This window comes from Acinetobacter sp. YH12208, assembly GCF_013418055.1.
Classification (GTDB): domain Bacteria; phylum Pseudomonadota; class Gammaproteobacteria; order Pseudomonadales; family Moraxellaceae; genus Acinetobacter; species Acinetobacter pseudolwoffii.
The window spans coordinates 115,344-204,844 of record NZ_VPCT01000005.1 but is presented as its reverse complement, the minus strand read 5'-3'; the positions used below and the strand labels follow the sequence as shown (position 1 = coordinate 204,844).

Sequence of the window (89,501 nt, the reverse complement as noted above, 5' to 3'; positions counted from 1 at the left end):
CTACGTGAGCGTAGTGACGAGTTGGAGAATCGTATTCTACGTGTGAAGTATTAATTGTAATACCACGTGCTTTTTCTTCTGGTGCAGAGTCGATTGCAGCGTAATCACGCGCTTCGCCACCGAATTTCTTCGCACATACAGTTGCAATCGCAGCTGTTAAAGTTGTTTTACCATGGTCGACGTGACCAATTGTGCCCACGTTAACGTGTGGCTTATTACGTTCAAACTTAGCCTTAGCCATGTTAATACTCCTCGTTTACGTCGAACACAATTCTGAGTAAAACCCAGTTCCGACATGTCGTTTTAAAAAACCAAATACCAAATACTTGAAAAGCAGACTAAATAGCCTGCTTCTGGAATATTGTGCAATAAAAATTGCTAAACTGTAATCTGGAGCTCTTATCGAGATTTGAACTCGAGACCTCTCCCTTACCAAGGGAGTGCTCTACCACTGAGCTATAAGAGCAAATATTAGCACTTCAATGGAGCGGGAGACGAGGGTCGAACTCGCGACATGCAGCTTGGAAGGCTACCGCTCTACCAACTGAGCTACTCCCGCACGATGTTGGTACAAACCACTTATTGAAGTATTAAAATTGGTGGTGAGGGAAGGATTCGAACCTTCGAAACTTTCGTAGCGGAGTTACAGTCCGCCCCCTTTGACCGCTCGGGAACCTCACCATTTTACACTTACATCAGTGCTGTTCTTTACTCAACCTTTGAAACTCTCTAAGATGGTGCCGGCACACGGATTCGAACTGTGGACCTACTGATTACAAGTCAGTTGCTCTACCAACTGAGCTATGCCGGCGTTTCTTAGTGTTTCGTACGTTTCGTATCGGAACGGTGTGCAGTTTAGCAAAACTCACAAACCATGCAAGTGTTTTTTTCAAAAAAAACCTCAAAAACTCATAAAATCAAACCATTTGATGATAATTCAACCGCTTTGATCACTGCGCGAGCTTTTATTTGGGTTTCATTCCATTCAGATTCGGGATTTGAGTCGGCAACCAGTCCTGCTCCGGCCTGAACATAGACTTTATTTTCACGGATCACACAGGTACGAATCGCAATCGACATGTCCATTTCGCCGTGCCAGCCTAAATAACCGACAGCGCCTCCAAAAATTCCGCGTTTTACCGGCTCAACTTCGTCAATAATTTCCATGGCACGAATTTTTGGTGCACCTGAAAGCGTACCGGCAGGGAAAGTTGCCTTAAAAACATCCAAGGCATCGACATCATCACGCACTTCACCCTGTACATTCGAGACAATATGCATGACATGCGAATAACGTTCGATCACCATTTGATCAGTCACTTGAACTTTACCAATTTTTGCAATGCGTCCGACGTCATTGCGACCCAAGTCAATCAGCATGACATGTTCGGCAATTTCTTTTTCATCAGAGAGCAAGTCTTGCTCAAGGGCCAGATCTTCTTCCTTGGTTTTGCCACGTGGTCGTGTGCCTGCTAAAGGACGCACTGTGGCAATGCCATTTTCCAAACGCGATAAAATTTCTGGTGAAGAACCGACAATATGGAACGGTGTATTGTTTTCCAAGGTTTGCCCTTGTACCAGAAACAGATACGGCGAAGGATTCAGATGACGTAGCGCACGATAGACCTGCAAAGGATCACCATCGAAATCTGACACCATGCGATGCCCTGGCACCACCTGCATCACATCGCCGGCACGAATATATTCTTTGACCTTTTCAACCGAGGCAATAAAGTTGTCATGTCCGGTTAGAGATTCAAAATGTGGTGGACTATGTTTTTCAGCTTTCAGGCTAATCGGTGTTGCCAGAATATTTTCTAATTCATTTAATTGTTCATGTGCTTTTTCATAAGCAATCGGGTCAGCTGCATCGACATGCACAATCAGAAATAAGGTATCTTTTAAATTGTCAAAGACAATGACAGTTTTAGACAACATCATCCAGATATCAGGCAAGCCAACCGGATCTGCTTCAGGCACATTTTTGAGTTTGGGTTCAATATAACGCACGGCATCATAACCAAAGTAGCCCACCAGACCGCCAGTGAAGCTTGGCAATGCAGGTAAGTCCTGTTGGGTCGGCACTTTAAACTGAGCCTGAAAGTCACGAATATAGTGAAAAGGATCTGCACAGTGCTGCTTTTCAATCGAGCCGTCCGCATGCTGTACCGTCAGTTCACCGGCATTACAGGAAAATACCGTAGATTCGCCCAGCCCAATAATCGAATAGCGTGCCCAGTTTTCTCCACCTTCGACAGATTCAAACAGATAAGCCTGCTGATACTGCTTAAGACGCGCGAAAATAGAAAGTGGGGTATCCGTATCGGCCAGACGCTGACGGTACACTGGAATCAGGTTATAGCCTTGTGCAGCAAGTTGCTGGAATTGTGCTTGTGTGGTCATGCGGTTTTTCTCTTTAAATTGGGTTTACTCAGTGTATAAATAGACTTGAACTGAGCGACGCCATCGAAAAACCTGATCACTATTCATTTTATTTTCCTAACACCCTAATTAAGCAAGCAATTCACGTAGATCATCTACAATTTCTTGAGGATGACAGTCTGCTATATTTTCACCATGATTATAGCCGTAGCTCACCACAATACAATCAATCCCGGCGCGACGCGCAGCCTCCACATCATTGGAAGAATCCCCGATCAATAATACCTGTTCTTTACTTACACCATACTGTTCGACACAGTGCAATAATTGACGCGGATGCGGTTTACGCTCGCTAAAACGGTCGCCACCAATGGTCTCGGCAAAATAATGTGCCATATCCAATGTCTCTAAAATAGCACAAGCAGGAAGCTCCGGCTTATTGGTGACGCAGATCAGGGTTTTGCCCTGCGCTTTGGCCCAGTCGAGAAACTTCAGAATCCCGGGAAATGGAACGGTGTCGACACAAGGATCGACATTATAAATATCCAGAAAAGTATTCAGCAGCTCCTGATGCTGTGCGGGTGTGACTTCACCAACCAGATGTAGCAATACACTTTCACAAAATATCGAGGTGCCCTTGCCCACCCAGGTACGAACCTGCTCTTCCGTGACCAAAGGCAATTGCAACACATTCAGGCTCATATTCATGGCACGATACAGGTCATGCGCCGAATCAACCAAAGTACCATCCAGATCAAACAAGATCAGTTCACGTTGTTCTAATTGTGCAATAGACATCCCGACCCTCTTTTATATTATTCGCAGCCACAAAAAAGGCATGCGCTGTGCATGCCTTGATTGTAACCAATCATCGGCTTATTTGAACATTACCCAAGCCATAATTGCCAAAATAATCAATACAATCACTGAAATCAAACCAACAGACACATTTTTCTGGGTTTCTTTTTCCTGCTCTACCCGTGACACAGGCTGCTCAACCGGCATTGGTGTAGGTTCTGGTTTCACTGCAGCAAGATCGACACCTTCAGGAATCGGCGCTGGTTTTGGAATCCCGACATGGGTTGGCATGCCATCTCGGGTCAGCTGGACTGAGGCATCTCGCTGTTTCAGTTCCGGTATACCCTGATCATTCATTTGCTGTGCCGGCGTTGGTTCAGTCACTTCAACCTGTGCCACGACTTTTTCTGCTGTGACTTCTATTTCTGCTGGAACCTCTACCGCAGCCACAGGCGCCAGCACGGAAAATTTCAGACTGGCAAACTGAACGATATCATCCTGTTTTAATAACGTTTCCTGTGCAATCTGCACATCATTGACGAAAGTGCCATTCGATGATCCTAAGTCCTGTACCCAGAGCGCATCATCTTTGAGCAAGAAAGCAGCATGTTTGCGCGAGATCTCTGCGGCCTGCAACACAATGTCTGCGGCCTGATGACGTCCCACCAGCATATCACGGTCAATGCTAATCTCTTGCCCTGTCAAGTCACCTGTAATCGCGTGTATTTTCCAAGTCATGAATTTACTTCTCTTTTCTCTTTGACATTATCATAACATGCTGTTTGTTCATGCTACATCACTTAGCTTTTCGGTCTAAGTGTTGTGGTGGTCACGGTATTTTTACGCTTTTCGACGTGTTGTCCGGGTTGTGACTGCAACACAGGCTCAATCGCGACAGGCGTGACTACCACAGCAGCTGACTGAGTCGGCACTGGAGCCGTCGGCACAGTTTGATAAGACGAATTTTGTAAAGGTGTTTTCGAAACCGGAATACGCTGTTGATAGACATCACCGACCTGTTCCGGCAGCTTGGCAAAATTACCATCAGCATCCAGGGCCAGTTGCAGACTATACAGTTGGCTATAACGTTGCTGGGTCAGTTTACTGACCTCATTTTTATCACCCACAATCGTTGGATGGATGAAGATCAGCAGATTACGTTTCTGATTAGATTTACCTTCAGAACGGAATAAACGCCCAAGACCAGGGATTGCGCCCAGACCCGGAACTGCCTGACGGCCATAACTGGTGTTATCCGAAATCAGACCACCCAGCACAATGGTTTGCCCATTTTCGGCCAGAATCGAAGTTTTAATCGCACGCTTGCTGGTTACCAGATCCTGCGCTTGTCCACGATCCCGATTAACAGCAGATACTTCCTGCTCCACTTCCAGACGCACCGTACCATCTTCACCAATATGCGGCACCACTTTTAAAGTGACCCCGACATCTTTACGTTCAATCGTGGTATAGGGATTGGCCACCCCAGCAGCGCCAGTTGAAACCGAACCTGTCACAAAGGGTACGTTTTCACCGACCACAATATAGGCTTCTTCGTTGTCCATAGTCACAATGGATGGCGTAGACAACAGATTGGACTTGGTGCTTTCTTTTAAGGCCTGAATCAGCGCACCATACAGACGGCGTGAACCATCACTGCCTTCACGATAATCGCCGAGCACCAACGAAGTCCCAGCTCCCACGGTACTTGCAGCACCTGCACCACCGCCGGTGAGATAGCCGGCTGCCACATTTTTTAGACTGGTACCAAAATTATCAAAGTTAATCAGCCCAATACCGCTACTGATATCTCCCAAGGCCCATTGCACCCCAAGCTGATCGGCATCTGTACCTTCTACTTCGATAATGGCAGCTTCAATCAGTACCTGTTGACGGCGAATATCCAGCTGATTAATTGCTGATTCGATTTCCCGCATCAATTGCGGATCGGCCTTAACCACCAAAGAGTTTTGCGTGGCATCGGCAATAATACTCACCCCGTTTGCGCTAAAGCTGCTAATTCCACCCTGCTCGGCGTTCATGCCGGTATTCAACTGAATAGCGGAGGAAGTATTATTTCCGCTGGTGTTGCTACTGTTGTTATTGTTTAAACTGTTATTCGAACTCAGGGAAGATGAACCCGAAGACGTGCCAGTGGAATTTGAACTACTGTTCACCGCCTGCCCTGTCACCAGTCCCTGCAAGATCTCTGCCAGATTCTTGGCACTGGCATATTTCAAACGAAAGACTTTCAAGCCGCCCAGACGGTCTGCCGCCGGCACATCCAGGGTTTCAATCATTTGACGCAGCCGCTTACGCGTCGTCGGATCACCTTTAATGATAATCCGATTGGTGCGGGTATCTGCGATGACACGTACCCGCGAACCACGCACATCTTTGGCTGCACCCGTGGCTGTCATGGACTCGATCAGCTCGATCATTTCCTCGGCCTGACTCGATTGCAGACTGACCGCTTCCATATCATTTTGACCGGTGCCATCCAGATTACGAATGATGGTTTCCAGCTGATAAATATTATTGGCCCGATCCGACACGATCAGTGCATTGGTGCCCGGCACTGCTGCCAGATGGGCAAATTGCGGCATCAAAGGGCGCAGTGCTGGAATCAGATCATTCGGATTGGTATTTTCCAGCCACAATACCCGAGTCACGATCTGGTCACCACTGGCACGGCTTCTGGCATCATAGGGAATGCCCGAGCTTTTGACATTGCTGTCCGGTATCAGCTTGATGGTATTGCCCGAAGGAATCGCCACCACACCATTGACATTGAGCACACCTAAAAACAGGTCATAGACTTCATTTTTATTCAGTGCTTTATTGGAAATAACGGTAACATTACCACGCACCCGCGGATCGACTGCGAAGTTCTTGCCGGTAATGTCAGCCACTTCATTAATGAATGCGGTGAGGTCAGCATCCCGCAGGTTGATTTTCCAGGTTTGCGCATAACCCGCCGTACTGATCATTGCTACGAGCGGGGCGGCCACACAGCATGCCCATGCTGATCGATTATTATTAAATAAAGCCATAAACTTTTGTGTTTCCTAACCCTATGCGTGATGACACATCACTTCAAATCTTGTTGTATGGTCATCGTCTGATCACCACGTTTTATTTCGAGTTTGACCTGACCTTCACGTCGAGCCTGTTCCAGTAATTGCGCCTCGGTTTGCCCCTGCGACAGCGTCTGACCGTTTAAAGATAAAATCCGGTCCCCCGGTCTTAAACCGAGTCGATTACGCAGTGCAGCCGGCGTCCGGGAAGTGATTTCAAAGCCCCCATCCGACGCGCTGACCCCCATATTATGTAAATACTGATCCTTGTTTTCCTGCATCTGCTGGATTGCCCGACCGATTTCATTTTGAGCTGAAGGCAGATTTTGTGCTTCAGCTGCGCTATTCATAGCCGAAGATGGAGCAGGCATCGTATTAGATGCTGGAGTTTCCGGCACGATCGGCTGATTCAAGCCATTTTCCAGACCCTTGAATAACACTTCCTGAGTGGCACCGGTTGCTCTGCGCAGAATGACCCGATCCCAATAGACCTCAGCCAGCTCAAAACCACTGTTGCCCAGCATTTCTCCAACGCGATAACGATCCACCTGATCATTGACTTTCAGCACCGCAGAAGAGTTATAGCTTGGACTGGCAACCACCACGCCTTGCAAAAGAATATTGGCAGCTTCTGCTCCTGCTGCTGTTTGTCCACTTTCCTGAAACAGCGAAAATGCACTGATATTGGGGATTTGCGCCTGTTGTGAACCCAGTTCTACCCGATCCAGCTGCATAGCTTGAGGTGGCGCAATCAGCAACCAGAACATGGCCGCCAGTTTCCAGCATAAATATAGAATCAACAACAGCAACACGACAGGCGCAACACGATTGGCCTGTTTAAGATCGATATTTTTTAGATCGCCAAGAGAAATGGCCATTAGTTCAAGCCTCCCATTAGGGGTTGGCGGGTACTAATCACATAAGTATCCAGGCCAGCTTTACCTTCATAGGAGGGTGCATTCATTAAAAAGCGCTGGGTAAGCTGGATATCGAGCATCAGACTGGGATCAAGCTTGATATTCAGCATACGTTGCTCTCGGTTATCCCGAACGTCGAGTAAGAGCTGTCCGCTCTCATCTGCCAGTTGTCCGGTCATGGCCGGTACATTCATACGTTCCTGACGCTGGGCAAAGCTATAAATCAGCTCACCACCCGCCCATTGCATTTGCCCGGTCACCTGACTGAAGCCTTGTTCCTGTTTATATTTAAAATCCACCTCTTTAAACTGAATAGCAGTCGCTGGCCATTGCCAGTCTGCCACTTTTTTTAAGGTTTCCGGCGCGAGCTGACCCTCAAGATTTTTGACGATCAAGGCTTTATTCAGCCCATAGCCCATGACCCCTGAAAGCTGAGTATTGCCGCTATGCAATTCAACATCTGCCCCAACTCGCAGCAACAGCAAGTCCAATGGCCGTACTTTCCAGTTCAGGCTGCCCCGCAAATTACCTTTTTTCCAGTCAGCACTGCCCTGCCAGATATTCCCGTTTACATTGTGCAAGGCCTGATTATTTTTATAAAATTTTGAAATCAACCAGGCAGCTGGCACTTGCAGGATCACAAAGACAAAAAACGCCACAAGAGCAAGGATGAACCATCTTAAAGTTTTAGGTTTATTGCTCATCCCACCACGACCAATATCTCAAGTCTAAATCCCCATTTATAATGTTTTCCTTATACAGACACATTATGCACACTTTTTTCCCAACGCCAATTCATAGATATAAAAAAACCAAGCAATCATGCTTGGTTCAGCAATCTTAGACTGTCTGTATGACAGCCTAATGACGAGATCAAATCGAGGCTTAGATCAAGAAATCTTCAAGCTTGGCACCTTTGTCCAGCTCTGCCACCAACCAGCGCGGCTGCTTGCCACGACCCGTCCAGGTATCATCTGGGTTGCTTTTGCTACGATAACGTGGCTCTACCGATTTACGTGATGATTTCTTGCGTTTAGACGCGCCAAATTCAAGTAACTGTTCAACCGTCATACCTACTTTGTCAGCAACGGCCAAGATTTGCTGATAAGCATCTTCGATCTCTTGGTCTTTTTTTGAAGCAATCAGTGATTCTGCTTCGGCTTGTAAACGCTTTAACTCTTCTACTGATAAATGAGTAATATCTGGCATAATGCTCTCCGATTAAATAATATTATTTGTTTTGTTAAATAATACCCCATCATATTTATATTAAATAAAACATTCAATATAAATATTTAAACCAATAACAATAAAGTTTAAAAATAATGACAAAATTAAATAATCAATTCATTTTTTAGATTTCATGTCCGGCTGTTAATTCAAGTGCTTCGATTTTCTTTCGGATATGTTCTGGAATTTGAGTTTTCTGCAGGGTTTTTTGATCAATACAAACAATAACCGCTTCCGAAGTTGCCACTATACTTTGCTGTTTTTCACTCCATAATAAATAATGCATGCGGAATGCACTATTTCGGATCTCTTCAATACGTGCTGCAATTTTTAAATGATCTGGAAAAACCACCGGTTTTAAATAACGGCACTGATTTGAAGAGACCACCGTAGAGACCGATTCATTCAGTAAATCCAATGCATCCAGATAAGCCAGACGTGCATTTTCTATATAACGATAATACATGGCATTATTCACATGGCCCAATGCATCCATATCTCCCCATGCCACGCTCTGTACATAAACCACTGGATATTGTTGTAATTCTGACATGATGATTCTCAAATCTTAATTTCGATAAAGTTTACATTGGACTCAAATACTGCATTTAACTGCTGGAGCAAGTCTTCACGGTCTTGTAAGGCCGCTTTAATTCTCAAATAACTCATACGAATATCATCAGGATATAAGTCAAGCAAATGCTGGGCTTCCTCTGTATAACCAGTGGCCTGTAACACATGCCATTTTGCAAAACTCAAAATCGGTAATGCCGGATACTTGGTTTCCCAATGCGAAATCTGCTGTGCAATATGATCATAATCCGGGTTCTGCCGTAACAATTGCTGTTGAAACCACAAATAAAATACGTCCTGATTAAATTGTTGCTCTAATAAATGAATTGCCATTGTTTCATGTTCGGCACTCATTTCAGGTATTCTGAATAATAATTTCAACCATAATAACTTGACTGTATAGTCACGATCAAATACTTGCTTTTTTAAATCTAAATAACGCTGTTGTAAATAAATTAAATCATCTTGTGTGGCTTGATCATAGGCCAATAATAATTGTTCAAGCCATATTTTTTTTACTTCTTGTTCTAAATGTCCATATTTAGTCGAGCGTAAATATAACCAGGGAAACTGTAGGGCAAATACACCCCATAATGTGGTGAGTCGCTGTTCATAGGCTGGTTTCACCTGTATTAACCATGGTGATAATTCATGCTGATTTAAAAATTCTAAATGAGTCAGTGCTTGCTCACCGTGCTGTTGCGATAAATAAATTTCAATTCGCTGCAATTCTGCCAACTCAAATGCCATCGGGTTAGACTGATTTAAAGCAGTCAAGGCATCTGTATATTGCTGTTGCCCCCAAGATAATCGTGCATCAATAATATGTTTGAGTAAGCCCGACTTGCTAAAAGACTGCTGAATAAAATCCCGTTGATCCTGAGCTGCATTTAATAACCAGATTACAGCCAGTTGTTCATAAGGATGTAAATGGGCAAAACTAAATACGGTTTCATTTTTACGCTGTTCACGGCTGCGATACTGTTTGATCGCGTACCAGAGGCAATGGATCAAAAAACTGAACGTGACCAGTGAGGCCGCCAAAAACCACAATGTGGTTTGTAACTGCCACTCACGCCAATATAAATAGACATAGCCGGCCCCATGCCCATAACTCAGGATGCTCAGCCCCGCTATACCCAGTAGGCAGATAAATAAATAGGCCAGCAAAATCTGTTTCATAAGCAATTAGCCAACTAAGGTGCGTGTATTTAATAAAGGCGTTGGAGTGACCGGTGTGGCCTTGATTTGATGCAACTGCTGAATCCAGTACTGACTACGTGCATCCGGTAATTGCTCCAAGACATCAATCACCGCATTCAACGCTTGCTGAAAGGCGACAGATTGATCTTGCTGCAACGTATTTTGTGCAATGAGCAAGCGCAACTGAGCTTCTTTCAATACCAGATGCCGTTGCATTAATACGGTACTCGGCTGCTCTGCAGCTTCGATCTGAATCCAGCGCTGCCAGAAAGAGCGTTGAGTTTCCAAACTTTGAAGATGCGGAGCCTGAATTTCTTTTTCAATTTCAGCATCCATCTGCATCAATACTTCTTTTAATTTATTTTGCTGCACCAAGCGACTATTGACGAATTTTTTCAGCATGTCCTGATCTTTCGCAATTACTTGCTGCAGACTACTGACCAAGGCAGGCGCCAAAACATACTCATCCAACTCATTCTGCAGGTGGTTTAGTTTTTCAATGGCGGTGGCATATTGTTGCTGTTGCAGTGCAAATTCAATCAGATCCAGCTGCTGTTGTACGAGAGCAATATCATTCTGCATGTCAGCAGTTAGCACTGCAGCTGCTGCCTGAGCTGAGGGAGTGCCTGCATTTTGCTGCTGGGCGGTAAACTGGCGTTTTAATGCCACAAACTGATCATTGAGATTGGCATTTTGCTGCTGCAACTGTTTAACACCTTGATGAAGTCCAGTCTGCGCTGCATTGAGAACATAAAGGTCATAGCTGAGTTTGATGAGCCACACCACACTCAAAATGAAAAATACAATAAATAGTTTCTTCATGCGTTCCCTAGTATCAGTCTCATTTTTTGCAAGATCGTATTCGCCTCTAAATCATCAATTTGCACAAATTCAAACCCTGCCTGATGCTGTTGTTGATATTCCCCAAGAAGAGTGGCCAAACGCGGCCCCAAAACCAAATAACGGGCCTGATGCATTAAATCCGAATTATCCTGCATTAATGTCAGCCAGTTTAACCAGCTTGCTTCACTGCTGATTAGCACGGCAAAGCGCTGCTGCGTCTCAAGCAATGCCAGGTTTTCTGCCAAAATCATTGCTGTGCTTGCGGGGCATTGCCGCCGATATAAAATAAAATTCAAAATTTTGATATTATTTGCGCGCAGATGATCCATCATAAATTGACGGCCGCCTTCTCCGCGCCAGAAGGCCACAGCTGAGCCAGCAGGCAGTTGCCTTAACACGGGTAATTGCAACATGCCTTCCGAAGTTTCAAGTTCAGGCACATGACTTTGAATACCATAACCAGCCAGCGCCTGCTCAGTGGCTTTACCCACCGCCACCCATTGCACATCTGCCAAGCGCGATAAGATAATTTCCGCTTGCTGTAAATATTGCATGCCAATCTGGGCGGCAGTCGGACTGACCACCACAATGATTTTGGCCTGATCCAGCTGGCGATACAAGCGTAACAGCTCGTCGGAATAAGGCTGTGCATGCAATTCCAGCAAAGGCAATTCTAGTACAGAAATCTGCGCTGCCTGTAACTGCTGAGTCAAACCCGCAGCACGCTCACTCGGACGGGTATTAATCAGTAACATCAGTTTGAATAAAGTGCTTTCAGCAACTCGCCTGCACCTTGATCGAGTAAATTTTTGGCCAATTCCACCCCTAACTGTTCAGCTTCTGCAATTTTTCCAGTGTGCTGTGCACGCAGCAAAACCGTTCCATCAACACTGCCAACGCGACCTTCGATTGAAATCACATCATTCTGGAGCGTGGCATAGCCGGCAATCGGCACCTGACATCCGCCTTCCAGATAGGCATTAAAGGCACGCTCAGCACGCACGCAGGCATCCGTTTCTGCATGTAATAATGGCTGAATCAAGTCCAGTACCGCCTGATCATGGGTACGGCATTCCAGCCCCAGTGCACCTTGACCTACGGCCGGTAGACTGATTTCAGGAGTCAGAGTATGACGAATTCGTTCTGCCAGTCCCAAACGTTTCAAACCGGCACTGGCCAGAATAATCGCATCATACTGACCGGCATCCAGCTTGGACAAACGTGTACCGACATTACCGCGCAAATCAATGATTTCGAGATCAGGACGCTGTTTTAAAATCTGGGTTTTACGGCGCAAACTGGAAGTGCCCACTTTGGCGCCCTGTGGCAATTCATCAAAGCTGGCATAGGTATTCGAGACAAAGGCATCCAGTGGATCTTCACGCTCACAGATCACCGCAAGGCTCAGCCCTTCCGGCAATGCCATCGGTACATCCTTCATGGAATGTACGGCCAGATCGGCACGGCCATCGAGTAAAGCAGCTTCTAATTCTTTTACAAATAGACCTTTACCACCAATTTTGGCCAGCGGCGTATCTAGGATTTTATCGCCCTGTGTAACAAAAGTGACTAACTCGACCTGCAAACCAGCGTGCAAATCTTGTAGGCGCGCACGGATATGTTCCGCTTGCCAAAGCGCAAGTGGACTTTGTCGAGTTGCAATTTTTAGGGTCTTCATAAATTTCAATAACAGTAAATGAGAACAATAGTCTAAACTTAACCTGCTCACTTTAAAATGCAAGTGAATTTATACAAGTTTCAACTGAATGCTCTCATTGATTCCTGCTATAGCTTTTGAATCCGATCCCTTAAAAATGGCAAATGTCGCCGACTGACCGCTAAACGGTCGTCCAGCTCACGACAACGCACCTGATACTGACCTGAACTGACCACTTCCAGACCATCCAGATAATTCACCGAGATCAAGGCATTACGATGAATACGGATAAACTGGTTCCCAAACTCCTGCTCTAGCTCCTTTAAGGTTTCATCAATCAGTACACTGCCGTTTTTATGACGTACAGTGACATATTTCTGATCCGCCAGAAAATAATAGATATTTTCAACTGGCACCAATTCGACACCACGATAGGTCTTTGCCGCAATCTGCTGGCGGCTGATATTGATTTCGTCCATATTTTCTTTTTGTTTTAGTTGGCTCATCTGAGCTTGGGTAAGTTTAGTTAAGTGCTCCAAAACCTGTGCCAATTCCTGTTGCATCACGGGTTTAAGCAAGTAGCCTTCGGCATTTGATTTAAATGCATCCAGCGCATGTTGGTCATAGGCCGTACAAAAGATAATTGCCGGCATCGGGTCCAGCTGACGCAAATACTGCGCACAAGCAAGGCCATTCATTTCAGGCATTTGAATATCTAATAGTATGACATCGGGTTCGTATTGGTGAGCCAGATCAATCGCTTGACGACCATGACTTGCAGTCGCCACCACATCATGCCCCAGCTGAGAGACTAAACGTGATAATCGCTCGACAGCCAAAGGCTCATCATCACAAATCAGGATGTCCATTGCTCCTCCTTACCCAGTTAACATGATCAAATACATGATAAAGCTAACTGCGATTTCTTTGATTTATTTTTATTTATATTGATATCGCACTACCGTCGTAAACATCCCTTCGCCGGCAAAGGTTTGAAAGGTCATACTGGGTCCGTAATAAGCTTGCAGACGCTGTCTGACATTTTCTATTGCAATACCATGCCCCTTTTTTAAAGTTTTATTATCCTGCGTATAAGGGTTAGTAATGATGATATTAATTTGATTTTGCAATATTTCAACCAATATGCTTATCGTACTCTTTGTGAGAATTTTTTCAACTCCATGGAAAATACTATTTTCTAACAAGGGTTGTAAAGTTAATAATGGGATTTGTACTTGTGAGTATAAGTCTTTGTTTTCTAACTTCCATTCGATTTGCAGGCGTTCACCCAAACGGATCTGCTCAATCTCCAGATAGCGCTGGCACAGATCAATTTCCTCTTGCAGACTGACCAGTTTCAATTCCTGAAAACTGGCACGAAATAAGCGGGACAGATTCAGCAGCATCTGTTCGGCTTTATCTGGATCGATGCTGATCAGGCTAATCACACTGTTCATACTATTGAACAGAAAATGCGGTTGAATCCGCGCTTGCATGGCCTGAATCCGGGCATTCAGTTCACTATGCTGTTGCTGTTCCCATTGTTCACGCAAATACAGATAGCGAAAACAAAACATACCGAGCAAAACACCCAAACTGAGATGCAACCCGACCTGATCCAGGGCAATTGCCAGGTTTAAGCCCTGAAAATTAAAATTCATTCCAAAATGTATCACAACATTCAGACTGATGGTGGTCAGCACCACAATGGCCTGTAGTAGCAAAAAACCGGAAATGAGCGCCAGCTTAATCCCCATATGCTGAAAGGCCTGATGGAATAATTCCACCAGTGCTGCAAAACATAACAGTACCCAGTTGATATACAGCATATATTGCAGCAGATGCATCGCATTTAAAGCTTGCCACGACTGTGCTTCTGCGAGCGCTAGAATCATGGCCAGAATATTGCCGCCGACAAACAGTTCCAGCAAATAGCGAAGATTGCCAATCTGGCTAAAAAAATAGGAACTTTGTGTTTGCCTGTTTATCGATGCGAAAGATTGAGCAGATGTGACTTCGGCAATAGGCTTTGAATTTGTTATACTCTTTTTCGTTCTACTGCTTTTAATCTGATTGAGCCGACATGACCACATCTTCTAATTCCTCTAATCCATCACAAGCCCAGACTTCGGGTATGTGGGGTGGTCGTTTCTCTGAAGCGACTGATGCTTTTGTTGCTGAATTTACAGCATCTGTTCAATTTGACCAACGTTTTTATAAACAGGATATTGCAGGCTCGATTGCCCATGCAACCATGCTGGCCAAAGTAGGCGTACTGACGGCACAGGAACGCGATGACATCATCGAAGGTCTGACTGCCATTCAAGCCGATATTGAAGCAGGTAAGTTCGAATGGCGCATTGACCTAGAAGATGTGCACATGAACATTGAGTCGCGCCTGACTCAACGTATTGGCATCACAGGCAAGAAATTACACACTGGCCGTAGCCGTAATGATCAGGTCGCAACTGACATTCGTCTTTATGTACGTGATGAAATTGATGCGATTTTAAAATTACTCGAAAAATTACAAAAAGGTATTTTAAGCTTGGCGGCTAAAAATACCGATACCATCATGCCGGGCTTCACCCATTTACAAACCGCTCAGCCGGTGACTTTTGGTCACCACTTAATGGCCTGGTTTGAAATGCTGGTACGCGACTCTGAGCGTCTGATTGATTGCCGTAAACGTGTCAACCGTATGCCACTGGGTTCGGCTGCACTTGCAGGAACCACCTACCCGATTGAGCGTGCTTACACCGCTGAGCTGTTAGGTTTTGAAGCCGTTGCTGAAAACTCTTTAGACGCAGTATCGGATCGTGACTTTGCAATTGAATTTAATGCCGCTGCATCGTTAATTATGATGCACTTGTCTCGTATGTCCGAAGAACTGATTCTATGGACTTCAGCGCAGTTCAAATTCGTGAATATTCCGGATCGTTTCTGTACGGGCTCTTCAATCATGCCACAGAAGAAAAACCCGGATGTGCCTGAACTGGTACGTGGTAAAACCGGCCGTGTCTATGGCGACCTGATGAGCCTGCTGACCCTGATGAAAGGCCAGCCGCTGGCGTACAATAAAGACAATCAGGAAGACAAAGAACCCTTGTTTGATGCGATCGATACGGTACGTGGTTCATTGATGGCATTTGCCGACATGATTCCTGCACTGGTTCCAAACATTGCTGAAATGCGCGAAGCAGCGCTACGTGGTTTCTCTACTGCGACTGATCTGGCAGATTACCTGGTGAAAAATGGCGTTGCATTCCGTGATGCGCACGAAATTGTCGGTAAAGCTGTAGCACTGGGTGTTGCAGAGTCGAAAGATTTGTCTGAGCTGACACTTGAGCAACTTCAACAGTTCTCTGACCTGATTCAGGCCGATGTATTTGAAAAAGCGTTAACACTTGAAGCATCTGTGAATGCACGTAACCATATTGGTGGAACTGCACCTGCGCAAGTCGAAGCTGCTATTGCCCGTGCTTATACTCGCTTAGAAAATCTTTACGCTTAACTTTTTTAGCTTAAATTCGGAGTATTGATATGTCTCGACAAGTATTTTGCCGTAAGTATCAACAAGAAATGGAAGGCCTGGACTTTGCACCCTTCCCAGGTCCCAAGGGTCAGGAACTGTTTGACCATGTGTCTAAACAGGCTTGGCAGGAATGGCTCAAACACCAGACTACGCTGATTAATGAAAAGCGTTTAAACGTATTTGAACCGGACGCGAAAAAGTTTCTAGAAGAACAACGTGAAAAGTTCTTTAGCAATGACGAAACTTTGGAAAAAGCTGAAGGGCTAAAGCCTGAGTAATGTTTAGAGCGCTGCTCTAAACATTACTCAAGACAAGCGAAGCGCGTAGTTTCGAATGTGATAAAGGGGTCTGAAAAGGCTCCTTTTTAGTATCTCTAATACTGCTCCACCCGAACGCAAGACAAGCAGCTATACTGCGCGTAGGCTTTAATCTAAAAGAGTCTCTTTTTTGAGGCTCTTTTTCATTTCTGAAATTATAAATCTTTCTTTCCAATAGCGCTTTCGAATTTCAAGAACAGAGCAACAGCAGCAAGCTAAGTTATTGATGTCTTGAATTCAGGGTTTTGATTGGGCGGCGGCCGGTATTCTGTACTTTTTAGACAAAAGCTGAAAGATTAAAAAGCATTTTCACCTACCCTACCCACTGCCAATAGTCAGCCACTATCCTGCTGAAAAACATTCATATTTGTATCAAAATTATAGATTGTAAATCCTACATACAGACCGATCACAAAACACAACAATCTGCTACAAGAAGTCATATGATTTTGTAAAATGGTCTCTCTATAATGAGCTCTAAGAAGATGAGATATCTTTGAATAACTATAACAATAAGCAACAAATACCCCGATTTCATCCCAGTTCTTCCCCCAAAGGCTGGGTATTTTTTTGCCTGTGATTTATCAAATTTTGATAATTTCGGAGCATAAAAAAAGCCCCTTTCAAGGAGCTTATTTTTTTAATTTTGCTTAAGGCTGTTTCAAATAGGGCCAAGCCGCTTTCAGATAAATAAACATCGACCATAAAGTCAGGATGACTGCTGTGTACAACAAGGCATAGGCCAGCATTTCCAGTGGTGGCCAGTTCAGCAAAAACACGGTAATCGCAATCATCTGAAAAGCCGTTTTGTACTTACCCACGGTTGATACTGCAACATTGGTTCGTGCACCCAGTTCTGCCATCCATTCACGTAATGCTGAAACAGTAATTTCACGTGAAATAATCACAATCGCAGCAAAAGCCATCGACATTGAAGGTTGCCATTGCACCAATACAATCAGCGCAGCTGCGACCATCAATTTATCTGCGACCGGATCGAGAAAACGGCCAAAAGCAGAGGTCTGGTTTAAAGTTCGAGCCAGATAGCCATCAAACCAGTCCGTCACAGCAGCCACTACAAAAATCGTGGTCAAAATAATATGCCGTGTCATGTCGGAATGGTTGGCTTCAAAGCCCATTGCAGGCGGCCAGTAAGCCACCAATAAAAATACCGGAATAAGAGCGATACGCGCCAAGGTCAAGATATTTGGAATATTCAGGATACGACCTGTAGTCATAGACACCGCCAATTGTTCCCCTCATGTACGATGAAAATGCACACTTTTTTAGAGGTTTGATCCATCATTAATAGGCTTCACTTTATACGAATTGGCTGTCAGTGTCACTAGGCAAACACCGTCACTGTTTGTCTTGCCATCGCAATCAGGCGATTTTCTGCATCCCAGAGATAGGCATGCTCGGTTGCATAACCATCCGCAGCATGATCCGTAAATACTTTATATTTAAACCAATCATGCAGTTGATGCTGAAGCGGATGCACATAGGTCACGCTCCAGGTCAGACTACTCGCGGGTGCCATACTTTTAAACATGGGCAGTACACCAGGTGGCCAGATGTCGAAAATTGCCATCAGGTCAGCGATCAGGAATTCACGATTGCTATGCTTTTCAGGATGAAAACGGCACCAGCCGCCAAAGTCCGGACGTGAGCTGGCACTACAAGGCAGATTGACGTCCGCCCAGGCGATTTCAAAATGGTCATAACATTCTGGCAGGCCATAACCCGCAGGAATCTGCAACAGCTGCTCTGGTGCAGCATAGTCAGGTGCCTGTTCTTCTTGCTGCACCTGAATTTCCGAGTCACGCGAGATACCAAAACTGGCAATCAGAATACTTTGTACTACCTCGTCTTGCCATAGACGTACTTCGATGGTAGTGACCGACTTACCTTCCCGCAAAATTTCAGCACTCAGTCGCACTTTCGCCTGTTGGATCGGCCCAACAAAGGTGACGCTGCAACTGAGCAGATGTTTGGCCGGATCATTGATCTGAATAACCGCTTTTTGCATCATCATTGCTGCAGCCAGACCACCATACAGGGTGCGCCCCTGTAACCATCCTGATGGAAATTCCACCCATTCCTGTTCGGAAATTTGTGCATAAAGCGCCTGCAAAGACATGTTGATCCCTCAGTGAGTCTTGATCCTCAGTATATTGAGTCAAGCTTGCTCTGCTGTGAATGATCAATGACCCGTGCGTCAATGTGCTCTTTTGCCCTTGCATTGGGCTTGATAATTATTCATGCAGCACTTTATAGATCATCCGCGCCATGACTGAACCCAATCCCGGCACCAGTTGCAGATCTCTTTCTGAGGCTTTCAGTACGCCCTGAATCCCGCCAAAATGGGTCAACAGGTCACGACGGCGTTTTGGCCCAAGGCCCGGAATGACTTCTAATACCGATGAACCGCGTTTTTTATCGCGTTTGGCGCGGTGCTTGGTAATCGCAAAGCGATGCGCTTCATCCCGCACCTGCTGAATCAAATGGAGTGCCTTATGATCTTCTGGCAACTGAATCTTGCGACCATCGGTAAAGTGCAGGGTTTCCAGACCGGGTTTACGCCCCTCGCCTTTGGACACACCGACCATAAAGGCCTCCAGCCCTAGTTCCTGCATCACTTCCATCGCCATATGCAGTTGCCCTTTCCCACCATCAATCAGGAGTAAATCTGGCAGCATGGCTTTTTTATAACGACGGGTCAAAGCCTGACGCATGGCGGCATAGTCATCGCCCGCCTGAATGTCATGGATGGAAAACTGACGATAATCACGTTTACGTACCCCACCACTATCAAAGACCACACAAGACGCGATAGTGTCTTCGCCCATGGTATGCGAAATATCAAAACATTCGATCCGATCCACCGGGCGGCCGACCACCTGTTCCAGCTGATGGAAACGTTCATTCAGTTCAAAATGATTGGCCAGCTTGCCCTGAATCGCATGCTGTACATTCATTTGTGCCAGTTCCAGCCATTCCGCGCGGGTTTCGCGAACCTTGGACTTGATCTGGATTTTTTTATCAAAATGCTGCGACAAGGCAGCTTCCAGTTCCTGGCGATCGGCCACTTCGACATTGACAATCAGCTCGGCCGGAATTTCATCCGCCACCTGAAAATAGAAATTGGCAATAAAATCGGCCAGCATCTGCCCCAGATCATCACTGAGCATATCCGGGAAATAACTTTTGCCACCGAGCATTTTACCGTTGCGCACATGCATGATCTGCACACAGGTCACTCCGGCCTGATAAGCAATCGACAAAATATCGGCTTCGCCTTTGAGCTTATAAATCGCCTGCTGTGACTGCACATCTCTTAACAGTGCCATCCGGTCGCGATAGAACACGGCCTTTTCAAATTCCAGGGCTTCGGCTGCCGCTTCCATTTTTGCGATCAGTTCCTGATTCAGCTCCTTGGTATCGCCCTGCAAAAAGCGAATCGAGTTATCCACATCTGCTTTGTAGTCTTCCGGAGAGATAAATCCGACACAGGGCGCAGAACAGCGCTTGATCTGGTATTGCAGACAAGGACGGGTCCGGTTGGCAAAAAAGCTATTTTCACAGGAACGCACATTAAACAGTTTTTGCAGCACCACCAAGGTATCCCTGGCGGTATAGGCACTTGGATAAGGCCCAAAAAACTTGCCGACCTGATGCTTGCCCTTGCCGCGCCCACTGGCCAGTCGTGGATAAGGTTTATCTGCGGAAACAAAGATATAGACATAAGATTTATCATCGCGCAGCATGATGTTATACGGCGGATGATGCAGCTTGATCAGGTTCTGTTCCAGCAACAAGGCTTCGGTTTCAGAGCGCACCACCAAGGTCTGAATATCATAAATCCGCGCCACCAAGGCCTGGGTTTTGGGATGATCCAGCGTTTTGACAAAATAGCTGGAGACCCGGTTTTTTAGATTTTTGGCTTTCCCCACATACAACAGTTCGCCGTCTTTGCCATACATCCGGTAGACCCCGGGCAGGCTGGTCATATTGGCCAGAATTTTCTCGATATGAGGACGTGCGTTTTCGTTCACCTAAAGCCTATTTTTTACATGCAATCTGCAGATATATGTGATGATTATTCGGTTATTTTCAAGCGAAAACACAAAATTCCCCTCAACTTGACACCCAATTTAAAACTATAGCTCAGCCATCTTTGCAATCTATAGCTTTCTGCGCATGATCTGATTGCTAAAAGCTCTAAATTTCAACCTTTAACTTTGCTATGCTCGAAGGGTCTAGTTTTGAGATTATTCGCATGACCATGCAGCAATCGGGCATCCATATTGTTCAACCATCCAGCTCCACCCATCACCCCTCTGAGCGTGATCGCCGGATTGGCAAACCGCGTTTTCATTTCGAGCCGAATCACGTGATGCAATTGCTGCGTGAACGGATGATTGGACAGGATGCCGCACTGAATGAAATTGAAAAAATGCTGCATGTGGTCAAGGCCGATTTCTCCAGTCCGGAGCGTCCACTCTCGGTCACCTTGATGCTCGGCCCAACCGGCGTGGGTAAAACTGAAACCGTGCGTCTGATTGCCGAAGCGATTTATGGTCATCCGGATGCTTTCTGCCGGATTGACATGAACACTCTGGCACAGGAACATTATGCCGCGGCACTCACCGGTGCGCCGCCAGGTTATGTCGGTTCTAAAGAAGGTCATAGCCTGTTTGATGAAACGGCGATTGCCGGCAGTCATACCCGTCCCGGCATTATGTTGTTTGATGAACTGGAAAAAGCCAGTAACGAAGTGATTCGTGGTTTGATGAATGTGCTGGATACTGGCAGATTGACCCTGACAGCTGGAACCAAAACTATTGATTTTCGTAACTGCATGATCTTTATGACCAGTAATGTCGGCGCACAGGCAGCACAGCAATATCTGGAAAAACTCAGCTACCTGCCACAGCAAATGCAGGCGCTGTGCCTGAAACATGTACCCACCCAGCGCATTATTGAAAAAGTCATGCAGCGTAAATTCGATCCTGAATTTCTAAACCGGATTGACCGCAGCCTGCATTATCAGGCGGTACAGCATGATGCCCTGCCGCGTCTGGTCGAAATTGAACTGGAAAAACTCAATAAACGCCTGCAACATCAAAACCGACAAGTACATTTATCGGATGCAGCCAAAGCCTATTTTTATCAAGGGCATGATATTCGTTACGGCGCCCGGCATTTGGGCCGCAAGCTGCGTACCGAACTGGAACCGGTTCTGGCGCTGTATTTTTTAAGCCAGCCCGAGCAGTTCAGTCTGCATCTGGACTGTGTCGATGGACAATTTGTGGTTCTGCCTGAGCAAGCAAAAGCTTAAATCATGCAGACTCAATATCCGGTTTATTTGCTTGAATCGCTTGTCTAAAAGTGGTCGGATCTTTAGGTGAAACCAATACAAATTTCTGCACGCCGTCTTCCCTATAGTCAATCCGCAGACGCTTTAAGGACAAGGCCGGTGCAATAATGGAATGATCTGTCGGCTGAATGGACTGGATGGCGCTCAACGGAATCTGCCAGCTCAACCACACGCTTTTAATGCTCAGCACTCCATTTTCCACCATATAGCGCGTACTCCACAGCGGCCACCACAGAATAATAATGGTCAGAATGTAGATAGCGGTGTGCAGTGGATATTGCTGCAGGGTGCCTTTGGCCTGCATGGTCAGCAGCAGTTGCAGTAACAGGCCACTCATACAGATCAGAAAAGCGACCAGCCACCAGTCTTTTTTGGAACGAAATACCTGCATCGAGATCCCCATATCTATGTGCCTGATCATCATAAACAATTCTGTGCCAGATGACAGAGGTCATATCCAACAGAAGCACGCTTATTTCAGGCCTAGCATCAACATAGGCATGTTGGGGCTGAAATCCTCAGAAAACCCTCGACTAAAACAATCAACTACAGTTTTATTGCGGCTGATCCGAAAATATCTATACATGCCTGCACGCCCTGTACTGAGCGAGATTCAGCCCTGATTTCCCTTGTTCCACAGGCCGATAATTGACTGAATTGACCAAATAGCAGCAAAGCCTGCCCTTGAATATTGTCCACCCTGCTCCATATCAATCAGGCTAATCGATAAAAAATAATGAATTGAAACAGAATCTTTAGTTCAGGCTGTGGTCAAAAACGGCAACAAAAATACAGCGCAGATGGAATCGATTCGGCAAAAATTGATGACCCTTGCGTCACGGCTTGATACAACTTGTTATGTTCTTTTTGGATATAGTTATCGTAAGATTAGCGAAGTCTAAAAGTGCGCGGGATATGCGCATTTGCTTCACAACATCAACTTAGAAGTCCTCCAAAATAAAGGAGATCAGGGCATGATCCACGCTGGCAATGCCATTACCGTCCAAATGCTAGAGGACGGGATTGCAGAATTCCGCTTTGACTTACAAGGTGAGTCCGTTAACAAATTCAACCGTGCAACGATTGAAGATTTCAAGGCTGCTATTGAAGCCGTCTCCCATGCCGATATTCAAGGTCTTATTGTCACTTCAGGCAAATCTACATTTATTGTCGGTGCCGATATCACAGAATTCGGCGATAACTTTGCTCAGGGTGAACAAGCGATTGTTGACTGGGCGATGCCGGTACATGAAATTTTCAACAGCTTCGAAGATCTCGACATTCCTAAAGTGGCGGCCATTAATGGTATGGCACTGGGTGGTGGTTTTGAAATGTGTCTGGTGTGTGACTACCGTGTCATGTCAGAACAGGCGCAAGTCGGTCTGCCTGAAATCAAGCTGGGCATTTTCCCGGGCTTCGGTGGTACAGTGCGTTTAAGCCGTCTGATCGGTATCGACAATGCTGTAGAATGGATGGCCATGGCCAACCCGAAAAAGCCTGCTGCTGCACTAAAAGACGGTGCTGTAGATGCGGTGGTTGCTGCTGACAAACTTAAAGATGCTGCACTTGATCTGGTCAAACAGGCGATTCATGGCCGTTTAGACTGGAGAACCAAGCGTCAGGAAAAACTGGATCCGGTTAAACTCAGCCCGATCGAACAGATGATGGCGTTTAATTCATCGAAAGGCATGGTTCTGGCCAAGGCCAATCCGGCTCAATATCCGGCGCCAAAATTACTGCTTGATTCATTACAGGCCGGTGCAAGCTTGCATCGTGATGACGCGTTAAAAGTTGAAGCTGAAGGCTTTGCCAAAGCTGCAGTTACGCCACAAGCAGGTGCATTGATCGGTTTGTTCCTGAACGACCAGATCGTGAAAAAAACCTCGAAGCGCTACGAAAAAGGTGCGCATCCGGTGAACCAGGCGGCGGTACTTGGCGCTGGGATCATGGGTGGTGGTATTGCTTATCAGGCGGCGAGCAAAGGCACACCAATCATCATGAAAGATATTGGTAATCCACAGCTTGCATTGGGTATGTCTGAAGCGAACAAACTGTTGACCAAACAGGTTGAACGCAAAAAAATGACACCAGCGAAAATGGGTGAAACGCTTGCACGTATCCGTCCGACTTTAAGCCTGGAAGAGTTTAAAGAAGTGGATATCGTGATTGAAGCGGTAACTGAAAACCCTAAAATCAAAGCTGCTGTACTTGCTGATACTGAAAAATCAGTACGTGAGAACACCATCATTGCTTCAAATACGTCTACGATTTCGATCACGCGTCTGGCTGAAAGCCTGCAACGTCCTGAGAACTTCGTGGGGATGCACTTCTTTAACCCGGTACATATGATGCCTTTGGTTGAAGTGATCCGTGGCGCGAAGACCTCTGACGAAGCCATTGCAACGACTGTGGTACTTGCTCAGAAAATGGGTAAAACACCAATCGTGGTGAATGACTGCCCGGGCTTCCTGGTCAACCGCGTATTGTTCCCTTACTTCGGTGCATTTGACCTATTGCTTAAAGATGGTGCTGATTTCCAGCAAATCGATAAAGTGATGGAAAAATTCGGCTGGCCGATGGGCCCTGCTTACCTGATGGACGTTGTCGGTATTGATACTGGCGTGCATGGTGCAGAAGTGATGGCTGAAGGCTTCCCGGATCGTATGAAACCGGACTTCAAAGGTTCGATTCAAACCATGTATGAGAACAAACGTCTGGGTCAAAAGAACGACGTGGGTTTCTACAAGTATGAACTTGACCGTAAAGGCAAAAAAGCCAAAGTGGTTGATCCAACTGCATATGAGCTTGTGGCCTCTGTTGCAACTGTGGAAAAACGTGAATTTGACGCTCAGGAAATCATTGACCGTATGATGCTGGCTTTCTGTAACGAAACGGTTCGTTGCCTGGAAGACAACATTGTCGCGACTGCTTCTGAAGCAGATATGGCAATGATCATGGGTGTCGGTTTCCCTCCATTCCGTGGTGGTCCATGCCGTTACATCGATCAAACCGGTGTAGCTGAGTATGTTGCGCTTTGCAATAAGTATGCGCACCTTGGTAAAGCTTATGAAGCGCCAGAAATGTTGCGTGAAATGGCTGCTAACAACAAAAAATTCTACGGTTAAGGAGCAACGTGAATGGCTACTTTAAATCCACGTGACGTTGTCATCGTCGATGGCGTACGTTCAGCAATGGGTAAAACCAAAAACGGTATGTTCCGCAATGTACGTGCGGACGGCCTGTCTGCTGAACTTGTCCGTGCCCTGATGGTACGTAACGAATTCGACCCGAATGAAGTTGAAGACGTGATCTGGGGCTGTGTCAACCAGACTCTGGAACAAGGGATGAACATTGCCCGTAATATCGCATTACTGGCAGACTTGCCGAAAACTGTGGCTGGTCAAACCGTGAACCGTTTGTGTGGTTCGTCTATGCAGGCGATTCATACTGCGGCTGCGCAAATTGCCACCAATCAGGGTGATATCTTCATCATTGGTGGTGTCGAGCACATGGGTCACGTTGGCATGATGCACGGTATCGACCTGAACCCGGAAGCGTCTAAGCATTATGCCAAAGCGTCCAACATGATGGGCTTGACTGCGGAAATGCTGGGTCGCATGAATGGCATTAGCCGTGAGGAACAGGATGCCTTTGGTGTGGAATCACATCGTCGTGCCTGGGCTGCGACTGAAAATGGTCTGTTCCAGAACGAGATTGTGGGCATTGAAGGTCACAACGCTGATGGTTATAAAGTTCTATGTGATATCGATGAAGTGATCCGTCCGGATGCCAACATCGAATCATTCCGTGCTTTACGTCCAGTGTTCGATCCGAAAGGCGGTACAGTGACTGCGGCAACCTCTTCAGCCTTGTCTGATGGTGCTTCTGCAATGTTGCTCATGTCTTATGAGCGTGCACAAGCCTTAGGTCTTAAGCCACGTGCCGTGATCCGCTCTATGGCAGTTGCAGGTTGTGATGCTGCGATCATGGGTTACGGCCCGGTTCCGGCAACGCAAAAAGCCTTGAAACGTGCTGGCCTTGCGATTTCTGATATTCAAACTTTTGAATTGAACGAAGCCTTTGCTGCACAAGGTCTGTCTGTTCTTAAGGGCTTAGGCATTTATGACAAGCAAGACATCGTGAACCATAACGGTGGTGCGATTGCGTTGGGTCACCCACTCGGTTGTTCTGGTGCGCGTATTACCACGTCTCTGCTTAACGTGATGGAACAGCAAGATACGCAAATTGGTCTTGCGACCATGTGTATTGGTTTGGGTCAAGGTATTGCGACCATTATCGAACGTGTTTAATTCTTAAATACTGAAATAAAAATAAACCCCGCTTAGTGCGGGGTTTTTTGTCCCTTGTTTGTCCCCGAAAATGCGCCGACTAAATACTAGTATTAATTAAAGGAATCACCTGACTACACTTAACTCTGAGAGAAAAATGACAAATTTAGTTGTTAATTGGCACATTACTGAAGCATGTAACTACAAATGTTTTTATTGTTTTGCAAAATGGCAAAAAAATGAGAATAAAGAAATTATTCATAATAATGAAAAAATCATACAATTAGTTAAAGAAATATCGCTACTACCAATGATTGTAAATCAAAATAAAGGAACTAACTTTACTGGAATACGCCTTAACTTAGTTGGTGGAGAAACTTTTCTTTATAAGAAAAAAATTCTAGAAATAATTAAAGAAGCAAAAAAATATCATTTTGAATTATCAGCTATTACCAATGGTAGTTTATTAGATGGTGAATTAATAGAAATGATTGGAAATGAATTTTCATCTATTGGATTTAGCATTGACTCACTCAATTCAAATACCAACAAAGAAATAGGAAGAGTTGTAAAAAACACTCCAATGAATATCAATGAACTTCTAAAGAACATCCAACTAATAAGAGTAATAAACCCAAATATAGAAATTAAAATAAACACTGTTATTAATGAATTAAATAAGTTAGAAGACTTTAATTTATTTATCAAAAACGCCTCCCCAACTAAATGGAAAATTTTTAAAATGCTCCCAATATTAACCAAAGAAAACTCCATCAACAATGAAGACTTCTATGAGTTTATAAATAGACACAGCAAGTTTAAAAAAATTATTTTTTCAGAAAATAATGATGAAATGACTCAATCTTACTTAATGATTGACCCTCTAGGTCGCTTTTTTCAAAATAATGAACTATCTCATGGTTACGATTACAGCCACAATATTTTACAAATAGGAGGAGAGGCTGCAATAAAGCAAATTAAATTCAATATTCATAAATTTGCTAAGAGATCCAATTTAATTCCTTCTATTTCTCAATAAAGCCAAGTAATAAAAGTAAGAGATTTTTTTAAATCTCTTACTTACTCATGTCTATTTCTAATAAATTTAGTTACCTTTAAATCAAAAATTTTCATTTCCCTATTAGTATTATTCTTTTCCCAAAGCTTATACTCTAAAAAAAAGTTATATTTTTTAAAGACATCCTCTTTGTTTAATGAAATTGCACCAGCTTTTGCACGTTGTACTTCTTTTTTTAATTTTTCATAAAAAGAATTATCCCCATTAGAAAATTCATCGCTAAACATCTTTAATTTTCCCTCATAGCACATGTCTAATAAATCTAAAAATCTTAATATATGTTCATTCTGTTGATTTTGTTTTAACGACATTCTTTATTGCTCTCATTCACAATAGCGTCACGTAACCTTCCCCATTTAGGATAATCCGTCCTTTCAACAATATATGTCACAAGGCATGTACATATTTTAGCAATCTTTTCAGAAGACCAGTTTTTCTCTAATTGTGAGTAATTGGCTTTACAATTTCTGTCAAAAGCTTCAATTTGCCAATCTTCCCAACTTGTACTCAACTCAGAGTAGGTAATTTCAGATGGTTTAAGTTTTTCCTGTATTTGATCAATACCAAATCCTCCTAACACTCCAATAAAAATCGAAGCAACTAAAAGGGGAATTACTTTAGAGCCCTTTTTTTCTCTATTAATAACCAATAAATCATTTCTACAAGTACCGCATTTATAAACACCTTGACGGCCTATTTCAACGACCCTATTTGTTGAATTACATTTGCTACATATCAAATAGCCATTTGTTTCTAACTCGCTCAAACCAACCCTCTAGTAATTCTATGTTTTTTTTATAATTATATAGGACTTACGCACTATTATTTATAGATTCTCTGTGGTAGCAGATGATTTTTATCGAGAATAAAGTCATCAATGAAGTTTTTGATAACTGGTCTAAATAATTTCTTCTGCCAACGATATACATTTTCAAAGATCCGCTCAAACTGGTTCTTTTGTATCTCAACGTAGGCCATCAAGGCTGAAAAAATATGATTCAAAATCAGTTTAGATCGTCTTACTTGAAACTTTTCAATATGACAAACCTGTTTAATCACCCGGTGATATTGCTCTATTTTCCAATGACTTGAATGTAATTCATGAAAACCCTCAAAGGACAATAAATCATCTTCATCTTGATGCACAATATAAAACCTCTGCTGTTCTTTTAACTGAGTCTTAAATAATTGTACAAAGCCAAAATCTTTGAGCCAGACCACTTGACCCTGATGGAAATCTGGCAATAAACGCAGTTGAAACCATTGTCCTTTTTCTGGGGAAACCTTACGGTTACAGTCGATACCAAACATAAATCGAATACCATATTTTCTTATGGTTTTTAGATTTCCAGTCGATGAATACCAACTATCACCTGTAATAAATTGAATCTTTGCACCTCAACTGAGTACTTCACTTAACATATCCATAAAGTAATCATTCTTGGTTTTACTTTCAGATTTGTCATAAATTCGGAAATTAATTGGAATATTTTGACCATTTTGATCTGTCGCATACAAGGTAATGAGATTAATACCCTTGACGGATCGGTGGTGTTTGCCTGACCAAAAATAGCTAACCAAGTCCATATGTTGACTATATGGTTTATCTAAAACAGTATCATCAATACTGACTATAAGTTTATTATTATCAATATGTTGAATTGATTCTTGATATAGGTCGTGAGGTGTGTAGTCTTCACGCTCTAGAAAGCGATTTACACTATCATGCGAGATATTATAAGTCTCGGCAAGTTGTGTGCAGCTAATAGAGTTCGGTTCTGTCATGAGAAAGCCCATATAAATGGGTAATGTACAAGTTGCTGTAGAAGCATGTTTAATTCGTCTGATCACAGATACTTTATAAAGTATTTTAATACTTTTTTGAATCCGTCAATGCGTAAGTCCTATTATAGTTATTTAAGAATCAAAATGTTATCCCTTTGTAATTTTAGTTGAAAAATCAACCAATAAAATCCTATTTATGAAGCACTTAAATTTTATAAATGTATGATCAAGCCTCTTTTTTCCTATTTCCTTAAAAGGGTTTATATGAACATGCTTAAAACAATGCTTGCGACTGCAATCGTAGCAACTTCTGCATCTGCAATGGCAACTGAAGCTCAAGTAGCACCTGCTGCTACAACCACTACAGTTCAAACTGTTGCTACAGAAGCGGTTGCGCCTGTGCAAGCAAAAGTTGAAGCTGCTCAAGCCACTGCTACAGATGCAAAACAAGTAACTGAAGCGAAAGTTGAAACAGTAAAAGCTGAAACAACTGCTCAAGTAGAAACTGCACAAGCAACCGCAGAACAACAAGTTGAAGCTGCAAAAACAGAAGTAGCAGAAGCAAAAGACTCAACTGTTGAAACTGCTGCTGAAGTAAAAGACGCGACTGCTGAGAAAGCCGAAGCTGCTCAAGCAGACGTAAAAGCTGAGAAAAAAGGCTGGTTCTCTTGGTTCAAAAAAGCTGCTTAAGATTTTTTGAGCATAAAAAAGATGTCATTACGACATCTTTTTTTGTTTTGAACACTCTCATTTTAATTCAAGAGTTTAACAGCAGCTCAAAGCACTTATTCGACCTTTTGCGCTAACATGGTCGCAAAATGCTGTTTAATCCGTTGGCCTTGTGCATCCACCCGATGCAGCTCACCAATATCTTCATTGTATTTCACAATCTTCCAGTCCTCATAATAAGCTCGTAACTCGCTCGGCTTAAAGCTAAATGGAAAATCGGGCTGTACCGGAATCTCTGGTGTATCCATGGCACAGACAATCAGATTATAGCCACCCGGCACGGTGGCCTGCTGCATCTGCGCAATCAAGGGTGCAATGGTTTTGGCCTCGAGGAACATCATCACCACGGTGCAGTAAATGAAGTCATACTGGCCTGTAATACTGGTATCTGTGTTGAGATCACGGCGCTGGATCTGCACGTGATCAATGTGCTCCGTCTGCACAATCTGTCTTAAGGTCTGCAAACTGTTTTCATTGACATCCCAGGCTTCGACATTAAAACCATTCTGACTTAAATACAGTGCATTACGTCCTGTACCGCAACCGACGTCCAGCGCACGGCCACCCTTTAAATAGGGCATGGCCGCCAGCACTTCAGAATGGGTAGGATTCAACTGATATTTTTTGATGAAGTAATCTTCAGGCCGGCAATAAAAACGCAGCTGGCATTCGACATCCTCGCTGGCAGAAACAATCTTGTGCCAAGCCTCAGGTTCAATAAATGGCGGTTGCTGTTCTGGTGTAAATACATGTTCAGATTGCACCACACCGGATGCTTCCAGCATGGCAAAACGCAGCTCGCCTTTAAGTAGCGTCAGTTTGGCCCAAGTCCCTGCTTTGGTATTGTGCTGATTCTTGAAGCCCTGAGGAATACTCTTTTCTGTCCAGACCGGAAGTTGCTTATAACAAATCAGTTCTTGCATCAATATCGCCCTCCATCTCATGCATGCGCCGCCTGTCATGCTTATAGCGACGGTTTTATTCATTTCAGCATAGCTGGTTCAGGCCGGAATTGGAATCAGCGCTTATTTACGCTGTGCCAATACAGCAGCAAGATGCAGACCAAATCTGGAAAATAAAAAAGCTGCCTCGATCGACAGCTTGGGTTTAGCCAGAGAATGAATAGGGTGACTGGATTAATGCAGCAGTTCCGACTTCAGCCAGTTGATGTATTTATCCTGATCCATAAAATCCGGTGCGCTCCCCAGATCCAGACTGAAATATTGCTGATTAAACTGAATCACAATCTGTTCGGTATAGTGCCAGTCCTCGATCAGCTTGAAATATTGATTCAAGAAAAATCGGCTCCTGCCCTCATTATTCAGACTTTGTAATTTTGGACATGTTTTATTTGCGACAAACTCACCGTACACCTGCTGAATATCAGCAAAAACCTGAATTGTTTGCATGACTCACCTGCTTAAATGTTATGTCGTGATCTGTGCGACACATTCAATTTAAGCACTAAGTTTGAACAGCAGATGACAGTCATGTGGCAATCCTGTGATCGCCTACAGGATTATAACTTGTTTTCAACCGCTTTCTGGTTTGCTGTCGCAATCTGTTGCATCTGTTTATTCAGATTTAATATTTCTTTATACAGCGCATTAAACTCTTTCACTGCTTTATCTTCATAAAACATGAAAGTTTTATTTTTCTTTTGCCATTTATGCTTTTTCAATACGGCAAATAAGGCATCTGCCTTGGCCAGACTTTGTTTCTCAATCTCAAAGATCGCATGGGCATTACTTTGCTGTTGATCGGCTTGCAGGTTCGCGGTCAGCTGCTGGCGATAACGGTTTTTAATATCCAGTTGCTGTGCCTTATTGATCAGCTCGGCATCACGCTGCTGAATTTGCTGCTGATAGCTGTTCACAATTTGATGCACTTGCTTGAGCATGGCTTCGGTTTCTTTATAGTCTTGTGCCTGATCCTTGGCCAGACGGTCAATATCCAGAAAATTCTGCCAGTTGGCCGCTTTCAGGTCGCGTAGATACTGATTGCGCTCCTCGGCACTGTCCCGTAGTTGACCCAGCATAAATTCGGCCATGATGGCATAGTCCCCATCCAGACGATCATCCTCAAGCTCAAGCTGAATCGGTTTAGACCAGTCCTGTGCTTGCCTTACAATGCTCTGGGTTTTTTCTTCCAGCACGGTTTCATACTCGAGCAACTCGGCCTGATGTTTTTGCTGGACAGAATTTTGATAAAACAGTCCAATAAAAATTGCCAGTGTCACAGCGGCTACAATCATAAAAACACGCGGCATGTACACGCTCCAGCTCTGTCGGTCAGATCTTATTGATAATACACACTATGCTTATTTTTTAGACACAATTCAAGAGATTTGGTTTGACCGCTCATATGGCATGCTCAGGCAAGAATCATCGTGCCCGGAAAGTAATTTAATCCAAAATCTTCTGCTGGCTGATCCTGCAGACCCAAGCCTTCAGGCTGTCAACAACGATTATCTGGAATCAAATGGCAAGCTCAGGCTGAGTCGATTTGGGTCAAATTGTTCACGTACGATTTGCACGTTGGTGGCATCCCGGTTAATACCAAAGGGTTGCAGCAAGACATACACACCATTTCTTGGGTCTGAAGACTGTAAACCCTGTGCTATTGCCAGTACATATTCACGAAATACCACAGGCAGACTATCCAGATCGGGGGCGACCGGCGACCGCATTACATCAATATTCGCAGCAATGTCGCCATCTACGCTATAGGCCTGAATATCACGTTCGATTTTCATCAGACGCATTTGCAGGGCCTTAAGTTGGCTGTTCTGTTCCTGATAAGGCATCATTTTTTCAGTCACGGCGCGCAGTTCCGGTTCGGCCATGACAGTGAGTGTCGGCAATACCACCGGATCAGACACAGTGGCAGGTGCAGCATGGCTGAATATCGGCAGTGTAAAGGCAGCACAGGCCGTGATCAGGCCCAGTATGCTCGGCTTTAGGAGATTCATGATTTAGCCCTCATTTGGACAATAGGAAAGCTTCAGATTGAAAGCTTACAAGTAATACAAGCGCCTATTGTTAAGTTTGATAAACGGTCAATCATGAATAAACAGGATAAAAAAATAGAAAAAAATACGGCAGGAACAATAAGAAAATATAGATTTAATTCTGATCTGATTTTGTTGTAGACAAACATTACAGGTAAAAAAAATCCCCAAACATGGTTTGAGGATTTTTTGAATATGGTGGCGAGACCCAGGATCGAACTGGGGACACACGGATTTTCAATCCGTTGCTCTACCTACTGAGCTATCACGCCGATGCGGTGTATTAAGCCGTATCTGGCTGCATTAGTCAATCAAAATTATAAAAAAAATAATTGAATGACTGAATTTTGGTCTAAAAAAAATCCCTGATGGGATCAGGGATTGAAAACTTTAAAATGTTTTAAAATATGGTGGCGAGACCCAGGATCGAACTGGGGACACACGGATTTTCAATCCGTTGCTCTACCTACTGAGCTATCACGCCGATGTCGCGTATTAAACAGTTTCAGCTTTAAATCGTCAAGAGCGCAGAGAATAATTTTCATCAAATGTTTACTTTTCCATCAAATCGCATCAATTTGAGTCATAAATTAAACAGTTTTTACCAAAGACTTCACCAATAAAACAAATCTGCGGTCTTATTTACAAAAAAGCAGCCCGAAGGCTGCGACTGCTTGATCTATTTTTAGATTTTTTCCAGATTGGCCAGACAACGATGGATGGCACCACACCCCGGCACAAAATTCTTGACCCCTTTTTCTTCTTCCATGCGGCAGACTTCACTGACCAGCCTTTCTGCAACGCCACGCCCGCGGTTGGCCGGATGCACCACGATATTTTCCAGAATCCGGCTTTCTCCCTGTCCGGTGCACCAGATTGCCCCGATAATCTTGGTATTAAATTCTGCACTATAAACTGAGGTATACTGTGTAAGGTTTTGCTCTAGTTGTTCCATGGCATCTGCCCCATCGCTAAATTCAGGGCTAGTGTCATACAGTCGCTCAAGCTGGCTGCGCACTTCATCATTTTCTAAAGAAGTATAAGCATGTACGGTAATAGGCATTGATAAACCCTCCTGAGCAATCTAATATGCAGTGACGTCGTCACGGCGAAAATATTTTCTACATCAATCATTTTGACGTATTTGAGGAACGTGTCTATGACAGATCGTATCAGTGAAGTGGTAAGAAATACCAACGAAACCAAAATTCGAGTTCGTTTGAATCTCGACGGTACTGGTCAAGGCACCTTAAACACGGGTATTCCATTTTTAGACCATATGATTGATCAAATCAAGCGTCATGGTTTGTTTGATATTGATATTCATTGTGAAGGCGATCTGGAAATTGATGACCATCATACCGTAGAAGACTGTGGTATTACCTTGGGTCAGGCTTTTGCACAAGCGCTGGGCGATAAAAAAGGCCTGAAACGCTACGGTCACTTTTATGCACCACTCGATGAATCTTTAAGCCGTGTTGTGGTGGATCTGTCTGGTCGTCCAGGCCTGTTTATGGATATTCCATTTACCCGTGCCATGATCGGCCGTTTTGATGTGGATTTATTCTCTGAATTCTTCCAGGGCTTTGTCAATCATTCATTGATGACCGTGCATATCGACAACCTGAAAGGCAAAAACAGCCATCACCAGATCGAAAGCGTATTTAAAGCTTTTGCGCGTGCGCTGCGTATGGCCTGTGAAGTGGATCCGCGTGCTGCGAACACGGTCGCTTCAACCAAAGGAACGCTGTAATGACCCGTATTGCCCTTCTTGATTATGGCATGGGAAATTTGCACTCTGCAGCAAAAGCACTCGAACATGTCGGCGCCACGGTTGATGTGACCAATGATCCTAAACTGATTGCGCAAGCAGACAAAATTGTCTTTCCGGGTGTGGGCGCCATGCGTGACTGTATGCAAGGCATGCATGAAGCAGGTATCGATGAAGTGGTGCGTAACGCAGTCTTCAACAAACCGGTACTGGCAATCTGTGTCGGGATGCAGGCCTTGATGCAGCATTCTGAAGAGAATGGTGGCACAAATGCACTGGATATTTTCAAAGGTGCGGTCAAGCATTTCCCGGAAATGGCCGGTCTAAAAGTGCCACATATGGGCTGGAATCAGGTACATCAGGCCAATCCAGACCATCCGATGTGGAACAATATTGAACAGGACGCGCGTTTTTACTTTGTGCATAGTTACTATGTAGAACCACAAGATTCAGACTTGGTGGCAGCTACTTGTACCTATGGCATTGAGTTCTGTACTGCAATTCATAAAGAAAACCTGTTCGCGACCCAGTTCCATCCGGAAAAGAGCCATACCGCCGGTTTGCAGTTATTGAAAAACTTTGTGGACTGGAAAATCTGATTTTCCTTTCGCCTAAAAAGCTCGCAGATTGCGAGCTTTTTTATTCATTTAGATTAGTTCACTGCTAGTGATTCTGACTATTTTTTAGTCACTAAAATTGTTATGATGTTGAAGTAACTCATTATATTTAAAAATAATTAAACTCAGGGGAAATACAATAATGAATCCACACTATCCAAGCAATGAATCAGCTTTAAGCCCAAATGGTCGTTTTGGCCGCTTGTCTTATCTCGGCTGGAACATGCTAATGACCTTTTCGCTCCTGATCATCATTGGGATCATTGCAGCTTTTTCACCTGGCCTATTTATGGATAGCTCTGCCTTGGCAGGCTCATCCATGGTTGCAACTGTTCTCATCGGACTCGCTTACTTGGTCATGCTTTATTTTAGTTTTGTTTTTACTATTCGCCGTCTACATGACCGCAATCATACTGGATGGTTATCGCTGCTGATCTTGGTTCCGCTACTCAATCTGATTTTTATCCTTTATCTGATTTTTGCCAAAGGTGATGACAGAAGCAATCAATACGGCCCGCGACGTACCACCAAAGCTTGGGAAAAGGTGTTGGGATTGATTTATGTACTTATTTTTCCAATCGGTATTTTAGCCGCGATTGCAATCCCTGCTTATCAAGACTATGTGACGCGTGCTCAACAGGCGCAGATGGAACAGAGTAGCTATCACACTGATTAAGCCTGGTTAAATTTTGCATAAAGCCTATTCTTTATGGGCTTTATTTTTGCCTAGAGCTGGAAAAGTGATTAAGCTGAACGCATTCATTTCATGATTGAAGCCTATGCAACAGCTGCTGGACACTTTACCAAGCAAGGAACAAATTCAGACCTTTCCTGTATTTCAAAATCTTCCGATGCAACAGATTCAGGTGATTAATAGCCTGGAACAATGTCATGCTCTTGAACAGGAACTAAAAAGCCATGCAGTCCTGGGTTTCGATTCTGAATCCAAGCCCACCTTTAAAGTCGGTGAAGTCTCCACTGGGCCACATTTGATTCAGCTGGCGACTTTAGACAAAGCCTATTTATTTCAAATGAGTCCGGCGATCTGGGATTTTCTTAAACCGATCTTTGCCAGTCGTGATCAGATCAAGGTCGGTTTTGGCCTGAAAAATGATGCGCACCTGTTCCGTAAAAAAGGCATTGAACTGAATAGTGTGATTGAACTATCCAAATGTTTTAAAGCTTTTGGTTTAAATAATCCGGTCGGATTAAAAAATGCCATGGCGTTGTTGTTTCAACTGAATTTCCCCAAATCGAAACGGATTAGTACTTCGAACTGGGCCAGCAAGAAGCTCAGCCCGGCACAGATTGATTATGCAGCCGCAGATGCCTACGCGCCCGTGCTGGTATTTGAAGAATTACTACGTCGGGATTTATTACCCAGAGAGATTCCCAATACTTCATTGAAATTGAGAATCCGTCCTTCATCGACGGCTTAAGCGTTTAAGTGGCGTATTGGTTCTGGCAACTTGATGTACGCATGAAAGCCGTGATGAGCACGATCGATGAGGTGGTTGTGACTTTAACAGATCTTACCGCTTCGATCATCGACCAGCTCAGTACACGACCCGTTATGGAAAACCTGATCTCCATTCAAGAGATGAATCATTAATGCCATTAAAATAAATGACCTCACTGCTACCTGTCTACGCACAGGTTTTCTTTATTCATACCGTTTAAGAGTTAGAAATTTCGACTTTATTTGCTAAGATGAATACACTCAAATTCATTCTAAAGATTAAGCAAGGAGCGAAAGCATGCTGATCATCCCTGCAATTGACCTGAAAGATGGCAAATGTGTCCGTTTAAAGCAAGGTCGTATGGAAGACGATACCGTATTTTCAGACGATCCGGTCGCAACAGCACAGCATTGGGTAAATGAAGGCGCTCGCCGCTTGCATTTAGTAGATTTAAACGGTGCTTTCGCAGGTACACCAATCCATAAGCCAGTGGTTGAAGCCATTGTCCGATCTCAGCCTGATTTGCCGATCCAGATTGGTGGCGGTATCCGTTCTCTGGAAACCATCGAGCATTATCTGCAAGCCGGTGTTTCTTTTGTGATTATTGGCACCAAAGCAGTTCAGGATCCTGAATTTGTTGAAGAAGCATGTCAAAAATTTGCTGGCCACATTATTGTGGGTATTGATGCCATGAATGGCATGGTGGCAACAGATGGCTGGGCCAATGTGACTGATGTCAAGGCTACTGACCTGGCGAAACGTTTTGCTGATGCTGGCGTGTCGAGCATTGTCTATACGGATATCGCGCGTGATGGCATGATGCAGGGTGTGAATATTGAGCAAACCGTGAATCTGGCGCAATACTCAGGTTTGCCTGTGATTGCCTCTGGTGGTGTAACCAATCTGGATGATGTGCGTAATCTGAAAGACCAACCGGGTATTTTGGGCGCAATTACCGGCCGTGCGATTTACGAAGGTACATTAAGCTTGCGTGAAGCACAGTTATTGCTAGATGAGCAACAGGCGCTATAATTAAGCCTGCTGTAAAAGAGGTCTTCGGACCTCTTTTTTATTTTTTAATTTTCTGATCTCCTGGCATGTCTACACTTATTTCCAAAAATCACTCCGGCTGGATGGTAAAAGCGCCGCAACTCGCCCTGATCCTGATCACCATTATCTGGGGCGGCAGTTTTATTACTGTGCAATACGGGCTAAATTTTAGTAGTCCGATTATGTTTGTCGGCCTGCGTTTCGCTGCGGCAGCGCTTGCCATCACCCTGATTTCACTGAAGTCGCTAAAAGGCATGAACCTGAAAGAGGTGTTTGCTGGTGTGGTGATTGGCGTCATGATCGCCATCGGCTACGGCACCCAAACTGTGGGCTTGCAGACCATCAGCAGCAGTGAGTCGGCTTTTTTAACCGCCTTGTATGTTCCACTGGTTCCGATCCTGCTCTGGCTCATGTTCCGTAAAAAACCGCATGTCATGACCTGGATCGGAGCATTGTTTGCCTTTATCGGTCTGGTGTTTTTGACAGGAAATGGCTTTGCTGCAATTCAGCTCAGTTTCGGGCAAACCCTGACTTTGCTCGGTTCCATCGCGATTGCACTGGAGATTATTTTTATCAGCTATTTTGCCGAACAGGTCAATGTACGCCGGGTCACGGTGCTGCAACTTATTTTTGCGTCCCTGTTCTGCTTTATGATTGCACCCGTATTAGGTGAATCTCAGCTACCTGAATTTCACTGGCATCTGACAGGAATTTTAGTCGGTTTAGGCATTGCCAGTGCCTTGATCCAACTGGTGATGAACTGGGCGCAGCGCATGGTCGATCCATCACAGGCGGCAATTATCTATGCCGGCGAACCGGTATGGGCAGCCCTGTTTGGCCGTCTGGCAGGAGAACGCTTACCGTCACTGGCTTTATTAGGCGGATTGATGGTGGTACTTGGCGTGATTGCCAGTGAATGGAAACCGAAGTTTTTCAGAAAACAACCAACAGAAGAATTAAAGCAAGATCTTTCTTAATTCCGCTAAAGTCCCCTTTTAAGAAAGGGGAATTTTTTATATTTGTATTTAATTTTAGAAAGATACCATCTTGCCCGGATTCACCAATGCTCCCAGTCCATAGGCAGTTTTGGCAATTGGAATCACCACAGGGGCAAGTGTGCGACCAAACAACATATCCTGATGCTGAATAGTGGTCAGCATATTGAAATCATCTGCCTTGCCACAGAAATCATCTGCAATTGCTTTACCGATACGCACCGTTTGCGCCACACCATGCCCACTCCAGCCTTGCACGGCATAAATCGGGAATTTATGGCCAAATTTACGGCTGTCGGCTGCACCATTCATGGTCAGATCCGTGGTTCCACTCCAGACAAAATCCAGCTCAACCTGTTTTAATTGTGGGAATACATGCTGAATTCGACCTAACAAATACTGATGGGTTTTTTCAGGACTCCAACACGAACCTGTCCCTTCACCACCAAATAAAATTCGGTTTTGAGACACACCCCGGTAATAATCAATCTGGAACTGGGTGTCGTAGACAGGCGCATCGGTTGGCAATAGCTCTTTTAAATTTACTTCTAAAGGCGCTGTGGTACATACATAAGTATAAAATGGAATTGTGGTTCGATTGTTCTTTTGCAGCAGTTTAAACGAAGCATGATGTACGCCCATGACCACACTCTTACGCGCTTTTATTACGCCACTTATGGTCGTGACATAAATCCCATCTTCACGCTCTTCTACTGACACCACTTCAGTTTGTTCAAACACCTGTCCACCGTTTTGGCAGAAGCCATAAACGAGGCCACGGTTCAGTGCGAGTGGATGGATATGTCCCCCCAGCGAGTCAATTAGACCACCACAATAATTCTCTGAAGCAATATGCTGTTTCAGCTCATGCTCACCGACAATTTTGGTGTGGTCTTCACCTAAAAATTTACGTGCATCTACCCCTTGAGTTAAACCAACCAAGTGCCCTTCATGGACTGCTGCGGTAATATGTCCACGTTTACGCTGTAGCTCAAGTTGGTATTTTGCTGCAATGTCATCGATTAAAGACATCGCTTCAGTAGAGCTAAAGTGCCAGAGTTTTTTTGCATCTGCATAGCTGAAATGCTCAATCATTTCTGACGCTTCCCAACGCGCTAGCCCCGGTGTGAGCTGTCCACCATTACGTCCTGAAGCAGCGCCACCAATGCGATTTTTTTCTACCAAAATGGTATCTATGCCATGTTCAGACAGATGGAGTGCTGTCGATGCTCCAAGTAGCCCACCACCAATCACCACCACATCACATTCAAGATCGGCATTTAAACCTGGAAATGCATGCCCAGTTTCGAGTGAGCTTTCATAGTAATTGGCAGGATGTTCAAAATTGCCATGTTTGGGATTAATCCAGTTCCACTCTTTGCCACTCTGTGTATTAATACTGGCTTTAAACTCGACATCTTCAATAAATTTTGGTTTATTCATTTCATCTTCTCACTATTACTTCAATACAATTGATTCGATCTTAGTAAGCACTACTAATCACAATATTCTGTTTACGCAGACGCTTATACATATAGAGCAGCACGCCTACTGCGAGCCAAATACAGCCACAGATCAAAGCTGACATTTCCAGGTTGATCCATAAACCCAACATCACGCCCACCGAAAGCAGGGGCAAAACCAAGTTAAGGAAGACATTTTTTAAGCCTTGACGCTGTTTGTCCTGAACAAAAAATTTTACAAATACCGAGAAATTCACTGCAGTAAAGGCAATCAGGGCACCGAAACTCACCATACTCACCACTGTCGCAAGATCAAGGCTGATGGCGAGGAGTGAAGTTAAGCCAATGAACAGCACGGCATAAAGTGGTGTACCCAACTTGTTATGCACTTGACCGAATGTGCGTTTATGGAAAATTCCGTCACGTCCCATGATATGGATTAAACGCGAGGCACTGGCATGAGTCGCCAAACCTGAAGCAAAGGTATTCATGATTTGCGCGCAGAGGAACACCGCCTGAAACAGTGCCCCACCGACATACATCACAATTTCAGGCAATGCTTCATCGGGGTTGTTAAAGCGGACATTGCTGGGGAAATACAACTGGATAAACCACGATGCCGAGAAGAAAATCACCCCGCCTGTCAACGTGGTCAGCATTACAGCACGTGGAATATTTTTTTTCGGGTCTCTAGTTTCGTGTGACATCGTCGTCACGGCATCAAAGCCCAGAAACGAGAAACATAAAATTGATGCCCCGGCAATTAACGGCAATATACTGCTATCGCCGTTCAATAATGGCGTCATGGTCAGGACGTGATGATAACCTTGCTCCGTACCAATACCCTTGATCACCAGATAGATAAACAGCAGCATTAAAATCAAGGGAGCCACCACAAAAATCAGGCTTAAGTTCGCCAAGATATTAATGCGGAAACAGTTAATCAGGGTCACCAAACCGGTAAAGATACAGACCCACACCCAATATGGCACGCCTGGAATCAGGGCTTCCAAATAGATCCCGGCCAGTAAAGCATTCACGAGCGGCAGCAATATATAATCCATTAAGGCACACCAGCCAACAAAGAAACCGGCTTTCGGCCCGCAAGATTCCGCCGTATAAGTATAAGCCGAGCCCGGTTTTTCTGTCTGGCGACTAAATCGCGCATAGCTGAATGCCGTTAACAGCATGGCACCTAAGGCAAGGATATACGCGAGTGGAACACGTCCCTCAGTGATGCCGGAAACAATCCCAAAGGTATCAAAAACAACCATCGGGGTCATATATGCCACACCAATGATCACGACCTGCCACAAAGACATTTTTTTGAAAGCAACTTGTGCTTTTTCCATTGATGTCACCTGAACATTATTTATTTTCGTTATTTGTTCAATTGCAATGACTATGCCATATAATAAAAATATAAATAAATTGAGTGAGGATGAAAAATGCCAAAGTACAATTTAGAAACTCGAATTGCAGCCATTCAGATGTATAAAAAGACCGATTACAAGGTGGCTGTCTGTAAAGAATTTGGCATCTCTCGGGTGACTCTGGATGCATGGATCCGCCTTGAAGAAGAAACTGGCGACTTGGTCCAGAAACCTGTAAAAAATCGCGGCGCACCGGGCCATATTAAAGATTGGAATGAATTTCAAGTGTTTGTAAGATCTTTAAAATTTCAAAATATTAGTGATTTGGTTCCAATATTTGAACAGCGCTTTGGTTATGCAGTTTCTTATGCGGTTCTGGTGCGTGCTATTCATGTTTTAGGCATGCGTCGCCGTCGTGGTCGCTTTTATTCTTAAATTAAAAATGAGCCCGACAATAAAATAATTCGACCTGTTAAATTTAAAAAAATAAATGTACATTAATGTAAGTTTTCTTTATTAAAAACGTAAACTATATTTATTAAAAAAGTAAATTTATGAAACAAAAAAGTAAAGTCTAAATATTAAAAATGTAAATTTATAAAATTAAAAATATTTAGCAATGTTCGTCATTATGTTCAATGATGATAAGAATTGCTCACTAAAATAGAGCAAGCTTGAATAAAAGTGGTGCGAGTTGGTAATTTTTTTCAGCCTATGCGGACAGCCGGAATCCGTTCTATTACATGAGGCATAAAAAAAGCAGCACTTTGGCTGCTTTTTCTACAATAAAATTTAGGATTTATACATCGGTCGATTGTCATTCAAGCGCATGATGCCACGAATCGCCCGATACACAATCCAGATCCAGGCCAGAAAGACCACCAACAAACAGAAAGCGGATGCACCAAATGCCACGCCTGCAAACAGGTTCGGATCTTCGCCAGTAAAGAACAGAAACAAAAATGGAATAAAGGCAATGATATTCCAGACCAGATACCACCAGAAACTGCGGATCTGCCAGGTGAAGTGGCTTTCAAAAATTGAACCACGTACATCGCGACGTTTGACATAGTTAATGATCAACGCCACGACAGCCAAGAGGCCAGCACTAAAAATGGCCACAATATATAAAATGTACAGTGCAAAAGTCAGTGTGCGATTTGGGTCTTTATCAATGGAATAGTTCACGTCCCCTCCTGATCTTTCCCCTAAATATTTAAACTGTTAAATGGGGAAATTAGCCATATAATCAAAATGATGTTAAAGGCTATAGTACAAAAATATATCTGCCGGAACGGTTGTTTTTGTGTTTTATGTCGCAGTTTTTGCTGGGCTAACCAGGCTGCTGGCCAACCACCTAAAAAAGCCACCAGATGCAGGGTATTTTCCGGAATACGTTGCTTACCCGATTGCGCCGCTTCCTTGTCCTGCGCATACAACCAGTAACTCAATGCATTCATCAAACTGATCAGCAACAAGACCAGTCCACTGAGCAGACCGCCCAAAGTCAATGCGGTCAGCAACAGAATATAAACCACACAGGCAATCTGCATCGGTTGTAATTTCTGTGACTGCTGTTGCTTGTAGGGTTTGAATTTAGCCTGAGACGTTTTGGTTTGCGATGCTTTCAGATACATGACCTGCTGTGCTTTGTATCGTCCGCGCTCATCTAAAATGACCGTGTACTCTAAGGCACAGCCGACGATCGGACGCGGACCTTGCTTGGCAAAGTCCTTGATATGCAGAAATACGCGATCTTTGGCCGAATCATTGGGCTGAATAAAGCCATAACCCTTGTCATCAAACCACTCTACTAAACGTCCCTGATCGCGCATATCCCCTGTCCTTTTGTCTTTATAAATTTTAAATATTTAAGCTGTAACGAATTTTAATCGCTCAATCAACATATTACGCATCTCGACTGGATTTTTTTGCAAAATATCTTCGCCAGTACGACCCAGTGCCGCGTTACGCTGTGCCACCTGTAAACGCATCATCCAGAAACGTCCTGCGGCCATGGCCAAGTACAACTCTAAACATGATTTTTCATCTGCTGTTAAGGGGCGGACGCATTCATAGGCATTTAAAAAGGCAATGGCTTTTTCTTCGTTTAAAGTGACATCCGGATAGTTGGTGCAAAAGTCATTTAAAGTAATCGCGATATCAAATAAAAATTCATCTTTATTCAGTTCATAAAAATCCAGAATACCGTTGAGTTGATCACCATCAAATAAGGTATTGTCCCGGAACAGATCGGAATGAATAAAGCCACGTGGACGATCTGGATAGACTGCTGTTAAAGCGTCATACAGGCCTAAAAGCTTGCCGAGCAACACTTTATCGGCCGGACTTAAACTTGGTTTGATTTCTTGGGACACTGCCAGCCAATACGCATGATCACGCACGAAATTACGTTCTAATTTGAAGTCCTGCAATGCCACATGCATTTTTGCCTGAGCGATAGCAATCGCTTCAACTTGTGCCACGGTCGATGGCATGGGATGCTCACCCAACAGGCGCGGTGCAATCTGTGCCGGTTTATCTTTAATACTGTGAATAGCCTTGCCTGAATGCGATAAAGGCACCGGAACGGCCAAGCCTGCTTTGCCCAAATGTTGTAATACAGGCACAAGTTCCCCTGCCGCCTGTTCATCCATATCCTCAAACACCGTTAGCACATAGTGTGCGTCTTCGCAGACCAAAAAATAGTTGGTATTTTGAATACCGCCTTGAATCGGAATCAGATCAACCGCCTTTAAACCGTAGGGCGCTGCAAAATCCTGAACTTCCTTTAAAGTCAAAGTGGTATAAACCGACATAGAAAACCTGCGAAAAAACTTACATAATTTTGCTAGAATACCGTTTCCATCTGCCAAGGTGTAGCGCTTGCGTGGGTGAGTTTCATAATCGGCTGTAATAATTGGAAAAATTTATGCTAGCTAAACGTATTATTCCTTGCCTCGACGTTGATAATGGTCGTGTGGTCAAGGGTGTTCAATTCCTTGATATTCGTGATGCAGGTGACCCAGTTGAGGTCGCACGTCGTTATAACGAACAAGGTGCCGATGAAATTACTTTCCTTGATATTACCGCTACACATCATGGACGCGACACCACTTACCGTACTGTAGAACGTATGGCTGAATCGGTTTTCGTCCCCCTGACGGTCGGTGGCGGTGTGCGTAAAGTCGAAGATATCCGTTTGCTACTCAATGCTGGTGCAGATAAAGTCAGCATCAACTCGGCAGCAGTATTTAATCCGGAATTTGTCCAGGAAGCATCACAACGTTTTGGCGCACAATGTATCGTGGTCGCCATTGATGCCAAAAAAACCGGCGAAGATAAATGGGAAATTTTCACCCACGGCGGCCGCAAACCGACCGGCATTGATGCCTTGGAATGGGCAGAACAAATGGCCAATTACGGCGCAGGTGAACTCCTGATTACCTCAATGGATGCCGACGGCACCAAAGCCGGTTATGACATCGCCCTGATGCGTGCTATCAATGACCGCGTCACTGTACCGACTATTGCCTCTGGCGGTGTAGGAAATTTACAACATCTGGCGGACGGGATTATTCATGGCGGTGCTGATGCAGTATTGGCAGCGTCAATTTTCCACTTTGGTCAACATACCATTCCTGAAGCCAAAGCCTATATGGCAGCGCAAGGCATTGAAATGCGCCTTTAATTCAAAAACGAATTGGTATTTAAAAAAGAGCATCACAACGATGCTCTTTTTTATTTCTACAGGATAAGCCTAGGCAATAAATCATTTGGAAAATACTCTCATCATCTGTGGCACATCCGGATTTGCTCTAATGATGACTGCTTTGAAAAAGTATATCCATCGTTCTGTGGATTAAAGTAGAACAGCAAACACGACAAGAAAGAGTTAATAGAAAAGGGCTGGTATGTTCAAAATGATGTTTAGGGATTGTTATTGATCAATAGCCGCCGGACAAGGCGAAGCTTTCCAGTGCTGAGCAGCTTAAATATAAAGGACGTTATTTTCTTTCAATATTCACCCCAGTATGAGGATGAACAAGATCGCTCTATTTTGACCGATATTCAAAAGTAAAAATTAAATAAAAAAAAGGAGTCTCGCGACTCCCTGTAAAAACCAAGATTAGACCACAGCGCTTGGTATTCAAAATAATTCATTACACCTAAAACATATAAGTATGTGGCTTCACTCACCAACAACCGTGAATATAGGCCAAATCAAAAGGACAATATTGACAATACATCTGCATTTTATTGACAAATCACGACAAGAACCGGGTTTTAGCGATTTAATGGCCTATTTAAGTGATTGGTCGCAGGATTTTTAGCAATTTTAGCCGGAGTTTCTGCCCACTTGGCTGGAAAATAACGGTCTGCCCAATAGTTCAGTTTTTTCGAGATCGGTGCAGGCAATACCATACCTAAAGGGTTCTGCTCCTGTAAATCTGCGGAGGAAATCACCCGGGTACCCAGCAGATAGTCGAACCAGGGTTTGGTCACACACCAGTTGGCATCCTGATTACTATTCATGTGATGATCATAATGCCAAGGCAGCTTTTTTTTGGCCCATTCTGGCTCCAGATGGGCACGACGATGCCGATAATAATAATTGCCTGCACTATATAATACGGCCAGCGTCATCCCTTTGGAAAAAGGATAAAACGTCAATCCAAAGACTGTAGCAACCACGGCAAGAGAAGCAATTTCATTGCGGGTACGCCAGTTGTTCAGTCCTTCTACATAACCGAAATCGGAAAATTCCGTTTTACGCACAATGCGGTGATGTTCCCAATGCGAACACATGCTTTCTGGAACCGGACTATAGCGGCTCTGTCCTTGGCGGTGAATTCCATGTAACACATATTTATGCGCAAACCATTCAAATCCATTGGCAACGACGAGTCCTGCCAGAAAACCTTTCCACATGATCTTTTACCTCTTGGTCTATTTTTCAATATAGGCTAAGTAAAAAACTAGATATTGACCAAAATATTCAATATGATTGACAAAATACGACAAAATAAAAGAATTAAAAAATGCTGGTTCTAAAAAACTACGTAGGCTCGATATACGGTGGTTTAGGACATTTACTTTTGGACTATTATCAGCTGAAACAGCTCGAAGTCCCTGAGAAATTATTGGCCATTCAAAATCTGGAACGCTTTGATTTTACTCTGTGGCGTGATCTGCTGACGACACTTGATCAACAGCTGCAGCGCCCGGCTTTGGGCCTGGAAATTGCGCAACTGGTCGAGACTAAACATCTCGGGATTATCGGTTATCTGGCACTTTCCAGTGACACGCTGGGTGAAGCCTTCATGCGCTATCATGACTACCATCGCCTGATCTATGATGGTAGCCCGCTACAAATCCAGGGGCAAGGAGATCATCTTTCGATTGCCTGGGGTGAGGTTCCTTTTAAGATGAGTACGCAACTGACCGATGAAATCGCGATTGCACTCATGATCGAATTTATTAAATCGAATATTCTGGATAATAATCATCTGCATCTGCATGAAGTGCATTTTCAGCATCCAACACCCAAAAATATAGCATTGTATGAACAGTATTTCCGCTGCAAGGTTCGTTTCGGTCAAGCCAAGACTCAAGTCCTGATGCCGGTCAGCGAGCTGTCTACGCCTTTAAAACAGGGTGATCAGACCCTACAAAAGCTTCTGAAACAACAAGCTGAAGCTTTACTGGAAAAATCCCCCAATTCCACCCAAGTTGACCAGCAGTTACAGCAGGCGATTCTGGTGGGCCTGCAAAAAAACCAGTTCCAGATTGAACATATTGCCCAGCAAATAAAATTCTCTGTCCGTCAGTTACAACGACATTTGCAAAAGCAGGGTAAAACCTATCAGCAATGCATGCAGGAAATCCGCTCTATGATGGCAATGCAATATCTGAAAGATCCGCATTTAAGCTTACAGGAAATTTCCATGCTGCTTGGTTACTCCGAGCAGAGTGCATTTCAGCGGGCATTTAAGCAATGGACCCAGCTGACGCCACAACAATGGCGCTTAGAATCTTTGGCTCAGACAGCTTGAGACGCTGCAATGCTGAGACTAAAAACAGTAAAAAGCCCAATAGGAATATTGGGCTTTGTGTCTGGTTCCAGATGGAACATTCTCCAACAAATGAAAAAATCTTATAAAAATGGATTTTCAATTTCGTCCAGATCATCCCGCTGCAGCTTTTCTGGCAGATCTACAGTATTTTCCAGTTGCTGCACCACATCATTTACAAAAGCCTGCAAAACCTTGGCAGCCTTAAGACCTTCCTGATCCTTGGTGATCTGCAAGTTTCCATACAGGCTGACACAATCCAGATCATTTTCCAAGGTCAGATCATGAATGGCATGGGATTCACTGCCATTTTCAAATGCTTTAAACATATCCTCTCCACCTGTCTTTGTTATTTTCAATAATGGGTGAGATCGATGCTACTCGAATCCCACTTTTTTCAGCAAGTTTATTTCAATAACTGCAAAATATATTGCAATAGCGCATCTATCAGCTGTTTTATAATCGTATTTTGGGTGTCGTTATCGATTGCACCACCAGTCGCTGAGGACGTCGAGGTATTTGAACCTGAAGATTTAAACTCACGTTGCAGTGCCTGCAAGTTTTCTTTAGAGACGTCTTCCGCACACTGGCTTTCTGCATCCCAGTTAGAATATTCGATTTTCTGATTGGCTTTAACCGCCTTGGCCGTCAATGGCAAACGATAGGTATTGCGCTTCTGCTCTTCGGTCAATTGTGGGAACAGGTTAATTCCGAGCTGTTCCTCCAGATAACAGACACTAACAATACGCACTTTGAGCGAATTATCATTCGGCGCATAATAAGCACCAATCGCACCGGTTTTCGGCAGGTAAACTGCCTTATACACCGCCGTCGGTACAATCACGCCATTACCAATGGTTTTTAGTTTTTTCGCCGCAAATACCGGCCCGGTAACAACATAAGCATCCTGCTTCTGTTTGGTTACAATGGCACGGGTCGCTTCTTCCAGTTCACGCCAGACCTGCTGATTGTTTTTCGGTGCTTGCGGCACCATATTGGCCAGTGAGAAACTGTCCGACTGTGCAGCCTTATTGGGCATATCCGCATTTGGCGCCATATGCCCGCGATCATAACCGGAACCACGATAATCCGCCAACGTCGCCCGATGCGCAGGTTTGAGCTGGGTCTCTTCATGAAAATTATCTTGACGCGGAATTTTCTGGCTTAAGCGTGCCGGTGTGAGTGCTTCAGCCACCCAAAGTGGGGTTTTCGAAACACCGGAATAACCAACGTTAAAGCCATTAAAGCACAGTGAATAACTGTCTTTTTTCAGGCTGTCTTTCATCAGATACGGCGGAACATCACGATAAAACTGTGTCAGACAGGCGGAATCGGATGAAGATGGCAGAGACACCCATTGACTGATTTTTTCCTGACCAAAGGCGATGGCAAAACTACTCGAAGCCACCACACCCAGAATGACTTTAGTACTATTTTTACTTAAAAACTGAAAAAGAGAGTTCTTGGATTTACGCTGCTTCTTGGCCATTATTACACGTACTTTTTAGATCAATACCGATTTTTCCCGAGCTTAACAAGCTGTGTATATGAAGTATATCTTGACCCCGCCATTCGTTTACTAAATAAACAATAAGTATCTAAAACCCCGGCTAGTTGTAACAAACTGTCTAATTTTATTTCTTTTTAAATGAGGTTTCTCGGTGTTTGCGTAGCTTTGTTTGGCCCAGTGGATTGAGTATGTAAAGCTAACGGCCTATCTCAATTCGTAAAATTATTAGCAATGGTGTCAATCATGAATTCCAAACTCTCTAAAGCATTAGGTTTAGGATTATTCACAAGTGTGATGAGCGTAGCGGCATTTGCCGAGCCACCAGTTCAACCAGGTGAAACACTTGAAAGCTTGTCTAAAGCTAAAATTAGTACCAAGGTGAATGGTCAGGAAGCCTCTTTAGAAAGCTTGGTGAATTCTGGTCAGATCCGTCTGGTCGATCCGCGTGCAGCAGCACCGCAACCAGCCATGCCAAACACACAAGCACCAATGCCCAATGATCCAGCAATGACTCAGGCACCAAATTCAGGTACTGTTTCTCCTCAACCACCTGTCACAGAACCAGGTATGAATGAAGCAGAGGTGCCGGCCAATCTGGTTGAACCAGCCACTGAATCAGAAGTAGAAGCCAGCACGTCTATGACGACGCCTCAACCACAACAAGCACTGGAAGAACAACAAGCAGCTGTACCAGCAATGTCTGAAGAGCAACAGCAAGCCGCTGTAGTTGAAGCCAATATGAATGCACAAACTGAAATTGCAGCTCAAGCCGATGCAGAACCAGTGCTGATGGAACAGCCTTTGAATGCTGCACCTGAAGTGCCGGCTGCCATAGAACTTGAGCAATAATCCGAAGCTCAGTTATTCAGTGTGTCTCCCATAAAAAAACCAGAGTGTGCCTCTGGTTTTTTTATGCTTTTTAATTTTATTTACATCTGAATCTGGGTGCCCAGCTCGACCACACGGTTGGGTGGAATCTGATAGAAATCACTGACCGGACTGGTATTGCGCTGCATGGAAATAAACAGTTTTTCCCGCCACGGTGCCATACCCTCACCCACAGTATGCATAATCCGTTCACGTGAAATAAAGAAACTGATCTGCATCAGATCATATTCAAAATCCCATTTTCGATAAGCCTGTTGTAAAGCTACTGGAATATTGGGCTGATCCTTAAAACCATAATAGATAAATACCCGATAAAAATGCTCACTCAATTGTTCCAGTTCAACCCGATCTTGCTTAGCTACAAAGGGAACATCACGGGTAATGACCGTGAGCATAATATTACGTTCATGCAAGACTTTGTTGTGCTTGATATTATGCAGCATGGCATGCGGGACAATATTCGGTGTACCTGTCAGGAAAATGGCCTCACCTGGCACATATTTGGTACCTTCCCCCATTGAGATACTTTTAATAAACAGATCAATCGGCAAGGCATCCTGTTCCAGACGCTTCAAAACCAAAGCGCGTCCATCTTTCCAGGTCATCAAAATGATAAACAGCACGGCACCAATCAGAATCGGCACCCAGCCACCCGAGGTGATTTTTAAAGAAGTTGAGGCTACAAAGACCAAATCCAGAGCCAAAAATGGCACAGCAAACAATGCCACTTTCCAGACCGGCCAACGCCATAAACCATAAGCCAGAATCGAGATCAAAATGGTACCGCAAAGCATGGTCATGGTCACTGCGACCCCATAAGCACTGGCCAGATTGGCACTATTTTCAAACAGTAAAATCAGGATCAAGACCGAAATAAACAGCAGCCAGTTAATAAAGGGCAGATAAATCTGGCCACGTTCGACTGCCGAGGTATGCTTGACCGATAGACGCGGTAAATAACGCAGTTGAATGGCCTGATTGACCATCGAAAACACCCCAGTAATCACCGCCTGCGAGGCAATGACCGCTGCAGCCGTGGCCAGTCCAATCATCGGGAATAAAGCCCATTCTGGCAGCAGCATATAGAAAGGATTGGCCAGCGCTTCTGGACTGCGCAACAACAATGCGCCCTGTCCGGCATAATTCAGCAATAAACAGGGCAAGACAATAATAAACCAGGCCAGACGAATTGGCAGACGACCGAAATGCCCCATATCGGCATAAATTGCTTCCCCTCCGGTCATGGTCAGAATCACCGCGCCCATGGTCAGGAAAGCCACGTAGGGCTGATCAACCACAAAGTGATATGCCCAGTACGGATTCACCATCCAGAGGACAGACGGGGTCTGGATGATGCTCCACAAACCAAAACCGCCAATCGACAAAAACCAGAGCATGGTTAAAGGTCCAAAAAACTTGCCCATCGTGGCTGTGCCGTGTCGCTGAACCATAAACAGCCCGGCCAAAATCCCGATGGATAAAGGCACCAGCCACTGATTGAAAATGGGTGTGGCAATACTCAGGCCTTCAATGGCTGAGAGCACGGAGATTGCCGGGGTAATAATCCCGTCACCGAAAAATAACGATGCGCCGACAAAGCCCAAAGCAATCAGGAATATTTTCTTTTGATCAGAGATTCGTGTGGTACGCAGGTTTAATGCCAACAGTGACATGATCCCGCCTTCGCCGTTGTTATCAGCACGCATGATTACCATGACATATTTAAAGCTGATGGTAAGCATCATGCACCAGAAAATCAGGGACAGGATACCGAGTACAGAAGCTTCGCTAATGGCGAGATGTGCGGTGAGGAAGCATTGGCGCAGTGCATAGAGCGGACTGGTACCAATATCTCCGAAAACGACCCCAAGCGCAGCCAGTGTAATCACCGGGAGAGCTGCCTTTTGTGCAGTGCTTTGCATATATTGTCTTCGTTTTTTAACAAGCATTTTTGCGAATCATAGCACCGCATTAAAAGTTTTTCTGCAAATCAATTGTTTCAGCTTGGCACAGCTGGTTTTTTTCGCTATTATCCTCGGCCTATGGTGAGGTGTCCGAGTGGCTGAAGGAGCACGCCTGGAAAGTGTGTAAACGTTTATAGCGTTTCGAGGGTTCGAATCCCTCTCTCACCGCCAGAATTTAAAAACCCGAATCACATGATTCGGGTTTTTTTATTGCCTGAAATTCAAATTCGCATCTGCTTAGAATCATTAAACAATCCATCACCACCATGATTAAAGTTACTATGACCTAAGGAATATGGCTGTTCTAAGACGATTATTCCACCATATTTAAATTTTTCTTAAGCTTCCGCGCTTTTCTAGGTTCAATTTAAAAACTGGCATAAAAATAGCTTAATTCTATTGTCATCAAAGCTATGTTATGTTGCCTACAGAGGTGCTGAGAGGAGAATAAAAACCATAAAATAGAAAGAAATACAGGATTGATCGAGCCATTTAAACTTAAAGCTAAATAGATACACTGCTATTCGGAGAGCGAACATGAATAACAGCGCAAACTATGCAAAACAGATCAAAAATGCAAAACGTGGCGGTTATACCCCAACCATTGCCAAAGACATCAATAAACATAAAATTCAAAAAGCTCTGAGACTCATCGAACAGTGGAGAAGCCTCGCTCAAGAACTCAAACCTCAAATGCAGTTTGATATGGCCTTTACTTTAGAGGAATGTGCACAAGAATTAGACCAGATCCTAAAAAAGCGATAATCCCTTTTAAGCGATTGACCCATGCCAAACCCTGTACATTCACCCTCGCCCATATCTGCCTATATGGGCGTTTTCTTGATCTTTCGATAAAAGACAGTTTAGATAGAATGAACCGGAAAAACGGTAAATCGTACCAAAATAGCTTGAACGGTTGTTTTTTGGCTTGCGTAGCGAATGAATTTCTGTAAAATGCACTCCACCATGCCGGCATAGCTCAGTTGGTAGAGCAACTGACTTGTAATCAGTAGGTCCACAGTTCGAATCCGTGTGCCGGCACCATATCTTAGCCTCGCTTTTAGTGAGGCTTTGATGTTTCTGGGCTTGGTATTTTCAAACTTGAATTTTTCGACGTTTTCTTACGCTGTTTTAGTTCTTCGATTGTGCCGTTACCTGCACATATCTCACGATCCCTTCCTGATATAATTTTTGGCATAGCTTTGCTGTCATTTGAATTTTAAAATGATCCAAGCCTGAGCCTTGAATATGATGACCGGCTTGTTTTGAATTCAAAATTTTTTGTACATAATCCGCAAAGCCAGAAAATACCGGCTCGGATAGATCCTGAATCTGAATATTTTTAAATTCAAAACGATCCAGACACGCATACAGTGCACCAACAGACATTAATTCTTTTAAATTTATATCGGCAGATTTCAGTAACAGCTGATATTTACGCTTTTGAAATGAATTCAAATTTTGCCAACGTTCCGATAACACCAGATGATGAAAACCAATTCGTGCATTTGGCTTTAAAACACTGCTGATTTGTTGCAAAAGTAACGGAACCGGACTGTGATAAGCTGCATCCAGACACAGCACCACATCAAAACGCTGGGAAAATTGTAATTCGTTTAAACGCAGAAACGAGGCCTGATAGATGGCATTCAGTTCTGGCAGATGTTGCTGAATAGTGGCCACGCAAGCCGCTTGTACTTCGACACCGGCCAGATATTGCACTCGGTAGTGCTGTTGCCAGTGCAATAAACTTGCACCCTGACCACAGCCCAGATCCAGTAATTTATCTTTTGAATTCAAATTGACACACTGCGCAAGCTGATCGGCCAGCGTGCGACAGGCAGCAACATAATCCTGCTGTCCTGCCTGCCAATAGCCCAAATTACTCCAAGGCAATTGCGCCTGATCCCCCAGCGCCGCTGCATGAATTGCATATTTATGCTGAGGAAAGCGCTGACGCAGTGCCTGAAGCCATTGCATCAATTAATAACCCAGTTGCGGAGCAACCTCGACCACAGGTTTTAAACCCTGAAACGGTAAAGGCGCACCGAAAATTTCCGCAATCTTCATCGCTGAGGTCACAGCCGATTCCAGAATGGGCAAACCGTCACATGACCATGAACCGCAGAAAAAGACTTTGCGATTGGCTTCCAGATGACGCTGCTGTAATTCCTTGTTCAGCGCCACGGTATTGGCATCGACCACCGCACGCGTCAGCATGACCGAGGTAATCACTTTTTTCGGATCAATCTCGGTCACCGGACGCCAAGTCTGGAACACTGCCGACTTGCCGACCAGAGAAGGTTCAATCGAGTTGAGCCACACTGTAAATTGCTGACGGGTAAACTTACGATCCATCATATAGCTGAGCACAGCCCAGTCTTTACGTTTTGGCGGCATCACGCTGGCATCGGTATGAATCACCAGTTCACCCTGTTCAAATTTGAATTTCTTCAATAATTCAATTTCACTGGCAAACTGGGTTGGATCCAAGAATTGCTCAATTTTAGTGGTTGGCGTCGCGACAATAACCCGATCAAACAGTTTTGAATAACCGGCCGCATTTTCAACTTTGACCTGATCGCCCTGCTCTTGAACCAGTGTAATCGCTGAACCATCTTCAATATGAATACCTTCAACCAGTTTGTCGACCAGCGCCGGTGTTCCGCCTTGCAGGCGTAGTAAGGCATCGCCATCAGTCAATTGACGCAGGAAAATCAATAAAGGTTTCGCCGGCCATTCACCAATGGTTTTCGGATTGCAGGTACAAATGGTATACAGTACCGGCATTACGGCGCCATGCCAGAACACTTCTTCAATCTCGTTACGATTGATAAATTCTGCCAGGCTGATGTCCTGATTTTTCGACTTAAAAAATTTAGTTAATGCCACTTTGAGCTGCAACAGGCCCTTGACCAGACGCCAGCCGTACTGCTGCAAGCCTTTACGGTTATTGATAATTGGAATATTGCCGATACGGCTACGCGATGTGGTCAGCCAGGTTTCAGTTTTATCTTCAAATAACCAGCTGCAGGCCATATAGGTACGCACCGGATAAGTTTTAATGCCCAGATACGTGGCCAGACTCAGGGTGTTTTTCCACAGATAAGGATTCATCACACGTAAAGGTGCATCAATTAGCCCCCCTTCAAATTCAAGGCTATGACTGTCCATGCCACGACCTGGAAGTGCTTCAAAAATCGTGATGTGATGTCCTGCATCCTGGAGAATTCTGGCTGTTGCCAGTCCGGCCATGCCACTACCAATTACTGCGATATCCAAACTGATCATCCGTCATTGAAAAACTACAGAAATTATGTACCATGCGCCAATCAAACAGGTTATTAAAATCTTCCAGAATATATGTTTTTCGTAAAGGCAATTGGACGGGATAAAATCTGCTTTTCACTATTTTTTTGAACAGGTTACAAAATTCACCAAACTCAGGATTTTATTCATATTTTTTCCATATAACCAGAAAAATCACTTTAAAAACAAACATCTTAATTAACCATTTTTATAACCTTTGGTTGACAAACGCCCTTGAAAAACCTATGATTCACAGCATAATAAAACCATAAACCCATCAGATTCCACCAAGATGAGTTTATGCGTAAATTATTTAAAACGACAAGAAACTACAGCGCCTTATAAAATAAAAGCCTCTGCGAAAGCAGAGGCTTCTTTGTTTAACCGCTCGGTGTACTATTCAGCCTGCACCGCAATTTCACCAAATTTACCCTGATTAAACTCTTGAAATGCCTGCATAATTTCTTCCTTGCTGTTCATTACAAACGGGCCATAACCTTGAATGGGCTCATTGAGTGGCTCGCCTGTCAGTAACACAAACTGGGTATCCTGATAGGCTTGCAACTGAATCGCCGGATCTCCATCACGGGCAAACATTATAATTGAGCTGTCCAGGACTTTCTGGCTCGCATTGACCACCAGCTCACCCTTCAGCACGACTAACAGTGCATTATGCCCGGCAGGGATATGTAATGTGGTTTCATATTCCGCTTTCAGTTCACCATCCCAGACATTGATCGGACTAAAAGTATGAGCAGGACCTTGATGACCAGCAAACTCACCTGCAATCACCCGGATATGCCCCGCCTCTTCATCCATTTCAATCCGCGGAATAGCTGCCGCAGTGATCGCCTGATAACGTGGTGTGGTCATCTTGTCTTTGGCCGGCAGATTGACCCAGAGCTGTACCATTTCAAAGAGACCGCCATATTTGGCAAAATCTGGAGAATGAAATTCTTCATGGACTACACCTGAGCCTGCGGTCATCCACTGCACATCACCTGCCTGAATCGTGCCGCCACCGCCACTTGAATCTTGATGCGTCACTGCCCCCTGATAGGCTAACGTCACTGTTTCAAAACCGCGATGTGGATGTGAACCCACGCCATGTTGTACAGTCGTCGGATCAAAATGATAGGGCGCAGCATAATCCAGCAACAAAAACGGACTGATCGCCTGACCTAAACGGTCATAGGAAAACAGATTTTTGACCGGAAAGCCATCACCGACCCAATGCATGTTTTGATTACGGTAAACACCAATTACTTTTTTCATCTTTTAACTCCTATTACGATAGGATGAACATGCAGCCATTTTATGCCAGGCCAAGATGCGCTGATAGTCCTAAGCTGGAATACAGTATCTTATATATAAGACAATCTCTGCTTTAACTTCCCGAATTCAACACAAATAAACTAAAATTTTGGTCTAAATTTTTAATTATCCTATTTTTAAGATTATTTATCCCAGAATTTGGGCTTATTTTGTCCTGTTTTTAGCTCTAATATAAAAATCACCACGTCCCGGAACAGCCTGGGTTTGATCCAAGACAGGATGCTAATTTTATAGAGAGGAACAGAGAAATGGCAAAACCTTATGTACGTTTAGACAAAGACAATGCAGCCGTATTACTTGTAGACCATCAGACTGGTTTGTTGTCACTGGTTCGTGATATTGACCCAGATAAATTCAAAAATAATGTATTGGCGCTTGCGGCAGCAGCAAAATATTTCAATTTACCGACCATTTTGACCACCAGCTTCGAACAAGGCCCAAATGGTCCGTTGGTTCCTGAGCTGAAAGAGCTATTCCCGGACGCACCTTATATTGCTCGTCCAGGGCAAATTAATGCCTGGGATAATGAAGATTTTGTTAAAGCGGTAAAAGCCACGGGTAAAAAACAGTTGATCATTGCTGGCGTGGTGACTGAAGTGTGCGTTGCCTTCCCGGCGCTGTCTGCACTTGAAGAAGAATTTGACGTATTCATCGTGACAGATGCATCTGGTACCTTTAATCACCTGACACGTGATGCTGCATGGAACCGCATGTCACAGGCTGGTGCACAGCTGATGACCTGGTTTGGTCTGGCTTGTGAACTGCACCGTGACTGGCGTAATGATATCGAAGGTCTCGGCAGCTTATTCAGCAATCATATTCCTGACTACCGCAACCTGATGAATAGCTATAGCCAGAATACTGCACAGAAATAAACCATACACATCTCTAAAATAAGCGGCCTTCGGGTCGCTTTTTGTTGGAACAATTAAATTAATCTGGCTTGGAAACAGTTTAGCCTGGCCCGGATTTCCCCTATGATGGGCATTGTATGAACGCAGGGCGATTGAGGTGAAAGGTGCATTCTTTTGATGATTATTATTATTTTTATCTGGTGGTCAAGCATGGCGGCTTTAGTGCAGCCAGTGACATCTCCGGAATCACCAAGTCCAAACTCAGCCGACGTATTTTAGAGCTGGAAGCCCGTTTCAATGTCATCCTGATTCAACGCTCAACCCGACATTTTAAGGTGACCTCACTGGGCCAGGAATTTTTTGAGGAATGCGAAAAGCTGATTCAACAGGTGGAATGTGCCCGTAATGTCTTGCTCAAGCAGAAAAGTGAACCACAAGGCCTGGTCAAGCTGAGTTGTCCTTCGGTGATGATGCGCTACCAGATCCGCAGCCTGCTGAATGAATTCCTCAAGACTTATCCCAAGGTTCAGGTAGAAATGGAAATTACCAGCCGGCGTGTCGATGTGCTGCATGATGAGATTGACCTGGCGATCCGCACCAACTTTGAAGCCAATGAAGATTCCAGCATTGTCGTTCGCGATGTGATTAAAACCACGCATTGTCTGGTTGCCAGTCCGGAGCTGTTGCAAGGCCGTTCGATACACTACCCCACTGAGATCAATGACTTTCCGACCATCGTTTTAGGCACGCAGAAAAACCACTATCAATGGCATCTGCATCGTATCGACAGTCATGAACAGATGGATATCCCCCTAGAACCCCGCATCAAAAGCAACGATCTGGCCGGCGTATACTATTCTGCCCTGGATGGCCTGGGTATTGCCGATCTACCCTTGTTAACCGTAGAAGCAGATCTCAAAGCTGGTCGCCTGATCCATCTGCTGCCAGACTGGTGTTCCAATATGGGAACCGTACAACTGGTCTATGCCTCACGCAAAGGTCAGCGTCTGGTGATGGAAAAACTGATTGAGCATCTGGTCGAAGGCTTACGTGCCCGGGCAGAAGGTCATCAGGGCTATACCATTTAAATTGCGCTGTCATGCTGAGCAGCCAATAAAAAAATCCAGCACTGAGTGCTGGATTTTTTGCTTCGAAAGCAAGTGAGCGAATTAGATTTTACCCACTAAGTCAATTGAAGGAGCAAGAGTCGCTTCGCCTTCTTTCCATTTCGCAGGACATACTTCACCTGGGTGAGCGTGTACATATTGCGCTGCTTTCACTTTGCGAAGCAGTTCAGCTGCATCACGACCAATACCACCAGCATTGATTTCAACGATCTGGATTTTACCTTCTGGATCGATCACGAAAGTACCACGATCTGCCAGACCTTCAGCTTCAATCAATACTTCAAAGTTTTTCGCCAAAGTCCAGGTTGGATCGCCGATCATTGGGTACTGGATTTTACCAATTACGTCAGAGGTATCGTGCCAAGCTTTATGGGTGAAGTGCGTATCGGTTGATACACCATAAATTTCTACGCCCATTTTCTGGAATTCAGTATATTGATCAGCAAGATCGCCTAATTCAGTTGGACAAACAAAAGTAAAGTCAGCAGGATAGAAGAATACAACCGACCATTTACCTTTCATGTCCTGCTCGGACACTTCCACAAATTGACCCTTGTGGTAAGCAGTGGCGTTGAATGGTTTGATTTCAGTATTGATTAAACTCATGAGACCTTTCCTCGTATATTGGTGAGATTATTCATTCGATGAAGATAGAATACGAAAATTTCTTAAATAGGTAAAACCGTAAGTTTTTATAAAAATAATCGTTTTTTTAGATTTAAGATTTCTATGAGGATTACTGATCTGATTGATTTGCTCAATATGGAGCCTAGAATTTGGAACATAAGCCGAGCAGTTAAAATATAATTTTTTGCAACTTAGGTTAGCAATGATAAAGCTCTGAGCTCTATCAAAACTAAACAAAGCAAATTCAAGACATAAAAAAACCCACCGGATTCAGGTGGGTCTTGGATGAAGATTTACCGTTTTGATAAGTTAAAACGGAAGATCATCATCTAAATCAGCTGCAGGCGCTGCTGTTGGTGCAGGTGCAGATTTCGGCGCAAAACCACTCGGATTATTGTTGCCATAACCACCACCCTGATTGTTATTGAAACCACCTTGCTGCGGCGCTGAACCATAACCCGACTGGGGATTATTGCCATAACCGCCACTTTGGTTGTTACTTGCCTGATTATTGTTATTAAAACGTGGCTGGTTAAAACTGTTGTCGCCCTGCTCGCCTTGTGAACGATTCGAGTCCAGCATCTGCATTTGATCACCACGGATTTCCGTTGTATAGCGCTCCTGACCATTTTGATCAGTCCACTGACGGGTACGTAATGAACCTTCAATATATACTTTAGAGCCTTTACGCAGATATTGCTGCGCAATTTCGCCTAAACGGTTATGCAACACGATACGGTGCCATTCCGTTTGTTCTTTACGTTCACCGGTACTTTTATCTGTCCACGAATCGCTGGTAGCAATCGAAAATTGAGTGAGAGAACCACCATTTGCAAAAGTTTTGGTTTCCGGATCTTTACCCAAAGTACCCACTAAAATGACTTTATTTACACCACGCATTTGCTGTTTACTTCCTATATATTTCTGTATTTTACTTTATAAGAGTTATGCTTAAATGGCTACCTCTTTACCTAACAAGTGCGTTAATTGTTGTCGCGAAGCATCATCAATCTGCTGTTTATCGACTTTTATATAGGCAACTTGCTGTTCAGCCATCACCACGACTTCTTCAATACCACGAATCGCCAAAAGCTGAGAAGTCCATTCGTCAGTTTGTCTGCTTTCCGGCAAACGCAGCACCAGTGATGAAAGATAGCGTGGCTGAGCTAGCCCGAAACTCATCAGCAGCCAAACAATCGCAATCCCGGTCAGGATACTCCAGCCCATCGAGGTATTATTGAGCAGCAACAATTGACCACCGATCATTCCCCCAAAGAAGGCACCCAAAAACTGGCTGCTAGCATTCACGCCCATTGCCGTCGCTTTAGACTGGATTGGCGCAGCTTTAGACAGCCAGGAAGGCAATAAGGCCTCCATCACATTAAAGGCAATAAAGAACAGACCCAGGCCAATGAGCAAGATATATTTGGATTCAAAACCAAAGACCATCACCATTAAACCCAGAATAATACCGCTAATCGCCACCAGAAAAATCGCGCGCATTTTGTGGTATTTTTCTGCCAGAATAATACTCGGAAAAGCAAAGAACAGACTTAGCACCAACAGGGGTAAATAGACCAAACCATGACTAGAAAGTGGCAGATCTGCAAACTCGATCAGCTGCGAAGGCACATAAATAAACATGGCTGTGAGCAATAAATGCAGGGTAAACACAGATACATGCAGACGATTCAGATCGCCAATCTGGAGCACCTGTTTCAGTTGGGTCAGATAACCCTGTTGAAAGTTTTTATGATGCCGCGTGACTTTAGGCACCATAAACAGCATCGCAATGGCAGCCAATCCCATCACCGTGGTGACCCAGAACAATCCCGAAATGCCAACCAGACCTGTCAGCCAAGGCCCGAGACTAAATGCCACCACAAAAGACAGACCAATACTCATGCCCATGATTGCCATGGCTTTCATGCGGTTTTCTTCACGCGTGACATCGGCCAGTAAGGCCATGACGACAGCGGATACTGCGCCACCGCCGGCAATGGCACGACCGATAATCACGCCATAAATGCTGTCAGACATGGCTGCAATCGCACCACCCAAGGCAAACAGCAGCAGTCCTAAAACAATCAAAGGCTTACGGCTGTAGCGGTCTGCAATCAGGCTAAATGGTATCTGTAATAAGGCCTGAGTCAAACCATAGACCCCGACCGCCAAACCGATCAGTGCAGGCGTTGCATCGTCATAGGCCTGCCCTGCCACAGAAAACACCGGGATAATCATAAACAACCCCAACATGCGCAGTGCAAAAATACTGCTCAGGGCAAAGGTTGAACGACGTTCTAAAGCATTCATCATAAATTATGGCGATTGGGTTAATTAATCTGGAGCCCAGATTATAGGACATTCAGCTCATGAAGAAGACATGAATTTTATTTGAAATAAAGATGATGCTGATCTAAAAATAAAAAAAGCGCAGCCGGAGCTACGCTTTTTATACTGCCATTTCAGTCAAATGGACTTATTGACCCAGAGCTGCCTGACGTTTTTTGTACTGAATGGATGCGATAACCGCCCAGACAATAAATGCCACACCGATCAAACCGGTCACCACTTCAGGAACATGTAAACCTGTACCGCTGGCAATCATAATAAATGCCAGTGCACCAATCGCGTAGTGCGCACCATGCTCCAGGTAGATATAAGCATCTAAAGTGCCTTTTTCGACCAGATAAATCGTAATCGAACGGACAAAGATCGCACCAATGGCCAGACCGAGCATGATCACGACAACATCTGAAGTAATCGCAAAGGCACCAATCACGCCGTCAAAACTGAAAGAGGCATCGAGGACTTCCAGATACAGGAAACCACCAATACCCGCTTTGACGACACCTGTTGGAGCGCCATTGCTGTCATGACCAACGGCATTACCATGTTCATCAATTTCTGGCTCGCCACCGAGTAAATGGCTCAAGACCTGAACACCAATATAAATCACGATACCCCAGATCCCTGCCATGGTCACCACCAGACGCTTCGCTTCGTCGACATTGGCTGCCATAATCAGCAAAGCCACCAATGCCACGAATACCGACAAAGCCGGGACGCTGGCTAAATTTGCCAAACGGCGTTCAATCAGACGGAACCAGTGGGTGTCTTTTTCATTATCTAAGAAGAAGTTTAAGAACACCATTAACAAGAATGCGCCACCAAATGCCGCAATTTCCGGATGATGTTCCATTAAACGTGCGGAATATTCTTTCGGATCATTCAATGCCAGTTGAATCACTTCAACAAAGCCCATATCTGCCGTTACCGCCACAATCACGATCGGGAAAATCAGACGCATACCGAAAACAGCAATCAAAATCCCCACGGTCAGGAACAGCATTTTCCAGAAATGATCCCAATGACGTAGTACCGAGGCATTGACCACAGCATTATCAAACGATAACGACACTTCCATAACAGCAAGAATGGCTGTAATGGTCAGTACCGTAAACATGGTCTTTAAGCCTGCTTCAGGCCCGTGGGTATAGCCCCAATATGCAGACAAACCAAGACACACGATCGTAAATACAATTGAGAAACCAAAATGTTTCAACATACACAACGACCTTGGATAAATTAAATAAATATATTGCGACCAGAGGACAGCAATATGAATGGAAAAAGTTGGGCTAATTATGAAACTTTTAGCGCATAAACCAAAGCACTTCCTGAGCTGTTTTAGCTTACTTTCTGTTTCTAAAATCTGCCGTTCTTTTAAACAGCCCGATCTTTGCTATAGTGCTGCATGGTTTAACTTGAACTGCGAAGGATTTCCGCATGAGTTTTTCACAAGAGCTATGGCAACGTAATCTAGGGCTTTATCAGAAGACCCTGGCTCTGCCCTTTAATCAGCAACTGGCACAAGGCACATTAAGCCGTGAGGCCTTTAGTCATTATGTGATTCAGGATGCACATTATTTACTGGCCTATGGCCGTGCACTGGCAGTCTGTGCCGCCAAAGCATTTGAGGCAGATGATGTGATTCAGTTTGCTGAAGCCGCCAAAATTGCGATTGTGGTGGAGCGTAGCCTGCATGACGGTTTTATGCAGGATTTTGGCATTAGCAAAGACCAGTTCGAAACTACTCCTCTGACGCTGGCTTGCCATCATTATACCTCTTATCTCACTTCAACTGCCTGGTCAGAAAGCTACCCGGTGGTGCTGGCCTCGTTACTGCCATGTTTCTGGATTTATGCAGAAGTCGGCAAAGATATAGTCGATAATTCTGCACTGAATAATCCTTATCAGGCCTGGGTGGATACCTATTCAGGCGAAGAATTCCACACGGCTGTGCGTAATGTAATTGCGACCATTGACCGTGTTGCGGCGCGCGTTGATGCCGATACGCTGGAAAAAATGCACCAAGCTTATACGCATGCGGCCCGTCTGGAATGGTTATTCTGGGACAGCGCCTTTGAGCAACGCCAGTGGCCTGGTCTGGACCAATAAGATGCACAAAAAAAGTCCTGTTTAAGACCGAAATGCCAGTCAGTTAAGAAATTGACTGGCATTTTCTTTTTTAAATTCATAATTATATTTAATAGCTGGAAAAGTCACCCACTGGGCAAAACCAAAGTAACAACTGATTTACAGGTTTTTTAATTTAAAACCTTAAGACTCCGTCGTGGATGACTAAAAAATTAAAGAGTCTATTTCTAAACGCCTTAACTGATCAGTATTACTGTTGAAGATTGGGCTTCTTTATCTTATCGATTAAAATCGGATCTATTGTCATCAATTGATCATAAAAACGGCTTAGTCTGGGAAAAGAACAACAAAACTGCTGAGTGGCGAGTAAGCTAAACCTATAGCCAAATCCTAAAAACTATAGAACAATAGAGATATGGGATATTCAAAAGATTTTAAAGACAAAGTCATAGAAATTATGATTCGAGATGAAATGTCTGTGCGAAAAGCAGCACAGCATTTTAACATCTGTATACAGACGATTCAGAACTGGAAAAAGTCCACTACAAACAAACCTATTCCTGGCCGTCCAGCTAAAATTAGCAGAGAGCAAATATTGAAGGATGTTGAACAATATCCTGATGATTATCAGTATGAGCGAGCTGAACGTTTAGGAGTAAGCACTCATGCGGTATTTAATGCGTTACATGCCGCAGGAATATCGCGTAAAAAAAGACGTTAAAGCATCCTAAAGCAGATCAAAATCAACGTCAGCAATTTCAAAATCTCATAGAGTGTTTAGAAGGGAAATTGCCTCTGATTTACATAGATGAAAGTGGTTTTCAAAGTGAAAGTACCAGAACCCATAGTTATAGCCTTCAAGGAACACGTGCTGAAGGTAAATTTAACTGGCAGTTGAAGAATTGCAGTAATGCGATCGGTGCAATCATTGAAAATAGATTACTGACAGTTGGTGTGTTTAATTTTTCAGTGAACACAGAAGTATTTGAATGTTGGATTGAACAGGATTTATTACCTAAGTTGAAAGAAAGCAGTGTTTTGATTATGGACAATGCGACCTTTCACAAAGGGAAAAGACTTCAGGAGTTGGTACGTTGTGCAGGCCATTACATTGTGTGGTTTCCTAGATATAGTCCAGATTTAAATCCAATAGAAAATATGTGGTCGCGAGTCAAGGCAATTCGAAATAAGTTTAGAGTTAAAGATATTGATAAATTATTTAAAGATTACTGTAATGATTTATTTGGTATTTAGCTATAGCTATTCGCCACACATTGCCGCATAATAAATGAGAATAATTATCATTTAATAGTTTAGTCCCAGAAAGAGGCATCAGATATGGACACTTTAGGTACCGAGGCGATTCGGGCATTTTTTACGGTGCAATGTTGCTGGTTGAATAATGAAGAAATTTATCTGGAACAGGGCTGTCTGGATTGTGGTTCAGCAGCAACTTACCTGATTTACCATACCAACACGCATATCCAGAAACATCTGCTGAAATTTATTGAAAAGTACCGCTGTCATCAGGCCCGTCGTAATGATTTGCTCGACCTGGATTTTTTCGAACAAGACTATGAGGGCTTTTTGCAAATTCTGGAAAATGAAGTTAATTTCTATGCACGTCTGCATCATGATATACCACGTGACACCTGCTTTGAGGATGTTGAATCGATCTTTGAACGCCGCTATGCAGCGGCTTGTTAAGAACTTCCCTCACGTCTAGTCATTCTGAACAGTGAAGCGATCTACTGTGATATTTCTCGGTATTGTGATGAATTGACCAATCACCGACATAACTTGACGTTTAAAATACTTTTATTTGCACTTGAACATTTTTCATCCGGTATCATATAAGGGTTTTTGATGAATATTCTAGGATCCTTGCATGAGCCAAAGCCACATCCGTATTCGAGGCGCACGTACCCATAACCTGAAAAATGTGAACCTTGATATACCACGCGACAAGTTTGTGGTGATTACGGGACTGTCTGGTTCAGGTAAGTCCTCGCTTGCCTTTGATACCTTATATGCCGAAGGTCAACGCAGATATGTGGAATCGCTGTCTGCCTATGCACGCCAGTTCCTTTCACAAATGGAAAAACCGGAAGTCGATTCGATTGAAGGTCTCAGTCCAGCCATCGCGATTGAACAGAAATCGACCAGCCATAACCCGCGTTCTACCGTGGGTACCATTACCGAAATTTATGACTACTTACGTCTGCTGTATGCACGTGTCGGTACGCCCTTCTGTCCAGAACATGACCTGCCGATGGTGGCACAAACCGTCACGGAAATGGTCGATGCAGTCAAAGTGCTGGAAGAAGGCACAGCCTTGATGCTGCTTGCCCCGGTGGTGCGTGAGCGTAAAGGTGAATATACCGCCTTATTTGAGCAGTTACAGAGTCAAGGTTTTGTCCGTGCCCGCGTCGATGGCGAGATTATGGAAATTGATCCGCCACCAGAACTGGACAAAAAGAAAAAACATACCATTGAAGTCGTGGTCGACCGCTTTAAAGTCCGTGATGATCTGGGCAACCGTATTGCAGAAAGTTTTGAAACTGCACTGCGCCTCGGTGGCGATATTGCGATTTTATCCTGGATGAAGGATGAACATGATGATCGGGTATTTTCTGCCAAGCATTCCTGCCCGGAATGTGACCGCGCTGTCGCAGAACTGGAACCGCGTTTATTCTCGTTCAATAACCCTTTTGGTGCCTGTCCGGTCTGTGATGGTCTCGGCACCCGCAGTCATTTTAGTGCCGATAAACTGATTCCCAATCCTGAAGTCAGTGTCAGTCAGGGTGCGATTCGTGGCTGGGACCGTCAGCGTCCTTATTATTACGGCATGATCCAGAAAGTCGCCGAGCATTTTGGTTTTTCTTTAGAAACGCCGTGGAATGAACTGGATGCCGACACCAAGAAAAAATTCCTGTACGGCACCGGCAAAGAAAAAATTGATCTAAGTTATATCGATGAGCGTGGCCGTCGTCATAATCGGGTGATTCCGTTTGAAGGGATTTTGCCGCATCTGGAACGCCGCTACCGTGAAACTGAAAGTAATTATGTGCGTGATGATCTGGCGCAGTATCTGTCCAATGCTGCCTGTGATGCCTGTGATGGTTCACGGCTGAATGAAATCTCGCGGAATGTGAAAATTCTGGACAAGACCATTGCCGACATTACCCGCATGTCGATTGGTGATGCCGAAAGCTATTATCAGGACATTAACCTAGAAGGCGCACGCGGAGAAATCGCCGACAAGATTTTCAAGGAAATCCGTGAACGTCTGCACTTCCTGGTCTCAGTCGGTCTGAATTATCTCAGCCTGTCGCGTTCTGCCGAAACATTGTCGGGCGGTGAAGCACAGCGTATTCGTCTGGCTTCCCAGATTGGTGCCGGCCTGATGGGCGTGATGTATGTGCTGGATGAACCCTCAATTGGTCTGCATCAGCGTGACAATGACCGTCTGCTGCAAACCCTGATCCGTCTGCGAGACTTGGGCAATACCGTCTTGGTGGTCGAGCATGATGAAGATGCAATTCGTGCCGCCGATCATATTATTGATATTGGCCCGGGTGCAGGTGTACATGGTGGACATGTGATTGCTGAAGGGACTTATGATGAAATTCTGGCCAATCCTGACTCGCTGACCGGACAATATTTGTCTGGCAAGTTAAAAATTGAAGTGCCGAAAAAACGGATTCAGCCACCTAAACCTGAAGAACAGATCAAGCTGATGGGTGCATCTGGGCATAACCTGAAAAAAGTCGATCTGACCATTCCTTTGGGCATTATGACTTGTGTTACCGGGGTATCGGGTTCGGGTAAATCGACCTTGATTAACCGGACATTGTTACCTTTGGCGGCGACCCAACTGAATGGTGCAACCACTTTAACATCGGAAAAGTTTGAATCGATTGATGGCTTGCAGTTCCTCGACAAAGTCGTCGATATTGACCAGAGTCCGATTGGACGAACCCCACGTTCCAATCCGGCCACTTATACCGGTTTATTTACCCCGATTCGTGAACTGTTTTCACAAACTCCGGAAGCCAAAGCACGTGGTTATGCCGCGGGTCGTTTCTCGTTTAACGTGAAAGGTGGTCGCTGTGAAGCCTGTGAAGGCGACGGCATGATCAAGGTGGCGATGCATTTCCTGCCGGATATGTATGTGCCTTGCGATGCCTGTCATGGCAAACGTTATAACCGTGAAACGCTGGAAGTGAACTATAAGGGCAAGAATATTTCCGATGTGTTGCAGATGACCGTTGAGGATGCCATGCATTTCTTCGATGCCATTCCCGTCATTCACCGTCGTCTGGAAACATTGCATCAGGTAGGTTTGGGTTATATCCGTCTGGGTCAGTCTGCGACCACTCTTTCTGGTGGTGAAGCACAGCGGGTCAAACTGGCGCGTGAGCTGGCCAAACGCGATACCGGTCAAACCCTGTATATTCTGGATGAACCGACCACGGGTCTGCATTTCCATGATATTGCCAAACTGCTGGATATCCTGCATCAGCTACGTGACAAAGGTAATACCATTGTGGTGATTGAGCACAACCTGGATGTAATTAAAACCGCAGACTGGGTCGTAGACCTTGGCCCTGAAGGCGGTTCTGGTGGCGGTATGATTGTCGCGGAAGGTACACCTGAAGAAGTCGTGAAAGTCAAAGCGTCACATACGGGTAAGTTTTTGAAAGCGTTATTGAAATAAGCTATCCAAGATTTATCAGCCCTTCTTTTATCAAGGAGGGCTTTTTATTTTTCATGATCCTATTGAACGAATTTCTTCAGCCAATTGTGCCAATATTTGATCATCTACCTTTTTAGCATCATGAGATGAGATATAACCTTCATAGGCATCAAAATACTTATCTATTGAAGAATGAATTGGCTGCCAGTTTTCATGCGTCTTTTTAGTCTGATGCATTGGAAATAATTTGGCATGAACATGACCAACTTAAGTCTAAAGATCATCCAAATTAAATCACATGACTGGCAACATGGATGTTGCCCGTTTGACTGTGCTAAAGGGACTTAGCATCAGTCGAACAAATGCATTTGGCTACTTTTGTGCAGTCAAAAGTAGAGAAGGAATCTTTTAGACTAAACCTCAGCCACCACATTCCGTCCCTTCGCTTTGGCTTTAAACAAAGCATCATCGGCATTTGACAACAAAGCCATCCAGGAAACAGCCCCAATCGCCACCCCGATACTGACCGAAATCTGGATCTCATCTCCTAGCGCAGTCAGAATATAGCGCTCAGCCACTTCAGCCCGGATTTTATCTGCAACGATCAGTGCCTGATCCATCTCAATATTTTCAATCAGTACCAGAAATTCATCGCCACCATAGCGCACCAGCAAATCCGTCGCCCGAACATTGGCCTTTAAACGTTCGGCCACCAGTTGAATCACCTGATCACCCACAATATGCCCATACCGATCATTCACCTGTTTAAAATGATCAATATCGATAATCATCAAACAGGTTTGGCTCAGTTGGCCCGGCTGATTTTCCAGAAAACGGATATATTCTTCTAGCGCGAAACGGTTGGATAATCCGGTCAAAGAATCGGAATGGGCAATATTCTTTAAACGGAACTCTAGCGCATCACGTTCTTGCAACATCTGTTGCAATTTCTGAATGGCAGCGAATAAAGAATCAGAATGATTCACTTCACGCAGCCGCATATCAATTTTCTGACGACCCGAGTTTTTAGACAAACTCAACAACATGCGGCGTGCCTGAATTAGCGGCAGAAAAACCTGTTTACGTGCAAAAATCATGGTTGAAATCGCGGTCAGCAATGAAATCAGCGATACCAACACGCTCCAGATCAAACGCTGCATATTGCTGTTCATCTCTTGAATAGCGGCATCTCTGCTATATTGCAGCAGGTAAGTTTGCAGGTCTACCACAGTCGCAAATTTATCTACGATCGCTTCAGTCAGCTCTGTTCCGCTCAAACGGTAGTCACGTTGCTCCAGACTGTCACTGATCAGCTCACTCACAATCGGTAAGCCTTGCTGAATAAACTCGGTTTCTACCCGCCGATGTAAACGGATGAATTCCTCAGTCTTATCTTGAACAGGTTGAATGGTATCAATCAAGGCCCACAAATAACGCACCTGATGTTGGGTCTGTAAAGAGCGGGTAATATTTTCAGTGGGAAGCGGAGCTTCAAAAGTCACATGTGCCATGATAGACGAGGCCACACGACCGGCCTGATCACGTAAATCTGATAAAAATAGAATCTGGCTAATATAGTTATTCAGAGGGGTCGATGAGCTATCTGAAGCCACCGCCACGTCACGCAAAAGTTCACGGCAACTTTCCCAGGCAGCAAACATCGCCAGAATCGCCTGATCAAGTTCCTGAGCACTGCGCAGCTGACGCGGCATCTGGGTATAAGCATCAACCTGTGCACGCCCTTTTTTCAAACTATTCTCAAGCTGTGAAAGTTGCTGACTCAGGTTGTTAAAACCGACCTCCGTCAAGACATCAGCCGTCTGGGAGAGCTGCCGATCCACCTGTTGACGGTAGCTGATTAACTCTTGCTGATGCTGGGCAAATTCCTGCACCGAACTGGACATGGCCTTATTGGCAGGCGCACGCTCACGCGAAATTTTATTTGCCAGGTCAGCGACCTGCTGCAATGCATTCAATTGTTGATAGGTTTGTCTGGATTTTAAATAACTTTGACTGCTACTCACAATTAAGGGAATACAGATACAAAGTAAACATAAAATAATAATCGACATCGACCAGTACAAACGTTTACTGATCCACTCAGAGCGTAAGGTATTCATGCTGTTGTATTACGCCCCAATATGACAAGCAAAGCTAAATAGATTGATTATTATACAAATAAAATGAAATACTCTTAAAGTAGGTAATTCAACTTAGTTAATGTTTTTTCTATATTTTTTTGATTTTAATTTTTAAAAGCGCTACTTTTTAAATTCAGGCTAAAGTTTTATGGGTTTTATCCTACAAAAAATACAACACAAATACAGGACTTTTAAGCATTAAAAAAAATATCAAAACTTGCTTTCCGCACTATTTACACATGCAACAATTGGGTGCATAATGCACCGCATTAGGGCGAGTTAAATTATTCCTCAGCAGATATTTTAGTTTACCCGCAAATTTTGGCGAAAAAACCCCAGTTTTCTATGAAAACTGGGGTTTTTTTTAGTGCTTATATTTTTAGGTCATCTATTAATGAATTAATATGCACCATTTTAGTGCTTTATTTTTACTATTTTTATTGCTGAAGTTCATTGCTACAGAACAGTTTCTATCTTAGAAGATGAATAGAAAGTAAATAAAAAATGCGGATAAAAAAAAGCCCAACCTTGGGGAAAGCTGGGCCAATAAAAAAATTGTGGAGAATCACGTTAAATCATAATGAAACATGAACTTTAACCTGATACTGATATTATGTAAAAATCTATTAACAATGTAAAGCCGATTGGCCTAGTCGAGATTAAAAAGCATCACATTTTGGTTCAAAAAAGAGACACCTATTACAATTCTAGAGAAATTCTGCATTAAATTTGTACAATTTATAATAAAGCGTGATGAATTATATAATTCATCTTATATTTTTTGACATATTTATGAATTTATCCTTAAAACATAAATTGAATTTTACGATAAAAAATAAATAATCAATTTAATTAATGAATAATAATATCCACACATTTTCTTCTTAATCTTTGACGTAGTGTTCTATTTTTAAGCTCTAGCTTTTTGTTATAAAACAAATTTTACATAAAATTCAATTTCAAGCTAAATAGATGAATATTACACAAAACTAATACATTATTTTAAGACGAAAAAATACTAAATTCAAAGCGGATTGACTTAATAAATTGTTACAATACAATACGTTCTATGTTGTACATCTTTTGTAACAAAATGGTAAATATCATGAAAAAACTAGGTTTAGCCACTGCTGTATTATTAGCGATGACCGGTGCTCAAGCATATCAATTCGAAGTTCAAGGTCAGTCAGAGTACATCGATAACACTGCAAATGACAAAGACTTCACTGGTGCTGTTCAAGGTACTTATTACTTCAAAGATGTAGATGCGTCTAAAGGTCCTTTAGCTGAAGCTGCCTTCCTAAACCAAGCGTCTAATGTTGCTCTAGCGTATAGCTATGGCGAAAATGGTCAAGAAGAAGCTGGACGTTCACGTACTGTAAATCATACTTACGGCGTAAAAGGTGAAGCTTACGTTCCAACTTCAGTTGTGCCTGTTTATGCAAGCGCTTCTTATAGCCATACCATTGCTGATAGCAAAACTGCTAACGCAACTGACGATCAAGGCGACCGTTATGCATTAGAACTTGGTGCTTTAGTTGCTCCTAACTTCTTAGTTGCTGTTGGTTATACCAGCGTTGCTGACCAAGCTTCTTTAGATGCATTCAATATTGTGTCTAACGGCGTTGCTAAAGCTGCTCTTGAATCTGCAACAATTGCTGATAAGACAGATGCGATCACTGCACGTACTAAATACGTTGGTGCAATCGACGGTACTAACATGTCAATTGGTTTTGAAAGCGGTTTAGTTTATGGTGAAGATACTGCCTACAACTTAGGTACAACTCTTTTCCTTAACCCACAGTTAAGCGTTGGTGCTTCTTATATGGAATCTAGCTTTGCTGGTTCTCCAGACAAAGCTTGGGGCGCGAACGTAAACTACTTCATTACTCCTGCTGTTGCAGTTGGCGCATCTTATGTAAATGCTAACTACGAAGCAAATCTTGCGCAAACTGCTCAAGTTCGTGATACTCAAACGATCGGCGTAAATGCCAAATTCCGTTTCTAATTTCTGATTAGATTCTGAATCAAAAAAGGACGCATATTGCGTCCTTTTTTATTGTTTTATGACTTCATTTACTCAGGCGTACGTACCAGACTCAAGAAGTGCAAATGACGTTCATATTGGTCAATGATGTCCTGCAATAGATCTTCTTGCGTCCATTCCATCACATCATAGCCCTGCCCGCCTTCTCTTAAAAAGACTTCTGCCTGATAGGAATCTACGCCCGCATTCTCCAGTTCAGACATAAAACTTGGACTTAAAGTCTGAGTGGCATTGACCTGATAGATAAAATTAATTTCATCCTGATGATCAACACGGAGCTGTATACCGTCTTCTAGCGGGCTAATCGCTACATGTAATCGGCGCCGTTTCAATTCACTTTGAAAGCTGAGAAATGCGTTATTCACCGTATTGTGAATATACTGCTGCACCTCTTCCTGGGTATGCGGATAATGCATAATCAGGCCTAATCGCTGTTGCCAACTACGCGGATTCTGAATTGCACGCGGGGTAATCCGTGCGGCTTGCAGCGCATGCATTTTGGTAACATCCAGATGTAAGGCTTTGATTAATCCCCAGCACATCAGCAGCATAATGAAGGTAAATGGCAAGGCGCTCATGATCGTGGCCGATTGCAAGGCTTCTAAGCCACCCGCCAGCAAGAGGATGATGGCTAACAAAGCCATGAGCACGGTCCAGAATAGACGCTGCCAGGTCGGTGAATTTTCACTTTTTGCTGTCAGATAATCAGTCACCAATGCCCCTGAATCGGCAGAAGTCACAAAGAACAGCATCACTAGTAAAGTCGCAATGATACTGGTTACTGAGCTAAAAGGCAGATTAGCTAAAAATTCGAATAGAGCCACAGATGAATCACGCTGAACTGCTTCTAGCAAGCTGGTATTGGCTTCATGCATAATGCTATACAGCGCAGCATTGCCCATAAAGCCCATCCAGATCAGGGTAAATCCAGTCGGGATCAGCAATACACCCACGATAAATTCACGAATACTGCGCCCTTCCGAGACCCGGGCAATAAACATCCCGACAAATGGCGACCAGGAAATCCACCAGGCCCAGTACATGATGGTCCAGCCCCCAATCCAGCCACTTGGCTGATAGGCATACAGATTAAAGGTCATACTGAACAGATTTGAAACATACTGGCCGGCATTCTGAATAGTCGTCTGTAACAGATAAATACTCGGACCTGCCACAAAAACAAAAATCAGCAACAGCAGTGCAAGTACCAAATTTAGTTCAGATAAACGTTTAATTCCTTTGTCTAATCCAAAAAATACGGAAGTCGCCGCCATGGCACTGACCACAATAATCAAAATGACCTGAGTACTGGGTGCCTGTTCAATGCCAAACAAATAGTTCAAACCTGAATTGATTTGGGTCACCCCGAAACCAAGCGTGGTGGCCACACCAAATACCGTACCAATGGTGGCAAAGGTATCGACGCCATCTCCAATCGGACCATAGATCTTTTGACCAATCAGTGGATACAAGGCCGAACGGATTTTTAAAGGCAATTGATGCCGGTAAGCAAAATAAGCCAAGGATAGGCCAACAAGCGTATAAATAGCCCAGGCATGTAAGCCCCAGTGGAAAAAGGTGACCCGCATAGATTGTTGTGCAGCCAGTACAGTTTCCGGTTCACCGGCAGGTGGCGTGACATAATGCATCACCGGTTCGGCCACGCCAAAGAACATCAGTCCAATCCCCATTCCTGCGGTGAATAACATCGCAAACCAGGAGGCACTGCTATATTTCGGCTGGCTATGGTCGGGTCCCAGTTTGATTTTGCCCATATCCGATAGGGCAATATAAACCAGAAGGATGAGAAATATCGCCACCGACAATACATAGAACCAGCTAAAGGAGGTGGTAATCCACTGGTTCAGTTGCTGGGTGAAAACTGAAAAAGCATCGGGTGCAAATACGACCAACGCTAAAAATATCGCAATAATGGCGACAGTACTAATAAAAACATTTGGATTGATATTGGCAAACCAGGATGGTTTTGTGGAAGGCATACCTCCTCCATTTTTTAAAAATTGGATCGACAAACAGCGTCAAATAATTATTGGTAAGGTCAAAATGATCAGACAGATTCAGTCTATGGAAGCTAGATCTCCTGCTATTTTAGGATGTTACACAAAATAAAGCCGTTAAGTTACTGTAACCAATACAATAAAAGGATGAACTTCATTACTCAGGCGGGTTTTCTCTATTTTTCACGTTCTTTTTATGAGGTAGACGTGCGATATATTGCAAGGCAATTAAGCGGGATACAATCAGCGCCAGATACATCACCCCGACAAACATCTGGATAATTGCCAGCATCCGTGCCAGCGGACTGACCGGCATCACATCCGACAAGCCCGTGGCGGACTGGACACTAAAGCTGAGAAAGATCAAATCTAGCCAAGGCTGATGGGCTTGCAAGTCAGGATCTGAAAAGCTGTAAGGCACCCATAACTGGCAGACACTATAAAGAAAAGCAAAGCCCCAGGCCAGTAAGGTAAATACCGCTCCAGCTGCAAAGAGTTCATCTTTGGTAAGATAGCGGTCATGAAACATATAACGCAACAGGCCATAAGCAGCACTAAAATATGCACTGGCTTCAAACAGATTCGCCGTCACATAGACCCAGGTATAGCGCAGGCCCAAAACAATCAGTGAAGAAAATAGAATTGCGCCGGCCACAAAGCTGAGTCCTAAAATGGTAAACATCGGCGTCTGGCGAATGACCTTGGCAATGACCAGTAACACCAGGACACCGAGCATCCAGGTGATTGCCCGATAGGGCAGGTTTTCATAACTCAACATGGACAAGATCAAAATCAGCAATTGTAAACAAAGCAGCCATGCTGAGGGCAGATGGGTAAAACTGTGCCAGAACTGCTGCAAAGATTGCTTCATACTGCCCTTCTTGTTTGTCTAGTCATGCACGCATGTATTGTTATTTTATCAGGCTTAACATAGCATGATTAAAGCAGTATATAGCTGTACGATTTATATGCAAAGATTGAAAAAATCAAAGTAAAATCTAGCGCACCCAAATTCAGTACGGCGCTTGCTCTAAAAAATTTGGAGCATAAGGGCATAAAAAAAGTCCCTTACGGGACTTTTTTTGCAGGATATCAAATCTTAGTGATCTGATGCTCCTGAGATACCGATACCGGTTTGTGAACGTACAAACTGAGCATCAAAGGCTTTGCGTTCTGCTTGAGCCTGTGCTGAATTATCTGTCACAGAGAACAACCAGCAGCAAAGGAATGACAATGGCATCGCAAAAATTGCAGGACCATTGAACGGGTTCACTGGCGTATCAGAAATACCCAAAGTATCGACCCATACTGCTTTAGACAGCACAATCAAGGTTACTGCGGTTACCAGACCTGCAACACCACCAATCACGGCACCACGTGTCGTCAAGCCTTTCCAGAACATAGACAATACCAGTACCGGGAAGTTGGCACATGCCGCAACCGAGAATGCCAGACCGACCATGAAGGCTACGTTTTGTTTCTCGAACAGAATCCCGAGAATCATCGCGAAGATCGCAAGACCTAAAGTTGCAATTTTAGACATACGTAGTTCAGATTCAGGCGTGGTTTGGCCTTTCTTCAAGACGTTGGCATACAAGTCATGCGAAATTGCTGAAGCACCTGACAGGGTCAAACCAGCAACGACTGCAAGAATCGTGGCAAATGCAACTGCAGAAATGAAGCCCATGAACAGGTCACCGCCCACTGCATCAGACAGGTGCACCGCCGCCATGTTATTACCACCGACCAGCTCCAGCTTGCCAGTCACTGCCATTTTCGCAACATCAAGGAATTGCGGGTTGTTCGATACATACAGAATCGCACCGAAACCAATGATGAAGGTGAGCAGGTAGAAATAACCAATAAAACCTGTCGCAACTACGACTGATTTACGCGCTTCTTTAGCATCTTTTACCGTGAAGAAACGCATTAAAATATGTGGAAGACCTGCTGTACCAAACATCAATGCCAGACCTAAAGAAATCGCATCAATCGGATTAGACGCCAGACTACCCGGACCCATGATCTTGGTGGCATCTGTCAGGCTTAAATCATGTACTTTTGAGTAGACACCAATTGCCTGTTCAAACATGTTGGTAAAGCTGAAGCCCACGCCTTTCATGACCATGAATGCCATAAAGGTCGCACCAGACAGCAACATTACCGCCTTGATGATCTGTACCCAGGTGGTTGCCAACATACCGCCGAAAATTACGTAGGCCATCATCAACAAGCCAACGATCACGACTGCAATGTTATAGTTCAGACCGAATAGAAGTTTGATCAGCTGACCTGCACCCACCATCTGTGCAATCAGGTAGAACGCCACCACAACCAGTGAACTTAAAGCAGCCAAGGTACGTACCGGTTTTTCCTGCAAGCGGAAAGATACTACGTCTGACAGGTTATATTTACCCAGGTTACGCAGACGTTCTGCCACCAGGAACAATACGATCGGCCAACCGACCATAAAGCCCAGTGAATACAGCAAGCCATCAAAGCCTGACAGGAACACCATCGCGGAAATACCCAGGAATGATGCTGCTGACATATAGTCACCGGCAATGGCCAGGCCATTCTGGAAACCAGAAATACCGCCACCGGCCGTATAGAAATCTGTGGTGCTGGTGGTTTGTTTCGCTGCCCATTTGGTAATAAGCAATGTTGCCCCAACAAAAATCACAAACATGATAATTGCAGGCCAGTTGGTTGGTTGCTGTTCTGCTGCACCCAAGTCAGGACCAGCGAAAGCCATACCTGAAGCCATAAGGGTGGTCGCCAGGGCAATAAGAGAATTCCATTTCATCTTAACGTGGTCCTTTTTCATGAGCGATTGCTTCAACTTCACGGATTGCTTCTTCGGTCAATTGATCCAGTTTGTTATTGGCAATGTAGGAATACACGCCACACAAAATGAATGACAAAACAATGATGCCCAGACCGAGTGGAATACCCCACGTGGTCACACCACCTGAAAGTGAAGACAATAGAAACTCTTTGTTATAGCCGACCAAAAGCATGAAGCCGACATAAACGAATAACATGATTGCCGTAAGCGTCCAGCTAAGACGACTTTTCTTGGCAACCATTTCTTTGAATTTTGGATTTTGTAGAATGCGATCTACTTGTACCTCATCCATAATTACTCTCCTGAAGCCCAACCTTGGGCCGACTATTTTTAATTCGAATTATCACTATTACAACTTAACAAGAATCCTATGTTATTGTAATTTAGACTTTGGTCGTTAAAAAATGACCAATTTAAACTGCAGCGTTCATGATGCGCTATCATAGCGGCATGCTCAGCACACATCAGGCTATATGAACAGTTGGCTCATCATAGGGGTACTTGCCCTCTATATCGCATTGCTCTTTATCTGCGCTTTTTACGGGGAAAAACATGCCAGCCGGCTGAGTACCCGTGGGCGCATGCTATTGTTTAGTTTAACTTTAGGGGTGTACTGTTCATCCTGGACCTTTTATGGCGCTACCGGCGCTGCAGTACGGGAAGGCATTATTTTCCTGCCGATCTATCTTGGCCCGCTGTTATTCGTTGCCGTCGGTTATGATATCTGGCGCCGATTAGGACGGGTACGACAGCATCATGCGATTTCCTCAATCGCGGACTTTGTCGCGGCGCGCTATGGTAAAAGTGGCCCGCTGGCATCGCTGGTCACCATTCTGGCTGTGGTCGCGATTGTGCCTTATCTGGCTTTACAGCTACGCGCCATTGCCCTGAGTGCCGCAGTCATTCTGGAACCATCTGCCGGAATTGCCAACACCACCAATGGGGTGCTGTTTTTGACCGGTGTACTGGCCATTCTGGCGATGATCTTTGGCACCCGGCAGATTGCCAATACTGAACAGCATGGCGGTCTGATGCTGGCCGTGGCCTTTGAATCCTTTGTCAAGCTCTTTGCCCTGCTGGCAGTCGCCTGTTTCTTTATGTTTGAAGCACCAGGAAATATGGCACAGATCAGCACAGATATCAGTACCACCTTCCGTGATGTCCAGCTGTTTGGGGTTCCGCAAAGTTTCTGGGTTCAGACCTTGCTGGCAGCCCTGGCAGTTATCTGCCTGCCACGCCAGTTCCATGTGGCAGTGGTGGAGCTGCGTGATGAAAAACATATCCGCGGTGCACGGCGCTGGTTTGCGGTTTATCTGATTCTGACCACGCTGGCGATTATTCCGATTGCCAGCTGGGCATTGCATGCGGCGCCGCAATATCTGGCAATTCCAGATGTGGCGGTCCTGTCCTTACCCCTCAGCTATAATCAGGACTGGCTCACTTTATTGGCATTCTTGGGCGGCTTTTCCGCATCTACCGGGATGCTGCTGGTGTCTTCTGTGGCACTTTCCATCATGCTCAGTAATGATCTGATTATGCCAGCGCTATGGCGTTTGAAACTGATTTCCCGACATGATAAACGCTTGCCGCTGGTACTGAAATTTACCCGCCGGATCTGTATTCTGGGCGTGATGTTAATGGGCTTCCTGTTCTTCAACTTCTTTAATGATATTGATCAGCTTTCTGTTTTTGGCCTGTTGGCCTTTAGTGCGGTAGCACAATTCGCCCCTGCCCTGATCGGCGGCCTGTACTGGCGCGGTGGTAGTAAGCAGGGCGTATATGTGGGTCTGTTGACCGGTTTTGCCTTGTGGTCCTATACCCTGCTGTTTCCCACCATTCTGCGCAGCCTGCCAGAAGCCTATCACCGCTTTAGCCAAAGTCTGCTCACTAACGGCCCTTTTGGCTGGAACTGGTTACGTCCTGAAGCACTGATCGGTTTCGAATCGTTTGATCCGCTGACGCATGGGGTGGTCTGGGCACTGGGCCTGAATACAATCCTATATATTTGGGTTTCGCGGATTTTTCGTCCGAGTATTGCCGAACAGATTCAGGCTGAAAGTTTCTTCTATTATGAAACCAAGCCACTGCCATCGCAGAGTCCCTCAACTGAAGTCAGTTATTCGCATCAGGATGTGGCCCGTTTAAAAGTTGGCGATCTGATTACCCTGGCCAAACGGATTACCGGTGAAGGACCGACCACACGCGCTTTTCAGCAATTTTGCACCCAAAACAGTGTCGAACTGAATGAAAACAGCAGCGCCAATGGCATGTGGTGGCGTTTTACCGAACAATATCTGGCCGGCACCATCGGGGCAGCTTCGGCCCGTACCCTGCTGACCACGGCCATGGTCAATAATGGTCTGGCCTTGGGTCAGGTCGCCAATATTCTCGATCAGGCCTCGCAATGGCAACGTTTTAACCAGAATCTGATCATGACCATGATTGATCACATGACCCAAGGGGTCAGCGTAGTCGATGAAAACATGTGTCTGGTGGCCTGGAACAATCAGTATTTAAAACTGTTCGATTATCCGACCGATATTGTCTATGTCGGCTGTCCAATCGCGGATCTGATCCGTTATAACGCCGAGCGTGGTGAATGTGGACCAGGTTCGGTCGAAGAACATGTCCGCAAGCGGATTCACTGGATGCAGGTCGGCAGTGCCCATGAATTTGAACGGATTCGTAAAGATGGCCGGGTCATTCAGATGCGTGGTAATCCGATCGAAGGGGGTGGTTTCGTTACCACTTTCGCCGATATTACTGCCTTCCGTGAAAATGAAGCCGTCTTGGAAGCCCGGGTTCAGGATCGTACTCAACAGCTGGCCGATGCCTTGTCCGAACAGCAACTGGCGCGTGAACAGGCCGACAAAGCCAATATGTCGAAAAGCCGCTTTATTGCCGCCGCCAGTCATGACCTGTTGCAGCCGATGCATGCGGCGCGTCTGTTCAGTACTGCCTTGGAACAAAGTGTACAGAATGACGAAGACCGCAAGACCTTGCAGCAACTGGATCGTGCCTTGCATGGCGCAGAAAGCATGCTGTCTGCGCTACTGGATATTGCCCGACTGGAAGGCGGTACCATTCAGCCGAAACGTCAGGCCTATCCGCTACATGACCTGCTCAGTGATCTGGAACTGCAGTTTAAATCCATTGCGGCACAACGTGGCATTCAATTCAGTGTGCATGATGCGCAGTTCTGGATTGATACCGATCCACAATGGATTCGCCGGATTATCCAGAACTTTGTCAGTAATGCGCTGCGTTATACCGCCAAAGGTAAAGTGATGGTCGGTGTCTTACGCTCCAGTACCAAACCGAATCATATCCGCATTGGCGTCTGGGATACCGGACCGGGGATTGCCGAAGAACAACGTATCAAGCTGTTTCAGGAGTTTGAACGTTGCGGCCATACCTCTCCATGGGGTGAACAGGGCCTTGGACTGGGTCTGGCCATCGTGCAACGCATGACCAGCATGCTGGATTATCCTGTGCATGTGTATTCGGCGCTGGGCAAAGGCTCCTGTTTTATGATTGAAGTGCCTGTCATTGCAGCACCCAAAGTCGTCGATGCACCTGTTCAGGCCGTACCACTAAAAACCAAGGCGTTTAAAATCCTGTGTCTGGATAATGATGAAACCATTCTGGAAGGGATGGCGACCTTGTTGAGCAAATGGGGTTATCAAGTCTTTAAAGCCACCGAACCAGAGCAGGCATTGAGGCTGATTCAGCAGGAAAATATTCAGGTCTGGCTGGTCGATCAGCATCTCAATCAGAACAAGATCGGTTTAGACTTTATTCTGGAACAGCGCCGCAATGATGTTCCGGTGGCGCTGATTACTGCCGATTCCGATCCGGAATTGCCACAGCGCCTGAAAGAGCTGAATATTGTATTGCTGAAAAAACCACTGAAACCTGCATCCTTACGATCATGGTTATCCGGACTGAAAATTTCTGATTCCTAAGATTGTATTGCATTCATGAATGCCCATTTTAAAGCTTAAAATGGGCATTTTTTATACTCAACTGCCACAGAAAATCACCTAGCTTGCATAAAATTTATTCTAATGTGCTAAAAGCAGCAAATATGCCGAAAATACAGCCGAATAAATTGACCAAAATGTTCATTTTCTAATTCACCATGGCAAAAAATGACCAATCTGTACCTGTACAGCAGTACACTTATTTACAATTAATTATCTATTTGTTTTAACTCATAATTAAAGGGTAATTTTCCAGCACTATAACTTTAGTCGTATTTTTTATCAGCTATGCTTGGCTCTAAAAATAGAGGAATAAGAAACGATCAGTTTCCATCTCATACATGCCTTGATTGTTTAGGTAGCTGATCTTTCTGCATATCGGAGTTCTTCACATGAACATAGATCAAAACCATGGCCTGAATCAGGCCCAGCAGTTCCACCGTCAATATGGCGCCAATGCCTTATTGCCAAGCATTGACTGGGCACAGATCTTTAAATACAGCAAGCTGAATGATGCCCAGTATCAGGCGCTGGAAACGCTGTATCAGAGTGCAGTCCCGCTGGCACTGCAAGTTTTTGATGAATTACATTTTGATGTCTTTGAACCTTATGCTTACAAGCCGCAAGGACTGGGTCTGTTTGAACGGATTGCCGAGCAGGAAGACAAACTGCTTCAGTCTTTAGAAGCTGAAACGGCGGATCTTCCGGTGCAAACTCGTCATCAGATCTGGAGCATGTTGCTGCGTGGTGGTGCCGTCCTGGTGTTTAAGGCCTGGCTGGGTAAAGTCAAAAACGAAGATAATTGTCTGGATACTAGCCAGTTTGACGAGCTGTCTGATTTACTATTTATCAAAACCTGCCCGCATGAGCTGGCGCAGCGTTTACATGTCGATCCGAACACGCGCGATGATCACATCTTCCTGATGTATGACAATGAAGTCTATCTGGACCGTTTTAACAGTCTGGAAACGGCTGCACTCTTTGTCGATCTGGGCGTTTATGATGCGACTTTCCTGAGCCTGCGAGATGATCGCGTGGCAGAATATCTGAAATCCAAGGGTTATGTCACCGAAGATCAGATCGATGAATTGCAATGTGCTTTAAATCCGTTATTCTGCGATGATTTCACCCGCAAGCAGGATTATATTGCTTAATATGCATGCTTTTTCACTGAATTATTCAGATAAAAAAAGACCTCCAAGGAGGCCTTTTTCCATGCGGATATACAGAACTTACATTTTCCGGTCTTCAATATTCAGTGCATTAATGGCCAATACCGCTTGTGTCCGGTTTTGTACGCCAAGCTTACGGAAAATTGCAGTCACATGCGCTTTAATGGTCGCTTCTGACACGTCCAGTTCATAAGCAATCTGCTTATTCAGCAAGCCTTCGGCCACCATCATCAATACCCGGAACTGTTGTGGGGTCAAAGACTGGATCCGTTCCGCCAAAGCCGTTTCATCGGCAGCACGCGGGTCAAAGTTCATGTTGGCTGGCAGATTTGGCGGTAACCAGATCTCGCCTTCCAGCACTTCGCGAATCGCTTCACCAATATGGCTTGGATGGGCAGATTTTGGAATATAGCCCATGGCACCATGCGCAATGGCACGCTGGATAATACTGACTTCTTCATGCGCAGACACGACAATGATCGGCAGCGACGGATATTGCGCGCGGACGTGTACCAAGGCAGAAAAACCTGATGCGCCTGGCAAATTTAAATCCAGCAGCACAAGATCAGGCTCGGGGCCATTTTCTAGACGTTCATAAAATTCATTGACTGCCGCAGTTTCATGAATCTGGGCTTGTGGCAGGCTATAACGTACAGCCTGAATCAAGGCATGACGAAATAGTGGATGATCATCAACGATTAAAATATTCATAGGCAACGTGAGAGAGATCTTGGCACGGTAGACCCTATTCTAACCACACAACCCGGTTAAGGATATGCAAGACTCTACAATTTTTAAAATAATATGCAGTTTTTCTTCAAAATCACCATTTTTCGCGGTATTTCAATAATTATTTAATTCTCATCACTTTTTTATATATAACGTATTCCTAAATTAAAAAGCTTAGCTATATTCAATATAAATCTACATATCAAAAACTTATATTAAAATTAATGCTTATAAACCAGGCTTTTTTCATATATCGAAAAATCAGATAACTTTTCAGCTTTTCGTTATTTTACAGCCCGGCACTGAATCGGGATTAATAAGGACATTCCGAGATTACTCCTATTTTTCAGGTTCTAAACATGTCTAATTTTAATGCGCAAAAACCCTTAAATATTGTTGCCGTATCGGGTGGTTTAAATCATCCGTCTAAAACTGAAGCCTTGGTTCAGGCCATTATTGATGAACTGGGTGAAGCGACACCAATTCATGTACATTTTATTAAATTTAGTGAAATTGGTTCGCTCTTGGGTGGTGCGATTTATCGTAATCAATTACCGCAGCGCGTTCAGGATGATCTGGCCGCCGTCGAAGCTGCAGATGCGCTGATTGTTGGTACACCCGTATATCGCGCTTCATTTACCGGCTTGTTTAAACATTTCTTTGATTTTGTCGAGCAGACTGCACTGGTCGATGTACCGGTACTTTTAGCAGCTTCAGGTGGTAGTGACCGACATGCGCTGGTGCTCGAACATCAATTACGTCCATTATTCAGCTTCTTCCAGGCTCAGACTTTACCGATTGGCGTGTATGCGACTGATCGTGATTTCACTCCTGAATATACCATTCACAGTGAATTGCTCCGCGATCGTATTACCCTGGCAGTAGCACGTGCCCTGCCTATTCTAGAATGGGCACCGGCCAAAGGACAACGTGCCGAAGTCATTAAATCAAAAACCCAACAGGCCAACCAGAACTTGAGCATCAATAAACAAATCGAACAAGAAGAAGTGTTGCCCTCTGCGGCTGTACCAAGTCTGGATGCAGCAGAATCCCGCTTGCACAGTAAAAAATCAGCGCAAACGCAAGTTGCTTGATCAGCGATTTTCACTTCGAGGGTTGAAATATGTCACAACAGCAAATACAGCAAGACATCAAATTTGCGTATTGGGTTCCGAATGTCAGTGGCGGTTTTGTCGTCAGTACCATCGAACAGCGTACCGACTGGAGCTATGAATATAACGTGCGTCTGGCACAAGCAGCAGAAAAAAGCGGTTTTGAATATGGTCTGACCCAGATTCGTTTTGCGTCAAGCTATGGTGCAGAAAACCAGCATGAATCTGTCAGCTTCAGTCATGCCTTGCTCGCACAAACCAGCAAGATCAAGTTAATTGCAGCAATTTTACCCGGGCCGTGGAAACCTGCGCTTGCGGCAAAACAATTGGCCAGCATTAACCAGCTCAGCAATGGCCGGATTGCGATTAACGTGGTCAGTGGCTGGTTCCGGGGCGAGTTTGATGCGATTGGTGAAGCATGGCCAGAGCATGACCAGCGTTATGCCCGTTCAGAAGAGTTTATTCGCAGTTTGCGCGGAATCTGGAATACGGATCACTTTAATTTTGATGGCAAGTTCTATCAATTTAAAGACTATACCTTACGCCCACAACCGCTCCCGGATAAACCGGTCGAGATTTTTCAGGGTGGCAGTTCACGTGCGGCGCGCGATATGGCTTCACGTGTTTCAGACTGGTATTTCACCAATGGCAACACCCCTGAAGAGCTGAAAAAACAGATTGATGATATTCGCGAAAAAGCCCGGGCCAATAATCACACTGTAAAAATTGGGGTCAATGCCTTTATCATCGCACGTGATACTGAAGAACAAGCCAAAGCGGTGTTACAGGAAATTATTGATAAGGCCAATATCAAAGCAGTGAAAAATTTTGCTGAAGCGACACGTGAAGCCGGTGCCTCGACAACTGAAGGCGAAGGCAACTGGGCAAAATCAAGTTTTGAAGATTTAGTCCAGTATAACGACGGTTTCAAGACCAATTTAATTGGCACACCGCAGCAAATTGCTGAACGTATTGTAGTTTTAAAAAATATTGGAGTCGATCTGGTGCTTTCCGGTTTCTTGCACTGTGTTGAAGAAGTCGAATATTTTGGAGAAAAGGTGTTGCCATTGGTGCGTGAGCTAGAAGTACAACAACAGCAGGTTGTGCAGGCTAAATCCGCTTAAATCTAAGTGGTGCTTATGCCCAAATATTATAATAATGACGGCACATTGCAAATTTTCCCCTCAAGGCTCGGCTTGAGGGGTTTTTTATCCGGACAGAAACCAAGCAGTCCAGTAAAGCGCTAGCCGGATTTAGCTTTCCTGCCTACAATGGGATGCAATTGCAAGAATAGACGTTTTAACTATGTATACCGGTATTGTCCAAGGCCTGGAACAGGTCATCGAGATTCGCAAAGGCGATGGTTTTATTACCCTGTTGGTCAGTGATCAGCACGGCTTTTTTGCAGATGTGTTTATTGGCGCCAGTGTGGCAGTAAATGGTGTCTGTCTCACGGTGACCACGATTGACCGGGCGCAGAAACAGATTCATTTTGATATTTCCAATGTCACCTTGGCGCTTACCACCTTGAAAGCCTTAAAAATTGGTGATGAAGTGAATATTGAACGCTCTGCCAAAGTCGGTGCAGAAAACGGTGGACATAATCTGTATGGCCATATTGAAGGCAGGGCTAAGGTCATCCAGATTGAAGCTCGCGGTGAAACCCTGCATATCGATTTACAGATTCCAGAGGGTAATATCAAGTACTTCTTCCTAAAAGGCTTTATCGGGCTAAATGGCTGCAGCCTGACCGTGAACCGTGTCGATCGTGCCCACAGTGAAATTTCGATTGACCTGATTCCAGAAACCTTGCGTCTGACCACCTGGAAGCACATCCAGGTGGGCGATACAGTGAATTATGAAATTGACCAGATGACCCGTACTTTGGTGGATACTCTGGAAAATATTTATCAAGCCAAAGCTTAATGGTATAAAGAGACTGGTACGTGCAAAAATCAGTCTCCTATCATATTAATATTTTAATACTATTCCATCGGTAGCAGATTGCCTAAAATGCAGGCTAACTCCCTGATTTAAGAAAGTACCATGCATCTGATCTGGTTTCGCCAAGACCTTCGAATTCAAGACCATGCCGCTTTGTGGCATGCCACTCAACAAGGCCCCTGTGTGGCTTTGGTGGTGCTTTCTCCTGAGCAATGGCAGTTACATCAAGATGCGCCGATCAAAATCGATTTTTATCTGCGACGGCTACAGGTTTTCAAACAGCAACTAGAACAACTGAATATTCCTTTAATTGTGCGAGAAGTCGGCTTGTGGCGTAATCTTGCTGATGAGATGTTAGCACTCTGCCAAAACTTGCAGATTGATAGTGTGCATGCACATATTGAAGTTGGGGTCAATGAACTACAGCGTGATTTCAAGGTTCAGCAACGACTAGAACAGCAGCAGATTCGGGTCGAGCTGTATCATGATCGCACCCTCTTTCCATTGGCGAGTATCCGCAATCAGTCCAATCAACCCTATCAAGTCTATAGTGCCTTTAAGAAAAAATGCTATGAGCGGCTGATTCTCGATGTGCCTTCTGCTTATCCTGTGATTGCGTCTCAGGACTTGCTCGAATTGCCTGCAGAGCTGACACATTTTGATCTGGAAAAGTTTGCGGGTCGCTATTCAATAGAAAATTCTGAAAAACTTTGGCCCGTAGATGAAACTCATGCCCTACAGATGCTGGATGATTTTATCGAAGACCGCTTAAGCAGCTATCAAACAGATCGTGATATTCCAGCGCTTAATGGCACCAGTCAACTCTCGCCTTATTTAAATATCGGCATTCTCTCGATCCGCCAGTGCATTCAGGCGCTGTTTAAACAACATCATGGCTATTTCCAGATCGATGATCTCGGTCAACAAACCTGGCTGGATGAACTGCTGTGGCGTGAGTTTTATCAGCATACCCTGTTCGATTTTCCCCGCGTTTCCAGACATCGCCCGTTTAAAGAAAATACCGATAAAATCCAGTGGCGGCATGCACCTGAAGATTTGGCAGCCTGGCAACAGGGCCAAACCGGGATCCCGATTGTAGATGCCGGGATGCGGCAGCTACTGGCCACCGGCTGGATGCATAATCGGGTGCGCATGATTACCGCAATGTTCCTGTGCAAAAACCTGCTGATCGATTGGCGTTTGGGAGAAAGCTGGTTCATGCAGCAGCTGATTGATGGTGATCTGGCAGCCAATAATGGCGGATGGCAATGGTGTGCTTCGACGGGTATGGATGCGGTGCCTTATTTCCGGATTTTCAATCCGGTCAGCCAGTCACAGAAGTTCGACCCGAATGGGGATTATATCCGTCAGTGGGTGCCTGAACTGGCGCATCTGGATGCCAAAAGCATTCATGAACCCTACGCCAAAAACCCTGACCGTGAACTGGACTATCCAAAACCGCTTGTGGATTTAAAATCTTCCCGTGTCCGGGCAATCAAGGCTTTTAAGCAGCTTTAAAAAAGACCCGTCATCTTAAAAAGAATAAAACAGCTTCTCATATAGAGGCTGTTTTAATATTCAAATCAGGAATAAAAACTTGGATCAGGCACTTTTCCGGTCAGCACCCATTCCCCCACTTCCTGATATTTATAATCCACCGGATCATGCAAGGTTTGAGTCCGAACATTACGCCAGAACCGGTCCAGATTCAGTTGCACAGTCGTTGCCCGTGCGCCCATGACCTGAAAAATATTCTGGGTAATATATAAAGAGCTATTGGTCGCGGCAATTTTGGCGGTGGCAATCGCAATCGAGACGTCACCACGCTGCTCGGCAGTCAGATCAGGGCCGATATTCCAAGCTTTCTGCAAGGTCTGAATGGCTTGATCTGCCAATAAACGCACGCTTTCCAGCTGCACATAAAACTCGGCAAAATGCTTTTGGGTAAAAGGATCATTCACTGCATGTTCAGCCAAGGATTTTGACCAGGCTTTTTGGGTTTGTACGGTCTGTTTGGCAACTTCAAAAGCCCCTTCGGCGACACCGAGAAACATATGCACAAATATCAGCTGCGCAATCAATGGACGTAAACTGGAATACGGCGTACTCAGTGGCCCCGGATTGAGCAGCAATTCATCCCGGTGAATGTTGACCTGTTCAAAATGACTGGTGCCGCTGTCAGTCTGGCGCTGACCCATATTGTTCCAGTCGCCTAGAAAGCTCACACCCTGTCGCTGGGTAGGAATCACGCCAATCAGCAATTTTCCTGCTTCGTTATAACCTGAACACAGCAACATATCCGAATCGATCGAACCAGAACAAAAGCTTTTATCACCATGGAAAATATATTCATGCTCTGAGACTTGAGTTGCCGTGGTACGACGATCCAGCGGATTGAGAGTATTGCCCCAGAACAAATTATTTTGCGCAGTCTGTGCAAACCATTTGCCATATTGCTCGGGTTGGGAAAATAGCTGTACGGTGGCAATCAATAAATGATGAAATCCATAAACATGCGCCAGAGAGCTATCGACCTGCGCCAGGGTCTGAATGGTTTTAAAAATTGTCCGCCAGTCTGCACCCTGTCCACCATAGGCAACAGGAATAGACAAGCCGAGCAGACCACTGTTACGGATCAGGTCTCGTTCATGCTTGGGATTACCGCCCTGCTTGTCTCGCACTGCGGCAGTTTGGGCAAATTGTTCTGCCAGTTTCTGGGCAATATCGACAGGAGATTGATCTAAATATGGTGATCGTACATTCATTATTTTAACTCATGTTCAGCATGTGGGCAGCTTAGCAGATCAAGACGTTGCGCTATATTCGAAAGCATGCAGAGCTTATTCCTGATCTAAAAATACCGGCTGCGTGCAGCCGGTATTTTGCTTGTGGACTTTAGCTATTTAACGAGGATTGGCTTGTACTTCTGCAATCAGATGATCCACCACTTGTGGTTCAGCCAATGTCGAGGTATCGCCCAGGCTATCCAGCTCATTGGCTGCAATCTTTCTCAAGATCCGGCGCATGATTTTCCCTGAACGGGTTTTGGGCAAAGCGGGTGCCCAGTACAGTGCATCAGGTGTCGCCACTGGCCCCAAAATCTTGCGCACCCAGCTCACCAGTTCAGCACGCAATTCATCTGAACTGG

The 89,501-nt window shown here is 44.5% G+C and carries 84 protein-coding genes, 8 tRNA genes and 1 pseudogene (1 of these 93 only partly in view); 35 read left to right on the top strand and 58 right to left on the bottom strand.

The features are described from left to right. The 19 genes from FTU95_RS07350 to FTU95_RS07260 all read right to left on the bottom strand — a co-directional run. Positions 1-241 (bottom strand): GTP-binding protein (locus FTU95_RS07350; RefSeq protein WP_257220114.1); only part of this gene is annotated, 241 nt, incomplete at its 3' end. Positions 242-391: 150 nt separating this feature from the next. Continuing rightward, a tRNA-Thr gene (locus FTU95_RS07345) sits at positions 392-466 on the bottom strand. A 17-nt stretch (positions 467-483) separates the two neighbouring features. After that, positions 484-559, bottom strand: a tRNA-Gly gene (locus FTU95_RS07340). Between the two features lie 38 nt (positions 560-597). After that, positions 598-681, bottom strand: a tRNA-Tyr gene (locus tag FTU95_RS07335). Between the two features lie 54 nt (positions 682-735). After that, a tRNA-Thr gene (locus FTU95_RS07330) sits at positions 736-811 on the bottom strand. A gap of 98 nt (positions 812-909) precedes the next feature. After that, positions 910-2,403 carry an anthranilate synthase component I gene (gene trpE, locus FTU95_RS07325; RefSeq protein WP_180078032.1) on the bottom strand — a complete coding sequence of 498 codons (1,494 nt, stop codon included), beginning with the start codon at positions 2,401-2,403 and terminating at the stop codon, positions 910-912. A 108-nt stretch (positions 2,404-2,511) separates the two neighbouring features. Beyond that, complete coding sequence (gene gph / locus FTU95_RS07320; RefSeq protein WP_005095262.1) at positions 2,512-3,180, bottom strand: phosphoglycolate phosphatase; 669 nt, start codon at positions 3,178-3,180, stop codon at positions 2,512-2,514. A gap of 78 nt (positions 3,181-3,258) precedes the next feature. Continuing rightward, positions 3,259-3,918 (bottom strand): FHA domain-containing protein, encoded by a 660-nt coding sequence (locus FTU95_RS07315; protein WP_180078030.1) that lies wholly within the window; start codon positions 3,916-3,918, stop codon positions 3,259-3,261. Between the two features lie 62 nt (positions 3,919-3,980). After that, positions 3,981-6,233, bottom strand: coding sequence for a type II secretion system secretin GspD (gene gspD, locus FTU95_RS07310; protein ID WP_180078028.1), 2,253 nt, complete (start codon positions 6,231-6,233; stop codon positions 3,981-3,983). Between the two features lie 38 nt (positions 6,234-6,271). Beyond that, positions 6,272-7,135, bottom strand: a complete 864-nt coding sequence (locus FTU95_RS07305; RefSeq protein ID WP_180078026.1) for a type II secretion system protein N — start codon at positions 7,133-7,135, stop codon at positions 6,272-6,274. Then, entirely contained in the window at positions 7,135-7,878 is a 744-nt protein-coding gene (gene gspN / locus FTU95_RS07300; RefSeq protein ID WP_005095254.1) for a type II secretion system protein N, read from the bottom strand. Before gspN ends, FTU95_RS07305 begins: the two co-directional genes overlap by 1 nt. 181 nt (positions 7,879-8,059) lie before the next feature. Further along, the gene (locus FTU95_RS07295; RefSeq protein WP_167381258.1) at positions 8,060-8,386 is read right to left on the bottom strand and encodes an H-NS family nucleoid-associated regulatory protein; all 327 of its coding nucleotides are present in this window, start codon (positions 8,384-8,386) and stop codon (positions 8,060-8,062) included. Positions 8,387-8,528: 142 nt separating this feature from the next. Beyond that, positions 8,529-8,957 carry a thioesterase family protein gene (locus FTU95_RS07290; protein WP_180078024.1) on the bottom strand — a complete coding sequence of 143 codons (429 nt, stop codon included), beginning with the start codon at positions 8,955-8,957 and terminating at the stop codon, positions 8,529-8,531. An 8-nt stretch (positions 8,958-8,965) separates the two neighbouring features. Next, positions 8,966-10,159, bottom strand: coding sequence for a hypothetical protein (locus tag FTU95_RS07285; RefSeq protein ID WP_100354889.1), 1,194 nt, complete (start codon positions 10,157-10,159; stop codon positions 8,966-8,968). 6 nt (positions 10,160-10,165) lie between these two features. Continuing rightward, positions 10,166-11,002 carry a hypothetical protein gene (locus tag FTU95_RS07280; protein ID WP_179999623.1) on the bottom strand — a complete coding sequence of 279 codons (837 nt, stop codon included), beginning with the start codon at positions 11,000-11,002 and terminating at the stop codon, positions 10,166-10,168. Then, positions 10,999-11,778 (bottom strand): uroporphyrinogen-III synthase, encoded by a 780-nt coding sequence (locus tag FTU95_RS07275; protein WP_180050161.1) that lies wholly within the window; start codon positions 11,776-11,778, stop codon positions 10,999-11,001. Before FTU95_RS07275 ends, FTU95_RS07280 begins: the two co-directional genes overlap by 4 nt. Then, positions 11,778-12,701, bottom strand: a complete 924-nt coding sequence (hemC, locus tag FTU95_RS07270; RefSeq protein ID WP_005095241.1) for a hydroxymethylbilane synthase — start codon at positions 12,699-12,701, stop codon at positions 11,778-11,780. Before hemC ends, FTU95_RS07275 begins: the two co-directional genes overlap by 1 nt. Before the next feature lie 107 nt (positions 12,702-12,808). Beyond that, the gene (locus tag FTU95_RS07265) at positions 12,809-13,549 is read right to left on the bottom strand and encodes a LytTR family DNA-binding domain-containing protein (RefSeq protein ID WP_005095238.1); all 741 of its coding nucleotides are present in this window, start codon (positions 13,547-13,549) and stop codon (positions 12,809-12,811) included. Positions 13,550-13,618: 69 nt separating this feature from the next. After that, on the bottom strand, positions 13,619-14,773 hold the full coding sequence (locus tag FTU95_RS07260) for a sensor histidine kinase (protein ID WP_159138353.1): 1,155 nt from the start codon (positions 14,771-14,773) through the stop codon (positions 13,619-13,621). Between FTU95_RS07260 and argH the strand changes: the two genes are divergently transcribed. Then, positions 14,764-16,194, top strand: coding sequence for an argininosuccinate lyase (argH, locus tag FTU95_RS07255; protein ID WP_171294103.1), 1,431 nt, complete (start codon positions 14,764-14,766; stop codon positions 16,192-16,194). The genes FTU95_RS07260 and argH overlap by 10 nt on opposite strands. A 29-nt stretch (positions 16,195-16,223) precedes the next feature. Then, complete coding sequence (locus tag FTU95_RS07250) at positions 16,224-16,493, top strand: oxidative damage protection protein (RefSeq protein ID WP_005095230.1); 270 nt, start codon at positions 16,224-16,226, stop codon at positions 16,491-16,493. Positions 16,494-17,182: 689 nt separating this feature from the next. Here the strand turns inward: FTU95_RS07250 and pgsA are convergent. From pgsA to uvrC, 3 genes are all read right to left on the bottom strand, one after another. Continuing rightward, positions 17,183-17,770 (bottom strand): CDP-diacylglycerol--glycerol-3-phosphate 3-phosphatidyltransferase, encoded by a 588-nt coding sequence (gene pgsA, locus FTU95_RS07245; RefSeq protein ID WP_005095228.1) that lies wholly within the window; start codon positions 17,768-17,770, stop codon positions 17,183-17,185. 107 nt (positions 17,771-17,877) lie between these two features. After that, positions 17,878-18,672: a thioesterase family protein gene (locus tag FTU95_RS07240; RefSeq protein WP_005095227.1), complete on the bottom strand. Its 795-nt coding sequence runs from the start codon at positions 18,670-18,672 to the stop codon at positions 17,878-17,880. 115 nt (positions 18,673-18,787) lie between these two features. Continuing rightward, on the bottom strand, positions 18,788-20,587 hold the full coding sequence (gene uvrC / locus FTU95_RS07235; RefSeq protein ID WP_180078022.1) for an excinuclease ABC subunit UvrC: 1,800 nt from the start codon (positions 20,585-20,587) through the stop codon (positions 18,788-18,790). A gap of 224 nt (positions 20,588-20,811) precedes the next feature. On the opposite strand from uvrC, the gene FTU95_RS07230 reads away from it, so the two are divergent. After that, positions 20,812-21,873, top strand: coding sequence for an AAA family ATPase (locus FTU95_RS07230; RefSeq protein ID WP_180078021.1), 1,062 nt, complete (start codon positions 20,812-20,814; stop codon positions 21,871-21,873). 1 nt (position 21,874) lies between these two features. Here the strand turns inward: FTU95_RS07230 and FTU95_RS07225 are convergent, their stop codons facing one another. Beyond that, positions 21,875-22,303 (bottom strand): PH domain-containing protein, encoded by a 429-nt coding sequence (locus FTU95_RS07225; protein WP_180078019.1) that lies wholly within the window; start codon positions 22,301-22,303, stop codon positions 21,875-21,877. A gap of 583 nt (positions 22,304-22,886) precedes the next feature. On the opposite strand from FTU95_RS07225, the gene fadB reads away from it, so the two are divergent. From fadB to FTU95_RS07210, 3 genes are all read left to right on the top strand, one after another. Next, positions 22,887-25,037, top strand: a complete 2,151-nt coding sequence (gene fadB / locus FTU95_RS07220; protein ID WP_005173108.1) for a fatty acid oxidation complex subunit alpha FadB — start codon at positions 22,887-22,889, stop codon at positions 25,035-25,037. A 12-nt stretch (positions 25,038-25,049) separates the two neighbouring features. Further along, positions 25,050-26,222, top strand: coding sequence for an acetyl-CoA C-acyltransferase FadA (fadA, locus tag FTU95_RS07215; RefSeq protein ID WP_180078017.1), 1,173 nt, complete (start codon positions 25,050-25,052; stop codon positions 26,220-26,222). 136 nt (positions 26,223-26,358) lie between these two features. Beyond that, a complete protein-coding gene (locus FTU95_RS07210) occupies positions 26,359-27,240 on the top strand; it encodes a viperin family antiviral radical SAM protein (RefSeq protein WP_180038647.1) in 882 nt (293 codons plus the stop codon). A 41-nt stretch (positions 27,241-27,281) separates the two neighbouring features. Here FTU95_RS07210 and FTU95_RS07205 read toward each other — a convergent pair whose 3' ends face one another. The 3 genes and pseudogenes from FTU95_RS07205 to FTU95_RS07195 all read right to left on the bottom strand — a co-directional run bounded on the left by FTU95_RS07205 (position 27,282) and on the right by FTU95_RS07195 (position 29,130). Next, positions 27,282-27,590 (bottom strand): hypothetical protein, encoded by a 309-nt coding sequence (locus tag FTU95_RS07205; protein ID WP_180038648.1) that lies wholly within the window; start codon positions 27,588-27,590, stop codon positions 27,282-27,284. Beyond that, positions 27,581-28,045: a hypothetical protein gene (locus FTU95_RS07200; RefSeq protein ID WP_180038649.1), complete on the bottom strand. Its 465-nt coding sequence runs from the start codon at positions 28,043-28,045 to the stop codon at positions 27,581-27,583. Before FTU95_RS07200 ends, FTU95_RS07205 begins: the two co-directional genes overlap by 10 nt. Positions 28,046-28,101: 56 nt before the next feature. Further along, positions 28,102-29,130 (bottom strand): annotated as a pseudogene (locus FTU95_RS07195) (transposase). 198 nt (positions 29,131-29,328) lie between these two features. On the opposite strand from FTU95_RS07195, the gene FTU95_RS07190 reads away from it, so the two are divergent. Next, the gene (locus FTU95_RS07190; RefSeq protein ID WP_180078015.1) at positions 29,329-29,754 is read left to right on the top strand and encodes a hypothetical protein; all 426 of its coding nucleotides are present in this window, start codon (positions 29,329-29,331) and stop codon (positions 29,752-29,754) included. 95 nt (positions 29,755-29,849) lie between these two features. On the opposite strand, the gene tehB is transcribed toward FTU95_RS07190, so the two are convergent. From tehB to FTU95_RS07155, 7 genes are all read right to left on the bottom strand, one after another. Beyond that, on the bottom strand, positions 29,850-30,716 hold the full coding sequence (tehB, locus tag FTU95_RS07185; protein ID WP_180078013.1) for an SAM-dependent methyltransferase TehB: 867 nt from the start codon (positions 30,714-30,716) through the stop codon (positions 29,850-29,852). 213 nt (positions 30,717-30,929) lie between these two features. Next, positions 30,930-31,202, bottom strand: coding sequence for a hypothetical protein (locus FTU95_RS07180; RefSeq protein WP_180078010.1), 273 nt, complete (start codon positions 31,200-31,202; stop codon positions 30,930-30,932). A 110-nt stretch (positions 31,203-31,312) separates the two neighbouring features. Further along, positions 31,313-32,062 (bottom strand): hypothetical protein, encoded by a 750-nt coding sequence (locus FTU95_RS07175; RefSeq protein WP_180078008.1) that lies wholly within the window; start codon positions 32,060-32,062, stop codon positions 31,313-31,315. Positions 32,063-32,260: 198 nt separating this feature from the next. Further along, on the bottom strand, positions 32,261-32,764 hold the full coding sequence (locus tag FTU95_RS07170) for a hypothetical protein (protein WP_005095202.1): 504 nt from the start codon (positions 32,762-32,764) through the stop codon (positions 32,261-32,263). A 235-nt stretch (positions 32,765-32,999) separates the two neighbouring features. Next, a tRNA-Phe gene (locus FTU95_RS07165) sits at positions 33,000-33,075 on the bottom strand. 136 nt (positions 33,076-33,211) lie between these two features. Then, positions 33,212-33,287, bottom strand: a tRNA-Phe gene (locus tag FTU95_RS07160). A 201-nt stretch (positions 33,288-33,488) separates the two neighbouring features. Further along, a complete protein-coding gene (locus tag FTU95_RS07155) occupies positions 33,489-33,866 on the bottom strand; it encodes a GNAT family N-acetyltransferase (RefSeq protein ID WP_005095200.1) in 378 nt (125 codons plus the stop codon). A 96-nt stretch (positions 33,867-33,962) separates the two neighbouring features. On the opposite strand from FTU95_RS07155, the gene hisB reads away from it, so the two are divergent. From hisB to FTU95_RS07120, 7 genes are all read left to right on the top strand, one after another. Next, positions 33,963-34,556: an imidazoleglycerol-phosphate dehydratase HisB gene (hisB, locus tag FTU95_RS07150; RefSeq protein WP_005095198.1), complete on the top strand. Its 594-nt coding sequence runs from the start codon at positions 33,963-33,965 to the stop codon at positions 34,554-34,556. Then, positions 34,556-35,173, top strand: a complete 618-nt coding sequence (hisH, locus tag FTU95_RS07145; RefSeq protein ID WP_005095195.1) for an imidazole glycerol phosphate synthase subunit HisH — start codon at positions 34,556-34,558, stop codon at positions 35,171-35,173. Before hisB ends, hisH begins: the two co-directional genes overlap by 1 nt. 160 nt (positions 35,174-35,333) lie before the next feature. Continuing rightward, on the top strand, positions 35,334-35,867 hold the full coding sequence (locus FTU95_RS07140) for a DUF805 domain-containing protein (RefSeq protein WP_005173134.1): 534 nt from the start codon (positions 35,334-35,336) through the stop codon (positions 35,865-35,867). Between the two features lie 103 nt (positions 35,868-35,970). Continuing rightward, on the top strand, positions 35,971-36,630 hold the full coding sequence (locus tag FTU95_RS07135) for a 3'-5' exonuclease (RefSeq protein WP_005095191.1): 660 nt from the start codon (positions 35,971-35,973) through the stop codon (positions 36,628-36,630). A gap of 8 nt (positions 36,631-36,638) precedes the next feature. Continuing rightward, positions 36,639-36,803, top strand: a complete 165-nt coding sequence (locus tag FTU95_RS07130) for a hypothetical protein (RefSeq protein ID WP_171063336.1) — start codon at positions 36,639-36,641, stop codon at positions 36,801-36,803. Between the two features lie 145 nt (positions 36,804-36,948). Continuing rightward, positions 36,949-37,683: a 1-(5-phosphoribosyl)-5-[(5-phosphoribosylamino)methylideneamino]imidazole-4-carboxamide isomerase gene (gene hisA / locus FTU95_RS07125; RefSeq protein WP_005095189.1), complete on the top strand. Its 735-nt coding sequence runs from the start codon at positions 36,949-36,951 to the stop codon at positions 37,681-37,683. A gap of 65 nt (positions 37,684-37,748) precedes the next feature. Next, the gene (locus FTU95_RS07120; RefSeq protein WP_180078005.1) at positions 37,749-38,678 is read left to right on the top strand and encodes a DMT family transporter; all 930 of its coding nucleotides are present in this window, start codon (positions 37,749-37,751) and stop codon (positions 38,676-38,678) included. Positions 38,679-38,732: 54 nt separating this feature from the next. Here FTU95_RS07120 and FTU95_RS07115 read toward each other — a convergent pair whose 3' ends face one another. After that, on the bottom strand, positions 38,733-40,139 hold the full coding sequence (locus FTU95_RS07115) for an FAD-binding oxidoreductase (protein ID WP_180078003.1): 1,407 nt from the start codon (positions 40,137-40,139) through the stop codon (positions 38,733-38,735). A gap of 40 nt (positions 40,140-40,179) precedes the next feature. Continuing rightward, positions 40,180-41,511 (bottom strand): APC family permease, encoded by a 1,332-nt coding sequence (locus FTU95_RS07110; protein WP_180050200.1) that lies wholly within the window; start codon positions 41,509-41,511, stop codon positions 40,180-40,182. A gap of 96 nt (positions 41,512-41,607) precedes the next feature. On the opposite strand from FTU95_RS07110, the gene FTU95_RS07105 reads away from it, so the two are divergent. Further along, a complete protein-coding gene (locus FTU95_RS07105; RefSeq protein WP_005095181.1) occupies positions 41,608-41,967 on the top strand; it encodes a helix-turn-helix domain-containing protein in 360 nt (119 codons plus the stop codon). A 357-nt stretch (positions 41,968-42,324) separates the two neighbouring features. On the opposite strand, the gene FTU95_RS07100 is transcribed toward FTU95_RS07105, so the two are convergent. Genes FTU95_RS07100 through FTU95_RS07090 form a run of 3 tightly spaced genes read right to left on the bottom strand, consistent with a single transcriptional unit; the run spans position 42,325 to position 44,351 of the window. Then, a complete protein-coding gene (locus FTU95_RS07100) occupies positions 42,325-42,720 on the bottom strand; it encodes a hypothetical protein (RefSeq protein ID WP_005095179.1) in 396 nt (131 codons plus the stop codon). Between the two features lie 20 nt (positions 42,721-42,740). Next, positions 42,741-43,367: a DUF1294 domain-containing protein gene (locus FTU95_RS07095; RefSeq protein WP_005173140.1), complete on the bottom strand. Its 627-nt coding sequence runs from the start codon at positions 43,365-43,367 to the stop codon at positions 42,741-42,743. A 36-nt stretch (positions 43,368-43,403) separates the two neighbouring features. Further along, positions 43,404-44,351, bottom strand: coding sequence for a homoserine kinase (locus FTU95_RS07090; protein ID WP_180078001.1), 948 nt, complete (start codon positions 44,349-44,351; stop codon positions 43,404-43,406). Between the two features lie 113 nt (positions 44,352-44,464). Between FTU95_RS07090 and hisF the strand changes: the two genes are divergently transcribed. Further along, a complete protein-coding gene (gene hisF / locus FTU95_RS07085; RefSeq protein WP_005095173.1) occupies positions 44,465-45,223 on the top strand; it encodes an imidazole glycerol phosphate synthase subunit HisF in 759 nt (252 codons plus the stop codon). Positions 45,224-45,819: 596 nt separating this feature from the next. Here the strand turns inward: hisF and FTU95_RS07080 are convergent. After that, positions 45,820-46,464 (bottom strand): hypothetical protein, encoded by a 645-nt coding sequence (locus FTU95_RS07080; RefSeq protein ID WP_074383899.1) that lies wholly within the window; start codon positions 46,462-46,464, stop codon positions 45,820-45,822. A gap of 110 nt (positions 46,465-46,574) precedes the next feature. Between FTU95_RS07080 and FTU95_RS07075 the strand changes: the two genes are divergently transcribed. Continuing rightward, the gene (locus tag FTU95_RS07075; protein ID WP_180077999.1) at positions 46,575-47,588 is read left to right on the top strand and encodes an AraC family transcriptional regulator; all 1,014 of its coding nucleotides are present in this window, start codon (positions 46,575-46,577) and stop codon (positions 47,586-47,588) included. A gap of 101 nt (positions 47,589-47,689) precedes the next feature. Here the strand turns inward: FTU95_RS07075 and FTU95_RS07070 are convergent, their stop codons facing one another. After that, entirely contained in the window at positions 47,690-47,935 is a 246-nt protein-coding gene (locus FTU95_RS07070; protein ID WP_005095167.1) for a hypothetical protein, read from the bottom strand. A gap of 77 nt (positions 47,936-48,012) precedes the next feature. Further along, on the bottom strand, positions 48,013-49,095 hold the full coding sequence (locus tag FTU95_RS07065; protein ID WP_074383897.1) for a DNA/RNA non-specific endonuclease: 1,083 nt from the start codon (positions 49,093-49,095) through the stop codon (positions 48,013-48,015). Positions 49,096-49,359: 264 nt separating this feature from the next. Here FTU95_RS07065 and FTU95_RS07060 point away from each other — a divergent pair, with 264 nt between their 5' ends. Beyond that, positions 49,360-49,965, top strand: a complete 606-nt coding sequence (locus tag FTU95_RS07060) for a hypothetical protein (RefSeq protein ID WP_180077997.1) — start codon at positions 49,360-49,362, stop codon at positions 49,963-49,965. A gap of 80 nt (positions 49,966-50,045) precedes the next feature. On the opposite strand, the gene FTU95_RS07055 is transcribed toward FTU95_RS07060, so the two are convergent. Further along, complete coding sequence (locus FTU95_RS07055; RefSeq protein ID WP_180077995.1) at positions 50,046-51,926, bottom strand: potassium transporter Kup; 1,881 nt, start codon at positions 51,924-51,926, stop codon at positions 50,046-50,048. A 122-nt stretch (positions 51,927-52,048) separates the two neighbouring features. On the opposite strand from FTU95_RS07055, the gene FTU95_RS07050 reads away from it, so the two are divergent. From FTU95_RS07050 to FTU95_RS07040, 3 genes are all read left to right on the top strand, one after another. Then, a tRNA-Ser gene (locus tag FTU95_RS07050) sits at positions 52,049-52,139 on the top strand. Between the two features lie 366 nt (positions 52,140-52,505). Next, positions 52,506-52,733: a hypothetical protein gene (locus FTU95_RS07045; RefSeq protein WP_005095157.1), complete on the top strand. Its 228-nt coding sequence runs from the start codon at positions 52,506-52,508 to the stop codon at positions 52,731-52,733. Positions 52,734-52,936: 203 nt separating this feature from the next. Then, a tRNA-Thr gene (locus tag FTU95_RS07040) sits at positions 52,937-53,012 on the top strand. Between the two features lie 87 nt (positions 53,013-53,099). On the opposite strand, the gene FTU95_RS07035 is transcribed toward FTU95_RS07040, so the two are convergent. From FTU95_RS07035 to FTU95_RS07025, 3 genes are all read right to left on the bottom strand, one after another. After that, positions 53,100-53,948 carry a cyclopropane-fatty-acyl-phospholipid synthase family protein gene (locus FTU95_RS07035; protein ID WP_180077993.1) on the bottom strand — a complete coding sequence of 283 codons (849 nt, stop codon included), beginning with the start codon at positions 53,946-53,948 and terminating at the stop codon, positions 53,100-53,102. Between the two features lie 3 nt (positions 53,949-53,951). Beyond that, positions 53,952-55,259 carry an FAD-dependent oxidoreductase gene (locus FTU95_RS07030; protein WP_005173177.1) on the bottom strand — a complete coding sequence of 436 codons (1,308 nt, stop codon included), beginning with the start codon at positions 55,257-55,259 and terminating at the stop codon, positions 53,952-53,954. 414 nt (positions 55,260-55,673) lie between these two features. Beyond that, the gene (locus tag FTU95_RS07025; RefSeq protein WP_180077991.1) at positions 55,674-56,552 is read right to left on the bottom strand and encodes a pirin family protein; all 879 of its coding nucleotides are present in this window, start codon (positions 56,550-56,552) and stop codon (positions 55,674-55,676) included. Between the two features lie 308 nt (positions 56,553-56,860). On the opposite strand from FTU95_RS07025, the gene ycaC reads away from it, so the two are divergent. Continuing rightward, positions 56,861-57,487, top strand: coding sequence for an isochorismate family cysteine hydrolase YcaC (ycaC, locus tag FTU95_RS07020; RefSeq protein ID WP_005095149.1), 627 nt, complete (start codon positions 56,861-56,863; stop codon positions 57,485-57,487). Between the two features lie 143 nt (positions 57,488-57,630). Continuing rightward, positions 57,631-58,554: a LysR substrate-binding domain-containing protein gene (locus FTU95_RS07015; protein ID WP_100354913.1), complete on the top strand. Its 924-nt coding sequence runs from the start codon at positions 57,631-57,633 to the stop codon at positions 58,552-58,554. A gap of 81 nt (positions 58,555-58,635) precedes the next feature. Here the strand turns inward: FTU95_RS07015 and ahpC are convergent, their stop codons facing one another. The 4 genes from ahpC to FTU95_RS06995 form a co-directional block, all read right to left on the bottom strand. Further along, positions 58,636-59,199, bottom strand: a complete 564-nt coding sequence (ahpC, locus tag FTU95_RS07010; RefSeq protein ID WP_005173184.1) for an alkyl hydroperoxide reductase subunit C — start codon at positions 59,197-59,199, stop codon at positions 58,636-58,638. A 330-nt stretch (positions 59,200-59,529) separates the two neighbouring features. Beyond that, a complete protein-coding gene (gene ssb / locus FTU95_RS07005; RefSeq protein ID WP_005095120.1) occupies positions 59,530-60,120 on the bottom strand; it encodes a single-stranded DNA-binding protein in 591 nt (196 codons plus the stop codon). 51 nt (positions 60,121-60,171) lie between these two features. Continuing rightward, positions 60,172-61,536, bottom strand: a complete 1,365-nt coding sequence (locus FTU95_RS07000) for an MFS transporter (RefSeq protein ID WP_034608840.1) — start codon at positions 61,534-61,536, stop codon at positions 60,172-60,174. 163 nt (positions 61,537-61,699) lie between these two features. Continuing rightward, complete coding sequence (locus tag FTU95_RS06995; protein ID WP_005095114.1) at positions 61,700-62,788, bottom strand: DUF475 domain-containing protein; 1,089 nt, start codon at positions 62,786-62,788, stop codon at positions 61,700-61,702. Positions 62,789-63,009: 221 nt separating this feature from the next. Here FTU95_RS06995 and tenA point away from each other — a divergent pair, with 221 nt between their 5' ends. From tenA to uvrA, 5 genes are all read left to right on the top strand, one after another. Continuing rightward, the gene (tenA, locus tag FTU95_RS06990) at positions 63,010-63,681 is read left to right on the top strand and encodes a thiaminase II (protein WP_180077989.1); all 672 of its coding nucleotides are present in this window, start codon (positions 63,010-63,012) and stop codon (positions 63,679-63,681) included. A gap of 394 nt (positions 63,682-64,075) precedes the next feature. Then, a complete protein-coding gene (locus FTU95_RS06985) occupies positions 64,076-64,381 on the top strand; it encodes an IS630 transposase-related protein (RefSeq protein ID WP_087547287.1) in 306 nt (101 codons plus the stop codon). A gap of 47 nt (positions 64,382-64,428) precedes the next feature. After that, positions 64,429-64,914 carry a transposase gene (locus FTU95_RS06980; protein WP_373688065.1) on the top strand — a complete coding sequence of 162 codons (486 nt, stop codon included), beginning with the start codon at positions 64,429-64,431 and terminating at the stop codon, positions 64,912-64,914. An 84-nt stretch (positions 64,915-64,998) separates the two neighbouring features. Further along, on the top strand, positions 64,999-65,367 hold the full coding sequence (locus FTU95_RS06975; protein WP_005095110.1) for a hypothetical protein: 369 nt from the start codon (positions 64,999-65,001) through the stop codon (positions 65,365-65,367). Between the two features lie 181 nt (positions 65,368-65,548). After that, the gene (uvrA, locus tag FTU95_RS06970; protein WP_180077987.1) at positions 65,549-68,380 is read left to right on the top strand and encodes an excinuclease ABC subunit UvrA; all 2,832 of its coding nucleotides are present in this window, start codon (positions 65,549-65,551) and stop codon (positions 68,378-68,380) included. A 51-nt stretch (positions 68,381-68,431) separates the two neighbouring features. Here the strand turns inward: uvrA and FTU95_RS06965 are convergent, their stop codons facing one another. Both FTU95_RS06965 and FTU95_RS06960 read right to left on the bottom strand, forming a co-directional pair. After that, positions 68,432-68,596, bottom strand: a complete 165-nt coding sequence (locus tag FTU95_RS06965) for a hypothetical protein (RefSeq protein WP_005095105.1) — start codon at positions 68,594-68,596, stop codon at positions 68,432-68,434. A gap of 176 nt (positions 68,597-68,772) precedes the next feature. Then, the gene (locus tag FTU95_RS06960) at positions 68,773-70,479 is read right to left on the bottom strand and encodes a diguanylate cyclase (protein WP_100534515.1); all 1,707 of its coding nucleotides are present in this window, start codon (positions 70,477-70,479) and stop codon (positions 68,773-68,775) included. A 1,114-nt stretch (positions 70,480-71,593) separates the two neighbouring features. On the opposite strand from FTU95_RS06960, the gene omp33-36 reads away from it, so the two are divergent. Then, positions 71,594-72,508: a porin Omp33-36 gene (gene omp33-36, locus FTU95_RS06955; protein ID WP_257220113.1), complete on the top strand. Its 915-nt coding sequence runs from the start codon at positions 71,594-71,596 to the stop codon at positions 72,506-72,508. Between the two features lie 68 nt (positions 72,509-72,576). Here omp33-36 and FTU95_RS06950 read toward each other — a convergent pair whose 3' ends face one another. The 4 genes from FTU95_RS06950 to FTU95_RS06935 all read right to left on the bottom strand — a co-directional run bounded on the left by FTU95_RS06950 (position 72,577) and on the right by FTU95_RS06935 (position 77,705). Continuing rightward, a complete protein-coding gene (locus tag FTU95_RS06950; RefSeq protein WP_180077985.1) occupies positions 72,577-74,547 on the bottom strand; it encodes a choline BCCT transporter BetT in 1,971 nt (656 codons plus the stop codon). Positions 74,548-74,722: 175 nt separating this feature from the next. Next, positions 74,723-75,436: an ion channel gene (locus FTU95_RS06945; RefSeq protein WP_005095099.1), complete on the bottom strand. Its 714-nt coding sequence runs from the start codon at positions 75,434-75,436 to the stop codon at positions 74,723-74,725. A 228-nt stretch (positions 75,437-75,664) separates the two neighbouring features. Then, positions 75,665-77,371, bottom strand: coding sequence for a cation acetate symporter (locus tag FTU95_RS06940; protein ID WP_180077983.1), 1,707 nt, complete (start codon positions 77,369-77,371; stop codon positions 75,665-75,667). A gap of 1 nt (position 77,372) precedes the next feature. Continuing rightward, the gene (locus tag FTU95_RS06935; protein WP_159516474.1) at positions 77,373-77,705 is read right to left on the bottom strand and encodes a DUF485 domain-containing protein; all 333 of its coding nucleotides are present in this window, start codon (positions 77,703-77,705) and stop codon (positions 77,373-77,375) included. A 181-nt stretch (positions 77,706-77,886) separates the two neighbouring features. On the opposite strand from FTU95_RS06935, the gene FTU95_RS06930 reads away from it, so the two are divergent. After that, positions 77,887-81,378 carry a PAS domain-containing hybrid sensor histidine kinase/response regulator gene (locus FTU95_RS06930; RefSeq protein WP_100356969.1) on the top strand — a complete coding sequence of 1,164 codons (3,492 nt, stop codon included), beginning with the start codon at positions 77,887-77,889 and terminating at the stop codon, positions 81,376-81,378. 410 nt (positions 81,379-81,788) lie between these two features. Continuing rightward, the gene (locus FTU95_RS06925; protein ID WP_005173201.1) at positions 81,789-82,550 is read left to right on the top strand and encodes a hypothetical protein; all 762 of its coding nucleotides are present in this window, start codon (positions 81,789-81,791) and stop codon (positions 82,548-82,550) included. A 78-nt stretch (positions 82,551-82,628) separates the two neighbouring features. Here the strand turns inward: FTU95_RS06925 and FTU95_RS06920 are convergent, their stop codons facing one another. Further along, positions 82,629-83,279, bottom strand: a complete 651-nt coding sequence (locus tag FTU95_RS06920) for a response regulator transcription factor (protein ID WP_004281370.1) — start codon at positions 83,277-83,279, stop codon at positions 82,629-82,631. A gap of 377 nt (positions 83,280-83,656) precedes the next feature. On the opposite strand from FTU95_RS06920, the gene msuE reads away from it, so the two are divergent. The 4 genes from msuE (at position 83,657) to FTU95_RS06900 (ending at position 87,871) form a co-directional block, all read left to right on the top strand. Further along, positions 83,657-84,391 carry an FMN reductase gene (gene msuE, locus FTU95_RS06915; RefSeq protein ID WP_180077981.1) on the top strand — a complete coding sequence of 245 codons (735 nt, stop codon included), beginning with the start codon at positions 83,657-83,659 and terminating at the stop codon, positions 84,389-84,391. Between the two features lie 29 nt (positions 84,392-84,420). Next, positions 84,421-85,533 (top strand): dimethylsulfone monooxygenase SfnG, encoded by a 1,113-nt coding sequence (gene sfnG, locus FTU95_RS06910; RefSeq protein ID WP_180041153.1) that lies wholly within the window; start codon positions 84,421-84,423, stop codon positions 85,531-85,533. A 181-nt stretch (positions 85,534-85,714) separates the two neighbouring features. After that, a complete protein-coding gene (locus FTU95_RS06905) occupies positions 85,715-86,335 on the top strand; it encodes a riboflavin synthase subunit alpha (protein ID WP_100329499.1) in 621 nt (206 codons plus the stop codon). A 120-nt stretch (positions 86,336-86,455) separates the two neighbouring features. Further along, complete coding sequence (locus FTU95_RS06900) at positions 86,456-87,871, top strand: deoxyribodipyrimidine photo-lyase (RefSeq protein ID WP_180077979.1); 1,416 nt, start codon at positions 86,456-86,458, stop codon at positions 87,869-87,871. A 65-nt stretch (positions 87,872-87,936) separates the two neighbouring features. On the opposite strand, the gene FTU95_RS06895 is transcribed toward FTU95_RS06900, so the two are convergent. Both FTU95_RS06895 and acs read right to left on the bottom strand, forming a co-directional pair. Further along, complete coding sequence (locus FTU95_RS06895) at positions 87,937-89,118, bottom strand: acyl-CoA dehydrogenase family protein (protein ID WP_159138378.1); 1,182 nt, start codon at positions 89,116-89,118, stop codon at positions 87,937-87,939. A 138-nt stretch (positions 89,119-89,256) separates the two neighbouring features. Continuing rightward, positions 89,257-89,501, bottom strand: the final stretch of a protein-coding gene (acs, locus tag FTU95_RS06890; RefSeq protein ID WP_074383876.1) for an acetate--CoA ligase. It continues 1,702 nt past the right edge of the window; 245 of the gene's 1,947 nt are visible here — the last part of the coding sequence; its start codon lies off the right edge, out of view; the stop codon is at positions 89,257-89,259.

What these genes read in the sequence shown, in the direction of transcription:
- trpE (WP_180078032.1), bottom strand. Translation starts at nt 2,403, where the DNA reads ATGACCACACAAGCACAATTCCAGCAACTTGCTGCACAAGGCTATAAC.
- gph (WP_005095262.1), bottom strand. Translation starts at nt 3,180, where the DNA reads ATGTCTATTGCACAATTAGAACAACGTGAACTGATCTTGTTTGATCTG.
- FTU95_RS07315 (WP_180078030.1), bottom strand. Translation starts at nt 3,918, where the DNA reads ATGACTTGGAAAATACACGCGATTACAGGTGACTTGACAGGGCAAGAG.
- gspD (WP_180078028.1), bottom strand. Translation starts at nt 6,233, where the DNA reads ATGGCTTTATTTAATAATAATCGATCAGCATGGGCATGCTGTGTGGCC.
- FTU95_RS07305 (WP_180078026.1), bottom strand. Translation starts at nt 7,135, where the DNA reads ATGGCCATTTCTCTTGGCGATCTAAAAAATATCGATCTTAAACAGGCC.
- gspN (WP_005095254.1), bottom strand. Translation starts at nt 7,878, where the DNA reads ATGAGCAATAAACCTAAAACTTTAAGATGGTTCATCCTTGCTCTTGTG.
- FTU95_RS07290 (WP_180078024.1), bottom strand. Translation starts at nt 8,957, where the DNA reads ATGTCAGAATTACAACAATATCCAGTGGTTTATGTACAGAGCGTGGCA.
- FTU95_RS07285 (WP_100354889.1), bottom strand. Translation starts at nt 10,159, where the DNA reads ATGAAACAGATTTTGCTGGCCTATTTATTTATCTGCCTACTGGGTATA.
- FTU95_RS07280 (WP_179999623.1), bottom strand. Translation starts at nt 11,002, where the DNA reads ATGAAGAAACTATTTATTGTATTTTTCATTTTGAGTGTGGTGTGGCTC.
- FTU95_RS07275 (WP_180050161.1), bottom strand. Translation starts at nt 11,778, where the DNA reads ATGTTACTGATTAATACCCGTCCGAGTGAGCGTGCTGCGGGTTTGACT.
- hemC (WP_005095241.1), bottom strand. Translation starts at nt 12,701, where the DNA reads ATGAAGACCCTAAAAATTGCAACTCGACAAAGTCCACTTGCGCTTTGG.
- FTU95_RS07265 (WP_005095238.1), bottom strand. Translation starts at nt 13,549, where the DNA reads ATGGACATCCTGATTTGTGATGATGAGCCTTTGGCTGTCGAGCGATTA.
- argH (WP_171294103.1), top strand. Translation starts at nt 14,764, where the DNA reads ATGACCACATCTTCTAATTCCTCTAATCCATCACAAGCCCAGACTTCG.
- FTU95_RS07260 (WP_159138353.1), bottom strand. Translation starts at nt 14,773, where the DNA reads ATGTGGTCATGTCGGCTCAATCAGATTAAAAGCAGTAGAACGAAAAAG.
- FTU95_RS07250 (WP_005095230.1), top strand. Translation starts at nt 16,224, where the DNA reads ATGTCTCGACAAGTATTTTGCCGTAAGTATCAACAAGAAATGGAAGGC.
- pgsA (WP_005095228.1), bottom strand. Translation starts at nt 17,770, where the DNA reads ATGACTACAGGTCGTATCCTGAATATTCCAAATATCTTGACCTTGGCG.
- FTU95_RS07240 (WP_005095227.1), bottom strand. Translation starts at nt 18,672, where the DNA reads ATGTCTTTGCAGGCGCTTTATGCACAAATTTCCGAACAGGAATGGGTG.
- FTU95_RS07230 (WP_180078021.1), top strand. Translation starts at nt 20,812, where the DNA reads ATGACCATGCAGCAATCGGGCATCCATATTGTTCAACCATCCAGCTCC.
- FTU95_RS07225 (WP_180078019.1), bottom strand. Translation starts at nt 22,303, where the DNA reads ATGCAGGTATTTCGTTCCAAAAAAGACTGGTGGCTGGTCGCTTTTCTG.
- fadB (WP_005173108.1), top strand. Translation starts at nt 22,887, where the DNA reads ATGATCCACGCTGGCAATGCCATTACCGTCCAAATGCTAGAGGACGGG.
- fadA (WP_180078017.1), top strand. Translation starts at nt 25,050, where the DNA reads ATGGCTACTTTAAATCCACGTGACGTTGTCATCGTCGATGGCGTACGT.
- FTU95_RS07210 (WP_180038647.1), top strand. Translation starts at nt 26,359, where the DNA reads ATGACAAATTTAGTTGTTAATTGGCACATTACTGAAGCATGTAACTAC.
- FTU95_RS07205 (WP_180038648.1), bottom strand. Translation starts at nt 27,590, where the DNA reads ATGTCGTTAAAACAAAATCAACAGAATGAACATATATTAAGATTTTTA.
- FTU95_RS07190 (WP_180078015.1), top strand. Translation starts at nt 29,329, where the DNA reads ATGAACATGCTTAAAACAATGCTTGCGACTGCAATCGTAGCAACTTCT.
- tehB (WP_180078013.1), bottom strand. Translation starts at nt 30,716, where the DNA reads ATGCAAGAACTGATTTGTTATAAGCAACTTCCGGTCTGGACAGAAAAG.
- FTU95_RS07180 (WP_180078010.1), bottom strand. Translation starts at nt 31,202, where the DNA reads ATGCAAACAATTCAGGTTTTTGCTGATATTCAGCAGGTGTACGGTGAG.
- FTU95_RS07175 (WP_180078008.1), bottom strand. Translation starts at nt 32,062, where the DNA reads ATGCCGCGTGTTTTTATGATTGTAGCCGCTGTGACACTGGCAATTTTT.
- FTU95_RS07170 (WP_005095202.1), bottom strand. Translation starts at nt 32,764, where the DNA reads ATGAATCTCCTAAAGCCGAGCATACTGGGCCTGATCACGGCCTGTGCT.
- FTU95_RS07155 (WP_005095200.1), bottom strand. Translation starts at nt 33,866, where the DNA reads ATGCCTATTACCGTACATGCTTATACTTCTTTAGAAAATGATGAAGTG.
- hisB (WP_005095198.1), top strand. Translation starts at nt 33,963, where the DNA reads ATGACAGATCGTATCAGTGAAGTGGTAAGAAATACCAACGAAACCAAA.
- hisH (WP_005095195.1), top strand. Translation starts at nt 34,556, where the DNA reads ATGACCCGTATTGCCCTTCTTGATTATGGCATGGGAAATTTGCACTCT.
- FTU95_RS07140 (WP_005173134.1), top strand. Translation starts at nt 35,334, where the DNA reads ATGAATCCACACTATCCAAGCAATGAATCAGCTTTAAGCCCAAATGGT.
- FTU95_RS07135 (WP_005095191.1), top strand. Translation starts at nt 35,971, where the DNA reads ATGCAACAGCTGCTGGACACTTTACCAAGCAAGGAACAAATTCAGACC.
- hisA (WP_005095189.1), top strand. Translation starts at nt 36,949, where the DNA reads ATGCTGATCATCCCTGCAATTGACCTGAAAGATGGCAAATGTGTCCGT.
- FTU95_RS07120 (WP_180078005.1), top strand. Translation starts at nt 37,749, where the DNA reads ATGTCTACACTTATTTCCAAAAATCACTCCGGCTGGATGGTAAAAGCG.
- FTU95_RS07115 (WP_180078003.1), bottom strand. Translation starts at nt 40,139, where the DNA reads ATGAATAAACCAAAATTTATTGAAGATGTCGAGTTTAAAGCCAGTATT.
- FTU95_RS07110 (WP_180050200.1), bottom strand. Translation starts at nt 41,511, where the DNA reads ATGGAAAAAGCACAAGTTGCTTTCAAAAAAATGTCTTTGTGGCAGGTC.
- FTU95_RS07105 (WP_005095181.1), top strand. Translation starts at nt 41,608, where the DNA reads ATGCCAAAGTACAATTTAGAAACTCGAATTGCAGCCATTCAGATGTAT.
- FTU95_RS07095 (WP_005173140.1), bottom strand. Translation starts at nt 43,367, where the DNA reads ATGCGCGATCAGGGACGTTTAGTAGAGTGGTTTGATGACAAGGGTTAT.
- FTU95_RS07090 (WP_180078001.1), bottom strand. Translation starts at nt 44,351, where the DNA reads ATGTCGGTTTATACCACTTTGACTTTAAAGGAAGTTCAGGATTTTGCA.
- hisF (WP_005095173.1), top strand. Translation starts at nt 44,465, where the DNA reads ATGCTAGCTAAACGTATTATTCCTTGCCTCGACGTTGATAATGGTCGT.
- FTU95_RS07080 (WP_074383899.1), bottom strand. Translation starts at nt 46,464, where the DNA reads ATGTGGAAAGGTTTTCTGGCAGGACTCGTCGTTGCCAATGGATTTGAA.
- FTU95_RS07075 (WP_180077999.1), top strand. Translation starts at nt 46,575, where the DNA reads ATGCTGGTTCTAAAAAACTACGTAGGCTCGATATACGGTGGTTTAGGA.
- FTU95_RS07070 (WP_005095167.1), bottom strand. Translation starts at nt 47,935, where the DNA reads ATGTTTAAAGCATTTGAAAATGGCAGTGAATCCCATGCCATTCATGAT.
- FTU95_RS07065 (WP_074383897.1), bottom strand. Translation starts at nt 49,095, where the DNA reads ATGGCCAAGAAGCAGCGTAAATCCAAGAACTCTCTTTTTCAGTTTTTA.
- FTU95_RS07060 (WP_180077997.1), top strand. Translation starts at nt 49,360, where the DNA reads ATGAATTCCAAACTCTCTAAAGCATTAGGTTTAGGATTATTCACAAGT.
- FTU95_RS07055 (WP_180077995.1), bottom strand. Translation starts at nt 51,926, where the DNA reads ATGCAAAGCACTGCACAAAAGGCAGCTCTCCCGGTGATTACACTGGCT.
- FTU95_RS07045 (WP_005095157.1), top strand. Translation starts at nt 52,506, where the DNA reads ATGAATAACAGCGCAAACTATGCAAAACAGATCAAAAATGCAAAACGT.
- FTU95_RS07035 (WP_180077993.1), bottom strand. Translation starts at nt 53,948, where the DNA reads ATGCAATGGCTTCAGGCACTGCGTCAGCGCTTTCCTCAGCATAAATAT.
- FTU95_RS07030 (WP_005173177.1), bottom strand. Translation starts at nt 55,259, where the DNA reads ATGATCAGTTTGGATATCGCAGTAATTGGTAGTGGCATGGCCGGACTG.
- FTU95_RS07025 (WP_180077991.1), bottom strand. Translation starts at nt 56,552, where the DNA reads ATGAAAAAAGTAATTGGTGTTTACCGTAATCAAAACATGCATTGGGTC.
- ycaC (WP_005095149.1), top strand. Translation starts at nt 56,861, where the DNA reads ATGGCAAAACCTTATGTACGTTTAGACAAAGACAATGCAGCCGTATTA.
- ahpC (WP_005173184.1), bottom strand. Translation starts at nt 59,199, where the DNA reads ATGAGTTTAATCAATACTGAAATCAAACCATTCAACGCCACTGCTTAC.
- ssb (WP_005095120.1), bottom strand. Translation starts at nt 60,120, where the DNA reads ATGCGTGGTGTAAATAAAGTCATTTTAGTGGGTACTTTGGGTAAAGAT.
- FTU95_RS07000 (WP_034608840.1), bottom strand. Translation starts at nt 61,536, where the DNA reads ATGATGAATGCTTTAGAACGTCGTTCAACCTTTGCCCTGAGCAGTATT.
- FTU95_RS06995 (WP_005095114.1), bottom strand. Translation starts at nt 62,788, where the DNA reads ATGTTGAAACATTTTGGTTTCTCAATTGTATTTACGATCGTGTGTCTT.
- tenA (WP_180077989.1), top strand. Translation starts at nt 63,010, where the DNA reads ATGAGTTTTTCACAAGAGCTATGGCAACGTAATCTAGGGCTTTATCAG.
- FTU95_RS06985 (WP_087547287.1), top strand. Translation starts at nt 64,076, where the DNA reads ATGGGATATTCAAAAGATTTTAAAGACAAAGTCATAGAAATTATGATT.
- FTU95_RS06975 (WP_005095110.1), top strand. Translation starts at nt 64,999, where the DNA reads ATGGACACTTTAGGTACCGAGGCGATTCGGGCATTTTTTACGGTGCAA.
- uvrA (WP_180077987.1), top strand. Translation starts at nt 65,549, where the DNA reads ATGAGCCAAAGCCACATCCGTATTCGAGGCGCACGTACCCATAACCTG.
- FTU95_RS06965 (WP_005095105.1), bottom strand. Translation starts at nt 68,596, where the DNA reads ATGCATCAGACTAAAAAGACGCATGAAAACTGGCAGCCAATTCATTCT.
- FTU95_RS06960 (WP_100534515.1), bottom strand. Translation starts at nt 70,479, where the DNA reads ATGAATACCTTACGCTCTGAGTGGATCAGTAAACGTTTGTACTGGTCG.
- omp33-36 (WP_257220113.1), top strand. Translation starts at nt 71,594, where the DNA reads ATGGTAAATATCATGAAAAAACTAGGTTTAGCCACTGCTGTATTATTA.
- FTU95_RS06950 (WP_180077985.1), bottom strand. Translation starts at nt 74,547, where the DNA reads ATGCCTTCCACAAAACCATCCTGGTTTGCCAATATCAATCCAAATGTT.
- FTU95_RS06945 (WP_005095099.1), bottom strand. Translation starts at nt 75,436, where the DNA reads ATGAAGCAATCTTTGCAGCAGTTCTGGCACAGTTTTACCCATCTGCCC.
- FTU95_RS06940 (WP_180077983.1), bottom strand. Translation starts at nt 77,371, where the DNA reads ATGAAATGGAATTCTCTTATTGCCCTGGCGACCACCCTTATGGCTTCA.
- FTU95_RS06935 (WP_159516474.1), bottom strand. Translation starts at nt 77,705, where the DNA reads ATGGATGAGGTACAAGTAGATCGCATTCTACAAAATCCAAAATTCAAA.
- FTU95_RS06930 (WP_100356969.1), top strand. Translation starts at nt 77,887, where the DNA reads ATGAACAGTTGGCTCATCATAGGGGTACTTGCCCTCTATATCGCATTG.
- FTU95_RS06925 (WP_005173201.1), top strand. Translation starts at nt 81,789, where the DNA reads ATGAACATAGATCAAAACCATGGCCTGAATCAGGCCCAGCAGTTCCAC.
- FTU95_RS06920 (WP_004281370.1), bottom strand. Translation starts at nt 83,279, where the DNA reads ATGAATATTTTAATCGTTGATGATCATCCACTATTTCGTCATGCCTTG.
- msuE (WP_180077981.1), top strand. Translation starts at nt 83,657, where the DNA reads ATGTCTAATTTTAATGCGCAAAAACCCTTAAATATTGTTGCCGTATCG.
- sfnG (WP_180041153.1), top strand. Translation starts at nt 84,421, where the DNA reads ATGTCACAACAGCAAATACAGCAAGACATCAAATTTGCGTATTGGGTT.
- FTU95_RS06905 (WP_100329499.1), top strand. Translation starts at nt 85,715, where the DNA reads ATGTATACCGGTATTGTCCAAGGCCTGGAACAGGTCATCGAGATTCGC.
- FTU95_RS06900 (WP_180077979.1), top strand. Translation starts at nt 86,456, where the DNA reads ATGCATCTGATCTGGTTTCGCCAAGACCTTCGAATTCAAGACCATGCC.
- FTU95_RS06895 (WP_159138378.1), bottom strand. Translation starts at nt 89,118, where the DNA reads ATGAATGTACGATCACCATATTTAGATCAATCTCCTGTCGATATTGCC.